We start from the raw sequence: 115,343 nt of genomic DNA, 5'->3' as shown, positions 1-115,343 counted from the left end.
TTCCAATTCTCCCGGTTCAATAGGTCTTTTGATTTGTTTGCTTTTTCTGACCGGTCAGAGATTTCTATTCTATGAGTTTCCCCAGACCGGTCAGAATACCCTGTGGTAATGGGCGGTCTCATCAGCGATACCAAATTGGATATCCTCCGACAGCTACGTTCTGAACCACTTCACGGCTATGGGCTTGCCGCTGAACTGAACCTGAGCCATGGGTATATCTACACACATCTCGGCGAACTACAGGAGGCAGGGATGATCGAAGTAGCGGAGGAACGCGACGGGAAGAAGATCTATCGACTTACCCAGAACGGTCAGTATTTGGTGAAAGCCTTCGACGATTAACCAAGGTTTCAGAGCCTCCGCGCTACGCGGGGGCTGACTTCGAATCGTCGACCTCCTCTAGTTCGTTCCATCGTGTGCGTATCGTTACCGGCGTTGTCTCCGCCACCTCTGCGAGATCTGTTTGCGTGAAAAATTGTCCCTGCTCCCGAGCAGCCTTATAGAGGCAGGCCGCTGCGACACCTGTCGGTTGGCATCCGTTCGAGATAATCGTCGCTTCAGCGCCCTTTGCGAGTTCAAACGCCCGCTGTCGGACCGTGTCAGCGACGTCCAATTCTGACGCGAAGCGCGGAATGAACGACTGCGGCCTTCTCGGTGGGGTAGGGAGTCCTAATTCTGTATTCAGCGTTTTGTACGCGTTTCTCACTCGAGACAGTTCGACGCGTGCTGAATCAGCGACCTCGTCGAGTATCACTGGTCGATCGTTACAGCGGCAGGCCCCGTACACGCTAGCCGTGGCGATGGCCTCGATGGATCTGCCCCGAAGCAGGTCCTCGTTCTGGGCACTCCGGAAGAGCTGACACGCCTGGTCGCGGATCGAATCGGAGAGCTCGAGGGTACTCGCCAGACGGCGAACCTCGCCCAGCCCGTATGCGAGGTTGCGTTCAGCTTTCGACTGAAACCGCCCGCGCGTCTGTTCACGCCGCATCCGGGCGAGCCGGCGTCGCTTCTTTCCGGAGAGTTCATTCCCGTTCGTATCGGTCCCGCGCCCGATCTCCGTCGACAACCCCCGATCGTGCCGCGCTGCCGTCAACGGAGCGCCAGTCCGTTCACGCTCGTCTTCGTCGAACCCTCGCCACTCTGGTCCGTGGTCGATCCGCTGCTCGTCGACGACGAGCCCACACTCCTCGCAGACGGTTTCGACTGTATTAGTGGTGACTCGGCCGTCGCACTCGGGACACTGATTCGACCTCGTGTCGGTCTGGACGTCTTCGTCGAACGTCGTCTCGTAGATGTCTCTAGTTGCCATCGTTCTCACCGTGTTTCGGGAACTCGCCAGTACAGTGAGCCCCTCACCCATTGAGGGGACAATAAACTCAACGCAGGGTTGAGGTGCTGACACCGGCAGTAAGAGAGATCCTCAAATCAGATCGCTGTCTACAGTAAGAATTTGCTACTCAGGACATATGCCACTTTATTGTTTCAAGCCATTCGAGTCACCGAAGCAAATCCCAACATAATCGACTCGTGAAGTGTGTTCAGACAAGTGATACTAATCAGACGAGATCTCAAAGGCACTTTCAAGTGCTGCATCATTGGGTAGCCCGAAGTAGACAAATCGGTACTTGCCGGATTTTAATTCTTTGCAGACATAATATGGGCCGATTGAAAAACCGATTGGAGACACAGTGAACTCCCAAGTGAATCCATCACTTGGGTCGTGATCGACTGCTTGGGCATCTAGAAGCACATTACCTTTGGTCGAAAAAATGTGATCCCACTCACCATTATCTTTCTTTTGAATTGCGTAATGATCACGAGATCCAGTCCTCTGCGACTCGGAGGATATATTTTTCAAATGGATCGAGATATCCTGACCAAGATTGACTGATGCAGGCTCTATTTCCAATGAGAACTTTTCGGTCGTTCCTTTCTTGATTGTATATTTTTGATCCAGATCGGTAGTAAGCAGCGCCAAGTCACTATCACATTCTGGGGGTGTCTGTTGGGTCATGGTCTTCGTTTTCTGATTTGCTAACTGTTCCGCTTGGCTGAGACAGCCACCGAGTGTCGTGGCTCCGAGTGCAGTGAGAACTGTTCTGCGGCGCATAGGTACCGATACGAGCGTCACATACTTATGACTCGTCCAGGTTCAAACAACCGCTTTAGCTTGGCCAACACTGATTTTAGTTCGTATCGTGGATCTCAAATAAGGAGTGTTGAGCACAATATGCCAGGTGTATTTCCTTATCGGCCTTCGACACGGGTAGACGACCAAAATCCGAAACTAGTCGAAATTAATGACGATTCTGCCGAAAAAATATTCAAATCGTTATCTTCTGAATCGGCTCGTTCAATGTTTGATTTGCTCTATGAGGAACCGCAGACCGCGAGCGATATCGCAAAATCACTCGATATGTCGGTCCAAAACGCAAAGTATCACCTTGATAAGCTTGAGGAGGCTGGACTCATAGAAATTATTGATATCTGGTATTCAGATAGAGGGCGTGAAATGAATGTGTACGCACCGACTAGTAGTTCGATTATATTATTTGCCGGCAATTCGAACGAGAAGCGGTCTCTGCGCAAGATTCTCAAACAATCACTTGGAATCACTGGCATCCTTGGTATTGCGAGTTTCCTCTTTGGTTGGGTACTTAGTAACCTTAGGCCAGAAACAATCGTTGATACGGATACGGATCCCTCAAATCCTGTCTTGGTTATGAAAAATCTTGTTCAGTTTCTCGCACTCCCCGAGATCGCATTCCTGCTTGGCGGGATCTTTGTCATATTACTCACTCTTGGAGGGTGGTACTTAACCACCCTTCCGGATTAACTACCGAGTCCTCCACTGAATCCCAAGGTTGTTTGCCATTGAATGGGCTGTTGAGCCGACAGCCTCTGAGGCTCCCGTTGCTTGGGTGGCGAGAGAAACCATGAAGAGGTAGTAATTTCCTTCAAAGTAGTCACGGTCGTACACTGGCCCACCAGAATCTCCGGATTGTTGCTCGTTGGATACATGCAGAAGACTGCGTCTCGTGACGCTCGTGCTGCAGTAATTGTCCAAGTATTCTTCGATTACGCCCGTGGTTGGACCGGTAGTGATGCCGCGCTTACGGACTTCGAGATTATTCGCCATCATATCGTCAATACCGTTACTATCCACATATCCCTCGATATAGCCGTTTTCGTCGACAATCGTGTCAGTAAAACCATCGCGCTGCGGTTGTCCTTCCTGATCATCAGCCTCAATATTTGTGAGAGCGGCGTCGTAGTCCTGGAAGTGGTGTTTTACGTGTCCGTAGTAGTCGTCACTTTGATAGGCGTTTTCACCTGTTGGATCTTGGGTAGAGCAGCTATCCTGTACATTCGGATCATCGACCCACAGGTGACGCGCGCCCATTAGATAGAGATTGCCACCGTAGTCCACTCTCGCAGTCGAGGTGGCAGTACCCGTCGAACTATTCTGTTCAACGCCTCCTGGAACCGGATCGTAGTTTCCGTTGTAGTAGGTGTCTTGGTATTCTTCCCGGCGTGTAATGGCAACTGGCACTCCATCGACCTCCTCTGGAATGTCCGCATTAGTTCCCTCAGAACGGTCGACATGAACTCTGACTTCGAAAAATCGATAATTGTCGACAGCTGCGTTGCTCGGACCGTAACCTACTCCCAGGACTCCGGATGACTCTTCTAGGCGGTTGAAGAGTAACTGCTGTCCTCGACGTGCTCGCTCTTTCTGTTCAAACCATTCTTTTGGAACCTGTTTAGTCCGAACAGGTTCTCCCTTCGACCGATGAGTGACGATTCGAACACGATCCCTGCTAGGAGTGGCTCGAGCTTTCCCGATGGCCGTGTTGAGCCCTGCTCCAGAGATGCCGATGGCTCCGAGTGATTTCATGAACTTTCGCCGGTCTATTCCCCTGTTTGCTCGGACTGATCCGAGCCGAGATTGGTCTTCTGTCATGGGTTAACACCCACCAAATAGAAAGTATGGAGACATTATTTCGCTAACTATTTATCCAAACCAAAACGATGAGTGGAGGCGAATTTGTTCATAAGCGCTACAATATTGCTAATACGCATCCGGTAATTATATCCAACCACTCTATTGGATAATACAAAATTCGATTCGAAGAGGGGAGAGATTTATCCAGTTTCAGTACCTCACAAAGCATCCTCGGCTAGCTGTTTCTGCGGCCTGAGTTCTGTGTCGAAGCGGTTGTACTGACGGTCTCGACGAGAGAATTACGGACGGATCGACGGAGAGCTGTCGCTGTCGGCGGCGGTCAGCCGCCGACGCGACAGCGTCGCCACTCACTCCGCTGGCTTGCTCGGTCGGTGGTTAGCGGTGGAATCGGTCGTCAGGTGGCCGATTCGCGGGGACGGCCCGACGCACCGCGAGGGCCGTCCACGCAGCTCGTCGAATCATATTGACGAACTCCTTGTACGGCCACCACCAGAGGCGACGCCCGCCTCGGCGGGGCGTCGCCACATACTCGTAGTGAAGGTACCGCCAGACGTTCTGTAAGAGGAGACTCACCACCACGTACAGCAGCCGTACCGTTGGATCTCGTGTTGTCGTTGTCGCTATCGCTTGCTCAAACAAGCGATAGCTTGACTCGATACCGAAGCGTTTCGAGTAGTGGTATCGAGCGTCCCGTGGTGAGTCGATGAACGGCACGTCAGCGGCGTAGCCGTGACGCGCCACACCGTTCTCGTCATACTTCCCATTTAGGTACGTACAGTCGATGTAGACGGGAAAATCGACGGTCCAGCTGTGACCGTCGAGTTTCCCCGTCAGATCATGCTGAATGACGCGACTCCAGCCTTCCGAGAGCTCTTGCTGAATCGCCTCACCCCACCGGATGATCGGGATCACGTACGCGTAATTGTGCGCCTGAAGCAGCGTGAGACACTTACTGTCGTAGAATCCGCGATCAAGGTAGACGGCCTTGACCCCGGCGTCAAGGCCGTCGAGGACACCGAAGAACTCAGCGAGGACACTACTTGCGGTATCGCCGTCTTTGAGACGGCGTACCGCCAGCGTGTAGCGTTTGTTCTTCACACGCGCGTAGAGTGTGGCATAGGCGTGGAACGCAGTGGTTCCACGCTTCGCTACCGAGTGATAGAGGCCGTCTGTGTCGTCTTCGTCACCGTAGTAGGGCCGCAGGTGGAGGTCTGCGCAGACCTCCACCTGTTCGGGGAGCAATTCATCGAGATCCTTTCGCAGGAGCGTGTTAGCGACTCGTTCGAGCCGTTCCGGCTCGAACTTCGTCCGAAGATGGTAGAGGACCGTGTTCCCAGCGGGTGAGTTCTGGCTCGACGCACAGAGCGTAGAGACAGAGGTCCCGTCGGCGCAAGCGCCGACGAGGACCTCATAGATGTCTTCAGCAGTGATTTCAGCGTTATTGGCTAACGAGAGCGAAACTTCCTCGTCAAGGCGGTTGACGAGAAAGTTAAGAAGCTGGTCCTCGTGGATCTCACCGTCTGCTTGTTTGGTTTTAGACACACCTTCAGCAAGCAGACGTTCTAACTAAGCGGCTTTGTGAAGTACTGAACCTGGGGAAGAAACCCGATTACTGCGCTGTTGAAACTGAATAGAGCCATGGTCCCATGTTAGTTATTTTCTATCGAGGATTTAAGTTACAAGATCGTGGATCAATATATGATGACATCACAAATTGAAGCCCAAATCCCACCACTCGTACAGATCAAGGACGCAGTCACTGCAGGATACGCTGCAAGCCTGTACATCGCCGAACGAGACAAAGGACCCCACGGAAAACGTCTCGCGGTCTTAGAGATCGATCCGGACTACCGAGTCGAGTGCGTGCTCGATCTCCAAGATTTCGGGTTCCAAGAGCAAACGATGGAAGCGATGTACACTGTGCCGATAGAGGGCACCCCGCTAATGGTTGACTTGGGAGAAATTGAGCCAGAGTCTGCACTCCGAGAGTTACTCTCGTGTCTCGATATCTGTGAGAACAGCAGAAAGGCCGAATGAGGTTTTGCGAGACTGCTACCAGAAAACGACTGGCTACTACCGTTTCAATGACTCAGGCAATTCACAGCGACTTCAGCTCTGCGCTACTCCGAACCCATTCTTCAACCTTCTTGACACCCTCCTCACGTGAAACAGGTTGCTTGACACTATCTTCAATACCTTTCCCACTCACTTCCGTCAGTTCAACTGTGGTGTAGAGGGAAATTCGCCCAAGATCCTGCGGACCGTCAGGATCGACTATCACATCGAAGCTGAACTGGGCATCATCAATCTCTACCGCATCAATTTCTTCTACAGCAGCCTCCAATTTTTCTTCCGTTGACGTGGTGTTCACGACGAACAGAAGACTGGAAAAGTCTTCATAGAGGGCGATCTGATCGGGATCTACTGCATCAACGAGCAGGTCGGTGAATTCCGTTAGCGTGACGGAATTGCGAGTGTCGTCAAGGAGATCAGTGATCAGATCATCAACCGAATCCTGATCGTTGTGACACTTCTGAAGCCGCTGAGTGGTTTCTTGTGAGAGTTCTACTTTAATTCGGTCAATGATGTTGATAATCACAACTAATCAAACTGCACACTCCCTTATAAACCGTAGCAGCGACGATACCTGCCGACGCAGAGAAATAATCGATGAGATTCAGTGTTCGTCGAGACAGCGGTGCTCTTCACGGACTTCCTCGACTGGGCGTGACTTACCAGCAACGAATTCGCCATCTTTGACGATCTGTGCATCACAGCGGTTGCATCCCACGTGGGTCGCTGCAGGCGGTCTTGAATCCCTGGGGACGTAGCTCACATTCTTATGGCTCTTGTTCGGAAACCTCACAGTTTCAAATTTTAACCATTCGTGCCAGAAATTCTTGGATCCGCACTTTGGGCAGCGATAGTCAATTTCATCTTCCCAATTAGCTGCTTTCTCCGAAATGTTACCCATTGCAAATAGAGCCGAGGCCGTTCCGTGTTTAGTGGTTGCGCGCTTACTCCGAATTGTCGGTCAATATGGAGTCACTGGATTGGATGGGGCCACTGGATCCAGTGGTTGTTGGGTGTTTTGCCGGAGGCATCATGTCTCGAACATAGCCAGACGTCTAATAGGAAAATAAATCGTTTCGGTGCTAGCATCAAATCAGCCACTGGCTCCGCTTCCAGTGACTGCGTGTGGCCCCGCTGCAGTTAGCTCTTAGTCAACATAGCCAATCCGATCAGTGCCAGAAATGGGAGATGGAGTTAAGATACACAATACCCGTGAGCAAGTCTAATGCTCGTCAAGACAGTGGTGATCGGCACGAATCTCCTCAACAGATGGCGACGTGTCGACTAAGAGCTTACCGTTATCGACCAGTTGCTTGTTACAACGCTCACAAGCGGCATTGAGGACCTTGGACTTTCCTATCGGAGGTGTGTCCGTGTCTTGCGTTTTATGAATCGCTGTTGCGGGGCTCTGATCAGGGTATCGCACTTTTTCCATCGTCGATAGTTCCTGCCAGAATGCCTGTGAACCACACTTCGGGCAACTGTAGTTGATCGCGTCAGCCCACTCTGTCGCTGGGTCGTGAAGACCAGTCATTACGAATCGAACAAAGACCGTTCCGTGTTTAGTGGTTGCGCGCTTACACCTGCGATCTATCCGGAATCACTGGATCCAGTGGTTATTGGATATTTGACAAAGAATGTCATACCAAATGTATAATCAAACATCTAATAGGTGAAGTGTTCTATGTCGGTACCAGTATCAAAATCAGTTACTGGCTCTGGTTCCAGCGACTCGGGATGTCGATCGAAAGTACGATACTGACGCCATCATCGGATTCAACAAAATAAACTACGGTAAATAAGGCCAGAAATATGGCATCAAACTTTCATTGAGATTCAGCAATGATCTCGCGGATTATTTCTCGTGCTTCATCCTCTGATAGCCCTTCAAGTTGTACGTTCGTCAGTGCATGGTTGAACCGTCGCGTCGTCTCATCTATGACACGTGACGGCTCATCTGCGAGTTCGTCACACATAACTTGAACCGCAGGTTGATAGCGTGCGAACCAGCGGTCAAATACCTTGTTAACCATTGTCTGGTTGGCGAAGACTGCGTCAGTCGTGGAATAATCGTCGCCACGGGACGTAAGCTCCGAAATCCACCAGAGTCGGTGGATAGCGTTTGAGTACAAGTCGGAGCCTGCGCCGAGGAATTTCTCCCTCATCGCCTCCTCAGAGCGATACTCCCACCGGTGCCGAACGAGATCAGGATACCGGACCACTGCAAGCCAGTGCCAGAGCCCCGGATCCCCGGCAGTTCGTCTTGTAATGTTGAGGCCATGGTGAATGTCTTCAGCGAGTGCACCATCTATAGCTGTGTCGTACTCTGAGTACTCCTGAAGCACCTGTTGCACCGCTGAATCGATCCTGTTGAGGTCGGCCTTCGGATGGCCTGGTATGGGCTCTACGTACTCCTTCAGCTGTTCATCGGTGAGTGCCGCCTCGCCTTGCATAAACGATTGACCAACAAGACGGCGTCCGTCTTCAGTCAGTCGATGTAATTCTGTCTCGGTCATGTTAGATCTGGAGGCCCTCCTCCATAAGGTGGATCAGCTGTTCTCGGGGATTTATATACTCTTGAAGTTCACTATCGATCCGCTGTATCACGTGGGGTAGGGTCTGTGGATCAGAGAGATCGTCCCTGAGACGGTGAGTTGCTTCTGATACGTCGTTAGTATCGTAGAGGTTACGAGCGAACGTCTGGAGTACCATTTCCTGCCATTCGTGTTCAACGTCGCCCTCTGGGCCCACAGCACTTCCAGCTTGAACGAGCAGTTGTACCCACACACCGTAGCTCGTTTGGTCAAGTATCACGTCACGCATCCGAGCCTCAGCCCCGACAGATCCTCTACTCTGTAGTACCTCGGCAATACGGGGATGGTCAGAGTTGATCCACAATTTAGGACGACTCTCGTTCCGGAAGTCAAGATAGTAGAGCTTATTCCCATCTGGGAGGTGAGCGTTTTGTGAAAAGCGTACTCGCTCACCGTCGATGGCGGCTCGTTCTTCATCTTCGGAGCGATCGACGACAACGTAGTACAGCGTCCCACTGGCGACCCGGAAGTTCTTCTGATCGGCGTAATCGCTCGGTTCTTCTCTCGGATGAGACTCTGTGCGAACAAGGTACGGACGCAGTTCGACAGTCCCTCGGACAGTACTTTTTGGAACTTCCAGCCTAACGTCGTATTCACCGGATGTTGTAGGTGCTCCGGAGATGACGATCCGATCGCGGTAGATCGTCTCGTGACAGCGAATGGTGACGTAGAGCTTGGCCGGGGGCTGTGCTTGTTCATCCTGTGGGAAGACGGCTTGGACTGTCTCCTCAGGTAGGCGCAGTTTTCCGTGGAGAGTAATGGTGTTCCAGTCCGGCTCATCACTACTGTCGGACGACGATACTTTTGATGCGAAGTTTATCTCTGTCTGTGCCGGGTTCAGTTCAAGTGCTCTTTGATTGCCGTCGTCAACGGTGAACGAGTTCAGTTCAAAGTCTATTCCCTTATCTCGGTAGCTGAACGGAAGTGTCGTAGTACGGTGTCGCTGCGAGTGCCTGGTCATGCTTTATTCTCCTCGGGTGTCTGTAACTCTGCGAGTATCTCCAGTTGGGTCGCGCCGACGTCGCCGTGCACTAAGTCAGCGGCTTCATCGGAATGAGAACGACCAGAGAAAGATACTTCATGGACAGATTCATCGGCGACAAGACGAGCACATCCATCATCGTATGAAACGGTTACACCGGATTGTTCGATCTCAACGTGATCGATAGGAATGTCATCATAACGGGATCCGTCCTCGCCAACACCGGTGAGTGAGATGTCAGCACTCCATCCGTTAAACTCCTCTGACAGTACTTTAATTCGACCAGAGATCATCCATGCGTCACCATCAAAGCGAGACGAGCTGTCGATCTCGAAGGCAGGCTTAACAGGCGATGTCGTGGATCGGGGGTTCCCACTCCCGTGGATCGGGAACCGGTTCAGAACGTTGTCGGAGAGGGAATCACTGTTGCTACCCTTCGAGATCAAGTGACGAAGACCGTCACGGAGCGTTCCGAACATATCGTCGAGTGCCGTCCGGAAGCCACGTTGATACTGTTCACGGAGGTTCTCGGTAGACTCCCATTCGTCATGCTCGGGTGGTTCAGCGAACCGAAGGAACCGGTCGATTTCTCGGTCACTCTCGGACGGTGTCCCTTCCAACCGTGCTTCACCAGCAGCCAACACGCCGAAGAAGTTTCGGTCGCCGTAGGCGACACGGCTCTGGTCGTAATACTTGACCACCATCCCTGCCCCACGGAACAGCGCGACGTTATTCAGGTACGAATCGTCGTCTGCGGGGGATGCGAGACGAGCCGACAACCGTACTGAGCCGTCGGGAGTCTCATCTCCATCGGCACGAGGCGGGATCTTTACCGGGATGTCAAGTCCAGCAACGTCTCCGGGATCTACCAGAGTCTGAGCATCCGTAGTTCTCTCGTCGTAAGCCTCCACGAACGGTCGGATCGCTGGGACGCTCTCGACATCGGCCATCAGTGTCTCGTCTGGCGTTTCGACTGTAATTTCGAGGTCACCTCGATAGATCGCTGGCCAGAAGTATTTGACAGAGGCGTCCACAAACTCCTGTGCGAGGTCTTCGACATCCGGTCGCTCGTCTCGTGTCGGATCTTGGAACTCGACGACCATGGCGCTCGTTCCGCTAACAGCAGGCCGTTCCACGTACAACTGTTCTGCTAGCCGTGACGCATTCTCTCCCCAGAGGGACTCCGGGCGGGGGCCATCGTCCGTTTCGATAGTCTGGCAGAGCCACCCCGCACCTTGGTACGTCGTATTGTCTTCCGGGAGTTGATGTGTAGGGAACTTAGAGCGAGCGATAAGTCGCGGGGAATCGTCCTTACGCACACCATGTGCGAGGTGCGAATTGAAGACAACCGTCGAAGCACCCGAGAACGTCCAAAGTACGGACTTACCAAGGCCGTACGAGCCACCGGCGGTATCGTCTTGCTTGCTGCTGTAGAGTTCGTCGCGAACGAGCGCAGCGTAGTTTGAGTCTTCGTCCCAGCTTCCGGTCAAGCCAGTTGTGTTCCTGTCTTCCACGACGAGGAGACGGAGTTCGGTATCAGGATCGCGGGCTCGTTCAACGACCCGTTCATAGCGACGGCCATTATGTGTGTCTGCAACCGCCCGCATCCGTTCATTGAGTCCATCGTCCCAACCGAGTCCGTCAAGGAACTCCTCTTTCTCATTACCCGTGAGCGTGACGAAACGGAATGTCACTTCGACGGGATCGTCGTTCGGGAGGCCCTGATCGTTCGCGTTTTGGAGGACCTCACGAACAAACGCCTCGGAGTCATGGTCAACGGCGTGTTTGGTTGGGTCGTCGCCGTAACGTGGCGCTCCTGGTCCACCACTGAAAAAGAACCAATTGACCGCTTCGTTGATTTGTATTTGCTCCTGATCCATGTGAGAAACCGGTATGTTCGTACGGGACTATCACCACCAAGTTAGTATTACTGTTACGCGTCGATGAAGGCTGGTCAGTCAGAACGGGCAGAGGTTCTGATCAGGGGACACTATCGCTTCTTCGCACAGTGGGAAGAAGTCAGAATGGGAACGTTGCCGAACGCTTATGTGACGATGCGCTGGAAAGTGCGTTATGAAGGTAGCTGCAGTGGATCTGTTCTGCGGGGCTGGCGGACTCAGTTATGGCCTCCAACAATCTGGCGTCTCGGTCGTTGCTGGGATCGATAAGGATCCGGACTGTAAGTATCCATACGAACAGAATATTGACGGACAATATATTAAATCAGACATCCACGCGTTGGCAAAAGATCCCGAACCAATCGCACAGATGTACCCGTGGGATGCGGATCTGAAGGTCCTTGCGGCATGCGCGCCTTGTCAACCCTACTCCACAATGGGACACTCAAAGGGCAAAAATCGTGAAGATCATCAAAAGTGGGGTCTACTAAATGAAGTGTCCCGGATCGTAGAGTACGTTAAACCGGACGTGGTGGTAACCGAAAACGTACTCCAAGTGAAACAAGAAGACGGCGTCTACGACGCGTTCATAGAGAGCCTTGAATCACAAGGCTACCACGTCAACAGTGACGATAACAAGAACGTCTATTGTCCAGAATACGGCATTCCACAGAAGCGGAAGCGATGGGTGGTTATGGCGTCCAAGCGGGGACCTATCTCTCTTCCCAACCCTCCCATTCAGAATGAAGACGACTATCCGACGGTTGAAGACACGATTGATCATCTGCCACCAATCGAAGCAGGGGAAGACAGTGACGAGAACGACGTGCATAGAGCACGTTCTCTCTCGGAAAAGAACTTGGAACGTATCGATAACATGAAACCCGGTGGAGATTGGACACTCTGGGAAGAGGAAGATCTTAACCATCTCCTTGCAGACTGCCATCGGAAGGCGAGTGGACGCTCATACAAAGCACCTTACAGCCGGATGCGGCCCGATGAACCTGCTCCGACGATAACGACGCAATTCTACAATTACGGCAGTGGTCGCTTTGGACATTACGACACAGGCCAGAATCGAGCACTCTCGATTCTTGAGGGGGCACTGCTTCAGACGTTCCCGGAAGACTATGACTTCTACGATGACTGGGAAGACGTCGGTGTGTCAAATCTAGGCCGACTGATCGGTAACGCAGTCCCCCCAAAGCTCGGTGAATACATGGGCCAGGCAATCCTTTCGCACGTCGGTGCGACAGCGCAGTCTGTTGAAGCTACTGTCGCTGACGATTGAGAGAGAACTGATGTCATCTGAAGCGGAGCGCCGATTTCAGACGAACCCGCTCAAATGGGGAAAGAAAGCTGCCACGAGTACCCAATCAAACTACTAAGTAATTAGAACTCGTCCATGAGTTCTTCTCTGGATTTCGTAGATTATACAAAACTGCGTGTGATCTGTGCCGCGTCTAAACAAGACTGAGAGGATGTATTCAACGAACAGCTATCGTTTTATTCAACCAGATTGTCGTAGAGCCAAAATAATCGAATGACACACTGTGTGATGTCCTATCGTTTATCTGACTTCTGTAACTGCGTCACTCGTCATTATTATCTTCGGGTCCTTCTTCATTGAATTTCGCTATAAGCGAACTGAGTTCAATTGTGTGTAGAGGGACATCTCCTTTGGAGACTAACTGTGCAATGTGCGTCACACCCGCGTACAATCTATCTTCCTGAGACGTTGGCTGTCGGAATGTTATTTCGTCACCTCCCCACTCCTTAGATGCATCTATTGAGTTATCATTATCAGACTGCCCACCTAAGTTCCAGCAGACAAGAAGATCCATTTCGCTCCACTTCCGCGTTTCATTCACTACATGCTTAATAATGTCTACTCCCTCACGTTTGAATTCGACAGTTATATTCTTTTCAGATCCTGAAGGATCAGATGATCCAGGGAGAACATCTCGAAGACCACTGGGTACCTTGTCTGGATTATATTTCAAGAAACCATCATAATCGTCCAAAGTACTGAGATAGTACGGCTCGTAACATTCTAACAGCCCCATCCCGACTAGTTGATTGAAGACTGCGATTGAGTCCTGTTCTTCACCTGGTTCTTTCACCTGTGGCAGTTCCCCGTAATTTCCGACTTCTCTCGGTGAGAGATCATCTTTATTTATTGCTTTTTCAACAGGCTCAACGTCGTCAAACGACCCGCCATCGCTCGGCGTAGGACGTAGGAATGTTTTGCCTTTCGTCACTGTCGCTTTGTGTAAGAATTGTTCAGTTTGGCTGACAACCGCATGCACCTCCGGAGAGAAGTCCTCTCGACCAGTGTCTGGGCTCTCGCCCAAGAAGTGATATATGAACCATAGTCTGGTTTCACGAGGAGCACTGAAAGAAAGGTTCACAGGGCGGTATCAGGTGGATATCATGCCGTCCGTGCCGATCCTTACTCCTGGGCTGTGAAACTTTCTAGTCCCCCTCACATCCCACCGTTTCTTTAGTTCGTTTCTATATTCGTTAGAATAGGTGTACAATACGTACACGGTGAGAGAACGTTCCTTAATGAACTCCTCCATTTCGTCAACATCACTGAACTCTTCGGTCAGATGATCTTCTTGAAATCGTCCGGCAATGTCGTCTGCATCAAACCAATTGTAGACTCCGTGGTACCTGTTCTGGTCTTCAGGAAGGACTCCACCAACCGCATTCTCAGCATCTTCGTCATAATTATACTCCCCTATATCGACAGTCTCCAGTTCTGATTCGCCATCCCCGAGATCAACATTAATTTTCTGATGGGGATACCTGTACTGGTCATCCACATCAAAGGGACTCTCATCGTTTGAGGGGTAGTCTAATTTTACGTTCACCGGGACATGGTTCTCACTGACTGGTGGTAGTACACCGATTGCCGTCTGTGTCTCCAGAATCGTCTTGGTCATTTCTGCTGTGTTGAACGCTCGTGAGAGGACACTGGGATTCGACAGCTCGTCAGTGTGGATCTCAATTCGTGTCCCACGCCGTCCATCTATCTGCAGATCGCTAGGATCGCAATGGTTCGCCTCCGCTTGTGGCCGTGAGTCGGCGTCGTACTCATCACTCTCGGCCCACGTCCGACTGTCCTTGAGAACCACCCGGTAGGCGTCGTCGTTAAGGACAGATTCTACCTCAAAGTGGTTGAATCCATATGCCAAGAATGTGAGTCCGACGCCCTTGTGTCCGCGCACTTTTCCCTGTTCAAAAAGTTCTTCTTTATTTGTTACTTCCGGGGCGATGTATTGTTTCAGTTCCTCGTATGGGAATCCTCGTCCGTTGTCCTCGACGGCGATTACGTTTTCTTCAGTATCGATTGTAACTGTTAGTTTGGGCTCTTCATCATCGTCATACAATCCGCTATCGTCTGCTCTTACGATGGCGTCCATGGCATTTTGAACCGGCTCGGCCAGAACGTCCACGGCGTTACGATAGTCACTAAGAACGTTGTTTATTCTCTTTTTTATTGTTCGGAATTTCAACTCTTCATTATCCGCCGAATTATCTGCAGTTTCGAGTGGATCAAACGTCTCCTCATTGGGCATACTTCAGGAGTCCTTCGAGTCGACTTATCTCTTTTTATAGAATACCATATAACTTAGAAATCACGCGATACCGGCACCTATCTACGGCTGACCCCGCATCTGTACCTGTCGTCAATTTCAATCACCAAGATGCACTATTTGTATAGCACAACTACTCAAGCTCATCACCATGCGAGAAATTTCTTATGCAGCTGCGTGAATTGGACTACGCTTGAGTACCGTTTTCAGATAGAGACTTTTAATTGGGTCACCGTCTAAGCGCACAACAGTGACACTCTACATCTACACAGACTCTACACGGGTGTTCTCTACAGGGGGTTCTCTTAGCAGCCTCCAAAGCGTTGAACATCGGTTAGGTGATTCCGAATGACTTCAAACGGGGACACCATGCCCGAAGAACCACTTATTCTCCACTGTTTTGCGGATTACGGGACAGAATCAGAGGTACTCAGCGACTTTGGGAACGTAATTCGTGTCGGGATTGACCCCAAGGACACGAACGAGAGTACGCCAATCAAAGCAGACGCCCACATTAAGGAGAAGAAGTGGGATTTCCCGATTAAGGACGACGTCACGTTCGATCTCGGACTGTTTCACCCAGTCTGCTCGCGGTGGGCTGCGACGACAAGTATCTCGGGAGATCCCGACGAGCACGAGAACATGATCCCTAGTGCACGGGTGCTTGCAGAGAATTACTGTGATCACCACATCATCGAAAACGTTCCGCGTGCGCCGCTCGATGATCCCGTCGTATTGAATGGACGGATGTTCGGTATGCCGATTGAGTACGAGCGTGCGTTCGAGACTTCGTTTAAGGTTCCACAGCCTCCCCGGGAGAAGCGGTTCTTGACGACAGATGGACCGTCGGATAAAACGGAAACTTCGTCTTTCTTCTTCTCCGAACGGTCCAAAGAATGGTGGGCGGCGGTGAAAAACTATCCACCGAGGCCATATCCGAAGAGTCACATAGCGAAGAACGCGATTCCAGCGCCGTTCATCTACTACCTGGTTCGACTATGGTTGATGGTGTACGAGGACGAACAAGGAATCTCAGAGGGTCGAGTGGACTACTCCAACTACGATGAGCGGATGGATACTAAACGCAAAAGCGACGACAACCGCCAGTTGGACGAGTTTCGATGAGCGACAAAACAAACATCCGATGCGAACAAGTGGCTCGCAGGCAGTAAGGAGTACAGTTTGATGGGTGAGAACAAGTGTCAGGTATATCTCGATCGGGAGTCGGACACGTCGTACGTCGGGGACCCGTTCGTCGGTGTGCCTGTCTCCCGCGACATCGTCAAAGCTGTCGCTACTCAGTATCACATAGAGGCCGGTTTGCTCGCCAGAGGTCTGCGAGAAGTACGAAGTACCTCTGTGATTAACGTTGAAACACTCTTCACGGGTTTTGATCCCCTTCCCGTCTCTCGGAGTGATGACGGACTGTTGTACGTGCTAGCCGATGCAGACGGGTGTTGGGACACGGTGGCCGGTCAAATCGGACTCACAGAGGACGGTCGTGACGCCATAGCGACCGCTCATGACCGGCAGGTCAGAAAAGTGGCTGGCGACAGAGAAACAACAGGCAGTGGTGGGTTCGTCGTTTCGTGTTCAGAGTTTCCTCCAGACGCCATTGACGATATTGTAGCGGTGGTTGAAAAGACCAGACTGACGAATCGACAGGCGACGATATGGATTCTCTCACAGTACGTCCCAGGTAGTGACGCGATCGCCCGAATACTCTCGGTCCCCGAGTCAATCGTGCAGTCGGAACTCGCTATCGTTGACCGGACTACCCGGCGGAGCGCAACAGAGACACGAACTCTTGATGTCCCTGGACCACTCACTCGCCTCGATCCGGAACCTCAGTCCCCGACGTGGATGGGCCTTGATTGGTCGAGTTGGTTTGACCTTCGAAACGAGAAAATACTTCGTGAAGAACTGCCACGCCGCCCAGGCCTCTACCGAGTTCGACATTCAGAATTTCCGGGTTTGATGTATGTCGGGGAGTCGGGATCGAAGGGAGGCGTTCGACAGCGAGTAGGACTCGGCCTATCTGCTGGGATGAACGAATCGGATCGACAGAAGGAGAACAAACATGGTGCGGCACGCCCTCTTCAACAAATTACTGAGATCACTGGGGGTGACATGGAGGTTTCTGTCACGACTCCTCCAATATCGTCGAATCGAAGACATCGCCGCGCAATAGAGGCGACGCTGGTCGCGGTCTGTCGGCGAGAGATCGGCTGGACTCCCATGGTCCAACTGAACCGAGAGCCTACCGAGCATGTGAGTAATCACTACCGCGAGTTGCATCAAGAATTAACTGGCATCGCAGAACGACTTTCGTATACTGTACCGTCATGGCAGCCCTGGCGTGATGTGACCGCTCCGAACTGGTTGGGACTTGACTGGACTGAGGCCCGTCCGCTTTCTGAGCGAGACATGATCGACAGTAGCGGGGTACATGCGTTTCGGCTGTGGTGGGAGGATCAATCGGGAGAACGATGGTGTCAAACGATCCAAGAGATGGGCACAACTGGATCGATCTCCAGTCGGCTGTTTAATCTGCAGAACAAGTATGGCGATAACGTACGTTTCTCTGTTGTCGCCCTTGACGGACTGAGTATTGATACACAACGTCGGTCGCGTGAGCTGAGTGACGTCCGCCATGACCTCATCGGTGCACACTACTTGGCGACTGGCATCCCCCCAAAGGCACAGTTCTGATCTCAATTACGGGGTATCTCGTCAGCATATCGCACAGATTTATGTCGGCTGGGGAGCGTGGTAGCAAATATGAATTGTATCGCACACTTCTTCGATATTCATCGGGCCACATTCGTCAACGCCGGTGAGGTGTCGTGATGAGCGGTCAGTGGGGATTCACCACATCTCGACCGACTGATGCTCGATACGGTGACGATGTCGCAAAGTACGCGATGTCGCACGGTGAACCGGGGCTGAAAACGTTTGTTCGAGAGGTGTTACAGAACTCGAACGACGCACGGTTGGACAATGATCAACCGGCACGGGTTACATTCAAACTAGAATCCTTACAGGGCGATGAGGCAATTGAGTACCTCAGAGCACTTGATATTGAAACATGGTCCGAGCACGCTAATTTGGCGACAAATACAGAGAGTGGCAAGCATATCGCTGAGGCGATTAAGCGCATAAAAAACGACGAGCAGATCCGTGTTCTGACTATTGAGGACGAGAACACGGAGGGCCTACTCGGTGAAGAGAACGCTGACGAATCAAACTTCACTGCTCTGGTCCGGGACGTTCTATTCAGTAGCAAGTCGGGCGATACCGCTGGGGGGAGTTATGGTCTGGGGAAGGCTGTCCTCTGGCTGTACTCGGGCCTATCACTCGTCATGTTCAATTCGTCGCTGAGTGAGCCTGACCCGAAGGACCAGTCCCCACGATTGATCGGTCGAACACGCTTGCCGACGCACAAGTCGGAGGATGGAGATACGGTCTACCAAGGGCACGGTTGGTATGGTGGTCTAAACGGTGATGAAGAGGGCGCGAGGCCGGAGTCTATCTGGGGAGAAAAAGCTGAATCAATAGCGGACGACCTCCAATTGAGTCGTCCGGACGTACCGGGAACGAGTATCCAAGTTGTTGACTTCCGCGTACCTACGGCGGAAGAGCGGCTGAACGACGAAGAGTTAGCGGACCAGATCACGGAGATGGCAATCGAATGGTTCTGGCCTGCGATTTATCGTGGTGATCTGGAGGTAGCGGTCGAAGTGGAAGGTGAGACGAAACAAGCAAGTATCGACGAATATCCACAGTACAAGCCCTTCACGAGCTGTCTGGACGACCGTGATGACTCGGTTAGTCAGCTGGACGAACCTGGAAATGTCGCTCAAAAAACAATATCACTTAACGTCCCGAAAAAGAGTGACGGCAGGGGCGGTGCAGACGGCCAACTTGACTTGTTAGTTCGGTACGCGGAATCCGGCGAGTATCAGCATCGGAACGAGGTGGCGTTCGTCCGGGGTGCAGGAATGGTTGTTGAGTATTACGACCGAGATCGAGTTGTCGTCGGAAATCAAGACTTTCACGCTGTCCTCCTCGGTGGACGTGCTCGACCATGGGGAACTGATGAAAGTCCACAAGAGGTAGACACTATCTTAGAGGAATTCTTGACCGCTGCAGAGCCACCCCAGCATGATGAATGGGTGCGAACCGAGACACTGGCAAACACCTACTCTCGGGGGTTTCGGACCGCAGTAGAGGGTATCAAGTCAGACGTGACCGAGACGTTACGTAGACTCGTCGCACCCGACGTTGACCGAGGCACGACTGGCCCTCAACGTCTGGGAAAACGGTTTAAGATCGGAAACGAATCACGAAGTGGTCGTTCTGATCGTGAGTCACCCAGTAGTCAGCGTGTCACCGGAAACACGAATATATCGTTTGATGAGGTGTACACACACTGGTCGTTCAACGGCGAGGTAGAGCCTTTGAGCGACCGTAACGAGGTGCGAGCCGTCACCGTCTCACTGATCCGAATGGCAGAGGAGAGAGCGACGTCGGATCGTCTTCCCGTACAGAATATCTCATCTGATACGGCTGGAGTCTCAATATCGCTTCCAAAACAGAAAGGAGTCCAAGTGGGACGGCTGGAGCCAGCTCCGGGTACATCAAAGATCTCCTTTGAGGGTGTCTCAACAGAAGACTACAGACAAGTTGAAACCCGATTGAAAGTATCGGTTGATGTGGCAGAACGGAGGGAGGAATAATGGCGGCTGTCAACGAAGATGTCGAAGGAGCAGAATCGGATGAAGAGGGAGAAGATGACATCCAAACAGGTAGCTTAGTCAGCCAGTCCCTTCCACACAAGTACCAAGAAGACGCGCTTGAATTTGATGTCGAATCTTTCCGTCTAGATGGGGTTCCTCTCGGAGATAGAGGAGACCTCGACGAGGATGACCAGTTTCTGTCGCTGGTGGATCATGATAACTGGAAGACTCTGGAGTTAGAAGGTACAGTCACTGTTGATCAGGATACTGTTGAGGAGGTCTTCCCGTTTGACGAGTGGGAAGAGACGCCGGGTCGTCTTGCACTGGTGAAGGAGAACCCCCTCGCAATAAGACGAGACCGACAGATACTCGCCGACTCTCCCTTGGATCATGGGAGCTACGAATTTACTCTGGGCATTAATCGTGATGATCACCGTGGGCGAGTGAAGATTAAGCCGTTCCTCACCAGAACCAAGAAAGGCGGCTCTAGTGGGTCGAAACACGCGTCCAAGATTGGTGCACGAGTCGTTGACGGCCTCTCGTGGGTCATTCAACTTGACGAGAGAGAGGACGGTGGAAGTCTTCTCATGCCGATCATAGAGGAGTTCAGCGACTACGACCGCTTCCCTAACGAGAATCATATTCATTATCTCAGCTTAGAGCGACCTCGAAACCCGCAACTCTACCTGAACAGAGAACACCCACAGGTAGTTGAGGTTCTGAACAACACGGGATACACGGGGGGACCACCACGACTGCGAGACGTACTTTACGACTACATTGAACACTCTGTCTGGACGCAGCTACTGATGCAGACTGCACGCGACACAAGTCCCGACACAGGCGAACCAGAGTACGGCTGGCAGGAAGATGTATTAGATTTGTTCTTGGACGATTTGTATCCTGATCTCGGCTCCGACGAGGCGGCAATTCGACTTGCCGAAGACGTTCGAAGCCACGCTGATATTCCAGACCTTGTCCAACAGATTGAGCGTGCGGTGCATCAGAAGTACGACGTTCCGTCCGACACAACGAACCTCATCGAGGAGGCGATTCAAAGTGACAACTGAAATTCACCACCTACAGAGTGCAGCCCACCCAATAATTGATAATCGCTTCCTTGCTGGCGATCGGGTGCTCACAGAGGATGATCTCCGTCCGTACCTACAGCCACTGGGCCGTTCTATTGACCTGAGTCCGATAGATGAGCGAATTAAGGAGATCCGTGCGGATGACGATATTGAACCTCAGGACTCACTCATAGACGCCGAGCTAGCTCCGACACTCCACCGTACACTTGATTTGACACGCTATGAGGCGGCGGATGCTGGGCTATGGCACTACCTCTGTATCGTTCGGTTTCCGGAGTTCGTCCACTACCGGTGGGACCACGTCTTTGATCCGGAGAGTCCAGGAAACATGGAGGAAAAGTTCTTGAAGGCCGGAACCGACGCCTACTCTAACGCACTTCACCGGATCTGGTGGGGCGCTGAACTCACCTATGAGGAAGGTGACTCAGGGAAGGTTGAGGATCGGGACTACAGTAGAACGAAGCGAGTCCTCGGTTTCCAAGAACTCGCCAACGACATTCTGGACCACGATTTCGCACGTTACGTTCCTGTTACGCACGCCTGCGGTGATCTCCTTTGTCACGACGCACTGGACAAAATTAAGGAAGGGGGAACGTACGCCGATCCCCCGTCAAATAGTAACATTGTAAGTCGAACAACGACATTACTCCGAGAGGAACTGACAGTTAGACGGGTTGAGATGATGGAGAAAGACGACATCATTGAGACGATAGAAAATCTTCGCAGCGAGGTGATGCGCCGAGAAGCTGGATGGTCATAGGGTCTGAGTTATCTATGATTCACCGTGGAGCGACTGGGATAGAGGAGTTCTATCCACCCCAACAACCGTAACTGACACACCAAGCCAGAGATAAAATTGACTTATGAAGCGATTTGCGGTTGGGGATCGGGTCCGAGTCGACATTCCAGATAAGGATGATGTTGATCATGGACGGCTTCATCAAAAACACGGGAGAATTGTCGAAATCTTTGAGGATGACGCCGGGCAGGAAACAGGAGATCAACGAGATTCCTTTTTATTCAGAGTTGAGATAGATAACGGCTCAATCGAAAACTTGAGGTGGAGGGATCTTAGACCAGTTTCAGAGTCATAACTTGTTCATACCGTCGGGATCTCTCTGATCCACTACAGTCGTTCTTTGTGCGTTTTGCCAGTTCTCTGTACTTTTGAGACGTACTGTGTATGTCGGCGTGGTTTAACAACTCAGAGAGGAGAACAACCACAACTTGATTGTATACTTCTGCCGCTCATAATAGTGACAGAGCTGGTATGACAACTGTTGAACCCCTGCACTTCCAGTGCAACGTCGAACCCTAAAATCGCTCAGAGCCATTTCGAACCCATTTCTCCTTAAACGTCACTCGACCCCAATCATTAACACGAATGCCGTTTTGGTTCTTTCCGAATCGACAGACGGCGGCGACCGTCGTCACGGAGCGTGACGAAATCACCCCCCGAGATGAACCCGAAATATCGCCGACCTCGACGCTGTCCGGTGGTTTGCTATGTATCCGCACCAAGAGGCTGTGTGACGGGCGCGACGGGATTATCACCGCGCGGAGCGGCGTTCCCAACGATTTCGCGGATGTCGCTCCCTGCCTGCTCGCTTCGCTCGCGGGCGGGGTGCGCTTCCACCGACAGCCCGATGGAACCAAGTGGCGGTAGCCTTCCTGCGCCCTCGATCAACCACGAAGGGTTCAACACGCTTCTAATGGGTTGTAAGCCGGTCACCAGTTCGTCTGCTGATTCAGGACCACAAGATGACGAGCAAAACGCGAACGCGAACCCAAGTATCGCTCATCCCGCGAATCGAACCCGATCATCAGCACCGACATACCGACCCCAGCGATAAACAGCGATCCATCCGAACCCAGGTGGTCCGGGGATGACCCGACCCCAAGAAGCCATTAGCACTTACTTAGATGCGCGGCGATCCGAGGTCGCTGAATCAACGATCAACAGTCACAAATCCCGACTTGGTCAGTTCTGTCGGTGGTTTGACCAACAAGATGACCTCAAAATAATGACGGACCTGTCGCCGTTAGATCTGACGCAGTATCGTTCGTGGCGACGGGACGACGGTGACCTCTCACCCGCGAGTGAAAAGACGCAGATGGATACCCTACGGGTATTCATTCGGTGGTGCGAAAAGATGCAGATTGTCGAGGAGAATCTGTCTAATGCCGTAGAGAGTCCGACCTTATCCAGTGACGACAATAGCCGCGATGAATACGTGTCGGAAGATGAAGCCGAGATTATCCTTGATCGGCTTGATCGGTTCGACTACGCCTCTCGGGATCACATTCAGTACCTCACAAAGCATCCTCGGCTAGCTGTTTCTGCGGCCTGAGTTCTGTGTCGAAGCGGTTGTACTGACGGTCTCGACGAGAGAATTACGGACGGATCGACGGAGAGCTGTCGCTGTCGGCGGCGGTCAGCCGCCGACGCGACAGCGTCGCCACTCACTCCGCTGGCTTGCTCGGTCGGTGGTTAGCGGTGGAATCGGTCGTCAGGTGGCCGATTCGCGGGGACGGCCCGACGCACCGCGAGGGCCGTCCACGCAGCTCGTCGAATCATATTGACGAACTCCTTGTACGGCCACCACCAGAGGCGACGCCCGCCTCGGCGGGGCGTCGCCACATACTCGTAGTGAAGGTACCGCCAGACGTTCTGTAAGAGGAGACTCACCACCACGTACAGCAGCCGTACCGTTGGATCTCGTGTTGTCGTTGTCGCTATCGCTTGCTCAAACAAGCGATAGCTTGACTCGATACCGAAGCGTTTCGAGTAGTGGTATCGAGCGTCCCGTGGTGAGTCGATGAACGGCGCGTCAGCGGCGTAGCCGTGACGCGCCACACCGTTCTCGTCATACTTCCCATTTAGGTACGTACAGTCGATGTAGACGGGAAAATCGACGGTCCAGCTGTGACCGTCGAGTTTCCCCGTCAGATCATGCTGAATGACGCGACTCCATCCTTCCGAGAGCTCTTGCTGAATCGCCTCACCCCACCGGATGATCGGGATCACGTACGCGTAATTGTGCGCCTGAAGCAGCGTGAGACACTTACTGTCGTAGAATCCGCGATCAAGGTAGACGGCCTTGACCCCGGCGTCAAGGCCGTCGAGGACACCGAAGAACTCAGCGAGGACACTACTTGCGGTATCGCCGTCTTTGAGACGGCGTACCGCCAGCGTGTAGCGTTTGTTCTTCACACGCGCGTAGAGTGTGGCATAGGCGTGGAACGCAGTGGTTCCACGCTTCGCTACCGAGTGATAGAGGCCGTCTGTGTCGTCTTCGTCACCGTAGTAGGGCCGCAGGTGGAGGTCTGCGCAGACCTCCACCTGTTCGGGGAGCAATTCATCGAGATCCTTTCGCAGGAGCGTGTTAGCGACTCGTTCGAGCCGTTCCGGCTCGAACTTCGTCCGAAGATGGTAGAGGACCGTGTTCCCAGCGGGTGAGTTCTGGCTCGACGCACAGAGCGTAGAGACAGAGGTCCCGTCGGCGCAAGCGCCGACGAGGACCTCATAGATGTCTTCAGCAGTGATTTCAGCGTTATTGGCTAACGAGAGCGAAACTTCCTCGTCAAGGCGGTTGACGAGAAAGTTAAGAAGCTGGTCCTCGTGGATCTCACCGTCTGCTTGTTTGGTTTTAGACACACCTTCAGCAAGCAGACGTTCTAACTAAGCGGCTTTGTGAAGTACTGATATTTGGCTCCGGAGCCGTGAAAGTACCGTCAAGTCAGAAATTAAGTCTCAGCTCCCAGGTCCAGAAGTTCCGGATGCGGTCGATTGCTGAGCATTATAAAAATCCACGAACAGATACTTTACAAAGGTCTTGTCAAACTTATTTTTGCGGTTCCAAAAGACACCGACGCCGACAAATGCGGCGATCACGACACCCACGGTTACGGTAATTGAAGGGAGAAGAGGGCGTCCCAGACAGCTAAAGCCACCTAAAGCAGCGACCACAACGAGCAGGGACCAGGACGCGGCCCACATACTCCGATGAAATGAATAGACCGACTGGAACCGGAGAGCTCGCGTATAGGAAGTCGTCTCAAGGTAACTCAAAACTATCTTCAGGAGCTTCCCGTGATGATCGAAATCCGATGGGAGCGAGAACCGTTGCTCACATAGCGTCAAAAACGATTTTTCAACGTATGTGACTGTGATCGGCGCCGTCGCTGGCGTCTCATTTTGAATTGCGGTGAGTGTGTCACCGAACGTCGTAGGCGAATCAGCCCAGCTGCCCAGCGCCTGCAGCAGATGGCCAGTCACGTATGCAAGAGCAAGAAATCCACCGACAACCACCCCACTGGGAAGTCCCTGTATCAGCTCGTCAACGGGGAGTAAAAGAACGAGCGCACCGATCCAGAGCGCCCCAGGGACGAGATTCGTGATGACATCATAGAATCCCAGCGCTCGGAAGCTTCGTGCAAGAGCCATACCTATTCTTGCAGATATCCCGACATCTCATATATTATCCCATATGAACCGCTGATACGGTATTCCAAGAGTATCGACCCGACCTCAGAGGAGATTATGCCGACGCGAGAATTTGCTGTTCAACGGCGGTGAGGTCCGCCCTAGAACCAAAGATCTCGCCGAGAATCTCACCCGCGAGCCACGTTGCGCCGATCAATACGATAGCGCCACCGATGACTTCCCCCAACGAGGGTTGCTGAGGCTGCTGCTCAGACGTAGATGTAGTCGGTGAGGAATCTTGCAGACCATTGAGGAGTCCATGTTGGTTCGTCTGAGCTGTGGGAACGACGGTCTGAAACTCGGGGCCTCCACCGATCTTAGTGTCCAGCGTCGGGTCGGGTGCGGATACCATTAGTTGACATATGTAGCCGGTGTTTTATAAATACTGCGTCGAGATTTGCGAGTTCAAAGACGGTCAATCAATTCGTATGCGGTACTCTTCGTCGTCAATCCCGAGATAGATCACACCATCCTGACGCGTCGTGACAACATTTCGATCCGTGGTTGTTCCCGAACGTCGAGATACAGTAGCACCAGTTGCCTGCGCACTGTATTTTTGGCTTGCATTCGTCGACCCGGCTTTCGCATCCGAGATCGCAACTAACTCTGGCGTCATATGGTGGAATAATTTCGGAGTATAACTGCTCTCACGACCGTGGTGAGGTGCGACGAGGACATTCGTATCGCGAAGGTCATCACGGACGGAGGACTGCTCTAGAAGAGTTTCAAGCGCCTCCTGTTCAAGATCGCCCGCAGTGACGAGCTTAAACGATCCATATTCAAGCACAGTCAGAATACTGATATTATTCATGTTCACTGTCTCTCCTTCACTCAATTCGTCGATGGGTGTCGTTCCGGCCTCTTCCAACGAGAGAATGTGGTGGGTGAACGTCAGACTCCCATTCCAGGAGGGCTCACTCGGTGAGAAGGTTGCTCGTTGATCGTACGTGTCAGTGAGTGTCAGATAGGATTCCGTCACTGACTGGTAGCGTGAACGGTCGGGATAGAGATCGTTCTTCCGCCGTCTGATGTACCCGTCCGCTTCGTCACGACGGGCAATCACTTCGGGCGAGAAGTACGATGAAAACTCGGGGAGATCCTCGATGTGATCTTCATCTGGATGCGTGAGCACTAGATAATCAACCGAGTCGATTCCGTGCTGTGTGTGGATGTGTCGACTGGGCGAGAAGCCGTTCGCGTGTTGTCCGAGGTCAATAACCGCGTTGCGTTCTGGCCCCTTAACTAAAATCGCATCCCCCCGCTCGACGTCCCAAATGTAGATTTCGACAGCAGCCATACCGGCATTAGATTAACTGGCGGCTTAGAAGGTTCGGACAGGGTTGAAGAATGATTGTCGCCGCGAAAGAAACATAGGGGGTTGGTGTATGTTCACATCTAATGCTCTATAATCACCTCCAGGTTCATTTTTTGAATGTCGACCACGGTGATTGCACTATCATTCGGCATCCTGGCGATCAACATCGGGACGAGGGGCGAATATCGGTTATCGATATCAACGATTGGCCGGACCAGAAAGAGCATGTCGAAGAAGACGACATCAGCAGTCTAGAGTACTATCTCCAATTTCCGGTAAAGGACGACCAACAAAGCTCCTTAACGGGGATTCGACAAAAAAGTCAGATCAGCCCTGAAGAGTACGCACAGGAGTACCTCAATGATCCAATCGAGTACTACAACGAGAATTTTGATGAGGTAACGCACAAGATCTGGCGCTTCATTGCGACACATCCGGATATGGATCATCTATCGGGGTTGAACCGACTTGATGAAGAAATCGGATTCAGTGTGTTTTGGGATACCGATCACAACCGTGAACGTGATGAAGATAACTGGTATGAAGTCTACGAGTGGGCAGATTGGGAACTCCATGAAGACATTCGAGAGGGGAACACGGACCACGACAATATCCAGCCGACTCAAGGACAACAAAAGAAATACTGGGAACACGACAACATAGAAATCCTCCATCCATCCCCAGAGTTCGTTCAAGACCTTAATGAGCAGAATGCTGATCTGGAAAATCCAGAATATAACGACTACAGCTACGTATTCAAAATCCAACACGGAACACGTTCAATCCTACTCCCAGGAGACGCGGAAGAAGAAGTGTGGGACCAAATCTTAGAGGACTGGGGGACAGAGGCCCTCGAGGACGTCCATATACTGAAAGCAGCTCATCACGGCCGCAAAGATGGCTTTCACAGAGAAGCAGTAGAAGCGATGGATCCCGCTTACGTGATCGTGAGTGTCGGGAAGAAAGACGAACAGGACGCCTATGATAACTACCGTTCGGCATGTAACGACGATACAGAGATTCTATCGACTCGTCAATACGGCCGTATCAAGGCGATCTGTACCCGTCCGAACTCGGTTATCGTCGATAAGGCAGAACCAGACGGGATCTTTGACCTTCCTGACGCCTAAGCGCCGTTCATCCGTTGATCACGTTGATTGTTCCAGTAGTTCCTATACGGACTTCCTCGATCTCATCAAGATTAGGGCTGTACCCTCCGGTGTTTCCGAAGCTTCCACTAGACAGCACGACCTGTCTTACCAAACTATCCCGATCTCTAGTTTCAATACGTTTGGTAAGATTGCTCGAATGCTATTCGCTTTCCTTCTGCGATTTTGGGAACTCTTGAACGACCCATACCCTCCACCGTTTCCGGAGCTTTTAGCAACTAAGAAACGCTCTAGAAATCACGACGCCCGTACTCAGTAGTCGGAAATATCTGACTGGAGGAGGTTGTTATCGTCGGCTGTCGATTGGATGATGTTCGCGAGTTCTTCGAAGCGGGTCGTCGAGAGAAGGACCTCAAGTACTGCTTTCATCGGGACGTCAAGCTCATACTCGTGATACCGGCCGGCCGAGAGTCCCTCGTTCCGTTCGTAGACGCTGATGAGCCCGAGCATATTCATATCCGAGAGGTGGTCGCGAACACGCCGTTCGCTCACGCTGTCGGCATCGAGCCGGTCGCAGATCTTCACGTATCGTTCGTAGAGATCGCGAGAGCGGACAGGGACGTCGTCGAGCGCTTGGTGATACGCGAGCGCACAGAGGACGGCGTGTCCCTGGGTCGTGAGTTCCTGCATCCCCTCGTAGAGCTGGTTTTTTTCGAGTTCGTCTTGGGCGTCCCGAACGTGCACCTCGGTCACGGTTTCGGAATCGTCAGCTTGTGCGAGTTCACCGGCTTCACGAAGCAGTCGAATCGCTTGTCGGGCCGATCCCGTGTCTTGAGCAGCAAACGCCGCACAGAGCGGGACAACATCATCGTCGAGGACACCATCGTGGAACGCTTTCTCGGCACGTGGGTTGAGAATCGAGCGCAGCTGATTCGCGTCGTATGGCGGGAAGAGAATCTCCTTTTCAGCAAGTGTGTCCTTGACCTTCGGCGAGAGGTTGTCCCGGAACTGGAAGTCGTTGCTGATGCCGACGATCACCGGGCGGACGTCGTCGACGTAGCCGTTCGACCGCGCTCGAGGAAGCCCATAGAGGATGTCATCAGACTGGCCGATATTGTCGATCTCGTCGAGGACGATCACGACGGTTCCCCCGAGGGCGTCGAGTTCCTCGTAGAGGATGTCGAAAACTCGTTGCTGGGAGTAGCCGGTGGTACTGATGCGGTCTTTGTCCTGGCTTTCACGGAGTTCGTTGACGAGGGCGACGGCGACCTGGTAGGACGAGGAGAGATTCTCGCAACTGACCCAGACAGTCGATAGGTTGACGTCGTCATACTCGGCAGCGTCGTTCTCCAGGTGCGACAGCATAAACTTCGTCGCGACGGTCTTCCCCGTTCCCGTCTTGCCGTACAGAAAGATGTTCGACGTCGGGCGGTTATCGATAATCGGCTGAAGGGCTCGCTGATATTTCTCGAGTTCCTCGTCCCGTTCACGGATATCTTCGGGCTCGTAGGAGTCGTCAAGGGGTTCGGCGTCGGCGAATACCTGACGATCCCGTTGGAACATCCCCATGATAGACCGCCACACAGGACGATATGATAAAACCACCGCTTCCTTAGCTTCCGAAGCGTCCGAAGCTCGAGTATATATAAGCGACAACCCCACCGATGGTTCCGAAGCTCCGATTCTTTATATAACCCTCTCACTCCACTGTTTCCGAAGCTAGAGTGAACACCCCTAGCCCCCACCCCTAGGAGAGATCTATCTTAAACCAAAGAACTAAGACAATAACCTACCAACCATAGCCGCACTAGAGCGAAAACAATATTCTAGGAATAGAATATGTTTAGCGTGGAAGGACCGAATTTGTGTAGAGGAAAACTTTCTCGGCAACCCACGCCGCTTCTCTCGTAGGCCCCCTCCTTCTCTCGTGGATAGCTCCGGAAATGGTGGAGTGAGGGTTCACATAATCCGCCGTCAACAAAAGCTCCGGAAACGGTGGAGGGTTGTTCTCTCGTCTAATAGGTTCCGCCCTCGAGTTCGCGTTCATCGTAGTTCGGTTCGAGCTGGTCACGACTTACGTGGGGTAAAGGTTGATCGAGGTCTCGAGTCGTTCTCCACTCCCTTGCTGGTTACGGGACGATACCCATTGATTTGAACCTGCACAAAGCTCCGGAACTGGTGGAGGGGGCCTCCACGTCTCAATCAATAGCTTCGGAAACGATGGAGAGTTAGATCTCTCGTCAGATCCGGGCCTTCCGCTGCTACTGGAACCCTGATGATCTCCTGTTTACGCTGACTTGCCGAGCGATTGCTCCGGAAATGCTGGAGGGTGTCCTTCGAATCTTACCAAACATTTATTCTCCAACAGGCTGTGTTGTTTGGTAAGACAATGCCCACACGGCCACAGGCTCCCGATTCGCTCCCGCAGTATCTCGCTGAGGGTGTCCCGAAGCAATCCGACACGGACTTACGCGCCCTCCAGAACTGGATCGACGACCTGCTTGAGTACCGCCAAGACGTCGACGTGGGTGATATCGACGCTGGCGAGGGCGAATCGATCGAAGCAATTGAGGAATCGAGTGGCGGGACTGTGGTGATCAAGAAGGTCAGCTGTGGTAAGGACAACTGCAAGTGCCAGTCAGGCGAACTTCATGGTCCCTACAAGTACATCGTCCGTCGACAGGGAGACAGTCTCGACTGGGACTACAAAGGTCCAGTATCCGAATAGATTCCCATTTAGGAATCTCTACAGTCTTTCCTATAGGAAGCTCTATTGCTTCGAGTTGACGTCGACGGCGTCGAGGTCGGGCTCGTCAAACTCGAGGGCCTCCGCGACAGCGTCCGGAAGCTCCGGTCGCGGTGCCGATTCGTGGCGTTCGATCTTCTCGGTCTTGCGGGTGTTCTCGTAGAGGGCTCGAGCGATCGGAAGCCCACGTAGATACTTGTAGTCGTGGAGGACCTCGACACCTCGAGCTGTGAAACCGTAGAACTGTGATGGGAGATCCCGTTTCTCCTCGCTTGGTTCATAGGTGTAGCGTGCGAGGATCCCGGCGTCAATCAGCGTCTCAAGCTGGTCTTTGATGGCCGCCTGGCTCTTCCCAGTCATATACTCGAGTTCGGCGAGCGACATGAGATGGGTGGGATGGCCGAGAAGTTCCTGGATGATGAGGTGGCGCGTGTCCTGGGACAACAGCTTGAATATTCGCTGCTGTTCCGCGAATGGGCCCGCATCCGCTGTTCCGCTGTGACTCTCGCTCATACGTGTCTCTACGAGCAACGGCGCTATAACAGTTAGGGTCGTCCAAATTGGTATTTATCGAATAGACCAAAGTGGTTCAGAAGAGATAAGGTTCTGTGGTCTGAACCGACAGCTAATGAGCGATCCGAGCCCACCGCCAGAGGCTGCGGACATTATGACGGTGGTCCACGAAGCGGTCGGCGGCATTGAACTCGAACCGGCGGAGAAGCGAGAGATATGGCGCTTCACTCAACGTGAACTGCCGTATCTCTGGAGTCAGCGGACGTCGTATTTCATTCTCGGTAGCTATCGCGACCCCTATATCCGCCGTCTCCGCGCCGTGCAGAATGAACTCACGAAGCAACTCGGCGCGTATCCGTTCATAATGGGCGATCTCCTCGAGCTGCCGACTGACCGGCTCAATACGTTCGATATCATGTTCTCCCTGTTGGCGACGTACAGCGACTACATCGTCGGTGTCTTCGAGAAGGAAAGCGGTGGTGAAGCGCCGGAATTAGGCGAGATCGATGACTCGCCGTATTTCGACAAATCGTACGTGTTCCCACGCGACTACGCGTGGGTGGCTGACGAGAATCTTGAGTCGAAACGCCATATCGTCCAGGCTGCCCTTGAAATTGCGTTCGCGGACGACTTGACGGAGGATGAGGCCCACTCGAAGGTCGACTCGCTCATTAATCGCGCACAGGCTAGCGGTATCGACATCGACCAACACGAGGTCTGGGATATTCTTGATGACCGAGTAGACGAAGAAGAGGAACCAGCGACCTACAGCTGGGTCCATCTCAACAAGTTCCGTAAATTCGAACTACACGATCGGTGCTTCCCCTGGACGACAGAGGAGGAACTTCGAACTGCGGTCGATGAACTCCCGTCGCCGACACCACGACCAGAGTGGGAAGAGGATGGATAACCCTGGGCTTCGGTTGCCATACCCACACGCTCTGTAAACTATGACCAACGATATCGATCCTGAAGACCCGCGCCCAGAAGGCCACTACCCGCGGTTCCGAAACAACGAGTGGCACTACGTCCCTGACGAGCTCGCACAGACGATCTCGCTAGGGCCAGCCGGCGATGGTGAAGAAGGTCAGGACTGGGTGCTAACATACACTCCTGAGCGACGAACCAAGGATGAGCGAAAAAAGGTGCTCGTTCGATTGACGCCCCGTGCACTACACGAGCTGTACATCGAAGTCAAGGATCTGGATGTTGAAGCGCGGCAAATGGGGCACCGAGCAGAGTGTGGCCTCTGTGGCGAAAGAGTAGACTTGGACCGGGCGATTCCGAACGCTAGGGGAGAGCCGTGTCACGAGCGATGTTGGGCCGAGTACACAGGCGCTCCGGACTGGTTCACCGAGCACGATTGACGGCTGATGTGCCGGTGCTGCAGCTGTACCACCCCACCGATAATCGGTTTACCCTCCGGTTGCAGTGACGGCGTGCAAGCCCGATCTGAGAAGGCGTCTCAGCTGTCGGAGCAGTCCGACATCGAGATGGCGATCCTCGACGAAGGATACTGAACTGAGTGAGACAATTCGAATTGACTATAGGGAATCCTATAGCCTGCAGAAAATGGGGTGTCTGACGTGGTTTTAAGCATACAGGCTTCGCTATAGGAGTTACTATAGGGATACGACAATGAGCGAGACACTACGCGCCGCCGCGTTCCTGGATAAAGGCGGCACTGGGAAGACAACGACCGTCGCCCACCTCGGCGTCGCCCTCGAGGAACTGGGGAACGAGGTCTTACTCATAGATCTTGCTGGGAAGCAGGGGGATCTCGCGAAACACTTCGGCGTCTGGGGGGACTACCAGGCGCGGATCGAGGCCGACGAGGCGTGGCCGAACATCAGCACGGTCTTCGATGATGCATGGGGCACGATCGCCGAGAAGCTGGGGGACGACGCTCTTGCTGATCTCGTCGTTTCGACTGACGAAGGCCCGAATCTCATCCCGGCCCACCCCGGACTCGACACGCTTGATGCCGAACTCGGGAACATCGACGATGCCCGCGAGCGCTACAGTCGCCTCGAACAGTTCCTCGACGAGTATGTTGACCCACTCGGCTACGACGTCGTCCTCGTTGACCTTCCGGGGATGACGAACAACGTGACATACAACGGGTTGTGGGCTACCCGTCACGTCATTACACCCGTCGAGATGGGGCCATTCGAGGCCGAGCAAGCCGATGCGTTGCGACGCGACCTCGACAAAATTGCTGAGAATTTCGCTATCGACATCGAGCTCGCACTCGTGCTCCCGAATAAGGTCGATACCCGTACCAAACTTGCTGAGGAGTACCTAGAGGCGTTCGAGACGGAGTATCCGGACGCGGTCGCTCCCGACTACGTGCCGTATTCCCAGGACATTCGGAATGCCGCGGAACACGGCATCACTGCGTTTGCGCTCGAAGAGCCGTCAACGACAGCGCGTCGGGCTCGTGAGGCGTATCTTGACGCCGCTGAAACGCTTCTCGCCTGTCTCGGAGGTGAACAGCATGGCTGAGGACGACGAACTCGCGGCGCTTCGCGAACAGACGTCCCACGGTGACCGGATCGATGAAGCGGCTGCCGAAGACGCGAAGCGTGATCTAGCCGAGGACATCCTTGATGAACTAGAGGCCATCGACGCCGGTGACAAACAGAAAACGATCAGCGTGTGGGATGGGCATCTCGCGGCGTTCATTCGCGCGCTCGAGGAGAATCCCGACCGACTGGGGGAAGTCGGGCACGCGCTTCAGCGCCAGCTGGACCTCGAAGAAGGAGACGTCGACCGGAGCGAAATCCTTCGACTTGCACTCCGCCTTGGATTCCAGGAGGCCGCTCCCAAAGAGTTCGAATCAGTTCGAGAAGCGGCCCGCGAACAGGCGACCAAGGGGCTCTGACCTATAGTCATACCTATAGGAATAGCTGTAGTACCTCTCGCATTTTGTATAGCGGAATATGATATATCGGGTGGCTCCCTAGCAAATCTGGTGTGTACCCACCTAAACCGGTTCTTTGGCTCTATTGAAGCCCTTCAGCGTTGCGATTAGAGGGGTACTCGTCCCTCAGGTTCTGACGGATACAGGGTCAAAACGAGTGCCTCAGCAAATCACCAGACGTGAAGAGGGTTTCAACAAAGCCACGTTGGAGTCTATCTAAGGCGGAGTTAAGATTCAGGGGATAATCGCCACGTGAGTGACTCGAAGTCGAGAGGTTCCGTCTTCTGCATAACACGCTTCAGCAGGTCGAAATCTCCATAGTACCGCTCGATTGATTGCCGGGGGTAGACCTTGTTCTGCCCGGTCGTTAGCGAGTTGGGTAGGTCGGACAGGCGAACCGGGCGACTCCAGTCTTGCCAGCGGACCTTACGCCAGTGAGGGTGCGGGTCGTCGAGCACAACATCGGGATTCTTCCGGTAGTCGGGGTCGCCGATGATCGTGCCGACGCCGATGAGAATCTGGCGTGCTGGGGCGTACGCGATGACCTCATCGTCGACGTGCATGTTGTAGTCCTCATTTTCGTGAGCGCCGAGAAAGCGAGAAGTCTGCTGGTTTGGCGAGTCGTCCTGCTTCCGAATCTCCTCGTTGGTCATCTTGGTCGGGTTGCCCACAGAGCATTCGTCTTTAGCTAAGACTCACACCTCGGTTGCGTAGCGGTAGCGAGCGTCTCTTGTAATATCGGTCGTTGCTGGTGAATCTTCTGTGCGTCTTCGATCAGCCGCTCCAACAGCGGCGGTGGCGAGTAGCCGAGATACTCGCCGAGTTCGTGGAGGATGAGCTGGGCGTGCGACCGGAAGGTCGCCGCCCAGCGCTCCGGCGGAAACACGATCTCGTCGCCAGCCTGCTCAGTGACCAGTTCCAACAGCTCACGGCTCACCAGCAGTGACAGCAACGCTGCGTACAGTAAGATCTTCACTACGTCCTCGTTGCTTGTGTCGAACTCGTCCAGGTCGTACTGTGTCTTCAACTCACGGAACAGCAACTCAACTTCCCACCGACACCGGTATATCTGCGCTAAGTCTGCCGGAAAGAACTCCTCTCTCGACAGATTTGTCACGTACAGATGGTAGTCGTCGGCGTCCTCGTTGCGGACGCCGACGACGCGGAACCGCTTCGTATCTAGCGACCGCGTCCCGTTGTACGGCCCACGCTTGAACTCGACTTCGACCTCCACATCGATGTACGTCCGCGAGAGGTCATCGAGAACCTCTCGGAGCTGCTTGCCCTCTAAGGGAATGGCGCGCCCGCGCCATTCCCGTAATTCAGCCGTAATCACCGGATTTGCGTTCTGTTTGAGTCGGCTCACGAAGTAGCCGCCGTTCTCGTCAATCCGCGCAAACCGGCGGTACTTGAAGTACGCTAAGTCGAACAACACGAGGCGGTTCTCAAGCCACGACCCTGTCTTGAACAGCGTGCTATCGTGTGTTTTCTCGTCGGTAACATCGATCCGTTCAATCGTTTGGTCAGTAGCATTGTGGAGCAGGTGGAGCTTCGCTCCAGCCTGCTCCTCGTGGCGGGCTTCGTACTTCTCGGAGAGAAACTCGTGTAACCGCAACACCGTTCCATCGGCGATTATCACGTCCCTGAATCGGTTGATATCAGCGTCAACAGCATCGGGAACAGCGACCTCGTCGAGACCATGCTCGACGAGGTCGCGGAGGTACTCCGCGAGCGTCGGCGTCAACCGCTGATAGAACCCACCCGGTGAGATCGACTCGTCAGCTGTCGAGTTGTAGCTGCGTCGAAACCCTGCGAGTGTTCGGCTTTCGCCTGCGGCGAAGCCGAACACGAATGCCCAGATGAAAGCGGGAATCTGGAGCTTGCGGTCGCGTTCGACCACGCCGAGTTCCTCGGCGTGCTCTTCGAGGAACTCGGAGGGAAACAGTGTAGTGAGCCGACGCATAATTCGAGATGAGGAAGTCTGGTTGTACACAGACTCGACTTCCTCATTCCTCTCGAAAAGAAGCCTCGATAAGCTACCGCAGTACAGCGATTCATCTCCTAACTAAAGACGGATGGCCCACAGAGTAACCCATTGATATCCAGCCGGTCTCTTCGTCCTCGGAGTACCAGTCGGGCGCGAGTTTGCCATCCACGCCCGCGTTGATTTTGTGGATTCGTCGAGTCATTATTTGGAGTCGTGATGTCGGTTACCCGTCAGTCTGTTCTGCGAGGAGTTCCATCGCCCGGTCCTCGCCAACTTCGTCGATGAGCTTCGAGAGTTTCTCGGGAAGCTCTCGGGATTCGATGCTCCACATATCCGGATTTCGGGCGACTTCAACCTCCTTCTGTACCGCATCGAGGAAATCATCAAACGCCGACTCGGGGACTGTTGGGGCCCGGTTGGCAAAGCGGCCGTTTTTTTGGTAATAGCACACGCGCACGTGTGGTTCGTCGCTATCTTCGGGCATTACTGTCTGGGCCTCAAAACGTCCTTTCTTGCCGAATTCGTGGAATGGTGTTCGGTGCTTCACGTCGTATTCCATTGTCTTGCGTGCCTATCCGCGTAGTATGCAATTGGACTTAAAAGTTTCTAACTAGAGGATCGGGAACTCTTAGAAATTTCTTAGAAATAGTGCGGTGGTGATTAGTAAATTTGAGGAATATCAGAGCTCGTCTGATACGGACCGGTCGTTGTAATCGTGTACTTCCTATAGGAAAATCTATAGTATTTCCTATGGCAATCACTATAGATTGGTCGTACGGCATCAAGACGGATGGTTGGTGGAGTTGACGAGAGGAACGGACCTCTTGGATCTAGCACTCGATTGTTCAGTTTATCCTGATCGACCATACTTTCCGAGGAGTGCTACCCCACCCATACCCACTGCTACAGCTACTGCTCCAGCCTGAGAGACACCTGCTATCTCAGCGAGTGCTAATACGAGTTCGGCAGTCAACGCGACTAGTTCTCCAGGATTCCCGAGGGGAAGGCTGCCAGCCGGCAGTAGTGTTGAAATGACACCAGCAAATAGAGCGTATCCAGTCTCACTCCAAGAGAGGACGGTAGCTGGTGCAACTATGAGCGACGCAATCAGTGCAGTGACGATCGCCCAGCCAATCGGTGGAATCTTTTCTCGCACATTATGTATGTCGTAATCGGGGGTATTAAAGCCTGTGACGCCTGAAAACGGCACTTTAGCCCCTCTCCAGGGGGTGGTTCTTATCATATTAATACGCGCGCGTGCGAAAAGCGTCAGATTTCTTCGATTGTTTATAAACCCTCACCAGGAATCGGGGGGACGAACGTATCCCTCGTCAGGAAGATGTTCGTCTGGGACGATCTTTGTCATCTTTTTCCCAGCGACGTGGTCGATCCACCACCCCTCATTTTCAACCAGATGGATTACCTCCTCAGCGAGGTTCGGGTAATTGATCTCAAAATAGAACTCGTTACCGAGATGTCGGAGACGTAGTAGGCAGGCTGGTTGATTTATCTCCCAGACCTCAAGCCGTCGATTCTTTGGTGCATCTCGACGAAGTCCACCAACTCGCTTTGCCGTCGTAACCCCTCCATCACGGGCGAGGATTGCTGACCCCAGATAGCGATTGAAAGGTTCAGCGTGCTTGAACTCGAAATCCCAGTGATCCGGCTCTGGATATACCTTGCTCAGATCAGTCATACAGGCGTGTTCCCCAGACTAACTAATAATTCTGTATCTGCCTGATGTCGAGCTATCGGGGCTACTCGTCGTCGGTATTGTGGAATACCTCTGGATAAGTAATCTCGCCATTAATCGGGTGAACGCCGCCGTAGTCGAAGAGACACATATACTCTTGCTCTTCATGAAACCCGATATTTTCTGGGGCATCCTCGACCTGCCATCCTTCCTCTGCTAACCAATCTTCGATCCGGTCAGGTGCATCCTCGTCGACGTAGTATTGTTGTCCGTTTTGAGCGTACGCGAGGTCCCCTGAGATCGGCGAGACGGGTGTTACGCGCTTCATGATGATCCACCGGTAGTCGTTGTCCCAGACATCGACTGGTGCAAACAGATCGGCATCACTGCCACCGTACGCCTGATTCCAGATCGTTACCTCTTGGTAATTCTGCCGGTTTGGTGATCCACAGATTTTGGCGACGTAGAACGTTTCGTGTGCCCAGTCGTCGAAGTAGAATTCGGTAACGTACCTGTCGGGAAACGGGATTATTTCTCGTCCTCGACTCCCGCCCGTGAACGGTTGGAGTCCTCCCCGTTCGAGATGGGTTCGCAACGCGTCGGGCCCCTTGTTCCATACGTCACAGATCTCCTCGAGTAGTCTAATCCCATCATCCGTGATGGCATAGTGTGCATTTGGTGCAGTCACTGTATTCCTCCCTGCCTCCTCGGTGCGCAGCAGAGTCTCTGTGCGATACTGGTAGGAATGTCTTGCGTATGGTTTTGAACCCTCATTAGATCGTGCGGAAGTGATCGTACTCCCGGAGCGTCGTCTGGAGGGAGGCATGTCGGAGCCGGTTCCGAACGAAGTAGATATCGAACCGGTCGTCATCGCGCTCGTGCAGGAGCCGATAGGCGAGACTGTGGCGCAGCACGTGGGGGTGGACGTCATCGGGATCACCGCGGCCGAAGTCCCCATTCTCGTATTTGTAGGGATGGACGTCGGCTTCGACCGCAGCGCGTTTGACGAGATTCCGAACTGACCGCGTCGTGATCTGCTCTTTCTGACGGCTCGGGAAAATATAGGGGCTCTCTTTCCATCGATTGTCGAGGTAACTGTTCAGAGAGCGTTGTGTGCCCAACCTCCCGTCGATGTCGAGCTCGAGGTGGTGGGACCGTGGCCAATCTGAGCGGCCGTTGTGACTCGATTTCTGGATCTCTTTCGGGAGATAGAGCTCCCCCTGGTCACGCAAGTACATATCGACCGTCAGCTGCGTGAGTTCCTCGTTGCGGAGCCCGGTGTCTGCGAGTAGCGTAATGATCGCCTCGTTGCGCTGTCGGAGGTACTTGGCCCCGGTGTCGATCGCCACATCGCGCATCGCGTCGACCTGGTCGGGCGTGAGCCAGACGTCGGCCTGTTCGTTCGACTGAGTTTCCGAATTCGTATCGGCGGACATCGGTTTATATACGGTTACCTGCGAGAACCCGCGCCAGCCACTTTGAGTTTCCGACTCCATTAACAAAGTCGGAAACTCGGGTTGACGACGAGGAACTGGTTCGCTTTTCCAAACTCAGGATAGACACTACTAATCCTCTCCTCGCAAACTCAGGACAAACTTTATACTATGGGTGTCCGAACAGAGAGGTGATGGTTGGAACCATTAACTTGGACGAAGATCTCTATCGAGAACTCGGCCAGTACGGCAACCGAGACGAGTCGTGGAACGACATTGTGGCTCGAGTGCTGGAGCATCTCGACGAGGAGGCTGCCCGCGAGGATCGAGAGAACCGCACTACGACATTCAGCAGAGAACGACCTGACGGAGGAAACCCTGCGGCTCGGGCGTTGGAAGACGGAACTGTGGTGCGGCACCGATACAACCGCGGTGAGTACGATGGCCAGACGGTTGAGGCGACGGTACGAGGCGGCCACCTCGAGTACGATGGTGAATTGTGGAGCCCGTCGGGGGCCGCCCGCGAAGCGGATCGGGACGTTCGTGGGACAGATGCTCGCGATAGCGGGTACCGCGGCCCAACGTGGTGGGAGTTCCAAGATGAGAGTGGGGACTGGGTTCCGCTCAACACGGCAACGTCGGAGTAGTCCCGTTTACCGGCCGTATTCGGTGCATTTTACCGGTCGACTGGGGGACCAAGACAGCCACAAAGCCTGCCACTGTCTCCATTTCGTACTGATCGACGAGCTCTCCACGGAGACGCAGTCTTTTTTAGGATTTTCGGCTCTGTTGAAATCCTCACTTGCTGATAGTTATTGAGGCCGTGCTGAATATAGAGGGTGTATTTCGCAAGGAACCGGACCGACGTTCAGCCGCGAAAGGAGTCAATCCACAAGATTTTGATTTCAGTCATCATATTTATAATTCGTTGCTCAGGGAGACTTGTGGTCCGATTTTAAAATAATTCCTCCCAACGCTCACCGTACACCGCTATAGTGTTGCCTGCTGGATATTTTTTGCCACTGGTAGAGGACTTAGATAACCGATTGAGGTAGCAATAATGAGTAAATATCAGTTTTCTATAGACTCTTCGGTCAGATCCTCAGCCCTTGTCTCACCGATATTGTCTACTTCTTCTACCAAGGTTTCTGGGTCCGCGTCGTAGAGGTCTTGGGGTGTTTCTATACCGAGGTCGTGGAGTTGATCGACGTTGTTCTCAGTGATCCCATTGAATTGGGTTAGCTCGTCGCCGTACTGGTTCTGGATCAGGGATTCTCGGTCAGTGTATTCGCCGTAGAGATCGACGATGGAGCTTCTGAACTCCTTTCGAGTGTTCTCTCTTTTATCGGGTCCAAGATTGCCGGGTTCGTAGCCGTCGTCACGGCGTTCGTATTCCTCGACGATGGAGAGATCAAAGGTGGTCTTCGGGTTTTGTTTGAACTGAAGCTCGACTTCTATGGAGTCTGTTGAGTCTAAGCCGTCGAATAGAGCCCGAACCGAGTTGAAGTAGAATCCGCTGTCCAAGCAGTCCTGTACGAACTGGTTTTCTCTAAGGCCGCTTCCTTTGAATACAGCGTCGGTAATGCCTCGGAGCTGTTCGTCTAGTTCTTCTTCAATCTCCCCTTCCTCCTCAAACTCGGCTTCCTCTTTTTCTAAGACACCACCAGTCTCTCCCTTTTGTTTAATCCCAAGCTCACGCACTTGTTCAAATCTCCATTCACTTGGTGCATCCTGGAGGAAGGTGTTGAACATCTCGACACTGTCCTCTGCCGGAATCGTTTCCAGGTTGAAATTAATTCTCTTGATGCTCGGCTTCCGTTCTTTGAGCCTCTTGCTTTCCCAGTCGTCGAAGAAGTCGCTCGCTGCGTTGAACTCGTCTGCGTAGCGGTACTCTTGTGTCCCTTGCCAGACCTCTTCGTCATCTGTCTGCGTGAGGGAGACCGTGATGGAACGTGTCTGAGTGTTTTGCAGCGGTCGCCGGGACGGGCTGCGGTCCTCGTACTGGAGGTTGATATCGAAGCCGTTGTCGGTGCTAGCTACGCTCTGGACCTCCAGTTCTTTGTTCTCGTTGTACTGGTAGTCAGTGTTGATCGTCCTCTCTAGATCCTGTACCAGGTCCTCTTCCTCGGATTCAGTCTCGAAAATGAATGCAGTTGCCTTCTTGCGTTTGTCTTTCTCCAGAACGTCTTCTTTCAGCGAGGTTGTCCGGTCGTACCCGAGGTAAATTCGGCGTGTGAGGTTGGCGAGATCCTCTGTTTCACCGGAGTGTACTAATACGTGGGAGTGCCGCCGGAAGAAGCTCTGTGCTTTGTCTCGTCCGTATTTTTCTTCGACAATACTCTTGTAGTCCTGATCACTGGGATACTCCTTCATACTTAGTCCTCCGTGAGGTCTTCTGCGTAGGATTTGTACTCTACCTGTGGCAGCTCGCTGAATCGAAACTCCTTGTCTGGCGGCAGGATGTTCTCCAGCGAATCAACGGCTGAGTCGTAGGTCTCGTCGGCATTTTCGCCTCCGTTAGGTAGATACGAGTATACCCATACTTCGTCGGTGTCGAGCCCGTCGTTATCGCGCAACGAGTAGTACAGGAATTCCAGACTGTCTTGATCAATCCCGGCGGAATTGAATACGATGCTTACGTCGGTTGTGTCGGTATCAGTTCCGTTAAGCTCTGTTTTCTGAAGTTTGGCGTACACGTAGTCGGAGAACAGGTACTCAAAAGAGATCGTGTCACGGCGTTTGGGGGCGGCTCTCGGTTCCTGAAGAGATGGATAGTAGAAGTCGAGGTCGGCTTCTACAATGTCCTCGCCCTCGGTGTGCGTCTCTTTGATTTCCCTGTATTTGTTCTGGATGCTGGCAAGACGGTTCAGTTCTCTATTTCCGAGGATTAGAATGTGGCTCGGGCCTCCACCTCTCTTGACCTTACAGCTTTCCACGTAGGCCTGGAAAGTTTCGTGGTCGTACTCGTCGTCGTTGGTGAAGGCTCCGAGGATTGCCGTGTCTCTCCGTCTGTTCTCGTAGTTGTTCAGCTTTTCATCAAAGTCCTCTGACCTAGTGGAACACTCTAGGGCTGTCCGGACTTGCTTGGCGTCGCTCTGCAATGAACTCGGACCCCAGCTTTCCCACTGCTTGGATTTTGACTCCACAATGACGCCTCTCTCGGCGGAGAGGTAGGGGTCCTCATACGCCATATAGCCGTCAATGCCGTGTTCGTCTCTGTCGTGTTTCCGGGAGGCGCACTCGATATCCCTTCCACCACCGATATACTCCCAGTTGAACTCTTGCAGTAGAGCAATCAGCCTATCTTCGGCTCTGTTGCCGGTGTTGCGGACTTCTTCACCCATCGTATGCCTCCCGAGTAATTTCCTTTACTTCAGACCACAGCGGGTCCTCCGACTCCAGGCTGGAGTACAGCCTCACGGTACCACTCTGGAAAAATCCGAACGTCGCTTCTTGTGACGGGGTCTTGATGTTTGCTCGCAGGATGGTGATGTCACTGCTGTGTGAGTCGATCAGTTCGCGGATACGCATATCCCCGACATCTTTGATGGTGTACGTCCCGGAGAGGCCGCCCTCTGCCTCGAAGTTCTGTATGCGTATACTGGACACGTCAATCGCCCACTCCTTGTCCTGTAGATTTGCGTACACCCTGTCTACCGGGAGCTGTGTCTCGGTAATTGGGAAACTGAAGTCGCTTGCCTCACCAATCCTAGAGATCAGCTTGCTCGTATCGCTTTGATCGGAAAAAATAGAGAGGAGTCCGATATCAAAGTCAAGCTGGAAAGGTATCAGCAGTGTCTGCTCAACTTCCCTGTCTACAACCTGCTGTGTGGATGCGTCAAAAGTCTCTGTCTTGACAGGGGTCTTCTCAACGAAGTATCCGCCAATAGCTATTTCACCTGATTCGGAGATGTTGAACCCGTACGACCGGCTCTCTGAGAACTCTAGGCTTTTGAGCCCGTCAAGAGCTGCCTGATGATGTTGCCTACCCGGCTCCAGTATCGCCAGATTGGCGTTGAAAGGTGACTCTGTAATCACGACGTCTCCTACCAGCGTTGCCTCCTAAATATCCCTTGTCACTAAAACTACTGAGCGGCACTCAAATGGCTTGTCATCAGTCAGGGCGCTGCATACGCGCGCTGTATTCAGCATGCTGCTCCTCTCAATCTTCAAAGATTTCGGCTCTGTTGAAATCCTTCAAAGTTGATATTGAGGAGAGCTACTGTTCCCACCGGTTTTCGTAGATACGGTTAGAAACGAGCCTCTCAGCAAATCGCAAGGTGTGAAGAGAGTTTCAACAGAGCCGGGATTTCAACGGAGCCGGATTTTCCAAATTGAGAGGTGACGTGCGAAGCAGAGTCAGTAACAAACTCTTGTACCCTGGACAACCTATTCCAGTCTAATGCCAGTCGTGGACTTTGAGGACGGGATTCCGTTACCAATCGGGACACAACTGAATACACCGGGGAGGAGAGTCCATGCACATCCACTCATACGCCTGCTGGCGGACGATATCGAGGTCCGTTCTTCGACCAAGAGTGGGTGGCCCACAATTATCCTTGGGGAGCAAGATGACTCTCGCATCGGGGTTGCGGTGGACTATCCTGGAGACTGGCACGAAGGTCCAATTGACGAGATCAACATCGTGCTAACGGAGGACCAGAACTGGTCAGCTGTCGTCGCCTTTCGGAACCAGAGCACTGCTGTAGAGGGCGGGAATTACGAAATCGACGATTACGAGGGCTACGAACTCCACGAGTGGGACCCTGGAACCCACCCAGAGGTGATTGAGGATTGTGTTGACCGAAAGGTGACTCCAATATTCTATACGGCAGATGCACCCGACCGCTACTACGCTCATGCCTATCAGCAGGCCAACTCCTACAGGATACTCAAGAGGATGTTCGGACTCTCTCGGTACTCCCAGATAGAGGATCGGCAAGAACGGCTGTATACTCTCATCGTCTCTCGGGACGTCCGGTGGGAAGAGAAGGACACGAGTATGCAAGAATTGGCGAAGGATATTCTGAACCAAGATTCCGACTCATAGTTTCCTCGGCTTTGCAGCACCTTGTGCCAAGATATTGAGACACTCCCTCTCGTATAATCGATTCACTTAGCTCACCGTCAGTTTTCCTAGTTGCGGTTTACCACTAATTTCGTCGATGTTGTCCGAATAAGGCCCTAAATCCTGGTTTCACAATTAGAATTCCCTCCGCTAGTAAACGGAGCTATTCTGACTATGATTGAGTGTGGAGTCTCTTTATAGAGCAGTGTAGCTTCTGGAGGTTCCGTGGGCGGTGCCAACGATCTGATAGCGCTGGTCGCCTCGTTCCAGTAGGAATTAGCCCTTAGTGACGACGTCAGCTGTGATTGCCACGAGAGCGCGAATGAGAAATGGTCCAGCATGGCCTCCAGCTATTCTGCCGTGTACAGCAGTTTCAGCCTGTGTAGCGGAAGGAGGAATCGTGTTACGGCATCGACAGCGACAACGGCTCAGAAACCTCGAAATCGACAGAGAGAATTCTGTTACGGCAATCACTGAGATTGCCGTAACGAAAACGCAGTAGGGGACGTTGCCGTGCGCCCGTATTAGCCGTCCTCGATCCCGATTACGCAGACTTGGCATTTCTGTTACGGCAAAAACCAACTAGTATAGATGGGGGGTTCCTCGTTGGAACCAAGGCATTGGATCGGCGGCTACCTGCAGATAGGAGTTTGTCGTCAACGGCGGCCGAAGCTCCGGAAACGGTGGAGGGGGAAGATAATTAACCAACAATACCGAGACTGGACCGGGATTGTTGGTTAACGCGTTACCTTTGAATCCTGATTGCCTCTGGGTCGATGGTTCAATTTCGTCTATTCTGGTTCCGTTGTGGCCTCCAACTGTGACCGGACCGCGGTTCGTATCACGTCGGATTCATACCGACGCACATTCAGCGAGCGGGTCTGTTTTGAGGCGCATGAATCGTAGATTTTCGGTCAATCTGGGGCTTGTACTAGATGATTTGGAGAAGACCGACGCACTTCGAAAACCGACGCACATTGAATACGCTCTGACGCACTCTTACAGCGTTTTTCCTCGTCTCTAAACTCGCTATTTGGTGTGCGTCGGTCGTGGTTTGCGTCCAGATAAAGAGACGGTACGAACTTCAGGCGCCAAGTGGCTATCTCAGTAATCTGGGAGGTCAGACGGCGCGTTGGTCAACGGCTGTGTTGTAGATGTTCTCATCGACGTAGTCGTACGCTGGATCCTCCCGGAGTTCGTCGAGGATTGCGCGGTCGCCGATGGGGGCGATGTGGTCGCCGTCGAATTCGAAGTCCCAGAACATGAGCTTCGAATACGTGGTGAAGGCGTCGAAGCCGGGGTTGTAGCACTCACCAACCTCACGCTGGGCGCGTGCGAGTGGGGTATTCTTGTTGATCTTCCCGTTACGGAGGCTGATCAGGTCGCGGTCGATGAGGAGGTTGATGATCTTGTAGGCGGTGCTCCGGCGGGGGAATACCCAGAATGCGGCGCCCGTGTAGTGAGGGGCGTCGTGGTAGCCGGCGTCGCGGAGTTTTTCGAAGTCGTCGACGACGGCGTCGTAGTTGTTTGACTCCCGTTCGACCTCGACGCGGACGCGTGGCTCGTGGTCGTCTTTCGAGTACGCGATGACGTCGAACGTCTTGGCGGGGTCGAACTCGTCGATCGACTGGTAAGTGCGGACACCCCGAGTGTTATAGCCCACTGCGATGTTGCGGAGATACATATCGGCGAGCTGGACGCCGATTCGGTGGGTGATCGATTCGTTGGGATCGGTGTCAAACTCCTCGAAAAACGTAGGGACAGCTGCTTTTCCCTTCTCCGTGAGGCCCCAGTAGTTCCGTCGCATCACGGTTTCCTGGGTGATGAACCCCTTCTCCTCGAGGTCAGCAAGGTCAGCGTCGCCGATGGCGATTTGGTCGTCGTCTGGCATCGGCTGCGGGAGGAGATAGTCGTCTTCTATCCCGCTCGTGATCTCAAGATCGTCGAAGCCTTCGGGTTGGCCAAGGTACATCCGCGTAATTCGGTAGAGGGTGAGTTCCTCATCGTAGGTGAGTGCCTGTTGGAGATCAATGTGCTCCCAGCGGGACATACGTCTGTGTTGGTAGCGGGGGGCTTAATGACTTCTTGACGGGCGCGACGGCGACAATAGCGTTTGCGTTAGGAAATCCTATAGGAAGGACTATATCGATCTAATACCGCCAGCTATTGCGATTCCCATTCATTTCTGTTCCGTCAGCGTTCTACAACAGATAGGGTGCGTACGGGCCGAAGGCAATGAGCACACCACTCAGTACGTGCGGCCACTCGTTCGAGAGTTTCCAGTTCTCGATTAGCAAGTGCAGATACCACATTCCGAGTACCAACAGGAGGCCGGAGGTCTGAACCACGACAAACGGGAAGGGTTCCACCAGCTGGGGAATGACGACGTCAATGAGGAGACCTGCGCCGACACCGACGCCGAGAATGAGCAGGAGCGCACGTTCTTTGGTTTGGAGCGTCTGACGACTCCGAAACGAGACGTCGCTCGTACTGTAGGCAAAGTGCGTGAGCATCCCCGCGCCGACCCCTTTCAACGCCATCAACAGCAGATCACGCAACTGTGTGAACCCATCAAGTGAGGCGAGTAGTTGATTCAGTGCTCGAATGTCGAGGAGCGAGATGAGGACGACAGTGAGGCCGATTCCGAGCGGCCACACGTGTTCGACGTCGATATAGTCGCTGTCCTCGGCCGTCGACATAATCGTATCATAGAGACCCGACATTCGCGTGCTGATAGCGAGCACGTCATTGTAAAGCATCGTCGTCGAAAGCCCTCGGCCGTTTGGCATCCCGCGACCCACGCGAGACGGCTTCGCCCTTTCTGAGTCCGCCAGGATGGCGGCTGGCGCGGCGAGCGTCGACATCAGTTGGCTGGATGGTTCGTGACGGCACGCACCGCGCGCCGCATTCCGCCCTCCGCATCGCTCGCGACCGACCATTCCGGGCGTGCGGGCGCTCTCCGCACCGCGAGCGCCCGTTCCGGGCTAAAGTGAATCTGGTCTCGACGCCAGCATTAAGCGCGTTTTCGGTTGCGCCCCTCGCGGGCTTTCGCGTTCCAGCGCTTTGGGCCGTTCCGCGCGGCGAGCCACACCACGGCTCGCCGTGCTCACGACCGTCGCTCTGGACACGAACCCGCAGTCCGGGCCGGACGCGAGAAACGGCTTAAAGCTGGCCGCTTGCTCCGGGCGGTTCGGCGCGCGGTGCTGGTTGGGTGGCCTTCCTTGGGCGCGCTCTCGCTCGCGCCCACAGGGCGCTCGCGAAGGCGCGAGCGAGAGCGCGCAGTCGTGACTGGTCGGTCGTCGACGTCGAGGAAATCCCGTGCAGGAACACGGGGGGTCGGGCGCGGTGGTGAGCGCCTTCAGGTGCTAACACACCAATGTCAAGTAACTACGCGAGCGAAAAGACGGTTTCGGATGTACAGACTACAACTACTGAGCAGCGTAGTCGAAAGACTACAGTTGAGCGCGAGCCGTCGGGACGGTCGGCCTGTCCCGAGTGTGAGGGCCAGGTGATTACTGCAGACGAGGAGTCGTTCTGCAGGGATTGCGGGTTGGTTGTCGCCGACGAGTGGGTCGACCTGAGCCCGACGCTGAACGATCTGGGCCTGATTGGGAACGCCGATCAGAGCATCGAGACGGTGGACCCACTGCGGACGGACAATGGCCTTCACACGAAGATTGGGAAGTCGACTGACGGCCACGGTAATCCCCTGAGCAATGAGCAGTGGAAGAAGTTCCAGCGTCTCCGGAAGTGGCACAGGCGCTATCAGTTCGGCGAGAAGCGCAAGCGGACGAAGCGCCTCAACGAGGGGCTTCGGGACATCGAGATGATCGGTGGCAATCTGGACCTGCCGGACTACGTCATCAAGATGGCGGCGAGATACCTCCGGAGCGCTTCGGAAGCGCGGCTTCCGGGCGGGCGGATGGCCTGGGAAGCACTCGCTGGCGGCGCCGTCCTAGTCGCGGCACGAGCGTCTCCCATCAATCGCGACGAGATCGATGTCGCGGTCGCGATGTACACGAAAGCGCCCCACGAGCGGGTGTGTGCTGCAGCGCGGAAGATTCGGTGTGAATGTGGGTTCGATGCACCACTCATCAGGCCGAATGCCGTGATGGAGGTCGTCGACGCGCTCGATAATGACGCGATCCCCGGGGCGCGCGTCGTGCGGACGTGGCGGCTGGCCCAACACCTGATGAGACTTGGCGATCAGGTGCCGGTCGGGCCGGGGACGCCACGGCTGACCGTCGCGGCGTCGGCGCTGTACGCGGCGGATCGCCTGCTCCCGAGCAAGCATCTCACCCAGGGGCAGGTCGCCGAGGCGTCAAGCACAGTCGTGCCGACGTCCCAAAATCGGATCGCGAGGTACAGTCGTGAACTCGTCAACGCCTACAAGGACGAACACGGCACCGATAACCCGGGTGTCGGCCTCGAGGAAGAGCGAAACACCCTGCGCTGAGCGGGGCTCTCCCCGTTTTTACTGGCGACCACCGCCCGTGAACGCCCCTCCACCCCACCCACCGCTCCGTGCTCGCTCCCTGCGGTCGCTGCGCGCGCAGCCACAACCTCATTGACGCCAGTCAGGAGTCTCGTAAACGGGGAGGGAGACGATGTGTGGTTTGTCGCGTCCAAGAGGGACGGAGTGAGAACTGAATGAATTCCATCCCGTCGTTCATGGTCGATAGAGAAACTGCAGCGACTCTCCGAGAATGGTTGTTCGAGAACGCCGTTGAGAAACACGGAGAGTCTGATATCTCCGAGCCGCTTGCCAATCTGGCGGCAGCAATCGATGGCGAACTCCACGAGCAGGCGGAGGCCGTTGAACTCGGTGCATCGGCACGGACGACCCCACCAACTTCCCGAGACGCGTCACTTGACGACCGTGCCTCTGTCGATAATCACCCACCCGATGATGCAGACTTTCCAGCTGAGCCCGCTGCCTTCGATGCCGATGCCAGTGAATCAGATCACATCTACGACACGCTTCCCGATTCGGCTTGGCAGCTCGGTCACGACCAGCCCGTGACGAATCAGGACAACTCACCGACGACGTCTTACGACAAGAAGAAAGCGACGTCGAACCCCCACATACGGCAGCAAAACCACCATCCGCAGGTCCGGTATCGTACCTCATACGAGTGCTCCGTGTGCGGAGAGATCCGCGAGTTAGAAACCTCGCTTCGGGTTTGCGCGTTCGTCGACGAGTGTGTGGGTTGTGGAGCGGTTGCTCGCTTTACCGCGGTCGAGATTCCTACGCCGCTCAGTGAAAGCTAACCGAAGCGCGTCTGTTACAGGTCGCGCGATTGGACCGTCTTCCGGTCGTTCGCCTCAGCCCGTCGCGCAGCATCCTCAAGCAGTTCAGCGACTTCGTCGTCCAGCGCCTCGTAGAAATCCGCCGAAACGTTGTTCTCGTCGAGTGCGTCCTTTACAGCCGATTTGACGATCAGGTCTGTCATACACTCCTCATTTCTGCTATCTCTCACATAAGCGTAGATATTCGCTTGCGGCTATCGACTGTGATTCGTCGATACAGCGGATCACGCGGGAACAGTGGCGGGATCTTACCAAACAAATGGGTGTATTGTAGATGTGCAGTTTGGTAAGAGGGTGCAAATACGCACCACAGATTGGACAGCAACGTGAGAACAAGACCTCAGGGTGGCCGGAGATCGCGCCACCGAACATCCGTTTCCGTCCCGTCGTCCAGCTGAATACGGTACAGCACGGCGTCGCGATCATCGCCCGTGACAGCGCCGGCGTCGTCCTCCAAGATAGCGACGATCTCGCCGTGATACCCGTGGAGTCGGCTGAAGTCCGGATCTGTCTCATCAGGGATATCGATTCGGACGCGATCACCCATTTTAAACTGATATTCCGTCATTCTCGCTCCTGAAGGTACTCCGTTCGTTCGTGGACGTCTTTCTCGAACTCGACGAGCCACTCCTCGAATGGTGTGTCTTCCTCTTCAGTGTTGAGGAACCACTCGATGAATCCCTTATCTGTCTCTGTTGACGTCGGATCAACCGTTCGAACTGAGATATTTTGTCCCTCCGGCTGTTCGCCTGCTTTCAGGAGTTCGAATGCCCTATCGACGATAGTTGGGTCGTAATCCCGTCTAAGGAGTCCAAGATTGTTCGTCCACATTCCGAGGCGGCCGTCCTCGAGCTGGTCAACACGATACGCGAGCTGAAGCGTCGTCATACAGCACAGCGTCGCCAGATTGTCAATACCAGCATCAGCAGCGCACTGCGTGATCCGCTTCCAGCCATCGTCGATCGATCCCTCAACAAATGGGTACTCCTCTTCTGAGACGCGATACCGTAGAACCGTCTCTGTGAAGCTGGCGTATTCGCGCCAAAAGTGCCGGAGGGACTCAGCTTCATCTGGGAGCGTCCACTTTCGTCCTTCAGTGGGGGAGATCCAATTGATGTCCTGGTCTCGTACAGCGGGGCCGTATCGATCGACGAGTGCCTCGAATACCTCACCAATTTCTCGACTGTAGTAGTCCCCGACGAGGTGGTAGGTCACGTTCGAATCCGGTCGGCGTCGCAAGAGAAGCTTCATTTGGAAATTTAGTGGATGGAAGACCGCTCGAAATGTCGAGTAATCGGCGTCGCTTGCTGTGGCTTTCGTCAGTTCGAGTAGTGACTCTTTGACCGGGCCTCGAAGGCGGTTCCCCTCCCAGGTCAAGGGAGCCGCATCGAACGCGTCTCCGAGTCCCTCAGCAGCGTCCTCGGCGATGTCAGTAAAGCCGCGGTCGAGCCCATCGAGAGCGACCGCCTCGACATCGTCGACTGCGTCCGAAACCAGATCGTATTGCTCGTGGGTGTATGCCTGCTCCAAGATCGGCGAGATATACTCGGTTAGGACCTCAGTTGAAACAGCAGATGCGTACTGTGCGGCGTCTTCCTCGGAGTGTTCGCTTTCGAGGTGCTCGAACGTCTGGGTGAGTACCGTCCGAAGTCCGTCGATCCCCTGTTCTGCGGTTTGGTATTCGCCCAGCTCGATCGCCCGAGCAATCGTTCGGTACAGTGGGCGAATCGGATGTACCTCGATCTCGTTGAACGCCGCAACGGTCGCTGGAAGGTATTCGTCGGGTGCGAGTTCCCGCTCGACCAACACGGAGATGAGGTCGTCAGGTGAGCTGCGCTGGATCATCAGCCGGATAAATCGATAGAGCGCAAACGTTGAGACCGCAGCAAGCGCAAACGCGATCCCGACGACTGCGTTCATTAGGCGGCTGTTCTGTATCGGGAGGAGATAGACGACGAGGAGGTTGAACGTGATGGCGCTGACGAAGAGCGCGAACGTCGTGCGGAACAACGGCTCCTTGACAAAAAGCGAGGTGAGGCGAGCCGAATATCGCGTCACAACGAGTTGCAAAGCGACGACAGTCACGGAGAACACGATTGCCAGAACTGAGGCTTCTGCCGTCGCTAGGGTCGTCAGTAGCGCCCTGATATTCTCGATCTCAACAGCCGGGTTGAGGAGAGCAGTCAGCGTCGCGACCACTCCAGCCGCGGTAAGCGTAAGGAGGGTATAGCGAACTACGACGGAATGAGCCCACGCCGAAAGCCTTCCTCGCCAATTCCGATTACTCATAAACTCGGTCTCATACAGGTCTCCTCACCACCCCTACATAATTCTGTGATGTCTATTCCCCGTATCTTACCAAACATAATGCAGGCAAGTTCCGGGTTATTTGGTAAGACAAGAGTATTCCGTCAACCCTGACTGCGATGTTGAATCCCGAGCTAATGCAGCCTTAGCGGCCAATCAACGTACGTAGGAGCGTATGCAGGATCGATTTCTGATTTTCCTCAGCCATCTCGTCGATCCTCGAATCCACTATCGTTTGATTGATAGCCTGAATTGAATCGCGAGGTGTGTCCAGTAACGCCGAATAAGCGATGACAACCTGCGCCAAGTACCAGCGAACTTCTTTGAGATACGCCCGAGTCTCATTCGGGCCAGGATAGTCGCCAGACAACTCCTCAGAGAGACTCGCATCGTTGTGGACAATTCGGTTCCGGATGCGTCGTACTTCCTCTAAGAACGTCCGCACCTCATCAAGATCACAGTCATCCTGGTCACTGAGGAGAGCTGCAGCCCGGTTTGGGAGCGTTGAGCCAGGATCACCACGGATAAGCGTGGTTTCGAAGCCGAGAAAGGCATCTACGATCTGGTCTTCGGACGTCGACCGCTCGTACATTCGGTTGAACCGAGTGAGGCACCGATAGAGCGTATTCGACGTCTCATCTTCCAACGTGCAGTACGGCCCGATTCGTTGCCAGTGCTCACGGAGGACGTCTTGCTCGGCTTCCGGGAGTTCAATTGAGTCACGGTGGAATGATTTCCCGCGCTGCCCGAACTCCGGAATGATCACTCGGTCGACGTCGGCGCTGATACCGCGATACGTCTTCCAGGAGTCACGGAGGAGATATCCCGGGCCAAGCCCAGCGTACTCTTTCGGGGCCCAAAGCCGGAGTGCCGTAACGACCTGTTTCGCGATCACGGCCGCTTCAGAAAGCGCTTGATTTCCAGTCCAGCTGAGGTCGAGGCCCGTATGCTCGGAGTTGTGTTTCGTGGGACGATGGGTGACTTCGAACTCGACTTCGAGAGTCGTCGCCCACCCGAGTCGTTTCTGGGTTTGATCCGGTTGAGTAATCATACCGGGCGTGCCGTACGTCTGCATCGCCGTCATCTCGAAGTCAGGAATCTTTGAGAGCAGGAGATCGTCCGTGAGAGACGCCACATACTCGCCGTTATCGACCGAATCTTCGAGGGGCTCAAGCGTTAGCTGAAATCCATCCCTGATATCGTCTGGTCGCAGGATCACTCGCGGGAGGGGGAACACGACTCGGTGGACGTGAGTACTCGCGTAGAGGGGTGCGAAGTGATCCTCGTAGGCGGTGTCAAAGGCGTCTTCGTCGAATACCACGTCGCCGGCGTAATCGAGGGTGAGCTTCGCGACTTTAAAGATGCGTTTGACGTGGAGAGTCCGTTCTACGTCATCCCGACGATGCGGACAGAATGAGAGCCCGTCGTCGATGAGTAATTCGGCTAGATCACTGAAATAGAAGCGTTTGAACCGGTTCGTATCACGGACGATTTTCGACGGCTGTTCGACGGTGTACTCGTGTTTCCGGTCGCGAAACGTATTGGATTCGGTGATCGTCGTCGTGGGGAGTTGCTCGTAGGCATCCTCCGTATAGTCCTGAACGTCCGCGACGAAGGACTCAACCGCGTCTCGAATACGAGGATACGCCTGTGCCGCCGGTGAATCCATCTAATCTAACGGTGTGTAGTCGGTTCTGTGATGTATATCTGCGGTTGTCTTACCAAATGATGGCTAGAGAGTAGGGGAGAAGTTTGGTAAGACCAGACGAGTACACGGTCTCCACCGAGGGCGAAATAAAGTGGTTGGGCAGGGTTATTTGCTCTTCTCGCTCAGTAATCCCTAGCCGTCGCATACGACAAATCGGCATCACTGACCGAGGTACTGTAAAGCGCAGAAAATGAAGGACAACTTCTAATAGGATGCCCCCACACGTACTAGGTGGAGCGCCGCAGGCACCGGCGTTTGAAGCCCGTCGCACCGCTCCTGCCATCCCGGTAAGACGCGGTCCGAACGGGGACGCACCACATCACAATTGCGTCCTCGGACAGGTCCCGCGTGGAAACGGGGGTGGAGGCGGGAATCAGTGCCCTTTCACTACTGCTCAGCAAGCCACGTAGCGACATCGCTACACCCCATTGCCTCGAGCCTCCCTACAACAGGTTGAACGCCATCACTCTCCGGAGGTGGAGCATGGGTCTTCCCAAATATTCCGTGAAACCAACAGCTGACGCGCTCCCGGACGGAATGCGCATATCGCTGTTCGTATGTTGCCCGTCGAACCTCTCCTTCGCCACGCGCAACAGCGGAATATCCACGTCCCCATCGACCTTTCCGAGATTCCTGTGTCGTCTCCAGTATCATCTCAACTGGTCCAGCGACCGAGGCTGAAGAGAGAGCTGTAGGATTCGCCGCAATGGTATCTGCGACAACGCCAGCAACAAGGTCCGCCAACAGGAGATGTGGATAGTAGAGCTCTGACTGGGCACAGTTTGTGATTGACGGCGGAACCACGTCGATTGCAACGGCAGTCTGATACAGCTGGCCTGCTCTACCCTGGTCACCGTCGACGATGGCTATCGTGTCGTCGGTAGTCACACTCAGTTCGTCAAGGAGGATCGCGGAGTGGACTGCCTCAGCAAATGGAAGCTTGACGTCGTCCTGATGAACGCAAATACCGACCTCCCCGTTACACCGAAGAAGGAGCTCCTGAACCTTCTCAGGAGGGAGTGAAAGGTCACGGCTTTTCGTCCGGAACGGCAGATAGCCGTCATCATATATCGTCTGATAGAGGTCATCCAGGAGTGTGGCTTCCTGCGTCCGATTGAGAAGAACACCGACAGTCACCACGAGATCCTGTCGGTCTGTGGCGTCAAACCCGATAGATCGAGGGTGCGAGTCCTCATCCACAATGAAATCCTGCATTCGTGCGTAACTCAGTCTGTGAACCGTGGGGTAATGAAACAGGTCGGAACAGTGGTCATCGCTCCTCGATATCGATGAGAAGAGATGAGCTCTCTCACCGAGTCGCCGATCTTCTCTTCGGTAGAGTCAGTATTGCCGGATTGTGTGAAGTGAATCGACGTCGATAGCGGGCCTTCTCAGTGAATACTCCGTGGCGTTTATCATACACACTTACCTTCCACCGTACAATGGTCGATAACTTCAACGAGAAGTCGGACTTTATCTGGTCTATTGCAGATCTTCTCAGAGGGGACTACAAGCAGTCGGAATATCAAAAGGTCATCTTGCCGCTGACTGTTCTTCGACGACTCGACTGCGTTACTGAACGGAATCAGGAAGCGGTACTAGAGCGGTACGAGCAGCTTCAGGAACAAGGTATCGAGAACGTCGCCCCCTCGTTGAAGAAAGCCGCCGATGCACAGGTGTACAACACTAGTGAGTACACGTTTGAATCGCTCTGCAACGACCCCGACGACATCGCGGAGAACCTCCAGTACTACATCAATCAGTACGACGAGGAGACGAAGGAGATCTTCGAGAAGTTCGAGTTCAACCACCAGATCGACCGACTTGCCGACGCCGATCTTCTGTACAAGGTCGTTCGGCAGTTTGCTGAAATCGACCTCCATCCCGAGGAAGTCCCGAACGAGGAGATGGGCTACATCTACGAGGAGCTCATCCGGAAGTTCAACGAACTGAGTAACGAGACGGCTGGCGAGCACTTCACGCCGCGGGAAGTGATCGAACTGATGGTCAACCTCACCTTCCAGGAAGACGACGAGGCACTGACCGAACAGAACGCTATCCGAACGGTGTACGACCCCGCCTGTGGGACCGGCGGGATGCTTAGTGTCGCTGAGGAGTACGTCCGCCAGCTCAACACCGACGCGAACCTCCACGTCTTCGGGCAGGAACTCAATCCCGAATCATACGCGGTCTGTAACTCGGATATGCTCATCAAGGGCCAAGAGCCCGAGAACATCATCTACGGGAATTCGTTTACCCAGGACGGCTTCCCGAGCCGGACCTTCGACTATATGCTCTCGAATCCGCCGTTCGGGGTCTCATGGAAGAAGGTCAAAGATCAGGTTGTGCGCGAACACGAAGAGGAAGGGTTCGCTGGCCGCTTCGGTGCGGGGACGCCCCGGACCAACGACGGTGCATTCCTGTTCCTCCAGCACATGTTGAGCAAGATGAAGTCGCCTGCAGAGGGTGGCTCCCGTATCGCCATCGTGTTCAACGGCTCGCCCCTGTTCAATGGCGGACCTAACAGCGGGGAATCAGCTATCCGGCGCTGGATCCTCGAAAACGACTGGCTGGAGGGAATCGTCGGCCTGCCGGAGAATCTCTTCTACAACACGGGAATTCGGACCTACATTTGGGTGCTCTCGAACAATAAGCCGGAGCGCCGGAAAGGCAAGGTCCAGCTCATCGACGCACAGGACCTGTACGCCGAGATGGACGAGAGTCTGGGCGAGAAGCGCCACGAACTCACGCAAGACCATATCGACGAGATCTCCCGTATCTTCGGCGATCTGGAGGCCAACGGCCGCTCGAAGGTCGTCTCCACCGAGGAGTTCGGCTACCGCCGCATCGTTATTGACCGGCCGCTACGGATGAGCTTTCAGGCGACCGAGGAGCGCATCGAGAGCCTCGACGACGAACGGGCGTTCACGAACCGGGACAAAGAGGTGCAGGAAGCGGTCAAAGAGGCGCTCTACGAGTTGGACTCGGAGAGACAGTGGATGGACCGCGACGAGTTCATGAAAGAAGTCGAAGACTGCTTCGAACGGAACGACGTCGACGTCCGCAACAGTGTTTATAACGCGATAGAACGCGCGTTCGGCGAGCAGAACGAAGACGCCGAAATCGTCACCGATAGTAAGGGGAATCCGGAGCACGATACCGATCTTCGCGACCGCGAACGGGTGCCATTAGGGACGGATCTGCGGGAGTACTTCGAAGAGGAGGTGCAACCCCACGTGGAGAACGCGTGGATCAACGAGAGCAGTAAGTACCACGACGATCAGGATGGCGAATTGGGAGTTGTGGGCTACGAGATCAACTTTGACCGCTACTTCTACGAATATGAGCCGCCGCGGCCGCTAGAGGAAATCGACGCCGACATTCGTGAACTGGAAGACGAGATCGTCGAGCTGCTGAGCGAGGTGACGGAGTAATGGATGGACAGGCGAACATCACGGAATTCACTGACGGTACAGAGAAATCGAACGAACCGGAAACAGTCCGTCTAAAGCATCTCGCTCGAATCAACCCGACCAAATCGGAACTCTCGGATCTTGACCCGAAGACAGACGTAAGCTTCGTCCCGCTGGAGGATTTCGGGACAGATGGCGAAATCAAAGATACTGAGACACGCCCACTGGAGGAGGTGTATGATGGCTATACCTACTTCCGGGAAGGAGATATTGCGATAGCGAAGATTACGCCGTCCTTCGAGAACGGGAAAGGGGCGATCTGTCGAGGACTAGAAAACGGAATCGGATTCGGAACGACTGAATTACATATTTTGCGGCCGCGTGAGGGGGTTAGTACGGAATTTCTCTGGTATGTTCTTCGATCGAAGCCCTTCATGGACGAAGCGGTAACCGCGATGCGGGGGGTTGCGGGACAAAAAAGAGTGCCAAGTTCATTCATAGAGAACTTCGAGATACCGCAAATTAGATATGACCTCCAACAGCGGAAAGCGGCCCGATTGGACAAGAAAATCTCGAATATCTATCAAGCAATAGCTGTTGGAAACCAATTAAAAGATCTACTACAACAGAAAAGGCTATCAAAAATATGGGAAGAGATAACCTGTTCAAATGGCTCCGAGGGACAGATTCAGACAGATATCCCTTGGTTGGGGAAAATACCCAAAAGCTGGGATGTCGCCAAAGTGGGATGGTACTATGATATACAGCTGGGAAAAATGTTGGATGCAGCTGAGATATCTGGTGAGCACCTAGCGCCATATCTCCGAAACCAAGACGTACATTGGTGGGACATCAACACGGAAGAGCTCCCCAAGATGGACTTCACAGAGGATGAGAGAAACCTCTACCAGCTTGAGCAGGGAGACGTTCTCGTATGTGAAGGCGGGTTTGGTTGTGGTGAAAGTGCTGTTTGGCGCCAAGATACCGAGGGGGTGTATTATCAAAAGGCCTTACATAGAGTCCGTGCAAATGATGGCAATCAAATCCCGGAATTCTTCTGCTATTTCATGGAATTTGCTGTGAAAACGGGGATATTCTCTGCGAACTCTAACCAAAGTACAATAGACCATATCACGGTTGAAAAGCTCTCCAACCAGAAAATGCCGATACCTCCGAAAAGAGATCAGCAAGAAATAGTAAATCGCTTATCAAAGATGTCTACTGAAGTGAATAGCTCAATCTCAACCATCAATAATCTACTTTCGAAGTTATCTGAGATGCGTGAGTCAGTAATCACAGCCGAGATCACGAACCAGATTGATGTGTCTGAAGCGAAACATGGAGGATAAGATTGGATTCATATGAGTAAGCAGTACGATGAAGCGGCCTTTGAAGACGAGATTGCCGCTTCTCTCCTCAAACGCGGTTACACACGCGTTCCGAACAGTAAGTTCGACGCCGAACGGGGCATCTTCCCTGACGAGGTCATCTCGTTCGTCCAAGAAACCCAGCCGGAAGCCTGGGAGCAACTGGAGACCGCTCACAAGGGCAGCGCTCGCGAGCGCTTCCTCCAGGAACTGACGAGCGCCCTCGAACGACAAGGCACGCTCGAACTACTGCGTCATGGTCTTCGCACCACCGGCACTAAAATCGAGCTCGCGACGTTCCAGCCCAACACGGGGATCAATCCGGAACTGCAGGCTCGCTACGAAGCAAATTGCCTCGGTGTCACCCAACAGCTCCACTACTCGGCGACGAATTCGAATCTGAGCGTGGACCTCGCACTGAGCGTCAACGGCATCCCCGTCGCAACAGGCGAACTCAAGAACACCTTTACCGACCAGGCAAACAGGGACGCCCGAGAACAGTACCGCCAAGACCGCGACCCGAGCGAACCCGTCCTCCGATTCAAACGTGGTGCATTGGTCCATTTCGCTATCGACCAGCACGAGATCCACTATACGACCGAACTCGCCGGCGAGGACACCCACTTCCTCCCGTTCAACAAGGGCCACGAGAAGGGCGGTGGCAACCCCCCACGAGAGAACGACCACCGCACTGCGTATCTCTGGAAAGACGTCTGGGCGAAGGACAGTTGGATGGATATCATCCAGCGGTTCATCCACATCGACACGGAGGAGATCAAGAAAGACGGCATCACCGTCGAGGAGGACGAGACGATCATCTTCCCGCGCTATCACCAACTGGAGTGTGTCCGCCAGCTGGTTGCCAGCGCGAAAGAGGAGGGACCCGGCGAGGATTACCTCATCCAGCACTCCACCGGGAGCGGGAAGAGCAAGTCTATCGCCTGGCTGGTTCACCGGCTCAGTTCGCTGCACGACGACCAAGACGATGCAGTGTTCGACGGCGTCGTCGTCGTCACCGACCGAACCGTCCTCGACGAACAGCTCCGGAACACCATCTACGAGCTCGACCACAAGACTGGCGTCGTTCATCCGATCAAAGGCGAGAACCGCTCGAAATCCGAGGAGCTCGCGGAGGCCTTGGAGGCTGGCAAGCCCGTGATCATCACGACGCTCCAGACGTTCCCGTACGTCATTGAGCACGCACAGTCACTTCCGGAGCGGGATTACGCTGTTGTCGTCGACGAAGCCCACAGCAGCCAGAGCGGCGAGATGTCCGCCGAGATGAAGGGCATCCTCTCGGGGGTCGATGAGGAAGATATCGAGGATTGGGAGGACGCCATGGCAGAGAATGCAAAATCTCGGAACAAACAGCCCAACCTCAGCTTTTTCGCGTTTACTGCGACGCCGAAGGCAAAGACCCTGAAAGCATTCGGTGAACCCGATGGAGACGGTGGGCACGAACCGTTCCACCTGTACTCGATGCAGCAAGCGATAGATGAGGGATTCATCATCGACGTCCTCCAAAACTACACGACGTACGAGACGTTCTACAACGTCGCGAAGGTCGTCGAGGAGGACCCACAGGTGCCCGAGCAGAAGGCAGTGAACGCGATATCGCGGTTCCTGAAACTCCACCCGCACAACGTCTCACAGAAAGTTGAGATCATCGTCGAACACTTCCGGAACCACACGCAGCACAAGATCGGTGGGAAGGCGAAAGCGATGATCGTGACGTCCTCTCGCGCTCACGCAGTCCGCTACAAGAAGTCGATTGACGAATATATTGAGGAGAACGGATACGACCTCAGCGCGCTCGTCGCGTTCAGTGGGACGGTCGAGGACGATGGCGGTAGCTACACGGAAAAGGGAATGAATGACGGCATCAAAGAGTCGGAACTCCCCAACGTCTTCGACACGCCGGAGTACCAGGTCCTCGTCGTCGCCGATAAGTATCAGACCGGTTTCGACCAACCGCTCCTCCACACGATGTATGTCGACAAGAAACTCTCGGGGATTCAAGCGGTCCAGACACTTTCTCGATTGAACCGGCAGCATCCCGGGAAAGAGGACACGTTCGTGCTGGACTTCGAGAACGAGCAGGAAGAGATCAAGGAAGCGTTTGAGCCGTTCTACGGTAAGACAACCGTGACGGAGGAGATGGACCCACAACATCTCCAACAGTTAGCCTCTGACCTCGATGCGTTCCGCATCTACGAGCAAAAGGAAGTCGACCGCTTCGCTAAGGTATTCTTTGACCCGTCCAACACGGGGACGGAAGGTACTCATGGAAAGCTCAGCAGTATCGTTCAGCCAGCCCGGGACCGCTTCGTCGCCAAAGAGGAGGAAATCCAGGAAGACTTCCGCTCAACGCTCAGGTCGTTCCTGCAGCTGTATAAGTTTCAGTCGCAGATCGTCAGCTACGCGGATACCCACCTTGAGAAGCTCTACACCTTCGGTCGGTTCCTGTACAAGGAACTCCCGAGGCAATCTCATGACCCTACCGTAGAATTCGACGACGAACTCGCCCTACAGTACTATCGGCTTGAGAAGTCTGAGGAGGGTTCCATCGGGCTCAGCGCGACTGACGGTGAGGTCAAAGGCCCGACAGAGACTGGAACGGGCGGTTCAGAAGCTGATGATGAAGTTGAACTGTCGACTATCGTCGAGAAAATCAACGACAAGCTTGGGACTGATTTCACCGAGGCCGACCAACTGTTCCTTGAGCAGCTCAAGGAAGATGCACTAGAAGACGATCACCTCCAGCGTTCTGCGCGTGCCAATAGTCGCGAAAACTTCGCGCTGGAGTTCGACGATGCGCTAACCAGTATGTTTATCGATCGAATGGACCAGAATCAGGAGCTCTTCGCGGAGTTTATGGACAACGACGAAGTCCAGGAAGCGATTACAAAGCATCTTCGTCAACAGGTGTACCAAGAGAGCCAATCAGGATAAACTTCAGAAAACACTGACAGCAACACAGTCAAGATACGGCCAAGACAGACTCAAACGATGCCGAACGACTACACCGTACTGAACGACTGGGCGGGAAGTGAAGAATCGTCGCACCAAGAGATCGCCGAGCAGTTGCTCCCGAAACTGAAAGAGGAAATGCCCGAAGAGCGGTATGAAGTAGACTTCACGGCGGACCTCCAGCGAGCGGTGATCGACGCCATCACACGAGACCTGTCTGCGAACCTTGCTGGCGAGGACTGGATCGGCATGGGCTTCGACGACCCAGAGGACTTTCTCGATGCTGAAGCCGTTTCTGACGCTATCGGCGAACAGGCTGAATGGTACTTCGAAGACGATCAGACCGGCAAATCGTGGGACATCCTGCAAGTCATTTTTGAGTACGCTGAAGAGTACAACCTCGTTGAGCGGAGCAAGTAGCAGCGTAGAACCGCCAGGTGATCAATCCCCACCACGGTGGGCAGGCTATCCGGTACGCTATTACGCTGATATAAGTATTCTCGATCACGAAGGATTTCACGATGGTACGCGTCGTCAATGTCGTTGCGTCGGGAGCCTTAGACGTCGAACTCGATCTCGCGACCTTCGCACGGGAACTTGACGACGTCGTCGACTACGATCCCGAAAAATATCCTGGAGCCTACGTCCGGTTCGGCGACGGCGAGCCATTGATCACGCTGTACCGTACCGGGAAGTACATCATCACCGGAGCGTCGTCGGAAGCCGAATCTGAACGTCTCCGAGACGAGTTTCTGGTCCTGCTGGAACGTCACGGGATCGTTTCGAGTGCTGAGGATGCCTGGTTCAGTATCCAGAACTACGTGTGCATGGCCGATCTCGAACGACCGCTAAATCTGTCAGCGCTTGCAATTGGGCTTGGTCTTGAGATCACAGAGTACGAACCAGAGCAGTTCCCCGGATTGGTGTACCGCCCCCGCGACCACGAGTGCGTACTACTGGTCTTTGCCACCGGAAAAGTCGTGATCACTGGCGCTCAGGAAATTACGGAGGCCGACACCGCGTTCTCAGCGTTCCGTGAAACAATAGAAACACTGCTTGAGACCGGATAAGCTACACCTCTGTGACTGCGTTAACCAACACAATCACCGAATGAGGACGAATGTTGGTTAATGTCTTCTAGACCCCGGCGAATCGCGGCAGGACACACACCCAAGGTCCGATATGACCTTTACCACATGCTGGCGAATACTCCTAGAAGGGTGTGATACCCTTGCTGTTGAGGGGATTGGCGTATGTACTCAGAGTCAAAATTCATTCAAGCGATGGTCGATCAAACCGGGGCAGTCGCATAGTTCACCAAGAAGCCTATAAAGAAGTAGAGAAATGCAGCAGCAATGACTCCGCCCTTGATGGACTCTTTGGCACCTTGTAGCAGTCCCACAGAGGCGACCAGAGCGGCAACTAGATCAATAGCTATCGCCAGCTGAGATGTCGGCGCAACGGTCATCACGCCAGCGTAGAGGAAACGCGAGAGTTTGTTGGCAGTCTGGACAGTATCCGGCGAACCACCAAGTGAGAGATCAATCGTAGAGAGGAACAAGGCGGTAAATAGGAAGAACGCTGCCAAGCCCCCGGTCTCGATTGCTTCCTCTGCGTTCATATCACCTATATTCAGTACCTCACAAAGCATCCTCGGCTAGCTGTTTCTGCGGCCTGAGTTCTGTGTCGAAGCGGTTGTACTGACGGTCTCGACGAGAGAATTACGGACGGATCGACGGAGAGCTGTCGCTGTCGGCGGCGGTCAGCCGCCGACGCGACAGCGTCGCCACTCACTCCGCTGGCTTGCTCGGTCGGTGGTTAGCGGTGGAATCGGTCGTCAGGTGGCCGATTCGCGGGGACGGCCCGACGCACCGCGAGGGCCGTCCACGCAGCTCGTCGAATCATATTGACGAACTCCTTGTACGGCCACCACCAGAGGCGACGCCCGCCTCGGCGGGGCGTCGCCACATACTCGTAGTGAAGGTACCGCCAGACGTTCTGTAAGAGGAGACTCACCACCACGTACAGCAGCCGTACCGTTGGATCTCGTGTTGTCGTTGTCGCTATCGCTTGCTCAAACAAGCGATAGCTTGACTCGATACCGAAGCGTTTCGAGTAGTGGTATCGAGCGTCCCGTGGTGAGTCGATGAACGGCGCGTCAGCGGCGTAGCCGTGACGCGCCACACCGTTCTCGTCATACTTCCCATTTAGGTACGTACAGTCGATGTAGACGGGAAAATCGACGGTCCAGCTGTGACCGTCGAGTTTCCCCGTCAGATCATGCTGAATGACGCGACTCCATCCTTCCGAGAGCTCTTGCTGAATCGCCTCACCCCACCGGATGATCGGGATCACGTACGCGTAATTGTGCGCCTGAAGCAGCGTGAGACACTTACTGTCGTAGAATCCGCGATCAAGGTAGACGGCCTTGACCCCGGCGTCAAGGCCGTCGAGGACACCGAAGAACTCAGCGAGGACACTACTTGCGGTATCGCCGTCTTTGAGACGGCGTACCGCCAGCGTGTAGCGTTTGTTCTTCACACGCGCGTAGAGTGTGGCATAGGCGTGGAACGCAGTGGTTCCACGCTTCGCTACCGAGTGATAGAGGCCGTCTGTGTCGTCTTCGTCACCGTAGTAGGGCCGCAGGTGGAGGTCTGCGCAGACCTCCACCTGTTCGGGGAGCAATTCATCGAGATCCTTTCGCAGGAGCGTGTTAGCGACTCGTTCGAGCCGTTCCGGCTCGAACTTCGTCCGAAGATGGTAGAGGACCGTGTTCCCAGCGGGTGAGTTCTGGCTCGACGCACAGAGCGTAGAGACAGAGGTCCCGTCGGCGCAAGCGCCGACGAGGACCTCATAGATGTCTTCAGCAGTGATTTCAGCGTTATTGGCTAACGAGAGCGAAACTTCCTCGTCAAGGCGGTTGACGAGAAAGTTAAGAAGCTGGTCCTCGTGGATCTCACCGTCTGCTTGTTTGGTTTTAGACACACCTTCAGCAAGCAGACGTTCTAACTAAGCGGCTTTGTGAAGTACTGAGATTTGGATAGAGCCGCCCGTGATTGATCTCTTGTTCGTAGTAGTCGTCGAGTTCATCCTTGACTGCGAGCCCGTGTGGCTCTTCGAGTCCGGTAATAACGTACAAGATATCCCGCTGGAATCCGGTTAAATCGTGCATCCGTCTGTTTCCCTACTTTTGACGGGGTGATTAAGTGCTCTCTGGTATCCAGAGTACGTCTCGGCAGCATTATGGTCGAAATCCCGGCGAGAAACTTCGAACCTTTATATGGCGGACAAGAGAATCCTGTGATGGAATGTCTGACCTAATCGTCAAAGCAGCTGTGAAGGATGCACTGTCGGATCACAACGTCTCGGCCGATTTCTACGACGCCCTCAACGAAGAGGCCGCCGAACTCCTCGACGACGCTGCCGAGCGTGCCGAAGCGAACGACCGGAAGACGGTCCAGCCCCGCGACCTGTAGTCCGGGGTACCACAGTCGACCTCATCACTCGAACGTAGCTTTTTGAAGTTCCTCTTCAGTATTAGAAGACGTACATGGCGGACGCACCGGATACTGAACGGCAGGCGGTCAACCCCGATGCGAGAGCGGTCCTCAGCGTGTCACAGCTGAACGACCAAATCGCGTCTGTCGTCGAGGAGACGCCTGCCCTCCACGGTGTCCGCTGTATCGGAGAAGTCACCGACCTCCACCAGAACAGTACGGCACTCTATTTCACGCTCACCGACGGTAACGCCGAGCTCCCCTGTATGCTCTGGGCGAACCGCTACCGCAACATGGACGTCGACCTCGAGGACGGGACCGAGGTCATCCTCGAAGGCGACATCGACTACTGGGTCGAAGGCGGGAAAATCGACCTCAAACCGTGGGAGGTGATCGTCGTCGGCGACGGCGACCAGGCGGCGGCCGTCGAACGCCTGCGAAGCGAACTCGAAGAGCGTGGGTGGTTCGATGAGGAACAGAAACAGCAACCGCCGGCGTTCCCGGAGCGCGTCGGTGTCGTCACGTCCCTCCGTGGCGATGCCCGGTACGACATCCAGAACGCGATCCACGAACAGAACCCGACCGTTGACATCCTGATAAAGGACGCCACCGTCCAGGGCTCGGACGCGCCGACATCCATCGCGAACGGCATCCACCACCTCGACCGGTCGGAGGACGTCGACGCGATTATCGTCGGCCGTGGTGGTGGGAGCGATTCGAACCTCCAAGCGTTCAACACCGAGCGAGTCGCAGAGGCTATCTTCACCGCCAGTACCCCAGTAGTCACCGCGATTGGACACACTGATGACCGGCTCATCGCGGATCAGGTGACGGACGTCGCGACGATCACGCCGACGGCCGCTGGCGAGTATATCGTAAATTCCCGCGAGGAGTTCCTCGCGGGCGAGATCACGCCGCTGGCGCAGCAACTCGACGCCGCGTACGAAACCTTCCAGCAGGAGCACGAACACGAGCAGGAACTCGCCGAAGCAGTCGACGAGGCGGCCGCCCCTGAGGGCCTCTCGCCGGTCTACTACAAGGCCGCAATCGCTGTGCTACTGTTGCTGTTGTTGGTCATCACCGGGCTGTGGCTGGGGGTGATCTAAGCGTGGCAAACGATTCTGACATCAGACACCGAATGGACCAGGTTGAAGAGATCATCGAACAGTTCGACGCAGACGAGATCTCGCTCGATGAAGGAAGTGAGATTTACGAAGAGGGACAGGAATTGCTGGATGAAATCCGCAATTTGCTCCACGAAGGTGAAGGTGAGATCATTGAAATCGAATGACTGAGGAAGACTTCACCGACCGTGTAGCGGATTAACCTACAATACAGGGATAGATCCAAATTTGTTGGTTAACTTTATGAAATCTCCCTCTCTATTTAATTGGCACTCTCGGGGGAGTTTTCACTGGCACGTATGGCACGTTTTCGATAGTAGTTATACAGATCGTCACCCCACTGAACGACCGCGTCGTTCGAACTGAGAAGCATCGCGATATGCTCCCCCTCTCCAGTTTCATTATACGCACCGATCGCGATCTGTTCCTGGTCGTAGATTCCGATACCGAGCGTTAATTCTTCGTCGAGGTAGAATACCTGAAAATTCTCGTAGTTGGAATCGTCGAGGAAGTGTTCCATATTCTCCTCGTGGAGGCGGTTGTAGAGCGAGGCGTCGACGATCGCCTCCCCGTTGAGCCCAAGTCTGAGGAGTTTGTCGTACGCTGTAAAGAGCGTTGGATTGAAAATTGACGTCAGGACGCGGAAGTGGTCGAGTCGGGGGTCACAGAGTTTGAGGGCCGTCGCGAGCACGATCCCTGGCGAGTGCGGTGAGGAGACGTACAGTTTTGCATCACTGAGAGCCTGCACTGGAATGTCTGTCCGAGTCGGGCTAAGCCGTTGAAACCACGGCGCCTTCTCCATCACTTGCTCGATCTTCACCGCTAGCTCATCATATGTGTCCAATGTTCGCTCACCAGATGGCGTAAGTTGGTGCTCACCGTCGATTTCCTCGGTCCAGCCCTCCGTCTCGAATAGTCTAATTTTCCTTCGAACTGTCGCACGTGAGGGTGATCCCGCGTCTCGTTCAGCCAATTCGCTTGGTCGTAGGGGCTCTTCAGAAAGCGTGTGTAATAGCGGAATCGTGTGCTTTGAGCGCGTGAGATGTGTGAGGCGTTCTGGATCGAGATTATCGAAACAGGTTTCGAAGGCACAGAGGATGACCTTCCCGCCGGCTGTAAGCTCATATACCCCACCATTGGTTGATTTGGTCAGGCCTTGATCGGTGAGCTGCGCGAGGTGTTTTGACGCGGTCTGTCGAGTAACCTGGCCCCGTTCTTCTATCTTCGATGCTGTCAGGGGTTGGTCGTCAAGTGATCGAAGTACCTCGAGACGGGCAGACCCAGCGAGATCATTAATGAGCTCACGGACGATTATTCGTTCGTCCGTGAGTGGGTTTGTGACCGCACGCTCTTGGCGTGTCACCAAGGATCACCCATTTTCTAAGATAGCGTCGCCTAGGGTATGAATATATCGACGAGATCGGGTATTGAAACGAACGTCTCATCATTCCAACTCCCTCTCTGAAATGTGAACTCGAACCCGCCGACAGTACTTTTTACACGTGTTCCCGCAAAGTATGGGTATTGTGGCCTCGCAACTTCCCCCAGCGCCATCCGGATACCCGGTGTTCAAGCATGCAGTCGATTTTGCTCGCGATCCGTTCGAGTTCGTAGACAGGGCAACGTCGGAGTGCGGGGATATCTATCGCATGGATCTCCCAGCAGTCGACGACGTCTTCGTGTTGGCTCATCCGGATTACTTCAATCGCGTTCTGGTGGCCGACGTCGACGCGTTCGGGAAAACCGAGGATTATCGACGAGCATTCGGTAATGGATTACTCTCAGTCGAGGACCAGCAGTGGCGACGACAACGGGAGATGATGCAACCACTGTTCTATCGCGAGCAGATCAAAGGCTACACAGAGCAGATGGTGGCGTGTACTGAACGACGACTTGAGCAGTGGGAGACGGGCGACACTCGGGATATGGAAACGGAAATGCGTGATCTCACTCTTGAAATTCTGTTCGCAACCTTGTTCGGTCGTGAATTAGTTCCTGGAGAGGATCAAGAGCTTCGCGATGCCGCTGATGGTCTTAACGAGTGGTTTACTCCCTCCTCGTGGATTCTCCCCCACTGGCTTCCGACACCAGCTCGCCGTCGGTTCGACCACTCAAAGGAGCGGCTTCGACAGGAAGTTCGGAGCCTCCTTGCGGAGGAGGGCAGTCAGTCGGTCAGCCCATCAGTCGTGGACGATGGAGTTGCTGGAGGCGGTCAACAGAGGCCTGAGGAGTCATCCAGCAATATGGACCCGTCCGATCTACTCACACAGTTACAGCGAATCCGTAACTCGGATGACGGTGAGCAGCTCACGACTGACGAAATCGAAGATCAGCTTATCACGATGGTCTTTGCAGGCCACGAAACGACAGCTACCGCACTCGCGTTTACGTGGTACGTGCTGGCCACGCACCCGGACATCCGAGAGCGGTTCGATGCGGAATTGGAGACGGTACTCGGTGACCACCCCCCAACCTACGACGATCTCCAAGACCTCGAATTCACGGAGAACATCATCACCGAGGCACTTCGGCTATACCCACCGATTCACACGATCCCGCGCCGGACGAAGTCTGACGTCGAAGTCAACGGATTCCGAATCCCCGAGGATCACGAGATTCACCTATCCGTGATCCACGTACATCGTGATGGCCAGTTCTACGACGATCCGTTATCGTTCCGACCCGACCGATGGACGGATGAATTTGAAGAAGAGCTCCATGATTTCGCGTACGTCCCCTTCGGCGGGGGGCGGCGAACCTGTATCGGGCGAGAATTCGCTCTCTTGGAAGCCAAGGTCGTGCTCGCGACGATTGGCCAGCAGTTCGAGTTTGAGTGGGAGAAAAATCGGGATATCGAACTCGAACCTCGCGTTACTACCCAGTCAAAAGAAGGTATCCCTCTGAAGCTGTCTCCCCGTTAATATAGCCTTCTCTGTGTTGAGGGCTGCGTCCGGTGTTCACACCCTTTGACAGTGTAAACACGGATGAGTATAACCACCCACCCTGACAATCGGGGGTGTATGCTATGAACCGCGATTCAACCAATATGAATCACCCCGCATACACATGAAAACCCGACAGGTCACTATCGAAGAGATCGATCAGCTGTTCCTGGAGTGGTTTGACTACATCAACGCCTCCGCGCTGTATCGGCAGGCGCTTCGAGAAGAGATGGATGTTCGTGATATCGACCCACACGAATTCCGTGATCTCCTCGAACGTGCACAGGAGCGGGGATATTCGTTCGACGAAGTCGTCGAAGAAACGAATCGATTGAGTGACCTCCAGGAACTGGTCGTCAACTCAGCCGATTCGAGAGACGGCACCCAGTCAGAAACATCAGCTACCGAGAGCTGTGAAAACGCTCACAACGAGACGCACTAATGACAGACAACGATTATCCAGAGACTGTTGAATCGTCTTACCGGCCCGTGATACGACAGGCAGCCACTGTCGTGGTCATGTTGAGCCTGTTTGCTGTGCAGCCCGTCGCCGCGCAGAGTAATGCGGTCTGTAGCGCGGATAATCTTCCGAGTATGATCGAGGGCTTCTTCCAGCTGACGACGACGCTGGGAATTGTCGGTCTCGCTATCGTGTGGCAGGCTGACTCCCTTATCGAGATGTTTACGATCACTCCGGATCAGAAGAAGGGGCTCAAGCGCCACAAGCGCTCGGCGATGAAGTCCGCCGTCGTCCTCGTCGTCCTCGGCCCGCTGTACACAGTTGCAGGGTCGATGATGGGCCTCCCGCTGGCACAGTGCGTCGACCTCGTCCCCTGGTAAACCACCTGCTGTCACCGACGCGAGCCCTATGGATCACCGAGAACTCTCCGTGCTCATGGCCGCCCTATTTGTGACGAGCTTAGTCACGGGTATCGTCGTTGCTGAGCCGCCGCGGCCAGGGACGGAGGACAACGGGCTCACGGAGAACGAGTCGGCGACGCTGTGGTCGCGCGATGCGGATAACTACATCAGCCAAGAAACGTACCGCCAGCGGTACGGCGAGAATCGCTCCGCCATCCACCAGGTTGCGAACGGGACAGACATCACGTTCAAACGCCCGCCGGCGACCGCGGCAACGTGGACCCGGAACGACTTCGAGGACCTCGACGCCGGTGGGGCAGACACGTCCGTGCATCCGTCGCACGCGGACCTCGAGGACGGTGTCTTCATCGAGGATGCCCACGCCACAATCTTCGCGGTCCAGCCCTCCACACGGGGGCATCTCGAGTCCGGAGAGACGCCTCTTTATATCGCGCCGAACGGGACGATGCGGGGCTTCGTCGACTATCGGGTTCGTGTCCCGAACGGCAGTTCGTCCAGGAACACGACCATCCAGTGGTCGCTCACGGAGCACGAAATCGAAGAAGTCCGGCTGAAGAAAGACGGTGAGACCATCGCGACCCAGGGCGGGTCCCATACGCCAGCCCTCGACTACCAGATCGAGGATGACTGGAGCGCGAATCTCACGCTCGAAGCGGAGATCAGCGTCCGGCTCAAAAAGACTACCCGGATCGACCAAGGCAACCGGACGGACGTCGACGTCACCTACCGGACGGAGTCACGCAACGTCTCGGACTCAATCGACGTCGAGATCTACGACCTCTCGGCGTATCCCTACTACGCCGAGTATCCCAACGGTGACTCTGGCGTTGCCATCTTCCAGTCCCGGCCGTGGCAGGGGTATACCCTGACCGAAGACGGTGATGCGAGAGTTCGTGGCGTCTGGCGGTTCTACACCGCTCGGAACGCCAACTGGGATACGCTCGTCAGGTCGAACCGGACCGACAGCGCCACCGTCGAGTCTGACGCGATCCCCGTGTACGTCCACGCGTACCCTTCGCGAATCGGCCCGCGTGCTGAACCAGTTCGCGATGGCCCAGAGATTATCGACACTTGGGGAACTGACCGACCGTCTCCGGTCGGGACTCTCGGTGAGAACATCAACATCGACATCGTCAACCAGTCGTACACGACGACGTACGGTGTCGCAGTTCGCGCCGAGAGCGTCGACCGCGACGCGCTCCAGGTAGCAGGTATTGTGCGAGGTGTGAATGCCTCGATTGTGGCACCTGATGCTGGTTCCGAGCGGCAGCTCCGCCGAAGTAATCTGACTGTTGAGGTTCTCCAGCAGAACGAAAGCCAGGCCACACTCCGCATCGAACTCCGCGACAACGAGACGGGCGCACCAATCGTTCTCAGCGATCCTGTCCGGCGATATCCAATCGGTGGAAGCACTCGAAACGGCTACATCACCGTCGCAGAGCAGCGTGTCGAGACCAACGTGTCCGGGGTGGCGATCGTGACGATCGACGATCCGGGTATCTACACGGCTCGGTACCATCCGGGCTCGTGGCTCGGGCACAACCCCGCGTATGTGAGTGCGACGGCTACTGCTCGCTGGCACCCGCTCGGAACCATCGACGGGTGGTTTGCGTTGATTTTCGAGGTCGGCTGGCAGCTCATCCCGTTTCTTGTGATGTTCTACGCAGGCAAGCGGCTCCTCCTAATGCTCGGTCCAGAAGATATCTTCCAACGGAACCCATAGTCCATGACTAGAAACCACCCACACATCAGTCGGCGAACCGCCCTCCGAACAGTCGCCAGCGCTGCGCTCGCAGGGGTCGCTGGCTGTCTAAACGACAATGGCGGGTCTGGAACACCCAGTGACGGAACGACCTCTCCAGATGGCAAAGGCCCACTCACGCGTATCGCTGTCGAGGGGACAACACTCGTCGTCGAACTCTCCGAAGAGTCCGACGTTGACCAGGTTAACCTCATCCAACCGAACGGCGAACTATTCGGGAAACGTGACGTAGCTACAGGTGCTCAACAGGTCTCGTTCGAGATCGGCACCGCATATGCGCCCGGTGAGTACCGCGTACTCGCGTTGAAGGGTGAGGAGACAGTAGTCGAGACCAATACTGAACTGCGTCCGGAGATCCAGATACAGGATGTTGGACTCTATCGGAATAATCCAGATAAGCCGTGGGACGAAGTCTATGGTGAATCCGAGACGGACCGGATCAAGAATGGCGAGGCATTCGTCACGGTAGAGAACACAGGGAGTGGTCCGGAAGCGATAACGGAACTAATCTTCTCCGGGGACGTTCCCAATCCAATTGAGAACCCCAGAGGCAGTGGAATGCACGAAACCGACCGGGTAGTAGTCTCCCCTGGCGAGACGGCCGACCTGTTCAGTAATTCGTTCCCGTTCGGTTCAGAGAGTGAGGACGGAATGGGGTGTTCCCCAGACGGTAACAGCGGCCAGTTCACGGTTATCGTCGAGACCCGAGTCAGTGGCAATCGAGTCACGAGTGCCTACAATGTCCAGTACTCCGGGTCTGACGAGATGACTGACTGTGAAGTCACGATCACGGAGGCCTGACGATGGTTGATCTCATTGACGTCGTCCTCGAGGGTATCAAGGGCGTCGTTGATTGGTTCATCGGGCTGTTTATGAACGGTCTCAGATCGGGGTATGAGACTCTGACTGAGGGAATGTTCGGAACCCCGACCCCAGAGACGAATGGAGCCTTTGTCTTTGGTGAACCAACCAACGCACCTTGGCCAGCGATCCACGATGCTCTCATCGGCGGCGAAATCATGCTAGTTGCCCTTTTGCTCCTCGTGATGAGCGTCCAGGGGCGTCACACGGTTCGAATCTTCAATATCGGAAGTGCCTATGAAGCCCGAAAAACCAAGAAGACAGCCTGGGTCGGAGCCTTTCTGATTATTACATGGTACTGGATTGGGACTCTCGCACTCTACCTCGTCGACGGATTCACCATCGCCCTGATGCCGGAGCTTTCCTCCGTAGCCTCGGCGATGATTCAGTTCTTGGGAGCAGCCATCACAAATCCCGGACTGGGACTATTGTTCGCTGTGATTGGTGGAATCTCGATGTGGGCTCTAGAGGCGCTGTTCTACATCCGGATGATCCTGCTCTATGTCTACTTGTACGGAATGCCGATTGCATTTGCACTGGCCTATGGAAACATTCCAGTCGTATCCGATATCGCGATGGGGTTCTGCAAACGGTTTGTCCCGTTGGCTGTCCTCCCACTCCCTGCTGCGATGGTCCTCAAGGGATACGACTTGATCTACGCTGGTGGGACGCTCACGCCAGGAACAGCGTTCCTCAAATATCTCGTCGCTGCGTCCCTCCCACTGGTCGCACTCTTCATCACGTGGAAGACGTTCAAATACGCGACCCCGTTGACGGCCAAAGTCGTCGGCGGTGCGACGAAAGGCGCAGCCCTTGTTGGCGGTGTCGCCGCCGGGGCCTACGTCGGTGGCGCCGGCGTCGCGACGACCGCCGCTCGGTGGGGCCCGAAAGCCGCCGCTGGCCACGCCGTCGCGCAAAAAGCAGCTGCCCGTGGTGGGCACGGAGCGGACGATAGCGGCACGCCATCGTACCGTCGAACGGAGAATGACCCAGGTGGAGCGACAGCGGAATCGACGAGTGACGGACGCGGGATGGACTTTGATCGAGGAATCCACTAACAATGTCAACAGACCAAGACGCAGCCGCACGGCGCATCATGGATCAGTTCGGCGAGGAGAGTCGCATCCCGTATCTCAACATCGAGGAAGGTGACGTCGGCTTACTCATCGCCTTCCCCATTATTGGGCTGTTTATCGCAGGCCTCACCGGGATCGAGTCGCTCGCCCTCCCGTTCGTCGCTGGCGGGCTTGGCTTTGGCGTCGCCGTCATCTACGTCTCACCAACCCACCTGAACGCCTGGACGTGGACCAAAGATGTCTATCGGTACCTCAAACGGCCGCAGGTCACGTTCAGTGCGCCCGCCGAAGCCGACACGAGTACCAACGAGTCAGAGCGCAACGAGGGGGGCCTCGCGAACTACACGCCGTTCAAGCCGGACGAGCGAACGCAGGACCTCACAAATATCAAGCGGGCGTGGCCGGGCGCTGGTGCCATCCAGCGTGAAGACGGCGCGATGGAGGCGTTCATCGAGATCGATCCAGCGAACATGGACTTCGCGATGTCCGATGACTGGGCGCAGCTCCAGGACGCTGGCGAAGAGTTCGCCAACAAAGAGCTGGACTCGAAGCTCAAACTCCACGCCACAACCCGTTCATTTCCGGTGGAGCAGATCACCGAGACCATTGAGGAGCGCCTTACTGACGAAGACGTCACAGAGAACCCGATCTTCCGGGAACTCCTCGAGGAGTACCGGGAGACGCGGCCGAAGGAGATGCGCGACCGGGGCATCCAGCAGGTCCGGTACTACATCGGCGTTGAAGTCAGCCCAATAGAAGTGTACGACCGCTTCCGGGACGAGGGAACACCTGCCGAGAAGCTCACCAAGTTCCCGGTCATCGGCTTCCTGTTCAACCCGTTCGTCACCCGCCGCGAGGACCTCACTGACGTCGAGCGCCGTGCCCAGATGTTCGAGAAACTCGACAGTCGCGTCAACGCCGTCCGCGCCGAGTTCATCCAGCAGGCGTCGGGGTGGTCCGCTCGCCGGCTCAGTACGGTCGAGCTGTTCGTCCTGAATATGGACTTCTGGAACGGCCGCGAACACGACTACGACGAGGCCGAGCGCGTCGTTCGCGACCAATCGATCATCGGCCACTCGCGCCGGGAGGATCCACACGATGCGTAACGTGGTCCTCCAGACAGGTGGTGGCGCACTTGGCCCCGTCGCCGAGTGGCTCCAGAACCTGTCACCAGCGGAGGGAGCAGTGCTTGCTCTCGTGGTGGGACTCATCCTCGGTGTCGGCAGCAAACATCTCTGGGACCGCTTCACTGCGGATGATGAACCAGACATGGACTTCGCGGACGTCCTCGACGAGGAGACACTCAAAGAAGGCGAGGCCGAACGCCAGCTCCTCGACGATATTTCCGAGTCGCACAAGTCCGTCACCGCGCCCGGAGCTGTCGAATGGGAAACGCGAGCCGCACGGGTCGGCGAGCAGTGGACGACGACGCTGTACATCGCTAACTATGCCGACTATCCCAACGACGGGTATCTGAGCGACCTCTTCGAGATGACCGACGTCCAGTTCGACCTCACCGCCCACATCACGCCGAAGAACCAGGAGCGAGCTCGGAACGAACTGCAGGACATCGCCGACGACCTTCAGGTCGATGCTGACCTCGAACAGAGTATCCGGAGTGCCTATCTCCAAGAGCGAGCCAACGAGGCTGCAGCGACGTACAAGGCCGTCGAGAACGGCGCGAACGTCTTCGACCAGGGGATGTTCATCACCGTGCGGACCGACGAGAAAGACCACCTCAGAGATGCCGTCCAGACGGTCAAGAGTGCGCTCCGGGACGACCCGGCGAACCTCACGCCGAAGACCGCGATTTGCCGGCAGGACCTCGCCCTCCAATCCGCCGCGCCCATCGGCGACAACGAGTTCGGCCGGACATCGATCGCGCTCGGTGGCGCCGTCGGCGCGTTACTGTCCTCCCCACACAACGCGACGATCCTCGAGGAGGGCGGCGTCGAGTTCGGCATTCACAAAGACAACCAGAGCCCCGTCGTCATCGATCCCTTCTCCCGAGACAACGGGTACGCGATGTTCACCGTCGGCGACACGGGCTCGGGGAAGTCGTTCAGCTCCAAGCAGAACTTTATCCGCTCCATCGAGCAGAGCAAGGACCGCATCGGAATCATCCTCGAACCGCTGAACAACTGGGCCGGTGTCTCAGAGGCGCTCGACGCCAAGCGAATCACGGTCGGCGGGACACTCGGCCTGAACCCTCTGGAAATTCGCGAGACGCCCGAGCACGTCCAGCGGGCGATGGGTGAGGACGCGAGTCCGTTCAACGAGAAGCTCGACGACGCGATGAGCTTCCTGACGAACTTCTTCGCGCTCCGCGGCATCTCGCTCGGCGACCGGCGGACGACGCTCGAACTCGCCCTCAAGCGCGCCTACAAGCGCCAGGGGATTACCGACGACATCTCCACGCACAGCAACCCGAGCCCGACCATCCGCGACATGATGGACGTCTTCGAGGACATGATCAACGACCCCGAGGAGTTCGTCGTGCGGTCCGACGAGGAGGCAGGGAAAATCAAGGACGACGCGACGTGGTTGCTCGATCAGCTTCGTCCCTTCGAGGACGACGGTCGCCACGCCAATCTCGGTCAAGAATCCGATTTCGACATCCGGGACGAGAAGGTGATCTATCTCGATCTGGCCCAGCAGGAAGGCAGCGTGGACAGCAGCACGGCACTGACGATGCAGCTACTCATCTCGCTGGTCTACGAGCGAGCGAAGGTTTCAGACAAGGAGGTCGTGTTCTACATCGACGAGGCCCGCTACATCATGCAGGACGCGGCAAGTCTGGCGTTCCTCGAGACGGTGTTCCGCCATCACCGACACCACGATCTCTCGATTCGGCTGGTCACCCAGACCGTCGACGAGTTCTTCGAGCACGCCGAATCCGAAGCGATCCTCGATCAGTGTGCCGTCAAGCAGTTCCATCGGTTGGACGGGATGGACAAGGCGTGGGCCGACGAGTTCGGACTGAACTACGCGCAGATGCGGTTCGTCCAGGATGCCGTCCCCGGCAACGAGGATGCAGGCTTCTCCGAAGCACTCGTCGGCGTCGACGGCGAGTGGCGCGGGATCAAGGTCAAAGCGATGCCCAAGGAGAAACAGGTCATCGACTTCGAGCCAACCGAGCAACGGCGAGCCTCACTCCCCGGCACTGGCGAGAATCCGATGGACGCGGACGTACAGGCGTTCCAGGAGGACATTGAAAGCCGAGCGACAGACAACGGACAACTCCCACCTGAGCGGACGCCAACAGAGACTGATGGTGGTCCAGCAGGAGGTGGCGACGATGCGTGAGTACCTCCGCGTGACGCCTACCTCCGAACGCCTCAATCCGGAGCGGCTGCCGCAGACACTGGAGAGTCTCCACAAACTGACCGCAATGGACTCGACAGGGCTAGCTGACAAACTCAATCCGCTACACAGCAAAACACCGCTACGATTCGAATTTCTCGCGCTCAGCGAGGGTGCAGACGCCCCCGTCGAATTCTACTACGGTGCCGACGATCATCTGGATACGCTTGAGAAACGTCTCCGGTCGGTCTATCCCGAGACGTTCGACATCGAGCGTACCGAAATCGACGTCGTATCCCGACTCGTGCAGCCTGTGGAATTCGACCGAGAGACATTCGTCGATCACTATGAGTCGGGCGATCTCACGTACGAATTCGGTCCTGACGAGCAATACAAACTCGGGACTGACGACGACAGTCAAGCGAGGCCAGCAGACGCCGAATCAGTCGCGGATGGAGGGACGGTCGGCGACCTGTCTGCCGACCACATCATCGAGTTCGGAGACACCGCCCTCGAACTCGCCCCACCAGATGCGATTCCCGAGGATGAGCCACTAACCACGCTTGCCGAACCAACGGTAACATCAGATGGGACGATACTCGCCCGGCCAGCGACCGAGACCGTCTCCCCACTCGGCGTGCGGTGGCAGGGGTCGGCCACTCGAAAGCAGGACTGGATGACCTCACTCTCGCCATTCACTGCCGACGACGACGAAGAGGAACTTTCAGCCGTCGATCAGCCAGGAGGTGCGCTCGCGTCGCTCGTCGACCACCTGATGGAGGCGACAGCACCAGTGGCGTTCCAGGTCGTCTTCCAGCGACGCAAGAGCTGGCAGTCCGATGCCGATCTTCGCAAGGAGGACATCATCGACGGGCGGGACACACTCGCCCAGGAGATTATTGGCTCCCTCTTCGAACTCGACGGCCAATCGGAGAACCGGGACAAAAACCAGCTTAGCGACGCGGTTGCAAAACGCGTCGAGGCAATCGAGGCGAAAAATCCGAAGCGGTCGTTCACCGCGAACATCCGAGCAATCGGGATTCCATCCGGTGACGACGGTCGCGATGATCTCGATGAGCGGATGCAATCACTTGTCCCGGTATTCGATCCGCTTGACGGGCCGTATTACGAGGTTACGGCTGAACGGTTGCGCGACAGCGGCTTTCGGGCAGCCACGAAAGAACGGAACACACGAGCGACGTTGCAGCGGCTCTTGGATCGTGAGATCACGACCGGCCGTGGGAAGACCCGACCCGGGTTCGTGCTAAGTGGTCGAGAACTCGCGCACTTCGTACTCGTTCCCTCCTCGGAACAGCTTACTGTCGAGGGAGCACGTGGGACGCGTGCGGAACAGCAGAGTCGGAATCCGTTGCCACGCCCCCACCAAGATCTGATGAATGAGTTCCGTGACGGGATGGCAATCGGGTACGCACTCAATGATACCGGCGAGGCCGAAGGCGAGCCAACACATATTCCGCCCCGACTGCTGCCCACTCATTACGGCCGGTTCGGAACAACCGGCTCTGGGAAATCGAAAGCCCTGATCAACGATATGCTGTCGCTATACGACAACACCGAGGGGCCAACTATCCTCATTATCCCGAAGAACGACGACATGGCCCAGAACTACATGCGGGCTCACGGGCGTCGGTTCGGAATAACCGATCTCGAAGAGAACGTCGTTCACTTCCCGGTGCCAGACGTCCTCCCCGGGTTCTCGTTTTTCGATCTCGAACCGTCGATGGAGAGCGGACGGCGCCGCGAAGACGCCGTCCAACGGAAGGCCGACCACTACGAAGAGATTTTGAAGCTCGTGATGGGAACCGACCGCTACGAGCGAGCGACTGTGGCCCCAACTCTCATCAAGACACTCATCAAGGCACTGTTCGACGAGGAGTACGGGCGTGAGAACGGGCTGTACCGAGCGTCGACGGACTACTTCGCCCACCGACAGCTCGAACACGTAGTCGACCAGCTCTGGGAGGCCGGGCCACCGAACGAGAACATCGGCGACGCCCCGCGGTCGAGCGACGAGGAAGTCACTCGAACGATCCGACGGCAACTTCAGTTAGATTCGAACACCTTCGCGAACGTGATGGGCGGTGTCGGAAACCGTCTCGCCTACATCTCGCAGGATACGCACCTGCGTCAGATCTTCAATAATACCGAGAACCAGTTCGACTTTCGGGATGTCCTCGACGAAGATACGGTCATTCTCTTCGACCTTGGAGACCTTCGCGACGACGCCGCCCGGATCATGACCGGTGTGATCCTGACCAATCTCGATGCAGCCCTCAAGGATCGCAAACGGGCGCTCTCCCAACACCCGGATGACTACGTCGTGAACTTGCTCGTTGACGAGGCAGCATCGGTCGTGGTCTCCGACATTATGAACGATCTCCTCGAGAAAGGGCGGGGATTCCGGCTCTCTGTCGGCCTGTCGATGCAGTTCCCCGAACAGATGGAGGCCGAAGGCGGGCGAAAAATCTACCTGAACGCCCTGAACAACATCGGCAGTTCGCTCATCGGGAAAATCAACGTCGACCGAGAACTGGCACGAGCGATGGCCCACGAAGAGATGGACCCCACGGATTTCGCCAACCGGATTCGTTCGTTGCCGCGAGGAGAGTGGATCGCCAGCCTGCCGAGCCCGACGTTCGGTGAAACGGGGCCGTATCCGTTCAGTCTCGAACCACTCCCGATTCCACCGGGCCACCCCGAGAGTGAATCGCCTCTCACAGCGCGTGAAGAGGAGCAGTTCACTGAGACGCTCTCCGCGATGCACGAACACATCAGTGACAGACACGGTGTGCCGGCTGAGACAGACACCACAACAACGAGACCACCTGCCGACGGACACGATGTCCTCGATATTGCGAGCGATGACCTGGACGGTGCGATTGCGAAGGTGGTCCGGAGTCTCCAGCTTCGAGAAGGATGCCGTGAAGAGAACGGCTGGGTGGCCGTCGAAGCAGTCGACGACGAACTCAGACGACTCTTCGACGACGTCGACGCCGAACCCCCGTCGTATGATGCACTCGCGGACATTCGAGAACGATCACGATACCTCGATACGACCGTCGATATCGACGCTGACGAACTCCGAATCCGGCTCACTGAAGCCGGAGAGGAGGTCGCGATGCCCGATACTGGTGGCGTGCAGGCAGCTGGGGGGAGTGCCCACGACACAGCACTCCGCCAGATCGAAGAAGAGCTCACCGCACTCGGCTTCACGGTCTCGATCCTCGCACAGGATGGCAGCGAGAAACCTGACGCGACGGCGAGCCACCCCGACGTTGCCGACCGATTCGCTATCGAAGTCGAAACGACGACACCCGAGAATCCCGCGAAAGTACTCACGAACCTCCGGAAAGCCCAAGAGGCAGAGGATATCCCGCTGTTTGTCGTTCGACCAGGAAACGACGAAACTGAGTGGGCCGACCGTGTCGACGGCATTCTCACGCCACCCGTTCGCACCCTCCAGAATGGCGAGACGAGGTTCTACACGACCGACTCGAATCTCACGTTCAACGGCGGAGCGACCGAAGAAGGGGGAGTGACGGCCGTGCGACCGGCGAACGGCGACGAGAACAGGATCCAGAACATCTGGCAGCGTGATGACGACGAAATCGTCCTTCGTGATGCCAGCGGAACGGAACACAACCGTGTCCCGTCGCTTTCGACCCTCTCGAAGGATCGCGTGCCAGCCATCTACAGCTACGACCACGCTGCCGACGAGTACGTCGTATACGAGCACGGTGAGCAACACATCTACGAGTCGAAATCGGCGTTCGAGGATGACTGGGTGCGTATCAAGAAGCCATTCGTCCCCGAAGCCGAACTCCCCGTACCAGACTACACACGTTCGACGTACAGCATCGTTATCCTTCACGATGAGGCGGAATCAGTAGTGTATGAAGACGGTGAGAAGCGGCCACTCTCTGCAATCACCGACGGGTCGCTCCATCCGGCATCGTCCGGATCAGCGGCCGCTGACGAACCACCCAGTCAGACCGACCAGGCAGATGGGCCGGTCGAAGAGAAGCAGGAAGACCAATCGCCACCGTCGTTCGAATCGTTCGTCGACGAATATCTTATCGAAGACGCAGATGAAGCCGTGCCGAAAGATGAGGTATTCGGCCTCTACAACGACTGGGCAGAGGCACATGGCATCGACGAGCCGCTGAATAAGAGCTGGTTCACACGGAAGCTCAACACTCACATCGAGGTGGACTCCACGAAGAAGCGAATCGACGGAGAACCCGTACGGCATTACACTGGTATCCGCATTCGCTCTGAAGAGGGACCTGAGTCATGAAATGGACAGACACGGTCCAATTCACGATATCATCGCGACTTCTCAGGGCCTGTTCCACCCAATCAGAATCATGACTTCAACCCACCAGACTCGCAAGTCGAAAATCACCCGACGACGGCATGTTCCACCCAAATCCTCAATGGGTGGAACACCAACGAGACGGCCGAAATGGGTGGAACACTCTCACGTCTGGCGATTTTTAACCAGTTATAGCGGGTGTTCCACCCAACAACCAACTAGGATAGAACGGGGGGTCCCCGTTGGGACCAAGGGATTGGATCGAGACGTAGAGCAGCGTGAAGTCTGTGCTGGCTCAGAGCCAGTGAGAGCCATGCGAGGTGCTGTGTGAGGATGAGTGAACCGATTGTCGACGAACCGGAGACGATTCCGGAGACGTTACGCGAACGCGACCAGTGGGTGTGCTGGCGCGAAGAGGAGCGGGACGGCAAGCCGACGAAGATTCCGGTGACACCGGGGGCTGGGGGGTTCGCATCATCAACAGAGTCGGAGACCTGGGCGAGTTTCGAGGCAGCACTCGAGTACACCGAGACGGCACACGCCGATGGCGTCGGATTCGTGTTTACCGACGACGATCCCATCGTCGGCGTCGACCTGGACGACTGCCGTGATCCTGAAACCGGCGACGTCGACGACGCGGCGCTGGACATCATCGAACGACTCGACTCCTATACGGAGGTGTCGCCCACTGGAACCGGCTACCACGTGCTCATCAGGGGCGAACTCCCGGAGGGGCGGAATCGCCGCGGGAGCGTCGAACTGTACGACACGGCACGCTTTTTCACCGTCACTGGCGACCACGTCGAGCGAACGCCAACGCGCGTTGCACGTCGGCAGGACGCACTCACAGCGATTCACCGCGAGTACGTCCAGGACACCGAGCGTGACACAGTATCCAAGTCCGAGCAGCGTGGTGGCGCTGACGACCAGTCACCGACAACCGGTGCAGCCGACGTTGACGTCGACCTCGAAGACGAAAACCTCCTCGAGAAAGCGCGAAACGCATCGAACGGCGAGAAGTTCGAGCGGCTCTGGAACGGGAATACGGTCGGCTACGACAGTCAGTCCGAGGCCGACATGGCGCTGTGTTGTCTGCTGGCGTTCTGGACCGGTGGCGACCGGACGCAGATGGAGCAGCTGTTCCGCCAGTCAGGATTATTTCGGGAGAAATGGGACGAGGTCCACTACGCTGACGGGTCGACGTACGGCGAAAAGACCATCGAGAGAGCGATTGCGACCACTTCGGAGTTCTACGACCCGGATGCCGGCGACGACGCCGCAGATCCCCACGGCCCACCGGACGGGGTCACAGCTGGCGGTACCCCTGACGACGCAGACCGGAGTCGTGCATATTTGGCGGAGAAAAACCGACTGTTGACCAAGCGGGTCGACGAACTCGAGGCAACACTCGAACAGAAGACTGAGCGGATCGATACCCTGGAAGCAGAGGTCGAGCGGCTCACCGACGAACTGGCAGCCCGTGACCGAGAAACTGAGCAGCCCCAGAACGAGCAAACTGGTACTGCGAGGGAGAATGAAGACGAGTCTGAGACATCATCTGTGTGGAGCCGTACAATGCGGCTGTTTGACGGGGGTTTTGGATGAGGTGCTTCTTGCTCAACCGATGCCGAGTTGCTTTCCTGTCTACACCCACAGACAAATTATTCTGTCTGGGAAAAGATTATTGCATTTGGAGGCATACGTAGCGTATGGGAGACTCACAATCGAATGCCGGTGGCGATCCGGATTACGTGGTGACTTGGAAGGAACACACGACTGGCTTCGACCGGGTGCGATCTGTGGCGTCCTCGCTCGAATCGCCCCAAACTGCGGCATGGATCGCAACGGAAGCACACGTCTCCGAACCGACGACACGCGATCACCTGTCGCGACTCGTTGACCTCGGTGTCCTCATGACTGAAGACACCGCAAAGGGCCGAACGTACTACCCCGATCCAGTCTATACTCGCCTGACGGCTCTTCAGGAACTCGTGAGCAGCAACACTGAAACGGACCTCACCGAACAGGCCACCACAATCCAGCAGGATATTGCGGCGTGGAAAGACCAGTACGACGTGGAGTCACCGCGAGAGCTCCGTGCATCGGTAACGGAGGATATCTCGGTCGAGGAGGCACAGGAGCGCATCCGAATCGCTGCTGATTGGGACTCCGCCCGATACCACCTCTCACTGCTTCGGGACACCATCGACCACTACGACACGTATACTGCACGGCCATCTGCATCTGCATGATCGGCTCGGGGAAGGCGTCCGATCGCCAGGAGTCCCGTGGGGATTCTGGCGTCGCGTCGCTCTCTCAGACCCAGATCGTCCGGGCTGACGGCGGCACGGATACGTCACGCGAGGACCGCGAGCGACGTCATCGTATCCTCCGCTCGTTGCGCGGACAGCTTGAACGTCATCCTGCGGTTGTGAGTGCTCGAGGAATGCCGGAGGGGAACTATGCGGAGATCGAGGCGGACCTCGACCCACTGTATTTCGGCCGCGATGCCGACACGTCCTCGCTCCGCATTACGTGGCACCCTAATCCGGCCTTCCCACCGGAAACGGGCCTTGAGGACCGACAGCGGACGTCACTCGCCGCAAACTTCGTCTTCCATTACAGGGAATCGACCGGCTTCGATTGCGGCTATCACCTCGAACCGAACCCCCACGCCACCGGACACCTCCATTATCAGGAACGAGACGCTCCCGAGGAAGCCTACGCCTACAATGCGTTCACGCTCACTGCCTCTTCCCCCGTTGGTGTGCTCTGGGAGCTACTCGACGCCCTCGAAACACGCCTCCATGCATGAGAACGACCCGGCTTAGCCGGAGGAGATGAACACGGCGGAACGCGTTCGGCACGTCATACTCACACGAACGTCGCCGCAGACTGCGAGCTAAATTGCTGAGGAGGTGGCCGTTTCGTGCGAGGCGGCCGCGACTATAACTCTCGCCCGGATGGTCGTGCTGGGCGGATCAACACCCTCGAAGTAGAGATCGAGCGGTTCACCGACGAACTCGCAGCCCCAGAACGAGCAAGCCGGTACTGCGAGGGAGAACGAAGACGAGTCAAGGACACGATCCGTGTGAGGGCGGTTACTTGGAAGCCGTTCCGAGTGACGGTGCGACCGGGACATAGAGCGCGTCATCGGGATCGGTGTCCCACATGATCCGTATGGCCTCTTGAAGCGAGTTGAGGAACCCTGTCCGAGGGACCACGTCGGTCCGCTTGAAGGGAATCTTGATGAGATCCTCGACCTCCGTTAGTGTGAGACTGGACTTCTCGGAGACCATCTCCTGACACTTTTCGAGTTTGCCGTGGACATACGCCGGGGTCAGGAGGTCGTTCTCTGGTTCGACGAGGAGGCAGCGCGTCATCGAGTCGAAGATGAGTCCGGAAAGGGTGGATGTTCGCGTCGACGACGAACTTCATTGAGGGGGCGATGCTTCCCGGGTTTTTGGAGGTGCGAAAGGCTTACCTATGAATATATCTAATACTATGAATAATGAATAAGTCAGAACAGCTAAAACACTCTGAAAGGGAAGTCGTTGCGGTGACGAAGCACGGACAGGCCACCATCCCGAAGCGCTTCCGCGACAAGCTCGGGATCGATGCCCCCGGGAAGGTGCTGTTCCGGGAAACCGAGGAGGGCGAGGTGATCGTCGAGCACGTTCGCTCCCCGAGCGAGATGCGTGGCTTCGCCGCCCGCAGCGAGGCGACCACCGACAAGCCCGCGACCCAGATCCTCCGCGAGAAGCGCGAGCAGGACCGGGACAAACGCGACGCCCGCTTCTCGACGGACGAGTGATGGCGGTCCCCGATCGGGTCGTTTTCGACGCCGAGCCGTTGATCGCGCACGCCGACGACGAACCCGGGAGCGACGTGGTCGAGGAGTATCTCGACGCGGTCGCCGTCAAGGACACAGCCGGCTACGTCAGCTGCGTGAACTTCGCCGAGATTCGGTACACCCTCGCTCGGAAGTATGACCGGACCACCGCCGACGACTACCTCGACTGGCTCGACGAACTCGGGATCGAGACGCAGGATGTCGACGCAGTCTGGATTAACGCCTCGGAGTACATCCTGAAGTACAACCCCGCGCTCGGCGATTCGTTCGCACTCGCGACCGCCGAGGATGTCGACGCGACGCTCTTGGTCGGCGGTGACGATGACTACGACGACGTCTCTGACGTCCCGATCGAGCGATTCCGCGACGGCTCGGCGTAGTGTCTCTCACCCCCGCCAGAGGTGACGGGGTTGTCGAACTGCCCCGGACCAACACATGCATTCTGAGCGACAGCGCGACCCAGACCGTGGTCTCGACGCCCACCCAGCCGAGTCCGATGCAGCGACATCGCCATGGGCCGACCTCCGACTCGACGTCCCCAATGATCGGAGTGACGAGTCGATTGTGGCGTTCGTCGAGTGTGTGCTCGTCGAACTTACTCACGAAGACGTCAGTGCCGAGTACCGATCCTCGAACGTCTGGGGAGCGACAATCGATCAGTATGTCGCCGCCGATGCAGCTGGACAGCAGTTCACCGAACGTCGGTTCGACGAGCGCCTCGGCTGGTTCGAAACCCGGGTTTCGCGCGCTGATGTCCGGGACAAACTGGTCTGGCGGCTCTCGCAGCTGGCGTCACTAGCACGAAATCGAAGCCATTCTGACCCGGTCAACACGCCTGATACCTTTAGCGTGAAGCCCACCCATCAACTGTGAACGCATTCTGGTGGTGCTTGTTAACCAACAGATGCGCTTTTCGACGAACGTTTGTTGGTTAATTGTAATTCGGCTGTGAGACGCTCCTTCGCGGGCACACCGCATTCGATCTGTTACTCTCGATGACCACCCTTGGGTAGCGGCCATCCTACTACTTGACCATCCGCCAGATCGTCAGGACCGTGGCGGAATCCGGAGTTCTTCACCGACTTTGTACAGATAGCCCTTGAGACAGCGTGTCATAGAATAGTCCGCATGGTTGTCGCGTATTCGGAGTCAGCAGCGCCGAGACCGTCATCTCCGTTCTCACAGCAGTTGTGCGCTCCACGCCGAACCACCATTGATACTGACGAAATGTCAATATATGTAATAAATAGAATTCTCTCTAACTGTTTCTACAGTCCGTGCACTAGGTGCACGCACTTCTAAACCCGTTACGACTTGAAACAGTAATCAGGCCGACCAAAGCGTGAGACGTATTCTATGACACGCTCCTTGAGAAGCAGCTGCTCGATTCGATCGCGGGCTTCGACACGCCCGAAGTCCCGCTCCATCAGGTACGTGACCGCCGTCTCACGCGTGAGCGACTCGTCGTCGGAATTCGCGTCGACGTACGCCTCGAGGTGTTCGAGGATCTCTCGTTCACTCGGCCCGAGCGGTGTCCTCGAATTTCTCATCTGTTACGGCTAGGGATGCGACCCAGTAGGATGTTCGGGTGGGACTGTGCTTTCACCCCGCAGTCAAGTAGCCGGCTGGACGCAGCATCATCGACGTGGGACAGTACGTCCCGTCAGAGGTGTCTATCGCCCCCTCGAGGGGGTGGAGGGGCGTATCACGTGCGCTCTTCAGACTATGGCTTCGGAACAGATCAACGAGAATCGGCCAGAGCATCGAGCGACAACCAAACCCGACGGTGAGGCCCCGTGGGCGGACCTCGAGGTGGCGATCCCGAACGACCGCGATCACGCGTCGATCGTGGCGCTCGTGGAGTGTGCCCTCGTCGAGCTGAATCACGAGCACGTGGGAGGTGTCGTCGTCACCCACCAGGCGTGGGGGACGAAACGCACGCAGTACGTCGCCGTCGACGACGTCGGCGATCAGTTTCAGAAGCGGCACTTCGACGGCCGGCTTGGCTGGCACGAGACCACCGTCCCCCGACAGACTGTTCGCGACGAGCTCATCACGCAGATCACTCGGTCGGGGGCCTCACCGGCGGAGCACACGCGAGAGGCACCGGCCAGCGAGACGAATACGTTCACCGTGAGGCCGGTTCGAGAACTCCAGACTCCATAGCCCATTCTCTTAACCAACATTCTGGACCAGCACCGGAGCAGTGTTGGTTAACGACGTTGCCAGAATTCATGCTCTCAACCCCCGCCCGCCGCCTTGTTCCTCGAAGGAGATACCTGCCGACCAGTCGACCTGAGGGGCCGTGCGACGGGTTTTATCGGCCATCTGTTCGTCGAGGACCAGTATGGTCGTCGTCGAGGACGTCACCCGATTGAGCGAGCGCCGCAACCAGACCTCGTCCGAGACGTTTCCGGACGAAGCATTAGCGTCGATTCGGTCGGCCGTCGAGACCGTCCCGGCCAGCGTTTTCGACGGTTCGACGAAACACACGGAGATTGGGGCGTTCGATGCCGCGATCGCCGACGGCCTCCCCCAGTACGAGTACGAGGGGGACGCTGCTGGCGGCTACAACCCGAACTGCAAGCTCTGGTCGCATCTCGGGTTCAACTACAGCGTCGACCTCTACGACGCCGCGGACCGCATCGCCATCGAGGTCGAAAAGAGCGAACGGAAGACCGTCAGCGACGACCTGCTCAAGTTTCAGAAAGGGTACCGAACCAAGAAGAACGGCCGGTCAAAGATCGAGTTCGGCTGCCTCGTCGTGCCGGTGAACTACCTTGGCCGGCATAACCTGTACCAGCACAGTTTGACGAAACTCGACTTCATGAAGGGTGTCTTGTTCATCGACGACGTCGCCGTCATCGGCTATCGCGACCCGCGACCGGACTGACGCTGTCCGGCTGGGGCTGTTTGTCGGCGTCCCCAGAACGCGAGGCGTTCTGGTGTGCGAACGAGAAACGCTGTTTCTCGTGCACGCCGGGAGGCGTGCAGCGCGCGACAGCGTGCGCGGCGTGACTCATTATGCCTGATCCCGATCCTCACGACGACACGAGTGCCGACTACGAACAGTTCGAGAAAGCGCAGCTCGCCCAGGACCGCGACGTCGCCGGCGCCGACACGTCGGACATCGACGACGCGACGGCCCAGCACCTGGTCAACGAGCTCATCGACGCGGCCGTCGTCACACCCGTTCCCGAGGACCGCGTCCTCGTTCACGAACCGAGCGGCGCCGCGTTCGACTCGCCGACGCAGTTGGCCGTCTTCCACCAGGGCTGGACGCCGGCCCACGACGCTGACACGGAGGCCGAGTAATGCAGCAGACGCTCACGGGGTGTGCGTTCTGTGATACCCCGCCCGGCGCCGAGGCTGGCGAGGCGCATACCTGGGGCCAAGACGAGCGGGTCACGCACCCCATCTGCGTCGACTGCGCGATCCAGACGGAACCGGACCCGAGGAGCGTGATCACTTCGCCTGCGACGGCTGTGGGCTCGTCGTCGACGCGCTCGCGGCGTCGCCGGCGTGTCACGCCGGCTTCCAGCGGGACCTTCGGTCCCGCCCGGCTCACGCGCTTCCGTGTAGTACTCGGACATCTCGAGGGGCCGCTCCAGCTGTGTGCGCGGTGTAGTCCTGACGGGCCCGCGACGTACTGGACGCGCACCCTCGAATCACACGTTGTCGAGTAGCCGTTCAACTCGGTGGAGCATCTCTCGGCGTCCGTTCACAGAAGGCCAGTAGTGTACATCACTCGCCGCACCGATAGTGTGAAGTACACGGACTTCGAACTAACTACCATGACTCCTGATCACGATCACATTCGGCCAGATGGTGGAATCGACACGCTGGACCCGCCACCGATCGACGTACTAAACGAAGAAACGCTCGAGCCGGAGACGCTTGCCGAGAACGCGCCCCGACTCGAAACAGTCGTGGAACTGCTCAACCGCCCAGCACTCGCCCGCGTCTACGTCTACGTGTGTTACTGGGGGCCGGTCGCCCCGCCGGAGGTCATGGACACACTCGATCTCTCAAAATCGACCACCTACGAATACGTCGATCGGCTGGTCGACCTCGGCCTCGTCGACCGGGACGACTCGACGCGCCCCCAGCAGCTGACCGCCGAGCCGATCATCATCGTCGAGCAGTACGCCCCGATCGTCATCACGCCGACCGTGCTCCACGCCCTCGCGCTCCAGGAGGTCGACGAGGACGTCGAGTACTTCGTGGATCGGTACGGCCTCGGGAAACTCATCGCCGCGTTGCGCGGCGCCGGGCTCCACTTCGCAGGCAAGACAACCCAACGGATGGTCGCCAGCGACATCGACGTTCGCGAGACGGAGGCGATGATGATCATCTACGCACTCAAACCGGCGCTCGCCGTCGGCCGGGAGCACGATCCATTCTTCGAGTACCTCTTCCCGGATGTGCATACCGAGATGGACCTCCCCGACCTCGACGACATAGCTGACGCTCCTGCGCAGTCGTCGGACCCCGATCGGTGAGTCCGCCGGATGGGTCGAGACACGCCATTAACTGCTGAGCAGGACGTCCTCGTCGACGCAAATATCTTCTACGCGATTGGCCGCCCCTCGAATCCGCAGTACCAACGGTTTCGGCGGGCCATCCAGCACGCCGGCGTCGTCTGCAAACTCCCCCGGCGTGTGATCGGTGAACTCGGGGGCCCAGAGACGGATCGTGTCCGGACGGCGCTCGACGAGGGATGGGCCGAAATCATCGATGCCCCATCACCGACGGATGGTGATGCTGTCGCGGCGAGTGATATCGCCAGACGGACCATCGCCAACGAAACCGACCAAGCCGAACACGAGGTCGAAAAGACCGATGCGATTCTCGCGGGGCTGGCCATTCAGTATCTGAGAGACCGCTCGACAACGGGTGTTGTCGTTCTTACTGACGACCAGCCCGCCAGGAAGGGCATCGAGAACGCCGTTCGAGCGCAGGGCTACACGGACGCGATCACAGTCTACGGATTAGCGGACATTATCGGCGACGATCCCGGCGACTCGATGCGGCTGATCTAAGCCGAGTGGGGACTGTCATCCAGAAAGCCCTCGGCCGCTCGGCATCCCGCGCCCCACGCTGCGCTCCTCGTGCCTCCGGTGCTTGCCGGGTCGGGAGACGTTCACGGCGCTTTGCGCCGTGTGCTCGGGAGACGCAGTCTCCCGGTGACCGAGGCGGCCTCGCCCTTTCTGAGTCCACCAGGATTTCGGTTGTGTCACTGAGCGTCGAGCTCGGTTGAACGGGTTCTTTTGTTACGGCACGCCCCGCTCGCCGCTTCCGCCCTCCGCTCGCTCGCGACCGACCATTCCGGGCGTGCGGGCGCTCTCCGCACTGCCCGCGCCCGTTCCGGGCTAAAATGGATGTGCCCTCGACGCCAGCGGGTATCCCCGTCGGTTGCGCCCCTTGCGGGCTTTCGCGTTCCAGCGCTTGGTGCCGCCTGCGCTGTCGCGCGCCACACCGCGGCGCGCGTTCTCGGCGACAGTCGCCCTGGACACGATCCCGCACATCGGGCCGGACACGAGCGGGCATATCCCGCTGGACGCTCACTCCGGGCGGGTCGGCGCGCGGTTCTGGTTGAGTGGCCTCCTGAGGCGCGCTCTCGCTCGCGCCCAGGGGGCGCTCACGAAGGCGCGAGCGAGAGCGCACAGATGGTTCTATTGGTCGTTGTGGTCGTTGAGAAATCCGCGATGTTGTAGCATCGCGGTGTCGGGCGCTAAGCGCCTTCAGGAACAAGTGAAAGTTCCAATGTCAAGTAAGAACGTCACCAGTGATGTAGTTTCGGTCGATGAACAGGCTTTCGAGAAACACGATGAAGTCGAGGTCGACGAGGATGGATTCGAGGTCGTCGATGAGACGCCGGAGTTCCAGGCGACGGTACAAATGGAGGTGCAGGCGAAGGTCGATTCCAACCACCCAGATGCGCGGGTCGAGGAAGGCCCGGATCACCTGTTCGGGAAAACTCTCGAACAGGAAGAGCGCATCCAGGCACGAGAGGCCGAGCTGGAGCGCATCAGTGCCCAGGCCGAACTGGGGACGCAAGACGGTCGGGAGAAGCGGACGCGAGATATCGCGGCGAAGCGGAGCGCTGAGCGGCGTGTAGAGTTCCAGAAGCGGGCAGCGAGCGTGAACCCGTGGACGGACCCAGAGCGGGACGATCCTCGTGCAGAACTCACCCAGGAGCAGTTGGCGGCGGTGAACACACAGTCGATGCGGCTGGCGGAGAAGCTGGATGGCTGGTCGCGAGCAGCGATTGGCCGGCGGCTGGGTGAAGCCGTCGTCGGTGGGAAAGACATGATGAGCGCGGTCGTCGGGGTGTTCGAGGAGTTGCAGACGGCTCCTGGGACGGTGGTTCCCATCGGGAATCTCGAGAACGTCAATCGCAAAGAGGTGAGCATCGAAGGTACTGTGACGCAGTTGTGGGAGCCGTCGAGTTCAGCCATTTCTCAAGTGGGGCTCATCGAAGACGAGAGCGGAAAAACGAAGTTCACCAGTTGGGTTGCGAGCGACCAACCCTGGATTGAGGAGGGAGAGCACGTTCGTATTCGTGGAGCGGCGAAGAACTGGTACAACGGGCGCGTCTCGGTGGCTCTGACCGGCTGGACTACGGTGAATTTCCCCGAACGCGGTCGGTGGTGGGAGTAGCCGGTCGTCCCACCCTTCTTTTTTGCTACGTGCCGGACCGACCCAGGCCCCACCTCCCCACCCTCCGCTCCGTGCTCGCTTTGCTGCGCGCGCAGCCACGACCTATAGAACCAGTTGGCTCTGTTGAAATCCTCTATCGATGATATATTTTTGCGATAGTGCTGAATATAGAGAGTGTGTTTAGCACGCTGGCACTCGTTCGTTCACACGTAAGAGAATGGAGAGAGGGAGGGGAAACCCTCGCAGAGAGGGTCAAGTTTTCACAAACAGCTGTGTCAGCGGGAACGGTGTCAAACCAACAGGCTTTACCGAAATGTTGATTGCCGTTCTATACGAACGTTCCCTAGTGACACCGGCGATACGAACACGTGAAGTGACGAAGCGGTTCGGTTCACTCACAGCGGTTGACAGAGTCAATCTCACTGTAGAGGAGGGCGAAGTGTTTGGCTTTCTCGGACACAACGGGGCCGGAAAGTCGACGATGATCAATATGTTGCTCGGGTTCAACCGACCGACTACTGGCAGTATCGAGGTCTTCGGGCACGACACCCAAACCAACAGCGTCAAAGCTCGAAAGCGGATGGGAGTGCTCCCGGAGGGCTACAGCGTTTTCAGCGGGCTGACTGGACGCCAGCACGTTAATTTCGCCATGGAAGCAAAAGACGTCGACGGGGAGTCACTGGATTACCTCGATAGGGTTGGGATTACCGAAGCTGCTGACAGAGACGCCGATGGCTATTCCAAGGGAATGGCCCAGCGACTCGTACTGGCAATGGCTCTCGTCGGGGACCCTGATCTCCTGATCCTCGACGAACCGACGTCCGGGTTAGATCCAGCCGGTGCGAAAGCGATCCGCGAGATTATTCTGGCAGAAAATGAACGCGGTGCAACGGTATTTTTTTCCAGCCACATCCTCGAACAGATCGAGGCTGTTGCCGACCGCGTTGGTATTATGCATCAAGGACAACTCACCGCTGTCGATACGATCGATGGGCTCCGCGAGATGGCAGGCGGGGAGACGAAACTTCTCATCACGATCGACGAAAGCACCGAACCGACTCCGGAGATGGTTCAGGCTGCCGACGGGGTTGCAACTCAGAAAGGCGACCTCAAAGAGGAGACAACGTCACACCTTGCGATAATCAATAGCATCGAACTGGTCGAGAAAGCGTGGGTCGAAGAAGAGGGTCAGTACGGACTCACCTGCGCGAAAGACGACAAGATGGACATCCTGGTCGCGCTCCACGATCTCGGTGTCGATGTCCTCGATTTCACGACTGAAGAACCATCGCTCGAGGACCTGTTCGTTGAGTACACACGAGGCAGCGCATGACTCGCTGGACGACAGTCGCGCAAAAAGAGATCCGCAGTTTCTTCACCGGCAGAACGCCGAAAATCGGCGTCGGCCTCGTTGCACTCGTCTTCGTCTTCGGCGGATACATCACGCCGACGACCGTCGAAAACCCCGCCGCGATGGACGTAACGATCGCAGATCTCGACCGGTTTCTCCGTGGAATTGTCGTCTTTCTCGTCCCCCTGTTTGGGCTCCTCCTCGGGTACCGTGCCGTCGTCGGAGAGCGGGAGGGTGGCCAGCTCGCATTAGTCCTCTCGTCTCCGATTTCTCGTGCTGACGTCGTTCTTGGAAAAACACTCGGTCGTGGACTCATCCTCACCACGACGATCACCGCGGGGACGCTCGGTGCTGCAGCACTCGTCGACTACCCATTTGGAACGGTCGCCCTCGATACACTCGTAATCTTTCTCGTCACAACGGTACTCTACGGGGTCGTGTTTCTCACGATCGGGATCGGGCTTTCGACGCTCACAGCGTCGATGCGACGCGCGACGATTCTCACGTTCGGCGTGTTCTTCCTCTTGGTGGTTGCGTGGCCTGGGCTTGAGGGATACATCTTGGACGCCCTGCAATACGTGAATCTTGCCGGGGACGCCCTTCCGGACTGGGCAAGGTTCGTGTATGGGGCTGAACCGACCCTACTCTATCAGCGCGTCATGGACGCGTTTGTCGCCGACGTGAACACAGGTGCCTATCTCGGGTCGTCGGCACCGTGGTATCTCGGTGGGGGTACGGCTGTTGTGCTCCTGGTCGCATGGGCAGCACTCCCAGTGCTCGGTGGCTACGTTCGATTCCGGAGGGCCGATCTATGAACTGGCATGTCATCGCGCGCACCGACGTTCGACGGTCTGTCAATCAACGTGGCATCTGGGCCCTTGTGGGGGGGTTTCTTTTCGGGTTCGGCGGGCTCGCTGCACTGATTCTCTACGTGGGGGACCCGAACTTCCAAGGATACATCGAACTCCTCAAAGCAGGCGCTGGTCTCCTCGTTCCACTCGCCGGGATCGTGCTTGGCTACGAGTCGATTATCGGTGAACAGGAATCCGGAACCGTCTTGCTTTCGCTATCACTCCCCCTGTCCAGAGTGGATCTCGTTCTCGGGAAATTGGTCAGTCGGACGGTGTTGTTGATCGGTTCCATCGCGGCTGCAGCACTCGTGACAGCTGTCGGAATGATAGTCACGTATCCATCGTTCGACGCTCCAACATATACCGGACTCATGGCCGGAATCGCAGGATATGGGGTCGTTTTCCTTTGGCTCTCGATAGCCATCTCAATGGCGCTGTCGACCTCTCGCCGCGTCATCGCGACCTCGTTCGGGATGTACCTCGGCCTAACCTTGTTCTGGGACGTACTGATAAACCTGTTAGTTCTGATACTGTTCCGATTCCAACCGCCACGACAACCCGAGACATGGGCCACGTTCAGCACGTTCGTTGGCCCTTTTACGGCCTACAACTATCTCCTCAGCGAACTTGCCAATATTGGACCTCTTCCGACCGTCGCACGCACGTCTACTGCCGAGTTTATTACACCGGCAGTAGCTGTACTCGGGCTCGTCGGATTGGCCTGCATTCCGGTCATCGTTGGATACCTTTCGTTCAGGAAACGCGACCTGTAGTTACACCGGAGTTGCGTTCGCGCCCTGTATTTTACAGACGGTTAGAGAAGCATCGAGATAGTATGACGAGTGCCGTGCAAGATACAGAGAATAGGCTCTGTTGAAATCCCATTAGCTAGATGATATCATCAGTGAGAATATCTGTAACATCGACCATGCCAGTCAATCGAATAAAACGAAGAATACTATCCCACCGACAACTACCCCGGCGATACCAAGAAAAACTGCAACCCATCTTTCGTTAGCTGTCGGAGGGCGTGTCTCAAGAAATCGTTCGAGTCCAATTCCGATTACCGCGCCTGCCACGACAAAAGCAACGAGCCCTATTGGAATTTGGGCCGATACCAAGAATGCGATTATCCCAACGGCAAGACCGAACCAGACGCCCGTAATCACCCCGTATCCAGACGGAAACTGCTCTCTGTTAGAAACGTTCGACATTGGTGTATTAGGTCAGTAAACCTGTAGTGCTTATAAATTTCGCACCTTGTGAAAAGCCAAGAGCGGCGTTTCACAGCATACCTCCTCAATATCTACCGTTTAGAGTCCCTTGTCGATGTTGTGAGTGAGACAGCCGACAACGAGTTCACGGAACTGCTTCCATCAGTGCCGTGAGCGGACAAATGCACCGTACTTGCGTTTGAGGCGAGAATTTACCGTCTCGTTCTGACTGCGCTGGCCGTAGAGACCGGCATCCAGTCGGGCGTTACACGCCCTGTGAAGAGACGAGAACTCGCGGTGCTTGATGAGCGGACGAACACCAGTTTCACGGGCTAATGCGCGAATCTTCTGGTCATCGTATCCCTTGTCGCCGAGGAGAACCGCTACTTCCCCGGTATTCCGGTTGATGAGCGACGGCGCGATCTTCGAGTCGTGTTTTCGTGTCGTCGTTACGTGTACGTCGAGAACCGCGTTCGACCTTGTGTCTATGAGAAGCGTGACTCCAACTGCTGAATCGTCAACTTCGCTCGCTTTGTATAGTGTTTCGAGGCGTGACTCCGGTCGAATCCTGACGCATTGACTCCAACGATTCCACTCGTCGGAAGTAGCGTCGCTGAGAGAGTCAATAAGACACGCCATACGGCCATGTCAAGTCGATCAAACGCTTTACAGAGCGTTGATGGCGTGGGTAGTTCAGCTAATCCAAGAGCTCGACGAATGCGTGGCATCTCGATCAGTTCGTCAAGCAGACCACGATAGGTCGTGTTCTTCCGAACTTTGAGACACAGCAGAACAACGTGCTGTGGGAGTGTTTAGCGGTGTTTGGAAAACTTCGAGGAGTATCGAGAGACGGCTCGGCGTGCCAGATGGATTGCCTTCTCAGTAAAACGGAGAATCTGTGACTTCGGGAGGGCCTTCATCTAGTGGAATTACATGACGAACATATAATTCTTTGAGGATTTCAACAAAGCCGTATATTCTATATCTGCCGATTGTATTGACCGAACCAAGCCAGAATATATCATCTGCTGAGGGTTTCAACAGAGCCACTTAAATCCAAGTCCAAAATGACCGATATACTCAGGATCGTGCTTTGTACTTTCACCGGCTGCACAAAGTGTATCCACTTCCTCGGTCTTCATTGGTCGCCCATTATTCCGGATTCGAAGCATATCATCCGTTAACTCAATCTGGACCGTGTCACACGGTTCGACATCATCAGCATTCTGAATGAGCTCTGGGAGGACCTGGGCAGGGTGGTCTAGCTGTCGCTGGATATAATCGTGGAAACTCTGTGTTCGGTTTTGTCGACGCTCAAATTTATCCTCAACAACTCTGAGTTCTTTATCACGGATATCTTTCAGTAGTCTCTTGGCCTCCTCTGCTGAGTCAGGATGATCCGCGAGATGTTTAGGGTCCTTCAGTTGCAAGTTAGCAGTGTGTTGACTGTCTGCTGATAAAACCGTTGTCCACAGTACCGTTGTCAATATCTGGTGTTTGCAAATACTGCTGTTTCACATAATGAAGCTGTGAAAGAAGAGCTAGTAAACCTATCACCTGGCCTGTGAAAATGGCGTGATAGTCTAGAATTGTTTGTTAGCCCCTCAATGAATGAGGGGCTCGCTGTAATGGCGAGTCTCCAGTAATCGTGAGCACAATGGCAATTAGAGATATCTACGAAACTTGCTTCGACGAAAATGTCCAGACAAAGTCAAACAACCAATGCCCCGAATGTGACGGACGTGTAACTACGAACTCGGTCGAAACGGTCTGTGAGGATTGTGGCCTGGTCATCGAGGAAAGTCGAATCGACCAGGGACCAGAGTGGCGAGCGTACGACGAGGACCAGCGAAAGCGGACGGGTGCTCCACTTACAGCGGCACGGCATGACCGAGGGCTGTCGACCGAGATTGGTCGCTGGAAAGATGCAAACGGGAACGAACTCTCTGGGCAAAAGCGCCAGCGACTGTCCCGAATGCGCCGGGAACAGAATCGTGGTCGGTTCCAGTCGAAAGCCGAGCGAAACCTCGCACACGGATTGGGCGAGGTCCGGCGGCTGGCGAGTGCCCTCGAGCTCTCCGATTCGGTGCGCGACCAGGCGTGTCAGCTGTTCCGGAGCGCTCAAACTGAAGACCTGCTTCGAGGCAGATCCATCGAAGCCATCGCCGCGGCCAGCGTGTACGGGGCCTGCCGCTGTAATAGGCTCTCCCGGTTGCTGGACGAGGTCAGCGAGATGGCCCGCGTCGAGGAATCTCGAGTCGCGAACGCGTACAAAACGCTGAACGAAGAGCTGGGCCTCCCTGCCGAGTCCGTCTCCCCCAGTATGTTCGTACCGCGGCTCGCGTCGGACCTCGAGTGTCCGGATGCAATTCGGCAGCGGGCCCGAACGCTCGCTGAGCAGGCTGAAGAGCTCGGTGTGACGACCGGTGTGCATCCGGCAGGGTTCGCAGCGGCCTGCCTCTACAAGGCCGCTCGCGAGGAAGGCCGATGGCTGACTCAAACCGAGGCTGCGGACGTGGCGAACGCCTCGACGGCGACCGTCCGGACGCATCGAGATACGTTAGCGGAGCAGGTGGCCTGATCGCTGAACGAGTACCGGTAGAAAGGGATATTTTTCCCAGAAAATTATTTGTCGTTGCAGTACGTAGAACCCAGTATGACCGAGACGTGGGATGACGTCAACGAGCACGTCAAAGCGGACTGGAAAGACGACACCACGCCATTCGAGCGAGTGTACGAGATCATCGAACAAACCCATGACGGGCAGTCTGCAGCCGAGATCGCCGACCGAGCCCTCGTGAGCGAGCCGACTGCGCGTCGACACTGCAAGTCGCTCGTGAACACGGGGTTCGCCGAGACGCAACAGGACGGCCAAACAACGCTGTACAAGCGAAACAGCGACCGAATTCTGATGTCCCGGATCCGCGAGCTTCGCGAGGAAGCTAATCGGACGGAGTTGCTCGACGGCATCAAGGACATGAAAGCCGAGATCCGACGCTATGAGGACCGCTACGACGTGGTGTCACCCGAAGAGCTCAGCCAGCAACTCGACGCCGGCGAGACGGAGGGTTGGGACGACCTCACCGCGTGGAGAACGACGCGGCAGAATCTCGCGGTCGCCCAAGCTGCACTCGCCTACGACGAGGCCAGTCATCAACTCGCTGTATGAGCGACGACGACCGAGCCGGCGAGTTCGGGCCGATCTATCTCCCGGCACTCCAGCGGATTCGTGACCTCTGGTTCGAGCTTGAGCCGTTAGTCGAAGCAACCTCGTACGATGACGTCGTCGCACCCACGGAACTTCGGGTTAGTCTCACTGACGGGCTCGGAGACGCCGGTGCTGCTCGACTCGATATCCAGTGGAGCGAACCGGGGATGTACTCGTTTCATTACGTCGATGCCGCGGACGTCAACTGGCGATTCGATCGCCACCCGAATACCCACTCACCCAAGATCCACTTTCATCCCCCGCCCGACGCAGCCACGATGGCAGCCGAACCGTCCTGTATCGACGTGACCGAGGTGTCACTCGTGGCCCGTGCTGTGCATGCAATGTGGCGAGCAGCATACGAGGACGACGACGTCGACCAACTGAATAGCGCATCAAACCCGCCGTGAAGATGACCGCTGGAAGTGACCATCTCGAGAGTCCGGATGAGGTGTCCTCAGAGGAAGCGCGGAGGTATCTCATCCGATTCCTCGGACGGCAAGACCCCAACGAGAACGAGGAGATTTACGACGAACTCGCTACTGAATAGGACACAGGACGGCGGTAGTCGGAAATCCTGGAACCTCGCCCAGAAGTACACTGCTTGTAGTTCTCCAGATCAGTCGCGTATTCTCGTATAAGCGATTCAGGTCGAGTAATGAGTACCGCCCCCTGTGGTTGAAATACCATACCGACTGAAATTCTGAGCCAATCGATGAGCAATCGCTACTCCGACTTCGAGGAGCTGCGGCCGATTGGCGAGGTCTCCCACATTCCGGACGCGAAGCTCAACGACGGGTGTGATGGTGACCCCCGGCGGCAACGCATCGCGACGAGCATGGGGGGCTAGCCCAACGCACTGACGGCTACCGACGGCGAGTGCCAGTCCTGTGGTGCATCAGTCCCAGACGGGCAGACGAAATATCGGTTCTGTCTCACCAACCATCTCGGAAATGAAGCCACCAGTACGAACGAGTCGGCGACGACAACGTTCCTCGGAAGCGTCCACCTGGTCGTTGAGTCGACCACGTTCTACGGCGCCGTCGCGAAGGGCGGCGCGGCGGCGAACCTTCCCACAGCCAACGAGGCGGAGCCGGCCGTCGACGACTACACGCTCATCTACGATCTCGAGGAGGCGCCTGCGCGCCAGCTAGCCGATCGATGGCCCTCACTCTCCGCCGCAGTACAGGTGTCGTCAGGGGAGAGAGAGCGGCTTCTCAGAGCCGCCCAGGGCCGGACAATGGAGCGGGCAGGAAGCGTCGGAGCGCCAGGAACAGGCCCCGACGCGGCTCTACGATCAGCGTGGGAACGGCATCCGTGACGAGGCGCGTCTCAGAGAGATCATCGACGACGCCGACGACGAGATGTGGCTGGTCCCAGCGATGGCGCTGACCGCGACAGCAGGTGAGCGTGACTCGGACAGCCGGCCGTCGCCGGTACCGACGACGGAGCGACTCGACTGTCAGGACTGCGGACGAGCGACCGACCACCAGTTCGAAACTCACGAATCGATTCCCGACGAGACGTGGACGGGGCAGCCGATCTGGGAGTGCCAGGTATGCGGCTCCTCGCTACGGGCCCGCTCCCGAGTAGCGCGGCAACCTAACGAGTTAACCAACACAGACCGGGCGTCTTCGAGCTTTGTTGGTTAACGCATTACCCGCCGGCGAGACCGGCGAGAGTGACAACGTGGCGTCTATCTGCGCCGGCAAGCCGTGAGGCGCTTCCAATGGAACAACAGTTCAAACAGGGCTACCGGATGCATTGCGTGCTCAGTAACCTGACTCGTCTGGATGTCGAACAGTTGGACGATGCGGATCAAGAGCGAGTCGAGACCGCGAGAGACCTCCTGGAAGAGGTGAGCCTTCTCACACGGCCAGATGGCGGAGACGGGACGGACGTCCAAGCGGACTTCTAATGGGTGTCGGCCGAGTGGCGTCGCAGCGGCCTGCATACACAAAGCCGCACGGGAGCACGGCAGATCACTCACACAGCAGCGGGTTGCGGATGCTGGAGGGATGGCAACTGGGACCATTCGTGCTCGGAGGGACGAGCTCAACGCAGTGTGAGACGATTTTCAAACGGTATCAGTTTCATACTTCGAGAACGGAGATATTCAACCATGACGATCACAGAGACGGTCGACTATCTCGCCGAGGAACTGGATCTGGAACGGAGTGAACACGTCCGGCAAGTCGGAAAGGCAGTCGCAATGCTGCGTGATTGAACAAGACTGATTCAGCCCTTCCAGTGGCCCGACCCAGCAGAGACACCCATATATTTGAAAAATCCGAAGATATATTGAGAGTGGTCGCCTACAGATAGGTATGACCGAGTTCGATCCGACCCCAGAGTCCGACGATACTCAGCGACGGTGGCAGACGGGAACAGACACGTTTGGTCGTGTCTACGATGTCGTCCTCGGGGTTACGTCTCCGACTGCGTACACCGAAATCGCTGAGTTTGCGGACTGCTCTCCAAATGCCGCGAAAAAGCATCTCGACCGTTTGGCGGAGATGGGCATCGCCCGAGCCGATAGAGAGAGTCGCCCAGCGACATACGAACGAAACGAGGGGTATCTCGAATGGCAGGACGCCAGTCGAATCGCGACCGAGCTCTCGGTCGAAGAGATCATCGACCGCGTGGAGGCGCTTGAAGCGCAGCGAACGGAATACGAAGTGCAGTTCGAGACGACCGGCCCAACGGCCGTCAACGTGTTTGATCACGACAGTCACGAAACCATCCACGAGCGGATGACTGCAGTCAGCGAGTGGCAGGGCGTGATTCGGGACATTCGGCTGTATGAACTTGCTCGCCAGCTCTCCCAGAACGACGGGCATCTGATTCCAGCCTAAATGAGCCAGCCACCGGAAGATTCAGCGGCTCACTCGACAGGTCCACCGGATCGACAGACGCTGCGCCTGCTGGAGCGGCACCTTTCGTCGGATTCCCTCGTCGCCGAGACTGCGTTCGACCCGGATTCCTACGAACCCCGACTGCTTCATGGACTCCTCGATGCTGGGCGATACCCGGACTCGGTGACAGCGGCCCGACTCGACAGTCGGTGGTTCACGACTGGTGATTTCTCGGTCCACTACATCGAAGAACACGAGGACGGGGAACGCTGGGAGTGTCGCTGGGATCGACACCCGAACACGCACAACACCCGATTGCACTTCCATGAGCCACCGTCTGCTACCGAAATCACGGATCTCGAATTTCCTTCGCTCCATCCACTCGAAGTATACTCCACGGTCCTCACGGCGATAGAGCAACGCATAGAGACACTGTGGTCGTCACAGTGATTTCGTGAAGAGGGGGGGCATGACTTCAAACACCATTACGAAGGAAGCCATGCTCAAGAGATGACTGACCACTACTCTGATTTCGAGGAACTACGACCACTTGGCGAAGCGACTCATGTTCCCGACGACAAGCTTTCTGGGCGGGGTAACGCTGGGCAAGGACACCGACACCAAGTGGGCGAAACAGCTCCTCGCAGAACTGGCCGATGGCCTCGAGGCAGATGCCGTCGACGGCTACCTCGCCGGCGAGGATCGACCGTCGACCGTCGTCGAGCCGAAGCCCCGCGCCACTGGACTCACGCTCGACGAGATCGTCGCTGACCACCTCGACTATTCCACCACGAGGCGTTTTTCGTGGTGTCGACGACGTTCGAGGTGGCCGCCTATCGGACGCTGTGGTTCGGGCTGCAGTACGACTCGGAGACAGTCGAACAGGTAGAGACGGTCGGGAACGGCGCGCTCGCGACGGTGCGCTGGTACGACGGCGAGCCGGTTGGCGACGGTCACCTGCAGGGACAGTTCGCGGCCCTCAAACACGTCGTCGGCGACATGATCGACAAAGGCGTCTTCACGCCGTCGACGGCGAGACAGTACCTGAAACGGAAGCTCGCTGAGCGGGTCGGAGACCGACAGGAGCTGCTCATTCCGACCGGAGAATCCCCCTTCGAGAAGGCGAGCCTGAACCACCCATAGTTCGGTCTGCTTTGTGGCAGCTACGGTTTTTCAGGGGCAGAAATGGGTGAGCCCCGACGTAGGCTCGTGATTCGATGACCTCAGACGACGACCCGTTTCACGACTGCGAGTTGGATCCCGAGGCGATCCTCGGAACACACACGTTCGAAGACGTCCTGTTCACCGACGACACGGAAACCGCGGTGAACGTGCTCACCGGCAAGACACCGGCACATTCGCAAGCGACCGTCGAGGAGGCGACGGCGTTCGCGGCGAGCATTGACACCGACACACCACAAATCGCGCTTCCGGCGTCGGTTGAGACGCAAATCGAGACAAAGAGCAAGCCCTACACGGCGGCTGCGTTCTTCCACTTCAAGGCAACTGGCTCGCTCGAGCGTCACCGCGCCTACCACGCCGCCTACGACTCGGACGCGTACATCGTCGACTTTGAAGCGGACTACGAGTCCGGGAATCTGACCATCACCGTCGACCGAGCGGACGAATCCTGAGAGCCGACCGCCAGTGCGAGTTTTTCGAGCGCCGGCGATGGGTGCCGGCGCAGCACGGGGTGAGCGAGTAGCACTCCCGTGTGCGTCGGCGCTTCAAGGTGTTCGAGATGCATATGGTCATTTACGCGCTGATAGAGGCATCGACCCACGACGACGCCCTGGCCAGCGGAAAGACGGTGTTCGACCGTCTGGTCGGCGCGGACCCACATGCCGGCGCCGTCTTCGATTACTACGTGACCTTCGATGAGGAGGACACGTCCGTTGCGGGGAAGGCGCGATGGGGAGACCTTCCGACTGCAGCCCCGATCGATTCCGACGACGGCCAAGACCTGGTCGAGCGTGGCTGGGAGGCGACGAACAAAGAGTTCGAGCGCAACCTTGAGCGGGTGAAGGAAGCGCTTGACGAGCACTCAGATGAGGAGATTATGCGCGACGAAGACCTCGCCCGCCATGCGTTCCATCAGGTTGGTGCATACGACGGGCCGACGATCTTCCTCTACAACGAATACGCGAACGGTATTCGTCACCGCGAACAGCTGGATCGAGTTCTCGAAGAGAGTGAGGAGCTCTGGATCGTCCCTGCCGACGTCCACTTCTAACAGATGGCCCGAATCACTAACTGGCAGCGCGAAAGTCGCACGCCGACGCTCGAGTATCGAAACACCGAAACTGGCGCTCGGGCTGTCCTGCACAAAGCGCCAGACACCTACCGCTACAAGTGGCGTGGCGCTATCCTCGTCGACGGCTACCCGGTGTGGGCGCGAGGGTACGAGACGAAGGACGGGAAATCGTTCCGGGACGAACTCCGGAAGCGGCCTGCGCCCGAACTGAGTTGTCCCGAGTGCCCGAACGACGACATCCTCGTCGGTGAGAAGTCAGCAGACGGGGCGAAGGTCCAGCGCTGGTTCGACTGCCCGGATTGTGGGTACGAAGCACCAACACGCATCGTCTACGGCGCCGAGCGGTGACTGAGCGAACGTCCGTCGCGTTGTTTTTCCTCCGGGCACGAGGGGTGGCCCGGTTCGACCGGGTCAGTCCAACGATGAGCCTTGAAGTACTCAACCGACACAGTGAGGCACTGTTCGAGTTCCTCTGGTGTCCCGTCTGCGGGCAGGAGGTCTTCACCCACATCCCCTTCGAGGGGGTGTTCTGCAAGAACTGCAACACACAGGTTGAACTCCAGGAATCACGGGAGACACGCGGCTACGAGGAGGCCGTCCTCGCCTGCTTCGACACCGACACGACCTGGAACCTCCACGTTGACGAGAAGCTCCGGCGCGACCTCCCGGACGGATCGGCGCGCGTGAAAGTACTGGGAGCTCCGGGCCAATACGAGGTCGACTGGTGGAGTCCAGAACCAAGTGAGGACTGGGAGCCGGTCGAGCGCGGCGAGTTCGGCGATATCGACGAGCCTGCAGACGTTTCCCACCTCGCGTAGGAGGGCTCGATTATCACTGTCGGCCCTCCTGTGGAGTCGGTTTTATGTCCTCTGTGGAAGGATAGCCACTCTATGTATCCAACGCCCTGTCGCTGGGCGACTGACGATGGGCTCACGCACGTCTTCTACAACAACCATATGCCCCCGGGTACCGGATTCGGATGGTCAAGCCTCTGTGATGACGTGCGCGTACCGATCGAGGGGGAACACTTCGACCTAAATGAAGACGTGACAGCAGAGGACATTACGTGTCCCCACTGTCGAGAGCGTCTCGATCGGTCACACGTAGATCTCAACGACGATTCGATGGCCGGCGTGAACGGCTGTCTGGTTCGAGTTGAGAGGGATGAGGGAGGGGAGATCGCGTGGGCTGAGCACTTGTGTGGAGAGGTACTCCATCATTCCGTATCGTTCGAACCGGACTCGTTCAGTGGGAATCTAGCAGACCAGGTCGAAGCGGTGTGTAATGAGTGCTGGGAGGCATACGTTGAGCGGCAATGGAGCAGTGACGTTGAGGGTGCGGAATTGCGGGTCGAAATCTGGGAGGACAATGGTCGCTCGGAGTATTTCGCGGCGACTATCGAAGCGATTCGTGATGGTCCTGAAGGGGCACTCCGATTAGTGAGTGAAAACGGGCTTGAGAAAGAGATCCGTCGTGAAGCAATCGAGTCGATTTCGCTTACGCCAGCCCAACACGTCGATTACTAAGCCTGCTGCCTCCGTGACGGCTGAAAATGTATCGAGATTCGACGATAATCCAGCCCGGGACAGTTCGACGAGATCCTCGTCATGAGTGAATCCTGGTAGCTGTTTGTCGCCCCCTGAAGGGTGCGGGGGTGATCGAACGAGCCTCCCGCGAACAGACCTATGAGTGGAATCAGCGACCCACCCTCGCACGTACAGTCCCGGGCCTCGGAGGATCCCGACGTTGTCTACGTCGGTTACCGTCGTCGAGGCCGTGCCATCGTCGAGAACCAATCGGAGCAAGAACAGCTCACGCCAGAGCGGAGTCTCGCGTTGGCGAACCACAGTCCCTCGGGCTTCGAGTGGGGATACGGCGGGAGCGGGCCGGCCCAACTCGCGCTCGCGCTCCTGCTCGACTACACGGAGGACGAGGCGCTCGCCCTCGATTACTACCAAGAGTTCAAGACCGAGGTCGTGAGCCAACTCGATTGTACGGGTTCCGACGGATGCTGGCGCCTCACCGGCAGTGACATCGACGCAGTGCTTCGCGACCCATCCGAGGAACCGGTCGCACCGTCTATTTGAACACCAATCACCGAGAGATACAAATGTCAAGTCACGATCAGTCGTCTCATTCGAATGGCGAATCGACATCGGACAATACGGGATCGTCGCCAACCGAATACGTCGAACGTAGTGACGTCGGCGTCTCCCTCACCGTGAAGCTTACTCGCGGGACTGGCACCCGCGATCAGGACAAAATCGTGGCCAAAGCGAAAGGCAAGACGCTCGAAGACGCTCGCGAGGACATGGAGATTCTTCGGGAGTACATCCATGATCTCGCAGAGGACGCTCGTCAGATCCAACCCAAGGAAGAAGACGGGTAACGGAGAGGGCTGTTTTTTGTCGCCTCAGTAGTGGCGGAGGCGATCACCAGTGAGCAATCCAGATATTCAATCGGCTGACGCAAGCGAGCTTTCACCAGAACAACGGCTCGAGCCCCCGAATACGCGACTCATCAACGCAGGTATCGTGACGATCAACGATATGGAGACCCTTCAGGAGTGTGTTGCCTACGAGAACGCCCACCAGAATCGGCCACAGATTCTGCGACGCCTCAAGTCGAAAGCCGACGAGCTGCGTGAGGATGAGGAGTGAGCTCCGCTCTTAACCAACATTCCACGAGTTGAAGCGCACAGTGTTGGTTAATAGAGGGTATCCCGGTTTATTGAGCCCCTGAAGGGGCGCGGGGCGGCCAGCAGCGGCCTCGCGAGTTCATTCATGTCCCTCGATTTGAGTACAGACTCCAGCACGGCTAGCGACATCGCTGCCGCCAGACAAGCAGACCAGATAGCGTTCCTTCATCGAGTGCCGTTCACCCTGGATGCCTATAAGCTCGGTTTCCTTCCGGGCTTTCGGGAGGACTGTGGATATCAAGAGACGCAGTATCAGAACCTCAGCATCCCCGTTGGAATGCTCGACAACGACTTCCGGAATCCCGATCTGGAGCGGTTCGTCGACCGCTTCTTCGAGTACGAACCAGAGGTCGGGGTCATCGGCGACGTCGATGAAATCGACGACGTCGACGCCCACGTCGCTGCTGCTCGTGAGATCCAAGCGAGCTATCCCGAGGCCGAGCTCATCGTCGTCCCGAAGTCACAGGCGGTGATCGACGCGATCCCTGAGACCCTCGTCCTCGGGTATTCACGGGGATACGCCGACCGCCTGGCCCACGAGTTCTCCGACCCAGCCGATTGGAGAGGGCGGCGCGTCCACATCCTCGGTGGGAGTCCGCCAAAGCAGCTCGACGCCATTCGACAGTTGACCAGACCGACACTCACCGACGAGCCACCGGCCGACATCGTCGGCGTCGACTGGAACGGGTTGCATCGTGGCGCACAGTTCGGTGAATTCTGGACGGCCGACGGCTGGGACGACAGCGGTCGCGACGCCGACCACGTCACCGTACGAAAGACGGTGCGCCACAGCCTTGCCCGCGTCCGTGAGTTTTGGAGGACCCACGGAATCTGGCCCGAATCGACACCGCAAGACGAGGGGCTCAACGTCGAGTACGAGGGACCGAGTCCTGCCGATCTCGAGGGCGCCGCCTGTTCCGAGTGCGGGACGAACGTCTGGCGAACTCGCCGCGGCCCGTACGTCGCTGAATACGATACCGGCGCAATCTGTGGATACTGCAGCTACGAGTGCTACTTCAGTCACCGTCACCGGAACAACCTGGAGGAAATCGCCGGCGAGCAGAGCGTCTACATCCCGCCGGCGTGACTTCGCGACCTGTTTTTCGGGCCCCGGGAGAGGGCGGAGGCTCGTTCGTGAGTCTTCGTCCAGAGGTGACTTTCCGTGAGTCAGCAACAAACTGCAGACGACGTTTCAGTCGATGAGATTCCAATCGATACCTCGACCACCCAGTCCGGGGAGATCGAGCCAGCCGACGTACCCGCAGAAATCGAGTCGATCACCCGTGGTTTAGCAAGCGAACAGCCCCCGACGAACCCACTGGTCGTCCTCAAGGCGGCTCGCTGGTGGTATATTCATGGAAAAGGTGGAACTGATCCCGCGTTTCAGTGGGCTATCGAGTGGGTGCGACATATTGCGACCGACACGCCGAGCGACGTCGAGCGGTTCGATGCGTTCCTCGAGTATCTCGTCACGGTCGGCTTCGCTGACGAAACGGAATCGCTCCGATAAGCAGTTTTGCCATTCACACCGTGGGGTACCTGGCCGGACACTACCGGACAGAAGCGTTTTCGACAACAAGCTGTGCAGACGGAACGAGAGCCCCTCAGAACTGGTAGCGAGCGACATCCTCCCCACCGCAGGTGGGACACGTCTCGGTATCCGCCGAGAGAGTCGTGCCACAGTGGCGACACTCATACAGGGTGGACGTGGTGGCCGTGCGAGTGCTAACAACCCCACGAAGTGCATCGACGAGACCCATCCTCTCGGTGGTAGTGTCGCACTGATTGTTAATCCCAGCCCCGATAGCACCCCCGAGATAAACCCCGCAGTCGCACCGTCGTTTATTGTGCGCCCCCGAGGGGTGCGGCGCGTGCTGAACTGACGCAGTTGCCGTGAACTCGATTCGGTGAATCCTATGGCTACGACCAGTGACCCGTCGGCCTCCTTTGAGGAGACCGACACACGGAACGCCGAGATGCACAGCACCATCGAAAATTGGATAGACGACCTTGTTGCAGACGTCGACGAGGCGAAGGCCAGTGAGGAGTTCCAAGAGTGGCTCGACATCCAAAGTCAGTTCCACGACTACTCCCATCGGAACACGCTCCTGATCACCCTCCAGTGTCCCCAGGCGACAAAAATCGCGGGCTACAACACTTGGCGGAACGAGTTCGACCGGCACGTCCAGGAAGGCGAACAGGCCATCTGGATCTGGGCACCAATTATTACGAAGCAATGCCCGGAGTGTGAGAACTCGCAGAGCTACCACGAGCAAAGCGACTGTGAGTACGACGAGACGCCGCCCGACGAGTGGTCGAACGGACTGGTCGGGTTCAAGCCAACCTCTGTGTTCGACGTCTCCCAGACCGAGGGCGAACCACTACCCGAGCTAGAAACCGAGGCCACGGGGGATGCCCAAGACCTGGTTCCCGTGCTCCTCGGCGCGGCGGACAATCTCGATGTCGAGGTTCGCATCGTCGACGCTGCCGACTGGGAGCACGGCAGCGCGAAGGGTGTCTGCAAATATCGGAGTAAGCGTGATCTTCACCCAGTCGTCGAGGCGAAAGCCCGCCCGAATCAGGCCGATCTCGCCGTGACGCTCATCCACGAGTACGCGCACGCGCTGCTCCATTCCGACGTCGACGACGCGACCGAGCGGTCGAAACGTGAGGTCGAGGCAGAAGCCGTCGCGTACATCGTCGGGCGGTATTTCGACCTGGATACGAGCGGGTCAGCGTTCTATCTTGCCGCGTGGCAGGGCGACGATGCGGAGGGCATTCAGGAACGTCTCGGGCGGATCAGTTCGACCGCACAGAAGATCATCGACACGGTTGCAGAGGGCTGAACACGCGGTTCTCACTGTTAACCAACGGTCAGACGGTAAGACAGTGTTTCGTTGGTTAAGTTTTTCAGCGCCCGCCGAGGGGCGGAGGCGCATTCCGACCTCCGTCGAATCATGAGTGAACTGTATCTATCCGCTGTCCTCGATGAGGCGGAACGGGTTGCAGAACAACACGACCAGATCGCCCGGTCGGCGGACGATCCAGCACACGAGTATCTACGGTACGCCGTCCTCCGGCTGCTCGAAGGCGAGACTGACGAGATATCTACGGACGTGCCCGAGATCGGCGGCGTGACCGTTGGGTATGGAGAGGATGAAGCGATGTTCGACAGTTGGGGTGACGACGTCGAGTGGTGGGATATCGTCCCACCACGAGAGGAGTGTACCCGTTTCCGGATCTTCTACCCTGACGAGTACGAAATCGTCCCGCGCGTAATCGTCGACGTGATGGCCGCCCTCGGCGCGTGGCGCGTGTGGGCTGGGAACGCCGCGGCGTGTGGCTCCTACGACTATCGCGAGCGCCGTGAAGTCCACTATCTCTGGCCAGAAGGCCATCCGGTCGAGGAACTCCTTCAAGATTGGCTCCAGGGTCCTGCCGCTGCCGTCGCGCCGGACGGTGGACGAACTGGCGACGTTCGCGATCGGATGGTCGTCACGAAGCACTCGAACCAGCGTGCGGACCTCGAACCGCGAACCCGACGCGCCGTCGACGAAGCAATGGCAGTCTCGCTGCTCGAAAAGGGCGGTCGCTACGAGGTGCAGTCAGCCTCGGGGAGCTGGTATGAAGTCGACGTGATCAGCGTATCCTGCACCTGTCCGGACTGGCAGCAACGAGCGCCCGAGGGCGGCTGCAAACACATCCGCCGGGTGGACCACGAAATCAAGCAGGGACGGGTTCCCCGCCCGGACGGTCGACTCCCGACCGGGTCAAACCAGAGATGATTAACCAACAGAACTATCGATTGATGGCTTTTGTTGGTTAACACGAGGCGACAGCCGATGTCCTACGAGCCACCGACCCCGCCAGCAGGACTTCCAGCCGAATTAGTCGACACTCTCAACGAGGCCTCGCCGGAACAGCTTCGGGACGTAGCCCGCTACGCTGAGGGGCTAGCCGAACACAAGGAACGGGAAGCCCGTCTTGAAGGGGAACCGGACGAAAACGATATCGAGGAACGCCCCGACGATCTTCCAGACGACGTCCCCTCGAAAGCGACGATCACGATCAAGGAAATTAACGACAATCGCTACTACTACTGGCAGTGGAGAGAAGGAGAGAAGGTCCGCTCCCAGTACAAAGGTCCGATCAACCCGGACGAATAGAATGACGGAGTCGGGGACAATAGATTTCTATCAATATTCCCCCCGTGTTCGAAGTGTAAATCGATAGCTGGCAGTCGGAAGACTGGAAGACCAAACCAGTTTTTACATCGATGACGAGGAGTGGAACCCACAAGTTACACTTCGATTCCGGGTGTCAGACAGACAGCTTACACGTCGATGGAGTGGGTAGAATTGACTGTACTGAATATCGAACCATCAGATTAGCAAGAAGGCGAAGTAGCTCGCGTTACACATCGATGACGGGGAGTCCCTTATAGGAAATACTTCGGTGTCGGTCCCAACAGAGACGGCACTGATCATCCGAATATAGGAGATAAATTGGGTAGAACTGCCGGATAAACATCGATGGAGGTAAATCTTTTTAACGCCTCGGCGTACAGCAAGCGTATGGCCGGTAGTGATCAGGATGGAGCGGACCAATCTACCCTCGACGAAGGAACTCGTTCTAGAGCTGACGCAGAACACATAGAAGCCGGTGGGGAGAATGCTACCGGGAACGTGATACCGGAGCAAACCGAGGAGACTGTAGAGGACAGTACACAGCGGTCAATTCGGGATATGCTCGACGATGAGGGAGAAGCATCCGTTTTTGTCAATCGAGATCTCGTCGAGCCGGACACGATCATCGATGAAGAGCGAATCGTCGGACGTGATGACCAACTCGAGTCCGTCGTTTCGTTTCTGAAACCGACTCTCCAAGGAAACCGGCCTCCGAATATGCTGCTGTACGGGCCAGCTGGGACGGGAAAATCACTCATTATCGGGGCAGTCACACAGCAGATCATCGAGCTCTGTCAGTCCAAAGGCGAACACTTCGGCGTTGTCGACATCAACTGCCAGCCGATCAATACCCTCGATCAAGCTGTCTTCGAACTCGTCCAAACCGTCGCGAAGGACGTCGGTGCAGAGGTCGGCGTCCCAGAGACGGGAGTGTCGACGAAGCGCAAGTATCGGCGCTTGTATGAGCTGATCAACGAACACTACGACTCAGTCATTTTCATCCTTGACGAGATCGATCTCCTGGTCGGCCGACGAGCGAACGACGAACCCGCCTACTCGAAACTGCTCTATCAGCTATCGCGAGCAAGTAACACGAACGAAATCGAAGGACAAGTATCAGTCGCAGCTCTGACGAATGACCCCAAATTCATGGAGGATATCGACGGTCGTGCCGAGAGTTCATTCAATCCACGGGACGTCTATTTCCCCGATTATGATGCTAATCAGCTCCGCCAAATACTCGAGAACCGTCGTGACGCCTTCCGGTCCGATGCGTTAACTGACGACGTGCTACCGCTCGTTTCAGCATTCGCGGCCCAAAGCCATGGAGACGCACGAAAGGCAATCGACTTATTCCGCGGTGCCGGTGACCTCGCGGATGAACGGGGTGACGAGAAAGTTCGCGAAGAACACGTCCGCGAATCTCAGGAAGAAATCGACAAGGACCGCTCACTGAAGTTAATCGAGGGTCTGACCACCCAGAAGAAGATATCCCTCTACGCGACCGCCTCCGTCGCCCATTTCTCCAATTGGTCCGGGAGTTCCGTCCCGAGTCCGGTCGGCTTCAAAGTCTACCAATGGATTACCGATGAGATCGATGCTGACCAGATGACGCGGGAGACCTATGTCAAGTACGTCAAAGAGCTCTCCACGTATGGTCTCATCTCGACCTCACGGAAGAGTCGAGGCCGTGGTGGCGGAATGTACATGGAGTTCACGTTCACGGGGGATCCCGAAGCCATGATGAATCGGATCGTCGACGACACTCGTTTGGAAGCTATCTCCGATCAGGAGGACCTCCTCCAGTCCGTCGTTAACGCCCAGTTGAAGGAGTTCCACAATTAGTGAATTTGCAGATAGATTCAGAAGATTCTCTCGAGAGACACCCCCCGTATTCGATGTGTAAACTCGAATCAGATCTCATAGGAGCGTGACTCGGCTCTCGCATTCGACAAGTTCGGATTTCGCGCAGGAGTTGAGAGTGCCCATTTCTCCACCCAGACCACGAGTATCACCTGCGTTTGTCCCGAGTATTGAACACCCACCCCCCGTCATCGAAGTGTAAACATGTGAGAGTCGGGGTGGGCGAAAGTGCGGGTGAAACCGTTGACAGCTGGTTTAGAGTCTAATAACGGTGATATCGGGGAGAACGACAGCGCTGATCAGCGGCTATACCATTACTCGGTTTATTGAAGTAACCTTCTCAAAACCTCGTGTAATGGTACATTACGGCTATGGTTATAATGGAGGTCATATAAATCTTCGTCAGACAAAGGACTAACCCAATTTAGACCTTATTTGGATGTCTAAACACGTTTCAAGACGTATTCCGGCGTTTCTAGCTGTTTTGACTATTCTCACATTCCACCCCCTCCCCTCTTCTGAAGAGTTTACACATCGATGACGGGGGGAGGGAGGGGTCATTCTCCGTGGTAGCGGATCACTTGCCGCCAACGGATGTGAATGCCGTCACGGCCATCTCTTGGGTCTCGGCAAGTTCCCGATGAATATCCGTTCGGTCCCTCCCAAGCGGTGACAACGCGCTCTCGACAGCTCGAACCAACTGCGTCTCGTAGTATGTGGCGTCGTAAGTCCCGATTTCCTCATGGGCAGGTCGACACGGTCCCGCGTGGATTTCTCGTTGTCGTCGACCACATGCTCGATATCCTGGCCCGGGTGGACAGCGAGGTCTCGATCGCGATGCCGCCAGTATGCGAACGTCGTTTGGTAGTACACGCCGCCGTCGACGCGGTAGACAGGTGTCTCGAACTCGTCGCCAACGAACCGCGGGCCCATTCGGGTTCGCTCACCCTCGAGATGGCTATCGGCGGCCGTTGCGACCGGCGTCGTGAGCTCGTCGCGCCTGCTCCGGCTGACGAGCACCGGGACGTCATAGCCGTCGGCGTAGGTCGATACCCGGGCGAGCGCCCGTGCCTGGAGGGCCGCCGTGTGTGTCTCACCGAGGGTATCGTTGGCGCGCTACTGCGTGTCGACGGCCGACACGACGATGAACGAAGGGGTGTGCGGGGACGATTTTTCGTCGCGACCCGTCGATTTTCAACCGCGCGTTCCGGTGTTGGCAGTGGATTCCTGGATAGATTGGTTCACCGCCGTCGGGAGATTACTGACGGCGCCGTAGTGTTGGTAGGCAGTGGAAGCCGCGTGCGACATGAATTCGATCAAGCAACCGCTGGCTGGGCGCTATCTGGGCGAGTGTCGTCGTCGTCGCGTGTCCGTTTGCGTCGATCCAGAAGGTGGGCCCGTCGTGCAGGAGGAGGTGGTCGAGCACGAGCGACTGCAGGATCGGGACGCCGCGGCCCCCCTCTACGTCGAGCAGCGTGACTCCGTCGTCGAGTGACGGCAACAGCATCTCGTCCGTAGCCGGATCGGCCTGATCCGCAAGGGACCGATTGCGGTCGGCCCCTCGTGTCGGCTGATTCACTGCCAATCGGTTCGACGTTGAGTGTTCTCCCATACTCAGTACCTCACAAAGCATCCTCGGCTAGCTGTTTCTGCGGCCTGAGTTCTGTGTCGAAGCGGTTGTACTGACGGTCTCGACGAGAGAATTACGGACGGATCGACGGAGAGCTGTCGCTGTCGGCGGCGGTCAGCCGCCGACGCGACAGCGTCGCCACTCACTCCGCTGGCTTGCTCGGTCGGTGGTTAGCGGTGGAATCGGTCGTCAGGTGGCCGATTCGCGGGGACGGCCCGACGCACCGCGAGGGCCGTCCACGCAGCTCGTCGAATCATATTGACGAACTCCTTGTACGGCCACCACCAGAGGCGACGCCCGCCTCGGCGGGGCGTCGCCACATACTCGTAGTGAAGGTACCGCCAGACGTTCTGTAAGAGGAGACTCACCACCACGTACAGCAGCCGTACCGTTGGATCTCGTGTTGTCGTTGTCGCTATCGCTTGCTCAAACAAGCGATAGCTTGACTCGATACCGAAGCGTTTCGAGTAGTGGTATCGAGCGTCCCGTGGTGAGTCGATGAACGGCGCGTCAGCGGCGTAGCCGTGACGCGCCACACCGTTCTCGTCATACTTCCCATTTAGGTACGTACAGTCGATGTAGACGGGAAAATCGACGGTCCAGCTGTGACCGTCGAGTTTCCCCGTCAGATCATGCTGAATGACGCGACTCCATCCTTCCGAGAGCTCTTGCTGAATCGCCTCACCCCACCGGATGATCGGGATCACGTACGCGTAATTGTGCGCCTGAAGCAGCGTGAGACACTTACTGTCGTAGAATCCGCGATCAAGGTAGACGGCCTTGACCCCGGCGTCAAGGCCGTCGAGGACACCGAAGAACTCAGCGAGGACACTACTTGCGGTATCGCCGTCTTTGAGACGGCGTACCGCCAGCGTGTAGCGTTTGTTCTTCACACGCGCGTAGAGTGTGGCATAGGCGTGGAACGCAGTGGTTCCACGCTTCGCTACCGAGTGATAGAGGCCGTCTGTGTCGTCTTCGTCACCGTAGTAGGGCCGCAGGTGGAGGTCTGCGCAGACCTCCACCTGTTCGGGGAGCAATTCATCGAGATCCTTTCGCAGGAGCGTGTTAGCGACTCGTTCGAGCCGTTCCGGCTCGAACTTCGTCCGAAGATGGTAGAGGACCGTGTTCCCAGCGGGTGAGTTCTGGCTCGACGCACAGAGCGTAGAGACAGAGGTCCCGTCGGCGCAAGCGCCGACGAGGACCTCATAGATGTCTTCAGCAGTGATTTCAGCGTTATTGGCTAACGAGAGCGAAACTTCCTCGTCAAGGCGGTTGACGAGAAAGTTAAGAAGCTGGTCCTCGTGGATCTCACCGTCTGCTTGTTTGGTTTTAGACACACCTTCAGCAAGCAGACGTTCTAACTAAGCGGCTTTGTGAAGTACTGAGTTTCAATATAAACTTCCGGTTATGTCCGGTCCCCGAGTAGCGGAGCTGTTAAATCACCTTGCACACAGAGGAGATGTCCTGAAGAGTCTAGAAGAAGGACACTCTGACAGCCGTGAAATTGCAAATAAAGCCGATAAATCTCGGTCTTCGGTTGATCGAGATATTCGTCTTCTCAAAGATGATGGTTACGTAAAAGAGTATGTCGGTGATTATCAGCTAACGCAGTTTGGTAGATTTGCCCTCCAGGTATACC

At 56.1% G+C, this 115,343-nt stretch carries 116 protein-coding genes and 2 pseudogenes (1 of these 118 cut by a window edge); 78 read left to right on the top strand and 40 right to left on the bottom strand.

Annotated features, from left to right (window positions below; all coding sequences use genetic code 11):
• The first annotated feature begins 108 nt into the window (after positions 1-108).
• On the top strand, positions 109-342 hold the full coding sequence (locus HALDL1_01090) for a PadR family transcriptional regulator (GenBank protein ID AHG05597.1): 234 nt from the start codon (positions 109-111) through the stop codon (positions 340-342).
• 22 nt (positions 343-364) lie between these two features.
• Here HALDL1_01090 and HALDL1_01085 read toward each other — a convergent pair whose 3' ends face one another.
• The gene (locus HALDL1_01085) at positions 365-1,309 is read right to left on the bottom strand and encodes a transcription initiation factor IIB (protein AHG05596.1); all 945 of its coding nucleotides are present in this window, start codon (positions 1,307-1,309) and stop codon (positions 365-367) included.
• Positions 1,310-2,230: 921 nt separating this feature from the next.
• Between HALDL1_01085 and HALDL1_01080 the strand changes: the two genes are divergently transcribed.
• Both HALDL1_01080 and HALDL1_01075 read left to right on the top strand, forming a co-directional pair.
• Entirely contained in the window at positions 2,231-2,836 is a 606-nt protein-coding gene (locus HALDL1_01080) for an ArsR family transcriptional regulator (GenBank protein ID AHG05595.1), read from the top strand.
• A 183-nt stretch (positions 2,837-3,019) separates the two neighbouring features.
• Positions 3,020-3,406: a hypothetical protein gene (locus HALDL1_01075; protein ID AHG05715.1), complete on the top strand. Its 387-nt coding sequence runs from the start codon at positions 3,020-3,022 to the stop codon at positions 3,404-3,406.
• Between the two features lie 936 nt (positions 3,407-4,342).
• Here the strand turns inward: HALDL1_01075 and HALDL1_01070 are convergent.
• Positions 4,343-5,509, bottom strand: coding sequence for a transposase ISH3 (locus HALDL1_01070; GenBank protein ID AHG05594.1), 1,167 nt, complete (start codon positions 5,507-5,509; stop codon positions 4,343-4,345).
• Between the two features lie 156 nt (positions 5,510-5,665).
• Between HALDL1_01070 and HALDL1_01065 the strand changes: the two genes are divergently transcribed.
• The gene (locus tag HALDL1_01065) at positions 5,666-6,004 is read left to right on the top strand and encodes a hypothetical protein (GenBank protein AHG05593.1); all 339 of its coding nucleotides are present in this window, start codon (positions 5,666-5,668) and stop codon (positions 6,002-6,004) included.
• A gap of 61 nt (positions 6,005-6,065) precedes the next feature.
• Here HALDL1_01065 and HALDL1_01060 read toward each other — a convergent pair whose 3' ends face one another.
• Together HALDL1_01060 and HALDL1_01055 are read right to left on the bottom strand one after the other, a co-directional pair.
• Complete coding sequence (locus HALDL1_01060; GenBank protein ID AHG05592.1) at positions 6,066-6,566, bottom strand: hypothetical protein; 501 nt, start codon at positions 6,564-6,566, stop codon at positions 6,066-6,068.
• Positions 6,567-7,866: 1,300 nt separating this feature from the next.
• A complete protein-coding gene (locus HALDL1_01055) occupies positions 7,867-8,556 on the bottom strand; it encodes a hypothetical protein (protein ID AHG05591.1) in 690 nt (229 codons plus the stop codon).
• On the opposite strand from HALDL1_01055, the gene HALDL1_01050 reads away from it, so the two are divergent.
• The gene (locus tag HALDL1_01050; protein ID AHG05714.1) at positions 8,555-8,656 is read left to right on the top strand and encodes a hypothetical protein; all 102 of its coding nucleotides are present in this window, start codon (positions 8,555-8,557) and stop codon (positions 8,654-8,656) included. The two genes, HALDL1_01055 and HALDL1_01050, sit on opposite strands and share 2 nt — an antisense overlap.
• A 935-nt stretch (positions 8,657-9,591) precedes the next feature.
• On the opposite strand, the gene HALDL1_01045 is transcribed toward HALDL1_01050, so the two are convergent.
• The 3 genes from HALDL1_01045 to HALDL1_01035 form a co-directional block, all read right to left on the bottom strand.
• Positions 9,592-11,496, bottom strand: coding sequence for a hypothetical protein (locus HALDL1_01045; GenBank protein AHG05590.1), 1,905 nt, complete (start codon positions 11,494-11,496; stop codon positions 9,592-9,594).
• A gap of 622 nt (positions 11,497-12,118) precedes the next feature.
• On the bottom strand, positions 12,119-12,460 hold the full coding sequence (locus HALDL1_01040; GenBank protein ID AHG05713.1) for a hypothetical protein: 342 nt from the start codon (positions 12,458-12,460) through the stop codon (positions 12,119-12,121).
• Between the two features lie 1,474 nt (positions 12,461-13,934).
• Positions 13,935-14,942 carry a hypothetical protein gene (locus HALDL1_01035; GenBank protein ID AHG05712.1) on the bottom strand — a complete coding sequence of 336 codons (1,008 nt, stop codon included), beginning with the start codon at positions 14,940-14,942 and terminating at the stop codon, positions 13,935-13,937.
• 543 nt (positions 14,943-15,485) lie between these two features.
• Here HALDL1_01035 and HALDL1_01030 point away from each other — a divergent pair.
• Entirely contained in the window at positions 15,486-16,241 is a 756-nt protein-coding gene (locus HALDL1_01030; GenBank protein ID AHG05589.1) for a hypothetical protein, read from the top strand.
• A gap of 2,534 nt (positions 16,242-18,775) precedes the next feature.
• Here the strand turns inward: HALDL1_01030 and HALDL1_01025 are convergent.
• Positions 18,776-18,979 (bottom strand): hypothetical protein, encoded by a 204-nt coding sequence (locus HALDL1_01025; GenBank protein ID AHG05711.1) that lies wholly within the window; start codon positions 18,977-18,979, stop codon positions 18,776-18,778.
• Positions 18,980-19,109: 130 nt separating this feature from the next.
• Here HALDL1_01025 and HALDL1_01020 point away from each other — a divergent pair, with 130 nt between their 5' ends.
• The 6 genes from HALDL1_01020 (at position 19,110) to HALDL1_00995 (ending at position 23,297) form a co-directional block, all read left to right on the top strand.
• Positions 19,110-19,235, top strand: a complete 126-nt coding sequence (locus tag HALDL1_01020; protein AHG05710.1) for a hypothetical protein — start codon at positions 19,110-19,112, stop codon at positions 19,233-19,235.
• A 619-nt stretch (positions 19,236-19,854) separates the two neighbouring features.
• A complete protein-coding gene (locus HALDL1_01015; GenBank protein AHG05709.1) occupies positions 19,855-20,925 on the top strand; it encodes a hypothetical protein in 1,071 nt (356 codons plus the stop codon).
• Positions 20,915-21,706: a hypothetical protein gene (locus tag HALDL1_01010; protein ID AHG05588.1), complete on the top strand. Its 792-nt coding sequence runs from the start codon at positions 20,915-20,917 to the stop codon at positions 21,704-21,706. The genes HALDL1_01015 and HALDL1_01010 overlap by 11 nt, the downstream gene beginning before the upstream one ends.
• 113 nt (positions 21,707-21,819) lie before the next feature.
• Complete coding sequence (locus HALDL1_01005) at positions 21,820-21,981, top strand: hypothetical protein (GenBank protein ID AHG05708.1); 162 nt, start codon at positions 21,820-21,822, stop codon at positions 21,979-21,981.
• 349 nt (positions 21,982-22,330) lie between these two features.
• Positions 22,331-22,612 (top strand): hypothetical protein, encoded by a 282-nt coding sequence (locus HALDL1_01000; GenBank protein AHG05707.1) that lies wholly within the window; start codon positions 22,331-22,333, stop codon positions 22,610-22,612.
• A 358-nt stretch (positions 22,613-22,970) separates the two neighbouring features.
• Complete coding sequence (locus tag HALDL1_00995) at positions 22,971-23,297, top strand: hypothetical protein (GenBank protein AHG05706.1); 327 nt, start codon at positions 22,971-22,973, stop codon at positions 23,295-23,297.
• A 140-nt stretch (positions 23,298-23,437) separates the two neighbouring features.
• On the opposite strand, the gene HALDL1_00990 is transcribed toward HALDL1_00995, so the two are convergent.
• The 7 genes from HALDL1_00990 to HALDL1_00960 all read right to left on the bottom strand — a co-directional run bounded on the left by HALDL1_00990 (position 23,438) and on the right by HALDL1_00960 (position 27,517).
• The gene (locus tag HALDL1_00990; GenBank protein ID AHG05587.1) at positions 23,438-24,604 is read right to left on the bottom strand and encodes a transposase ISH3; all 1,167 of its coding nucleotides are present in this window, start codon (positions 24,602-24,604) and stop codon (positions 23,438-23,440) included.
• Between the two features lie 96 nt (positions 24,605-24,700).
• Entirely contained in the window at positions 24,701-25,393 is a 693-nt protein-coding gene (locus HALDL1_00985; GenBank protein AHG05705.1) for a hypothetical protein, read from the bottom strand.
• 94 nt (positions 25,394-25,487) lie between these two features.
• The gene (locus HALDL1_00980) at positions 25,488-25,784 is read right to left on the bottom strand and encodes a hypothetical protein (GenBank protein AHG05704.1); all 297 of its coding nucleotides are present in this window, start codon (positions 25,782-25,784) and stop codon (positions 25,488-25,490) included.
• Positions 25,785-25,847: 63 nt separating this feature from the next.
• Positions 25,848-26,729, bottom strand: a complete 882-nt coding sequence (locus HALDL1_00975; GenBank protein ID AHG05703.1) for a hypothetical protein — start codon at positions 26,727-26,729, stop codon at positions 25,848-25,850.
• A gap of 98 nt (positions 26,730-26,827) precedes the next feature.
• Complete coding sequence (locus HALDL1_00970) at positions 26,828-26,974, bottom strand: hypothetical protein (GenBank protein ID AHG05702.1); 147 nt, start codon at positions 26,972-26,974, stop codon at positions 26,828-26,830.
• A gap of 72 nt (positions 26,975-27,046) precedes the next feature.
• Positions 27,047-27,196, bottom strand: a complete 150-nt coding sequence (locus tag HALDL1_00965) for a hypothetical protein (protein ID AHG05701.1) — start codon at positions 27,194-27,196, stop codon at positions 27,047-27,049.
• Positions 27,197-27,517 carry a hypothetical protein gene (locus HALDL1_00960; GenBank protein AHG05700.1) on the bottom strand — a complete coding sequence of 107 codons (321 nt, stop codon included), beginning with the start codon at positions 27,515-27,517 and terminating at the stop codon, positions 27,197-27,199.
• Between the two features lie 42 nt (positions 27,518-27,559).
• On the opposite strand from HALDL1_00960, the gene HALDL1_00955 reads away from it, so the two are divergent.
• Positions 27,560-27,877: a hypothetical protein gene (locus HALDL1_00955; protein AHG05699.1), complete on the top strand. Its 318-nt coding sequence runs from the start codon at positions 27,560-27,562 to the stop codon at positions 27,875-27,877.
• A 291-nt stretch (positions 27,878-28,168) separates the two neighbouring features.
• Here HALDL1_00955 and HALDL1_00950 read toward each other — a convergent pair whose 3' ends face one another.
• A complete protein-coding gene (locus HALDL1_00950) occupies positions 28,169-29,425 on the bottom strand; it encodes a cell division control protein Cdc6 (protein ID AHG05586.1) in 1,257 nt (418 codons plus the stop codon).
• An 820-nt stretch (positions 29,426-30,245) separates the two neighbouring features.
• Between HALDL1_00950 and HALDL1_00945 the strand changes: the two genes are divergently transcribed.
• A complete protein-coding gene (locus tag HALDL1_00945; protein AHG05585.1) occupies positions 30,246-30,584 on the top strand; it encodes a hypothetical protein in 339 nt (112 codons plus the stop codon).
• A gap of 42 nt (positions 30,585-30,626) precedes the next feature.
• On the opposite strand, the gene HALDL1_00940 is transcribed toward HALDL1_00945, so the two are convergent.
• The gene (locus HALDL1_00940; protein ID AHG05584.1) at positions 30,627-31,115 is read right to left on the bottom strand and encodes a hypothetical protein; all 489 of its coding nucleotides are present in this window, start codon (positions 31,113-31,115) and stop codon (positions 30,627-30,629) included.
• 115 nt (positions 31,116-31,230) lie between these two features.
• On the opposite strand from HALDL1_00940, the gene HALDL1_00935 reads away from it, so the two are divergent.
• The 3 genes from HALDL1_00935 to HALDL1_00920 all read left to right on the top strand — a co-directional run bounded on the left by HALDL1_00935 (position 31,231) and on the right by HALDL1_00920 (position 33,999).
• Positions 31,231-32,025, top strand: a complete 795-nt coding sequence (locus HALDL1_00935) for a hypothetical protein (GenBank protein AHG05583.1) — start codon at positions 31,231-31,233, stop codon at positions 32,023-32,025.
• Between the two features lie 728 nt (positions 32,026-32,753).
• Complete coding sequence (locus HALDL1_00925; GenBank protein ID AHG05582.1) at positions 32,754-33,620, top strand: chromosome partitioning protein ParA; 867 nt, start codon at positions 32,754-32,756, stop codon at positions 33,618-33,620.
• Entirely contained in the window at positions 33,613-33,999 is a 387-nt protein-coding gene (locus tag HALDL1_00920; protein AHG05698.1) for a hypothetical protein, read from the top strand. The genes HALDL1_00925 and HALDL1_00920 overlap by 8 nt, the downstream gene beginning before the upstream one ends.
• A gap of 266 nt (positions 34,000-34,265) precedes the next feature.
• Here the strand turns inward: HALDL1_00920 and HALDL1_00915 are convergent, their stop codons facing one another.
• The 3 genes from HALDL1_00915 to HALDL1_00905 all read right to left on the bottom strand — a co-directional run bounded on the left by HALDL1_00915 (position 34,266) and on the right by HALDL1_00905 (position 36,509).
• Complete coding sequence (locus tag HALDL1_00915; protein AHG05697.1) at positions 34,266-34,691, bottom strand: hypothetical protein; 426 nt, start codon at positions 34,689-34,691, stop codon at positions 34,266-34,268.
• A 35-nt stretch (positions 34,692-34,726) separates the two neighbouring features.
• Positions 34,727-36,001, bottom strand: a complete 1,275-nt coding sequence (locus HALDL1_00910) for a transposase ISH8 (GenBank protein ID AHG05581.1) — start codon at positions 35,999-36,001, stop codon at positions 34,727-34,729.
• A gap of 247 nt (positions 36,002-36,248) precedes the next feature.
• Positions 36,249-36,509 (bottom strand): hypothetical protein, encoded by a 261-nt coding sequence (locus HALDL1_00905; protein ID AHG05696.1) that lies wholly within the window; start codon positions 36,507-36,509, stop codon positions 36,249-36,251.
• A gap of 855 nt (positions 36,510-37,364) precedes the next feature.
• On the opposite strand from HALDL1_00905, the gene HALDL1_00900 reads away from it, so the two are divergent.
• Positions 37,365-37,514, top strand: a complete 150-nt coding sequence (locus tag HALDL1_00900) for a hypothetical protein (GenBank protein ID AHG05695.1) — start codon at positions 37,365-37,367, stop codon at positions 37,512-37,514.
• Positions 37,515-37,782: 268 nt separating this feature from the next.
• Here HALDL1_00900 and HALDL1_00890 read toward each other — a convergent pair whose 3' ends face one another.
• Together HALDL1_00890 and HALDL1_00885 are read right to left on the bottom strand one after the other, a co-directional pair.
• On the bottom strand, positions 37,783-38,406 hold the full coding sequence (locus HALDL1_00890) for a hypothetical protein (GenBank protein ID AHG05694.1): 624 nt from the start codon (positions 38,404-38,406) through the stop codon (positions 37,783-37,785).
• An 85-nt stretch (positions 38,407-38,491) separates the two neighbouring features.
• Entirely contained in the window at positions 38,492-39,154 is a 663-nt protein-coding gene (locus tag HALDL1_00885) for an integrase (GenBank protein AHG05580.1), read from the bottom strand.
• Positions 39,155-39,345: 191 nt separating this feature from the next.
• On the opposite strand from HALDL1_00885, the gene HALDL1_00880 reads away from it, so the two are divergent.
• Entirely contained in the window at positions 39,346-39,798 is a 453-nt protein-coding gene (locus HALDL1_00880; protein ID AHG05693.1) for a hypothetical protein, read from the top strand.
• A 424-nt stretch (positions 39,799-40,222) separates the two neighbouring features.
• Here HALDL1_00880 and HALDL1_00875 read toward each other — a convergent pair whose 3' ends face one another.
• From HALDL1_00875 to HALDL1_00865, 3 genes are read right to left on the bottom strand one after another with little or no spacing between them, the layout of a single operon-like run.
• On the bottom strand, positions 40,223-41,524 hold the full coding sequence (locus HALDL1_00875; protein AHG05579.1) for a hypothetical protein: 1,302 nt from the start codon (positions 41,522-41,524) through the stop codon (positions 40,223-40,225).
• A gap of 2 nt (positions 41,525-41,526) precedes the next feature.
• Positions 41,527-42,495 carry a hypothetical protein gene (locus HALDL1_00870; protein ID AHG05578.1) on the bottom strand — a complete coding sequence of 323 codons (969 nt, stop codon included), beginning with the start codon at positions 42,493-42,495 and terminating at the stop codon, positions 41,527-41,529.
• Positions 42,488-43,189 carry a hypothetical protein gene (locus HALDL1_00865; protein AHG05577.1) on the bottom strand — a complete coding sequence of 234 codons (702 nt, stop codon included), beginning with the start codon at positions 43,187-43,189 and terminating at the stop codon, positions 42,488-42,490. The genes HALDL1_00870 and HALDL1_00865 overlap by 8 nt, the downstream gene beginning before the upstream one ends.
• A gap of 364 nt (positions 43,190-43,553) precedes the next feature.
• Between HALDL1_00865 and HALDL1_00860 the strand changes: the two genes are divergently transcribed.
• Positions 43,554-44,201, top strand: a complete 648-nt coding sequence (locus tag HALDL1_00860) for a hypothetical protein (GenBank protein AHG05692.1) — start codon at positions 43,554-43,556, stop codon at positions 44,199-44,201.
• Between the two features lie 1,138 nt (positions 44,202-45,339).
• Here the strand turns inward: HALDL1_00860 and HALDL1_00855 are convergent.
• Together HALDL1_00855 and HALDL1_00850 are read right to left on the bottom strand one after the other, a co-directional pair.
• Positions 45,340-46,269 carry a hypothetical protein gene (locus HALDL1_00855; protein ID AHG05691.1) on the bottom strand — a complete coding sequence of 310 codons (930 nt, stop codon included), beginning with the start codon at positions 46,267-46,269 and terminating at the stop codon, positions 45,340-45,342.
• Between the two features lie 151 nt (positions 46,270-46,420).
• Positions 46,421-47,083, bottom strand: a complete 663-nt coding sequence (locus HALDL1_00850) for a hypothetical protein (protein AHG05690.1) — start codon at positions 47,081-47,083, stop codon at positions 46,421-46,423.
• A 512-nt stretch (positions 47,084-47,595) separates the two neighbouring features.
• Between HALDL1_00850 and HALDL1_00845 the strand changes: the two genes are divergently transcribed.
• Together HALDL1_00845 and HALDL1_00840 are read left to right on the top strand one after the other, a co-directional pair.
• Positions 47,596-48,675, top strand: coding sequence for a transcription factor TFIIB (locus HALDL1_00845; GenBank protein AHG05576.1), 1,080 nt, complete (start codon positions 47,596-47,598; stop codon positions 48,673-48,675).
• A 215-nt stretch (positions 48,676-48,890) separates the two neighbouring features.
• Positions 48,891-49,490, top strand: a complete 600-nt coding sequence (locus HALDL1_00840; GenBank protein AHG05575.1) for a hypothetical protein — start codon at positions 48,891-48,893, stop codon at positions 49,488-49,490.
• Positions 49,491-49,504: 14 nt separating this feature from the next.
• On the opposite strand, the gene HALDL1_00835 is transcribed toward HALDL1_00840, so the two are convergent.
• From HALDL1_00835 to HALDL1_00815, 5 genes are all read right to left on the bottom strand, one after another.
• Positions 49,505-49,672 (bottom strand): DNA-binding protein, encoded by a 168-nt coding sequence (locus HALDL1_00835; GenBank protein AHG05574.1) that lies wholly within the window; start codon positions 49,670-49,672, stop codon positions 49,505-49,507.
• A gap of 197 nt (positions 49,673-49,869) precedes the next feature.
• Complete coding sequence (locus tag HALDL1_00830) at positions 49,870-50,097, bottom strand: hypothetical protein (GenBank protein ID AHG05573.1); 228 nt, start codon at positions 50,095-50,097, stop codon at positions 49,870-49,872.
• Entirely contained in the window at positions 50,094-51,728 is a 1,635-nt protein-coding gene (locus HALDL1_00825) for a hypothetical protein (GenBank protein AHG05689.1), read from the bottom strand. Before HALDL1_00825 ends, HALDL1_00830 begins: the two co-directional genes overlap by 4 nt.
• A gap of 253 nt (positions 51,729-51,981) precedes the next feature.
• Entirely contained in the window at positions 51,982-53,505 is a 1,524-nt protein-coding gene (locus HALDL1_00820; protein ID AHG05688.1) for a hypothetical protein, read from the bottom strand.
• Between the two features lie 426 nt (positions 53,506-53,931).
• A complete protein-coding gene (locus HALDL1_00815) occupies positions 53,932-54,759 on the bottom strand; it encodes a hypothetical protein (GenBank protein ID AHG05687.1) in 828 nt (275 codons plus the stop codon).
• 227 nt (positions 54,760-54,986) lie between these two features.
• Here HALDL1_00815 and HALDL1_00810 point away from each other — a divergent pair, with 227 nt between their 5' ends.
• From HALDL1_00810 to HALDL1_00795, 4 genes are all read left to right on the top strand, one after another.
• Positions 54,987-56,978 (top strand): DNA methyltransferase, encoded by a 1,992-nt coding sequence (locus HALDL1_00810; GenBank protein ID AHG05572.1) that lies wholly within the window; start codon positions 54,987-54,989, stop codon positions 56,976-56,978.
• Positions 56,979-58,318: 1,340 nt separating this feature from the next.
• Complete coding sequence (locus HALDL1_00805; GenBank protein ID AHG05571.1) at positions 58,319-61,276, top strand: type I restriction endonuclease subunit R; 2,958 nt, start codon at positions 58,319-58,321, stop codon at positions 61,274-61,276.
• Between the two features lie 57 nt (positions 61,277-61,333).
• Positions 61,334-61,714, top strand: coding sequence for a hypothetical protein (locus HALDL1_00800; protein ID AHG05686.1), 381 nt, complete (start codon positions 61,334-61,336; stop codon positions 61,712-61,714).
• A 101-nt stretch (positions 61,715-61,815) separates the two neighbouring features.
• Positions 61,816-62,364 carry a TATA-box-binding protein C gene (locus HALDL1_00795; GenBank protein AHG05570.1) on the top strand — a complete coding sequence of 183 codons (549 nt, stop codon included), beginning with the start codon at positions 61,816-61,818 and terminating at the stop codon, positions 62,362-62,364.
• 221 nt (positions 62,365-62,585) lie between these two features.
• Here HALDL1_00795 and HALDL1_00790 read toward each other — a convergent pair whose 3' ends face one another.
• Both HALDL1_00790 and HALDL1_00785 read right to left on the bottom strand, forming a co-directional pair.
• Complete coding sequence (locus HALDL1_00790) at positions 62,586-62,915, bottom strand: hypothetical protein (protein ID AHG05685.1); 330 nt, start codon at positions 62,913-62,915, stop codon at positions 62,586-62,588.
• Positions 62,916-63,112: 197 nt separating this feature from the next.
• Positions 63,113-64,279: a transposase ISH3 gene (locus HALDL1_00785; protein AHG05569.1), complete on the bottom strand. Its 1,167-nt coding sequence runs from the start codon at positions 64,277-64,279 to the stop codon at positions 63,113-63,115.
• Between the two features lie 67 nt (positions 64,280-64,346).
• On the opposite strand from HALDL1_00785, the gene HALDL1_00780 reads away from it, so the two are divergent.
• The 4 genes from HALDL1_00780 (at position 64,347) to HALDL1_00765 (ending at position 66,082) form a co-directional block, all read left to right on the top strand.
• The gene (locus HALDL1_00780; GenBank protein ID AHG05684.1) at positions 64,347-64,457 is read left to right on the top strand and encodes a hypothetical protein; all 111 of its coding nucleotides are present in this window, start codon (positions 64,347-64,349) and stop codon (positions 64,455-64,457) included.
• Between the two features lie 145 nt (positions 64,458-64,602).
• A complete protein-coding gene (locus HALDL1_00775) occupies positions 64,603-64,770 on the top strand; it encodes a DNA-binding protein (protein ID AHG05568.1) in 168 nt (55 codons plus the stop codon).
• 74 nt (positions 64,771-64,844) lie between these two features.
• A complete protein-coding gene (locus HALDL1_00770; GenBank protein AHG05567.1) occupies positions 64,845-65,897 on the top strand; it encodes an exodeoxyribonuclease VII large subunit in 1,053 nt (350 codons plus the stop codon).
• 2 nt (positions 65,898-65,899) lie between these two features.
• Positions 65,900-66,082 carry an exonuclease VII small subunit gene (locus HALDL1_00765; GenBank protein ID AHG05566.1) on the top strand — a complete coding sequence of 61 codons (183 nt, stop codon included), beginning with the start codon at positions 65,900-65,902 and terminating at the stop codon, positions 66,080-66,082.
• Positions 66,083-66,177: 95 nt separating this feature from the next.
• Here the strand turns inward: HALDL1_00765 and HALDL1_00760 are convergent, their stop codons facing one another.
• A complete protein-coding gene (locus HALDL1_00760) occupies positions 66,178-66,735 on the bottom strand; it encodes a hypothetical protein (protein ID AHG05683.1) in 558 nt (185 codons plus the stop codon).
• Positions 66,736-67,564: 829 nt separating this feature from the next.
• Between HALDL1_00760 and HALDL1_00755 the strand changes: the two genes are divergently transcribed.
• The 12 genes from HALDL1_00755 (at position 67,565) to HALDL1_00700 (ending at position 83,892) form a co-directional block, all read left to right on the top strand.
• Positions 67,565-68,836 (top strand): cytochrome P450, encoded by a 1,272-nt coding sequence (locus tag HALDL1_00755; GenBank protein AHG05565.1) that lies wholly within the window; start codon positions 67,565-67,567, stop codon positions 68,834-68,836.
• 145 nt (positions 68,837-68,981) lie between these two features.
• Positions 68,982-69,299 (top strand): hypothetical protein, encoded by a 318-nt coding sequence (locus HALDL1_00750; protein ID AHG05564.1) that lies wholly within the window; start codon positions 68,982-68,984, stop codon positions 69,297-69,299.
• On the top strand, positions 69,299-69,697 hold the full coding sequence (locus HALDL1_00745; protein AHG05563.1) for a hypothetical protein: 399 nt from the start codon (positions 69,299-69,301) through the stop codon (positions 69,695-69,697). Before HALDL1_00750 ends, HALDL1_00745 begins: the two co-directional genes overlap by 1 nt.
• A gap of 28 nt (positions 69,698-69,725) precedes the next feature.
• Positions 69,726-71,462, top strand: coding sequence for a hypothetical protein (locus HALDL1_00740; protein AHG05562.1), 1,737 nt, complete (start codon positions 69,726-69,728; stop codon positions 71,460-71,462).
• Between the two features lie 3 nt (positions 71,463-71,465).
• Complete coding sequence (locus tag HALDL1_00735) at positions 71,466-72,302, top strand: hypothetical protein (protein ID AHG05561.1); 837 nt, start codon at positions 71,466-71,468, stop codon at positions 72,300-72,302.
• 2 nt (positions 72,303-72,304) lie between these two features.
• Positions 72,305-73,420: a hypothetical protein gene (locus HALDL1_00730; protein ID AHG05560.1), complete on the top strand. Its 1,116-nt coding sequence runs from the start codon at positions 72,305-72,307 to the stop codon at positions 73,418-73,420.
• 2 nt (positions 73,421-73,422) lie between these two features.
• The gene (locus HALDL1_00725) at positions 73,423-74,544 is read left to right on the top strand and encodes a hypothetical protein (GenBank protein ID AHG05559.1); all 1,122 of its coding nucleotides are present in this window, start codon (positions 73,423-73,425) and stop codon (positions 74,542-74,544) included.
• Positions 74,537-76,744 (top strand): transferase, encoded by a 2,208-nt coding sequence (locus HALDL1_00720; GenBank protein ID AHG05558.1) that lies wholly within the window; start codon positions 74,537-74,539, stop codon positions 76,742-76,744. The genes HALDL1_00725 and HALDL1_00720 overlap by 8 nt, the downstream gene beginning before the upstream one ends.
• Positions 76,737-81,059 (top strand): conjugal transfer protein, encoded by a 4,323-nt coding sequence (locus HALDL1_00715; GenBank protein ID AHG05557.1) that lies wholly within the window; start codon positions 76,737-76,739, stop codon positions 81,057-81,059. Before HALDL1_00720 ends, HALDL1_00715 begins: the two co-directional genes overlap by 8 nt.
• A 351-nt stretch (positions 81,060-81,410) precedes the next feature.
• Positions 81,411-82,682 carry a hypothetical protein gene (locus tag HALDL1_00710; protein ID AHG05556.1) on the top strand — a complete coding sequence of 424 codons (1,272 nt, stop codon included), beginning with the start codon at positions 81,411-81,413 and terminating at the stop codon, positions 82,680-82,682.
• Positions 82,683-82,786: 104 nt separating this feature from the next.
• A complete protein-coding gene (locus tag HALDL1_00705) occupies positions 82,787-83,329 on the top strand; it encodes a hypothetical protein (protein ID AHG05555.1) in 543 nt (180 codons plus the stop codon).
• Positions 83,326-83,892: a hypothetical protein gene (locus tag HALDL1_00700; GenBank protein ID AHG05682.1), complete on the top strand. Its 567-nt coding sequence runs from the start codon at positions 83,326-83,328 to the stop codon at positions 83,890-83,892. The genes HALDL1_00705 and HALDL1_00700 overlap by 4 nt, the downstream gene beginning before the upstream one ends.
• Before the next feature lie 286 nt (positions 83,893-84,178).
• On the opposite strand, the pseudogene HALDL1_00695 reads toward HALDL1_00700, so the two are convergent.
• Positions 84,179-84,515, bottom strand: a pseudogene (locus HALDL1_00695) (DNA-binding protein).
• A gap of 73 nt (positions 84,516-84,588) precedes the next feature.
• Between HALDL1_00695 and HALDL1_00690 the strand changes: the two are divergent.
• Genes HALDL1_00690 through HALDL1_00680 form a run of 3 tightly spaced genes read left to right on the top strand, consistent with a single transcriptional unit; the run spans position 84,589 to position 85,803 of the window.
• A complete protein-coding gene (locus HALDL1_00690) occupies positions 84,589-84,891 on the top strand; it encodes an AbrB family transcriptional regulator (protein ID AHG05554.1) in 303 nt (100 codons plus the stop codon).
• Positions 84,891-85,310, top strand: coding sequence for a twitching motility protein PilT (locus HALDL1_00685; GenBank protein AHG05553.1), 420 nt, complete (start codon positions 84,891-84,893; stop codon positions 85,308-85,310). The genes HALDL1_00690 and HALDL1_00685 overlap by 1 nt, the downstream gene beginning before the upstream one ends.
• Before the next feature lie 55 nt (positions 85,311-85,365).
• The gene (locus HALDL1_00680) at positions 85,366-85,803 is read left to right on the top strand and encodes a hypothetical protein (protein ID AHG05552.1); all 438 of its coding nucleotides are present in this window, start codon (positions 85,366-85,368) and stop codon (positions 85,801-85,803) included.
• A 434-nt stretch (positions 85,804-86,237) separates the two neighbouring features.
• Here HALDL1_00680 and HALDL1_00675 read toward each other — a convergent pair whose 3' ends face one another.
• The gene (locus tag HALDL1_00675; protein AHG05551.1) at positions 86,238-86,480 is read right to left on the bottom strand and encodes a hypothetical protein; all 243 of its coding nucleotides are present in this window, start codon (positions 86,478-86,480) and stop codon (positions 86,238-86,240) included.
• A 175-nt stretch (positions 86,481-86,655) separates the two neighbouring features.
• On the opposite strand from HALDL1_00675, the gene HALDL1_00670 reads away from it, so the two are divergent.
• The 32 genes and pseudogenes from HALDL1_00670 to HALDL1_00515 all read left to right on the top strand — a co-directional run bounded on the left by HALDL1_00670 (position 86,656) and on the right by HALDL1_00515 (position 112,056).
• Complete coding sequence (locus HALDL1_00670) at positions 86,656-87,096, top strand: hypothetical protein (protein AHG05550.1); 441 nt, start codon at positions 86,656-86,658, stop codon at positions 87,094-87,096.
• Between the two features lie 181 nt (positions 87,097-87,277).
• Complete coding sequence (locus HALDL1_00665; protein AHG05549.1) at positions 87,278-87,823, top strand: hypothetical protein; 546 nt, start codon at positions 87,278-87,280, stop codon at positions 87,821-87,823.
• A 131-nt stretch (positions 87,824-87,954) separates the two neighbouring features.
• Entirely contained in the window at positions 87,955-88,245 is a 291-nt protein-coding gene (locus tag HALDL1_00660) for a hypothetical protein (protein AHG05548.1), read from the top strand.
• 449 nt (positions 88,246-88,694) lie between these two features.
• Entirely contained in the window at positions 88,695-89,432 is a 738-nt protein-coding gene (locus tag HALDL1_00655) for a transcriptional regulator, TrmB (protein ID AHG05547.1), read from the top strand.
• Positions 89,433-89,441: 9 nt separating this feature from the next.
• Positions 89,442-89,972 (top strand): hypothetical protein, encoded by a 531-nt coding sequence (locus HALDL1_00650; GenBank protein ID AHG05546.1) that lies wholly within the window; start codon positions 89,442-89,444, stop codon positions 89,970-89,972.
• 724 nt (positions 89,973-90,696) lie between these two features.
• Positions 90,697-91,593 carry a DNA-binding protein gene (locus tag HALDL1_00645; GenBank protein ID AHG05545.1) on the top strand — a complete coding sequence of 299 codons (897 nt, stop codon included), beginning with the start codon at positions 90,697-90,699 and terminating at the stop codon, positions 91,591-91,593.
• 313 nt (positions 91,594-91,906) lie between these two features.
• Positions 91,907-92,926, top strand: coding sequence for a copper ABC transporter ATP-binding protein (locus HALDL1_00640; GenBank protein AHG05544.1), 1,020 nt, complete (start codon positions 91,907-91,909; stop codon positions 92,924-92,926).
• Positions 92,923-93,759, top strand: coding sequence for a hypothetical protein (locus HALDL1_00635; GenBank protein AHG05681.1), 837 nt, complete (start codon positions 92,923-92,925; stop codon positions 93,757-93,759). The genes HALDL1_00640 and HALDL1_00635 overlap by 4 nt, the downstream gene beginning before the upstream one ends.
• A complete protein-coding gene (locus HALDL1_00630; protein AHG05680.1) occupies positions 93,756-94,568 on the top strand; it encodes a hypothetical protein in 813 nt (270 codons plus the stop codon). Before HALDL1_00635 ends, HALDL1_00630 begins: the two co-directional genes overlap by 4 nt.
• 2,098 nt (positions 94,569-96,666) lie before the next feature.
• On the top strand, positions 96,667-97,590 hold the full coding sequence (locus tag HALDL1_00625) for a transcription initiation factor IIB (GenBank protein ID AHG05543.1): 924 nt from the start codon (positions 96,667-96,669) through the stop codon (positions 97,588-97,590).
• 75 nt (positions 97,591-97,665) lie between these two features.
• The gene (locus tag HALDL1_00620) at positions 97,666-98,178 is read left to right on the top strand and encodes a transcriptional regulator (GenBank protein ID AHG05542.1); all 513 of its coding nucleotides are present in this window, start codon (positions 97,666-97,668) and stop codon (positions 98,176-98,178) included.
• Positions 98,175-98,627, top strand: a complete 453-nt coding sequence (locus HALDL1_00615; GenBank protein AHG05541.1) for a hypothetical protein — start codon at positions 98,175-98,177, stop codon at positions 98,625-98,627. The genes HALDL1_00620 and HALDL1_00615 overlap by 4 nt, the downstream gene beginning before the upstream one ends.
• Before the next feature lie 2 nt (positions 98,628-98,629).
• The gene (locus HALDL1_00610) at positions 98,630-98,767 is read left to right on the top strand and encodes a hypothetical protein (protein ID AHG05540.1); all 138 of its coding nucleotides are present in this window, start codon (positions 98,630-98,632) and stop codon (positions 98,765-98,767) included.
• A gap of 165 nt (positions 98,768-98,932) precedes the next feature.
• The gene (locus tag HALDL1_00605) at positions 98,933-99,067 is read left to right on the top strand and encodes a hypothetical protein (GenBank protein AHG05679.1); all 135 of its coding nucleotides are present in this window, start codon (positions 98,933-98,935) and stop codon (positions 99,065-99,067) included.
• 879 nt (positions 99,068-99,946) lie between these two features.
• Positions 99,947-100,135 (top strand): hypothetical protein, encoded by a 189-nt coding sequence (locus HALDL1_00600; GenBank protein ID AHG05678.1) that lies wholly within the window; start codon positions 99,947-99,949, stop codon positions 100,133-100,135.
• A gap of 204 nt (positions 100,136-100,339) precedes the next feature.
• Positions 100,340-100,444 (top strand): hypothetical protein, encoded by a 105-nt coding sequence (locus HALDL1_00595; protein AHG05539.1) that lies wholly within the window; start codon positions 100,340-100,342, stop codon positions 100,442-100,444.
• A 100-nt stretch (positions 100,445-100,544) separates the two neighbouring features.
• Positions 100,545-101,072 (top strand): hypothetical protein, encoded by a 528-nt coding sequence (locus HALDL1_00590; GenBank protein ID AHG05538.1) that lies wholly within the window; start codon positions 100,545-100,547, stop codon positions 101,070-101,072.
• 565 nt (positions 101,073-101,637) lie between these two features.
• A pseudogene (locus HALDL1_00585) lies at positions 101,638-102,215 on the top strand (hypothetical protein).
• 74 nt (positions 102,216-102,289) lie between these two features.
• Positions 102,290-102,706 (top strand): hypothetical protein, encoded by a 417-nt coding sequence (locus HALDL1_00580; GenBank protein AHG05537.1) that lies wholly within the window; start codon positions 102,290-102,292, stop codon positions 102,704-102,706.
• 107 nt (positions 102,707-102,813) lie between these two features.
• A complete protein-coding gene (locus tag HALDL1_00575) occupies positions 102,814-103,305 on the top strand; it encodes a hypothetical protein (GenBank protein AHG05536.1) in 492 nt (163 codons plus the stop codon).
• Positions 103,306-103,308: 3 nt separating this feature from the next.
• Positions 103,309-103,674, top strand: a complete 366-nt coding sequence (locus HALDL1_00570; GenBank protein ID AHG05535.1) for a hypothetical protein — start codon at positions 103,309-103,311, stop codon at positions 103,672-103,674.
• Between the two features lie 74 nt (positions 103,675-103,748).
• On the top strand, positions 103,749-104,144 hold the full coding sequence (locus HALDL1_00565) for a hypothetical protein (protein ID AHG05534.1): 396 nt from the start codon (positions 103,749-103,751) through the stop codon (positions 104,142-104,144).
• 72 nt (positions 104,145-104,216) lie between these two features.
• A complete protein-coding gene (locus HALDL1_00560) occupies positions 104,217-104,852 on the top strand; it encodes a hypothetical protein (GenBank protein AHG05677.1) in 636 nt (211 codons plus the stop codon).
• A gap of 159 nt (positions 104,853-105,011) precedes the next feature.
• Positions 105,012-105,413: a hypothetical protein gene (locus HALDL1_00555; GenBank protein ID AHG05533.1), complete on the top strand. Its 402-nt coding sequence runs from the start codon at positions 105,012-105,014 to the stop codon at positions 105,411-105,413.
• Positions 105,414-105,436: 23 nt separating this feature from the next.
• On the top strand, positions 105,437-105,715 hold the full coding sequence (locus HALDL1_00550) for a hypothetical protein (GenBank protein ID AHG05532.1): 279 nt from the start codon (positions 105,437-105,439) through the stop codon (positions 105,713-105,715).
• A gap of 49 nt (positions 105,716-105,764) precedes the next feature.
• Positions 105,765-105,986 (top strand): hypothetical protein, encoded by a 222-nt coding sequence (locus HALDL1_00545; protein ID AHG05531.1) that lies wholly within the window; start codon positions 105,765-105,767, stop codon positions 105,984-105,986.
• A 123-nt stretch (positions 105,987-106,109) separates the two neighbouring features.
• On the top strand, positions 106,110-107,111 hold the full coding sequence (locus HALDL1_00540) for a hypothetical protein (GenBank protein ID AHG05530.1): 1,002 nt from the start codon (positions 106,110-106,112) through the stop codon (positions 107,109-107,111).
• 315 nt (positions 107,112-107,426) lie between these two features.
• Positions 107,427-107,534 carry a hypothetical protein gene (locus HALDL1_00535; protein ID AHG05676.1) on the top strand — a complete coding sequence of 36 codons (108 nt, stop codon included), beginning with the start codon at positions 107,427-107,429 and terminating at the stop codon, positions 107,532-107,534.
• 406 nt (positions 107,535-107,940) lie between these two features.
• Complete coding sequence (locus HALDL1_00530) at positions 107,941-108,870, top strand: LtrC (GenBank protein AHG05529.1); 930 nt, start codon at positions 107,941-107,943, stop codon at positions 108,868-108,870.
• Positions 108,871-108,981: 111 nt separating this feature from the next.
• On the top strand, positions 108,982-109,809 hold the full coding sequence (locus HALDL1_00525; GenBank protein ID AHG05528.1) for a hypothetical protein: 828 nt from the start codon (positions 108,982-108,984) through the stop codon (positions 109,807-109,809).
• Between the two features lie 57 nt (positions 109,810-109,866).
• Positions 109,867-110,190 (top strand): hypothetical protein, encoded by a 324-nt coding sequence (locus tag HALDL1_00520; GenBank protein AHG05527.1) that lies wholly within the window; start codon positions 109,867-109,869, stop codon positions 110,188-110,190.
• A 579-nt stretch (positions 110,191-110,769) separates the two neighbouring features.
• Entirely contained in the window at positions 110,770-112,056 is a 1,287-nt protein-coding gene (locus HALDL1_00515; GenBank protein ID AHG05526.1) for a cell division control protein Cdc6, read from the top strand.
• Positions 112,057-112,680: 624 nt separating this feature from the next.
• On the opposite strand, the gene HALDL1_00510 is transcribed toward HALDL1_00515, so the two are convergent.
• A complete protein-coding gene (locus HALDL1_00510; GenBank protein AHG05675.1) occupies positions 112,681-113,094 on the bottom strand; it encodes a hypothetical protein in 414 nt (137 codons plus the stop codon).
• A 382-nt stretch (positions 113,095-113,476) separates the two neighbouring features.
• On the opposite strand from HALDL1_00510, the gene HALDL1_00505 reads away from it, so the two are divergent.
• A complete protein-coding gene (locus HALDL1_00505; GenBank protein AHG05674.1) occupies positions 113,477-113,569 on the top strand; it encodes a hypothetical protein in 93 nt (30 codons plus the stop codon).
• A gap of 305 nt (positions 113,570-113,874) precedes the next feature.
• Here the strand turns inward: HALDL1_00505 and HALDL1_00500 are convergent, their stop codons facing one another.
• Both HALDL1_00500 and HALDL1_00495 read right to left on the bottom strand, forming a co-directional pair.
• On the bottom strand, positions 113,875-115,041 hold the full coding sequence (locus HALDL1_00500) for a transposase ISH3 (protein AHG05525.1): 1,167 nt from the start codon (positions 115,039-115,041) through the stop codon (positions 113,875-113,877).
• Positions 115,042-115,306: 265 nt separating this feature from the next.
• Positions 115,307-115,343, bottom strand: partial view of a hypothetical protein gene (locus HALDL1_00495; protein ID AHG05673.1) — the 3' portion only. The gene runs 131 nt beyond the window's last position; the window shows 37 of its 168 coding nt (coding positions 132-168); its start codon lies beyond the right edge, outside the window; it ends in the stop codon at positions 115,307-115,309.

The sequence above is a fragment of the Halobacterium sp. DL1 genome (genome assembly GCA_000230955.3).
In the GTDB taxonomy this organism is placed as follows: domain Archaea; phylum Halobacteriota; class Halobacteria; order Halobacteriales; family Halobacteriaceae; genus Halobacterium.
The sequence above is the reverse complement of the archived record's forward strand: the minus strand, read 5'-3'. Positions and strand labels throughout refer to the sequence as shown.

What these genes read in the sequence shown, in the direction of transcription:
- HALDL1_01090 (AHG05597.1), top strand. Translation starts at nt 109, where the DNA reads ATGGGCGGTCTCATCAGCGATACCAAATTGGATATCCTCCGACAGCTA.
- HALDL1_01085 (AHG05596.1), bottom strand. Translation starts at nt 1,309, where the DNA reads ATGGCAACTAGAGACATCTACGAGACGACGTTCGACGAAGACGTCCAG.
- HALDL1_01080 (AHG05595.1), top strand. Translation starts at nt 2,231, where the DNA reads ATGCCAGGTGTATTTCCTTATCGGCCTTCGACACGGGTAGACGACCAA.
- HALDL1_01075 (AHG05715.1), top strand. Translation starts at nt 3,020, where the DNA reads ATGCAGAAGACTGCGTCTCGTGACGCTCGTGCTGCAGTAATTGTCCAA.
- HALDL1_01065 (AHG05593.1), top strand. Translation starts at nt 5,666, where the DNA reads ATGATGACATCACAAATTGAAGCCCAAATCCCACCACTCGTACAGATC.
- HALDL1_01050 (AHG05714.1), top strand. Translation starts at nt 8,555, where the DNA reads ATGTTAGATCTGGAGGCCCTCCTCCATAAGGTGGATCAGCTGTTCTCG.
- HALDL1_01055 (AHG05591.1), bottom strand. Translation starts at nt 8,556, where the DNA reads ATGACCGAGACAGAATTACATCGACTGACTGAAGACGGACGCCGTCTT.
- HALDL1_01045 (AHG05590.1), bottom strand. Translation starts at nt 11,496, where the DNA reads ATGGATCAGGAGCAAATACAAATCAACGAAGCGGTCAATTGGTTCTTT.
- HALDL1_01040 (AHG05713.1), bottom strand. Translation starts at nt 12,460, where the DNA reads ATGGCAGTCTGCAAGGAGATGGTTAAGATCTTCCTCTTCCCAGAGTGT.
- HALDL1_01035 (AHG05712.1), bottom strand. Translation starts at nt 14,942, where the DNA reads ATGGACGCCATCGTAAGAGCAGACGATAGCGGATTGTATGACGATGAT.
- HALDL1_01030 (AHG05589.1), top strand. Translation starts at nt 15,486, where the DNA reads ATGCCCGAAGAACCACTTATTCTCCACTGTTTTGCGGATTACGGGACA.
- HALDL1_01015 (AHG05709.1), top strand. Translation starts at nt 19,855, where the DNA reads ATGGCGGCTGTCAACGAAGATGTCGAAGGAGCAGAATCGGATGAAGAG.
- HALDL1_01000 (AHG05707.1), top strand. Translation starts at nt 22,331, where the DNA reads ATGCCGTTTTGGTTCTTTCCGAATCGACAGACGGCGGCGACCGTCGTC.
- HALDL1_00995 (AHG05706.1), top strand. Translation starts at nt 22,971, where the DNA reads ATGACGGACCTGTCGCCGTTAGATCTGACGCAGTATCGTTCGTGGCGA.
- HALDL1_00985 (AHG05705.1), bottom strand. Translation starts at nt 25,393, where the DNA reads ATGGCTCTTGCACGAAGCTTCCGAGCGCTGGGATTCTATGATGTCATC.
- HALDL1_00980 (AHG05704.1), bottom strand. Translation starts at nt 25,784, where the DNA reads ATGGTATCCGCACCCGACCCGACGCTGGACACTAAGATCGGTGGAGGC.
- HALDL1_00975 (AHG05703.1), bottom strand. Translation starts at nt 26,729, where the DNA reads ATGGCTGCTGTCGAAATCTACATTTGGGACGTCGAGCGGGGGGATGCG.
- HALDL1_00970 (AHG05702.1), bottom strand. Translation starts at nt 26,974, where the DNA reads ATGCTCTTTCTGGTCCGGCCAATCGTTGATATCGATAACCGATATTCG.
- HALDL1_00965 (AHG05701.1), bottom strand. Translation starts at nt 27,196, where the DNA reads ATGATCCATATCCGGATGTGTCGCAATGAAGCGCCAGATCTTGTGCGT.
- HALDL1_00950 (AHG05586.1), bottom strand. Translation starts at nt 29,425, where the DNA reads ATGGGGATGTTCCAACGGGATCGTCAGGTATTCGCCGACGCCGAACCC.
- HALDL1_00945 (AHG05585.1), top strand. Translation starts at nt 30,246, where the DNA reads ATGCCCACACGGCCACAGGCTCCCGATTCGCTCCCGCAGTATCTCGCT.
- HALDL1_00940 (AHG05584.1), bottom strand. Translation starts at nt 31,115, where the DNA reads ATGAGCGAGAGTCACAGCGGAACAGCGGATGCGGGCCCATTCGCGGAA.
- HALDL1_00935 (AHG05583.1), top strand. Translation starts at nt 31,231, where the DNA reads ATGAGCGATCCGAGCCCACCGCCAGAGGCTGCGGACATTATGACGGTG.
- HALDL1_00925 (AHG05582.1), top strand. Translation starts at nt 32,754, where the DNA reads ATGAGCGAGACACTACGCGCCGCCGCGTTCCTGGATAAAGGCGGCACT.
- HALDL1_00920 (AHG05698.1), top strand. Translation starts at nt 33,613, where the DNA reads ATGGCTGAGGACGACGAACTCGCGGCGCTTCGCGAACAGACGTCCCAC.
- HALDL1_00915 (AHG05697.1), bottom strand. Translation starts at nt 34,691, where the DNA reads ATGACCAACGAGGAGATTCGGAAGCAGGACGACTCGCCAAACCAGCAG.
- HALDL1_00910 (AHG05581.1), bottom strand. Translation starts at nt 36,001, where the DNA reads ATGCGTCGGCTCACTACACTGTTTCCCTCCGAGTTCCTCGAAGAGCAC.
- HALDL1_00905 (AHG05696.1), bottom strand. Translation starts at nt 36,509, where the DNA reads ATGCCCGAAGATAGCGACGAACCACACGTGCGCGTGTGCTATTACCAA.
- HALDL1_00900 (AHG05695.1), top strand. Translation starts at nt 37,365, where the DNA reads ATGTTCGTCTGGGACGATCTTTGTCATCTTTTTCCCAGCGACGTGGTC.
- HALDL1_00885 (AHG05580.1), bottom strand. Translation starts at nt 39,154, where the DNA reads ATGTCCGCCGATACGAATTCGGAAACTCAGTCGAACGAACAGGCCGAC.
- HALDL1_00880 (AHG05693.1), top strand. Translation starts at nt 39,346, where the DNA reads ATGGTTGGAACCATTAACTTGGACGAAGATCTCTATCGAGAACTCGGC.
- HALDL1_00875 (AHG05579.1), bottom strand. Translation starts at nt 41,524, where the DNA reads ATGAAGGAGTATCCCAGTGATCAGGACTACAAGAGTATTGTCGAAGAA.
- HALDL1_00870 (AHG05578.1), bottom strand. Translation starts at nt 42,495, where the DNA reads ATGGGTGAAGAAGTCCGCAACACCGGCAACAGAGCCGAAGATAGGCTG.
- HALDL1_00860 (AHG05692.1), top strand. Translation starts at nt 43,554, where the DNA reads ATGCCAGTCGTGGACTTTGAGGACGGGATTCCGTTACCAATCGGGACA.
- HALDL1_00855 (AHG05691.1), bottom strand. Translation starts at nt 46,269, where the DNA reads ATGTCCCGCTGGGAGCACATTGATCTCCAACAGGCACTCACCTACGAT.
- HALDL1_00850 (AHG05690.1), bottom strand. Translation starts at nt 47,083, where the DNA reads ATGTCGACGCTCGCCGCGCCAGCCGCCATCCTGGCGGACTCAGAAAGG.
- HALDL1_00845 (AHG05576.1), top strand. Translation starts at nt 47,596, where the DNA reads ATGTCAAGTAACTACGCGAGCGAAAAGACGGTTTCGGATGTACAGACT.
- HALDL1_00840 (AHG05575.1), top strand. Translation starts at nt 48,891, where the DNA reads ATGGTCGATAGAGAAACTGCAGCGACTCTCCGAGAATGGTTGTTCGAG.
- HALDL1_00835 (AHG05574.1), bottom strand. Translation starts at nt 49,672, where the DNA reads ATGACAGACCTGATCGTCAAATCGGCTGTAAAGGACGCACTCGACGAG.
- HALDL1_00830 (AHG05573.1), bottom strand. Translation starts at nt 50,097, where the DNA reads ATGACGGAATATCAGTTTAAAATGGGTGATCGCGTCCGAATCGATATC.
- HALDL1_00820 (AHG05688.1), bottom strand. Translation starts at nt 53,505, where the DNA reads ATGGATTCACCGGCGGCACAGGCGTATCCTCGTATTCGAGACGCGGTT.
- HALDL1_00815 (AHG05687.1), bottom strand. Translation starts at nt 54,759, where the DNA reads ATGCAGGATTTCATTGTGGATGAGGACTCGCACCCTCGATCTATCGGG.
- HALDL1_00810 (AHG05572.1), top strand. Translation starts at nt 54,987, where the DNA reads ATGGTCGATAACTTCAACGAGAAGTCGGACTTTATCTGGTCTATTGCA.
- HALDL1_00805 (AHG05571.1), top strand. Translation starts at nt 58,319, where the DNA reads ATGAGTAAGCAGTACGATGAAGCGGCCTTTGAAGACGAGATTGCCGCT.
- HALDL1_00800 (AHG05686.1), top strand. Translation starts at nt 61,334, where the DNA reads ATGCCGAACGACTACACCGTACTGAACGACTGGGCGGGAAGTGAAGAA.
- HALDL1_00795 (AHG05570.1), top strand. Translation starts at nt 61,816, where the DNA reads ATGGTACGCGTCGTCAATGTCGTTGCGTCGGGAGCCTTAGACGTCGAA.
- HALDL1_00790 (AHG05685.1), bottom strand. Translation starts at nt 62,915, where the DNA reads ATGAACGCAGAGGAAGCAATCGAGACCGGGGGCTTGGCAGCGTTCTTC.
- HALDL1_00775 (AHG05568.1), top strand. Translation starts at nt 64,603, where the DNA reads ATGTCTGACCTAATCGTCAAAGCAGCTGTGAAGGATGCACTGTCGGAT.
- HALDL1_00770 (AHG05567.1), top strand. Translation starts at nt 64,845, where the DNA reads ATGGCGGACGCACCGGATACTGAACGGCAGGCGGTCAACCCCGATGCG.
- HALDL1_00755 (AHG05565.1), top strand. Translation starts at nt 67,565, where the DNA reads ATGGATCTCCCAGCAGTCGACGACGTCTTCGTGTTGGCTCATCCGGAT.
- HALDL1_00750 (AHG05564.1), top strand. Translation starts at nt 68,982, where the DNA reads ATGAAAACCCGACAGGTCACTATCGAAGAGATCGATCAGCTGTTCCTG.
- HALDL1_00745 (AHG05563.1), top strand. Translation starts at nt 69,299, where the DNA reads ATGACAGACAACGATTATCCAGAGACTGTTGAATCGTCTTACCGGCCC.
- HALDL1_00740 (AHG05562.1), top strand. Translation starts at nt 69,726, where the DNA reads ATGGATCACCGAGAACTCTCCGTGCTCATGGCCGCCCTATTTGTGACG.
- HALDL1_00735 (AHG05561.1), top strand. Translation starts at nt 71,466, where the DNA reads ATGACTAGAAACCACCCACACATCAGTCGGCGAACCGCCCTCCGAACA.
- HALDL1_00730 (AHG05560.1), top strand. Translation starts at nt 72,305, where the DNA reads ATGGTTGATCTCATTGACGTCGTCCTCGAGGGTATCAAGGGCGTCGTT.
- HALDL1_00725 (AHG05559.1), top strand. Translation starts at nt 73,423, where the DNA reads ATGTCAACAGACCAAGACGCAGCCGCACGGCGCATCATGGATCAGTTC.
- HALDL1_00720 (AHG05558.1), top strand. Translation starts at nt 74,537, where the DNA reads ATGCGTAACGTGGTCCTCCAGACAGGTGGTGGCGCACTTGGCCCCGTC.
- HALDL1_00715 (AHG05557.1), top strand. Translation starts at nt 76,737, where the DNA reads ATGCGTGAGTACCTCCGCGTGACGCCTACCTCCGAACGCCTCAATCCG.
- HALDL1_00710 (AHG05556.1), top strand. Translation starts at nt 81,411, where the DNA reads ATGAGTGAACCGATTGTCGACGAACCGGAGACGATTCCGGAGACGTTA.
- HALDL1_00705 (AHG05555.1), top strand. Translation starts at nt 82,787, where the DNA reads ATGGGAGACTCACAATCGAATGCCGGTGGCGATCCGGATTACGTGGTG.
- HALDL1_00700 (AHG05682.1), top strand. Translation starts at nt 83,326, where the DNA reads ATGATCGGCTCGGGGAAGGCGTCCGATCGCCAGGAGTCCCGTGGGGAT.
- HALDL1_00690 (AHG05554.1), top strand. Translation starts at nt 84,589, where the DNA reads ATGAATAAGTCAGAACAGCTAAAACACTCTGAAAGGGAAGTCGTTGCG.
- HALDL1_00685 (AHG05553.1), top strand. Translation starts at nt 84,891, where the DNA reads ATGGCGGTCCCCGATCGGGTCGTTTTCGACGCCGAGCCGTTGATCGCG.
- HALDL1_00680 (AHG05552.1), top strand. Translation starts at nt 85,366, where the DNA reads ATGCATTCTGAGCGACAGCGCGACCCAGACCGTGGTCTCGACGCCCAC.
- HALDL1_00675 (AHG05551.1), bottom strand. Translation starts at nt 86,480, where the DNA reads ATGAGAAATTCGAGGACACCGCTCGGGCCGAGTGAACGAGAGATCCTC.
- HALDL1_00670 (AHG05550.1), top strand. Translation starts at nt 86,656, where the DNA reads ATGGCTTCGGAACAGATCAACGAGAATCGGCCAGAGCATCGAGCGACA.
- HALDL1_00665 (AHG05549.1), top strand. Translation starts at nt 87,278, where the DNA reads ATGGTCGTCGTCGAGGACGTCACCCGATTGAGCGAGCGCCGCAACCAG.
- HALDL1_00660 (AHG05548.1), top strand. Translation starts at nt 87,955, where the DNA reads ATGCCTGATCCCGATCCTCACGACGACACGAGTGCCGACTACGAACAG.
- HALDL1_00650 (AHG05546.1), top strand. Translation starts at nt 89,442, where the DNA reads ATGGGTCGAGACACGCCATTAACTGCTGAGCAGGACGTCCTCGTCGAC.
- HALDL1_00645 (AHG05545.1), top strand. Translation starts at nt 90,697, where the DNA reads ATGTCAAGTAAGAACGTCACCAGTGATGTAGTTTCGGTCGATGAACAG.
- HALDL1_00640 (AHG05544.1), top strand. Translation starts at nt 91,907, where the DNA reads ATGTTGATTGCCGTTCTATACGAACGTTCCCTAGTGACACCGGCGATA.
- HALDL1_00635 (AHG05681.1), top strand. Translation starts at nt 92,923, where the DNA reads ATGACTCGCTGGACGACAGTCGCGCAAAAAGAGATCCGCAGTTTCTTC.
- HALDL1_00630 (AHG05680.1), top strand. Translation starts at nt 93,756, where the DNA reads ATGAACTGGCATGTCATCGCGCGCACCGACGTTCGACGGTCTGTCAAT.
- HALDL1_00625 (AHG05543.1), top strand. Translation starts at nt 96,667, where the DNA reads ATGGCAATTAGAGATATCTACGAAACTTGCTTCGACGAAAATGTCCAG.
- HALDL1_00620 (AHG05542.1), top strand. Translation starts at nt 97,666, where the DNA reads ATGACCGAGACGTGGGATGACGTCAACGAGCACGTCAAAGCGGACTGG.
- HALDL1_00615 (AHG05541.1), top strand. Translation starts at nt 98,175, where the DNA reads ATGAGCGACGACGACCGAGCCGGCGAGTTCGGGCCGATCTATCTCCCG.
- HALDL1_00610 (AHG05540.1), top strand. Translation starts at nt 98,630, where the DNA reads ATGACCGCTGGAAGTGACCATCTCGAGAGTCCGGATGAGGTGTCCTCA.
- HALDL1_00605 (AHG05679.1), top strand. Translation starts at nt 98,933, where the DNA reads ATGAGCAATCGCTACTCCGACTTCGAGGAGCTGCGGCCGATTGGCGAG.
- HALDL1_00600 (AHG05678.1), top strand. Translation starts at nt 99,947, where the DNA reads ATGGAACAACAGTTCAAACAGGGCTACCGGATGCATTGCGTGCTCAGT.
- HALDL1_00595 (AHG05539.1), top strand. Translation starts at nt 100,340, where the DNA reads ATGACGATCACAGAGACGGTCGACTATCTCGCCGAGGAACTGGATCTG.
- HALDL1_00590 (AHG05538.1), top strand. Translation starts at nt 100,545, where the DNA reads ATGACCGAGTTCGATCCGACCCCAGAGTCCGACGATACTCAGCGACGG.
- HALDL1_00580 (AHG05537.1), top strand. Translation starts at nt 102,290, where the DNA reads ATGACCTCAGACGACGACCCGTTTCACGACTGCGAGTTGGATCCCGAG.
- HALDL1_00575 (AHG05536.1), top strand. Translation starts at nt 102,814, where the DNA reads ATGCATATGGTCATTTACGCGCTGATAGAGGCATCGACCCACGACGAC.
- HALDL1_00570 (AHG05535.1), top strand. Translation starts at nt 103,309, where the DNA reads ATGGCCCGAATCACTAACTGGCAGCGCGAAAGTCGCACGCCGACGCTC.
- HALDL1_00565 (AHG05534.1), top strand. Translation starts at nt 103,749, where the DNA reads ATGAGCCTTGAAGTACTCAACCGACACAGTGAGGCACTGTTCGAGTTC.
- HALDL1_00560 (AHG05677.1), top strand. Translation starts at nt 104,217, where the DNA reads ATGTATCCAACGCCCTGTCGCTGGGCGACTGACGATGGGCTCACGCAC.
- HALDL1_00555 (AHG05533.1), top strand. Translation starts at nt 105,012, where the DNA reads ATGAGTGGAATCAGCGACCCACCCTCGCACGTACAGTCCCGGGCCTCG.
- HALDL1_00550 (AHG05532.1), top strand. Translation starts at nt 105,437, where the DNA reads ATGTCAAGTCACGATCAGTCGTCTCATTCGAATGGCGAATCGACATCG.
- HALDL1_00540 (AHG05530.1), top strand. Translation starts at nt 106,110, where the DNA reads ATGTCCCTCGATTTGAGTACAGACTCCAGCACGGCTAGCGACATCGCT.
- HALDL1_00530 (AHG05529.1), top strand. Translation starts at nt 107,941, where the DNA reads ATGGCTACGACCAGTGACCCGTCGGCCTCCTTTGAGGAGACCGACACA.
- HALDL1_00525 (AHG05528.1), top strand. Translation starts at nt 108,982, where the DNA reads ATGAGTGAACTGTATCTATCCGCTGTCCTCGATGAGGCGGAACGGGTT.
- HALDL1_00520 (AHG05527.1), top strand. Translation starts at nt 109,867, where the DNA reads ATGTCCTACGAGCCACCGACCCCGCCAGCAGGACTTCCAGCCGAATTA.
- HALDL1_00515 (AHG05526.1), top strand. Translation starts at nt 110,770, where the DNA reads ATGCTCGACGATGAGGGAGAAGCATCCGTTTTTGTCAATCGAGATCTC.